The following is a 115,343-nucleotide window of genomic DNA, read 5'->3' on the forward strand; positions in this document are numbered from 1 at the left end:
TCTAAATATGATTTATTTTACAGATGAACTTTTAAAATATTGCGAAGAGAATAATACATATCTTTGGGAGATAGTTCTTGAAGACGAATTAGAAGTTTCAAATGATTCAAAAGAAGAAATTTATAAAAAGCTCTCTGAAATGATAGAAGTTATGAAAAATTCTGCAAATACATATCTTGACAAAGATAGCAAAACAGGATTTGGACTAATAGATGGATATGCAAAACAGGCTAATGAATATGCTCGAAAAGGCAATTCATTTTTAGGAGAAAAAAATGTAAGAACTATGGCTATGGCTTTTTCTACCCTTGAATTAAGTTCATCAATGGGAAGGATAGTTGCTTCACCAACAGCTGGATCTTCTGGGATTATACCTGCAGTAATAGCAAGATATAGAATGGAAGAACCTGATGTAACTGATGAAAAATTAATAGAAGCACTTCTTACAGCAGTTGGAGTTGGGAAAATCATAGGAAGATTTGCAAACTTTTCAGGAGCGGAAGGAGGATGCCAAGCAGAATGTGGTTCTGCAGCAGCTATGGCTTCATCGGCACTTGTGTATTTGAAAGATGGAAGTTTAGAAGAGTCATTAAACGCAGCTTCAATTGCAATTGTAAACATACTTGGACTTGTTTGTGATCCTGTTGCAGGACTTGTAGAATATCCTTGTACTTTTAGAAATGCCTCAGGAGCAATTAACGCCATATTGTCAGCAGATCTTGCAATGGCAGGAATTAAATCTCTTGTGCCATTTGAAGAGGTATGTCAGGCTCTAAATGACGTTGGAGAATCAATGAGTTTTAGACTTAAAGAAACAGCACTTGGAGGTATTGCTGCTACAAGAACTGGGGAAAGAATAAAAAAAGAGTTTTACGAAAAACATAATGAATAATATTGGGGGAGCATTTGCTTCCCTTTTTCATTTAACTTGTTCATGTGTTTAAGTAGGGTGTATGTTATAATTAAAAAAGAGGTGTTTTATGATAAATTTAGGAGAAGTTCAAGAACTTAAAGTTGATAAAATAATTAAAGCTGGGGCATTATTAAAAGATGCTGAAGGCGAAAAAGTTCTGCTTCCAATCGAAGAGATTGAAAATGAAAAAAATGGGGATATTATAAAGGTATTCCTTTATAACGACAGTAGAGGAAAAGTTCTTGCAACAAAGATTATGCCTAAGATAACCTTGGGAAAAATTGCTCATTTAGAAGTTAGAGAAATTACAAAAATTGGAGCTTTTTTAGACTGGGGATTAGAAAAAGAGCTATTCTTACCTTTTAAAGAACAAATATGTAAACTGGATAGAGGAAGAAGTTATTTAGTAGCTCTTTATATTGATAAAACAGGCAGACTTTGCTCAACTATGAAAATTAGAGATTATTTGAGAACTGACTCAAAATATAAAGAGAACGACAAAGTTTCTGGAGTTGTTTATAACATAGTTGATGATATTGGAGCTTTTGTTGCAATAGACAATATATATGAAGCGCTTCTCCCAAAGGATCAAAAAAGAGGAGTAGTTGCAGTTGGTGAGCCTATAAGAGTAAGGGTTTCGTCTGTAAAGAGTGATGGTAGATTAAATCTTTCTCAAAGAGAAAGAGGTCATTTGGAACTTGACAAGGATGCTGAATTAATATTTGATGTATTAGAGGATTATGAAGGATTTTTACCTTATAATGACAAATCAGATCCTGATGATATTCAAGATATGTTTTGCATGTCAAAGTCTGCTTTCAAAAAAGCAGTAGGTAGACTTTTAAAAGAAAATAAAATAGAATTTTTTAAAGATGGAATAAAAATTAAGGAGGATAATATTGGAAGGAAATAAAGTTTTAGCAAATGTAAATGGTAGAGATATTACAGCAAAAGAAGTTATTGATTTTATCAATTCAATGGGACCACAAGGCGAACAATTTCACTCAGAAGATGGAATTCAAAGGGTTTGTGACGAACTTATAAATCAAGAACTCTTCTATTTAGATGCAATTAAGAATGGATTTGAACAAGAAGAGGCTTTCAAGAAAGAACTTGAAGTTTTAATAGAGTCTGCTCTTAAAAACTATGCAGTAAATAAAATCCTTAGTGAAGCTAAAGTTACAGATGAAGATGTAAAAGAATATTATGACTCTCATCAGGAACATTTTAAGACACCTGAAGAGATATCAGCATCTCATATATTAGTTGATGATGAACAAAAGGCAAAAGAAATTAGACAAGAGATAATTGATGGTAAATCATTTGAAGAATCAGCAATAGAAAATTCAAATTGTCCATCAGGGAAAAATGGCGGTTCACTTGGAAGATTTGGAAGAGGACAAATGGTTAAAGAATTTGAAAATGCTGCATTTGACTTAGACATTGACGAATTATCTGAACCAGTAAAGACTCAATTCGGATATCATATAATCAAGGTAAATGATAAATTTGCTCCATCAACTAAACGTTTTGAAGAAGTTATTGGACAAATCAAAGGACAGTTACTCGCACTGAAACAACAAGAACTTTATTTAAACAAAGCTGTTGATTTAAAAGAAGAATATAAAGTAGAAAAGTTTTATTAGGAGGAAACATGTCCAAAGATCAAGTTTTTAAATATTTTGAAGAGATTTCAAAGATACCAAGATGTTCATTTCATGAAGAAAAGATAGCAGATTACCTTTTAAATTTTGCAAAAGAGAAGGGATACGAAGCTATAGTTGATGATTATAAAAATGTGACTATAATTAAAGAAGCGTCAAAAGGTTATGAAGATAAACCTGGGATAATTTTACAGGGTCATATAGACATGGTTTGTGAAAAGACAAAAGACTCAAATCATAACTTCTGTGAAGATCCTATTGAATTAATCTATGATGGAAACTTTTTAAGAGCAAACAAGACTACTTTGGGCGCAGATAATGGTATTGCAATAGCGATGGCTCTTTCATTGTTATCTGATGAAAATTTAAAAAGTCCAAGAATTGAATTTGTAGCCACTGCAACTGAAGAAACTGGACTTGTTGGTGCATCCAACTATAAGCCTGGAATTTTAAAAGGAAAATATCTTATAAATATTGACTCTGAAGAAGAGGGAGTTCTTATTTCTGGATGTGCTGGTGGTACAGATGTGGACATAGATTATGATATTCAAAGAGAAGATAAAAAAGGATATGTATACAAACTTATTGTTCACAACTTAAAGGGTGGACACTCAGGAATGAGTATTCATAAACCACTTTTAAATGCAATTAAAACAGGTGGGCAAATTTTAAATACAATTAGTAATTCAACAGAGATGAATATAATTAATCTTTCTGGTGGAACTAAACACAATGCAATTCCAAGAGAATTTGAAGTGACTTTTTTATCTGATAAAGAAATTGAAGATAATGTTTTTGAAGAAGATTTAAATGAATTTAAAAAAATAGAAGAAAATATTGAAGTAAAATTGGAAAAAGTTTCAAATTCAGAAGAAAATGTATTTTCTAAAGATTTAACTGAAAGATTAATCAAAGCTTTAGTAGATTTTCCTCATGGAGTTAAGAGCTACATGAGTGGAGATTATAGTGATATTGTTGAATCTTCTCTAAATCTTGCAATTGTAGAAACAAAAGAAGATGTTGTTCACTTTAAGATATCTGTGAGAAGTTCAAAAGAATCAAAAAGAGATGAAATAATAGATGAATTAAAGAAAATTGTTTCAGATACAGATGGAAAAATTGAACAATCAAATGGATATAAGGCTTGGGAATTTAAAGAAAATTCAGAACTTAGAGATATAGCTGTAAATTCATATAGAGAATTCTATGGAAAGGAACTTGAAGTTTCCGTGATACATGCTGGACTTGAATGTGCTATTTTTAAAGATAAATATCCAAAGGTTGATCCTATTTCAATTGGACCAAATATTTATAATGTCCACACTCCTGACGAGAAATTGGATATTGAGTCAACTAAGAGAACATATGAGTTTCTACAATATTTAATAAAAAAATTATCATAGGAGGAAGTATGAAGGAAGATAATAATTTAGAACATAATTGTGATCATAATCATGAATGTGAATGTGGTTGTCATAACCACGATGAAGAATGTGGATGTGATGAAGAGGTAACAATCGTTGAACTTAATTTAGAAGATGGCACTGATCTTGAATGTGAAATTATAGGAGATTTCTATTTAGAAAGTCAAAAACAAAATTATATTGCACTTGTAACTTGTGAAGATAGAGAAGTGCTTTTGTATAGACTTACGCCAGATTCACAGACAGGTACTATCGGTGGAGATGCTACTTTAGATAAAATTGAGACCGAAGAAGAATATAATGAAGTCGTAGAAGAATTTTCAAGAATTTTCTTTGATGGTGAACTTGAAGACATGGATGAAGAATAGACTAAAGCCTTGGTATTACCAGGGCTTTTTTACTTAGTAAGGATTTAAAATGGTTATTAAAGATGAAGTTTTAAAAAATTATAATACTATTTGTTTTGATTTGGATGGAACGCTTTTAAATGATGAAAAATTAATTCAAAAAAACACAATAGGAGTTATAAGAAAATTACAATTTGCTGGTTGTGAAATTATCATAGCAACAGGACGTTCCATAGAAAAGTCGGAAGAATTTTTAAAAGAATTCAATTTTCCTTATACAATTGTTGCGAATAATGGAGCTATAGCTATGGATAATCTTACTAAAAAAATTCTTTTTAAATTGCCCATAGAAAAAAAGTTTTTTGAAAAGATTTATAAAGTGAGTCAAAATTTAAATATCCTGCCATATCTTCATGTTTATGATAAAAACAATAAGTATAGTTTAATCATAGATGATAATAAGAAAAGGGAAGATTTTTTTAATTCAGTAAGGAGTTCAAGAGAAATTCTTTATATGTCCGAGGCTTCGATATATTTATTTGATTCCATTTTATCGGTAGTATTTTTAGATTCAAATAAAAATATTGAAAAAATATGTAGCGCAATTGGAAGTTTAAAATTAGATATAACCAGTCATACAATATATGCTTTTAGTGAAGAGCATAAGATGACAGAATTTTTAAACAAAAATGCAACTAAGGGAGAAGGAATAGGAAAAGTACTCAAACAAAAAGGAAAGACTTGGGAAAATGTAATATCTTTTGGTGACGATAACAATGACTTATCGATGATAACAAATTCTAAATTGGGTATAAGTATGTTAAATGGTTCTAATGAATTAAAGTTATCTTCAGATTTCGTTACTGAATTTGATAATAATTTCGATGGTGTAGAATTAGAACTAAGAAAGATATATGGAGGAGAGTATGAAAAACTTAAAAGATTTAATGGGTGATGATTTTGCTAAAGCAAATGAAGGCAAAAATTTAGTTATATATTTTTATCCTAAAGACAATACAAAGGGATGCACAACAGAAGCAATAGAATTTACTGAAAATAAAAATGAGTTTGAAAAACTTAATACTAAAATATATGGAATTTCAAAGGATTCACAAAAGTCCCATGATAAATTCACAAAAGATCACAATCTTGAGATTGAACTTTTGTCTGATGAAGAACTTGAACTTATAAAGGCTTTTGATGTATGGAAGAAAAAGAAAATGTATGGGAAAGAGTATATGGGCGTAGAAAGATCAACTTTTATTTTCAACAAAGAGGGAGTTCTTGTTAAAGAATATAGGAAAGTAAAGGTTAAAGATCATGTAAAGAATGTTTTGGATTTTGTGAAAGAAGAACTAAATGACTAATCTTCCCTATAGGGCATACAGTGATTATCTTAGAGAGAAATATGGTCAAAAGGTTTATAAACTTCCAATTAAACTGGATTTGACTTGCCCCAATAGAGACGGTACTGTAGCTTATGGTGGATGTATTTTCTGTGGCGAATCAGGTGGATCTTTTGAAAATTTATGTGAGAAGATGTCGGTTAAGAACCAACTAAAATCAAACATGGACTATATTGGAAAAAGATATGGGGCTAAATTATTTTTAGCCTATTTTCAAAACTTTTCAAATACTTATATGCCTCTTGATGTGTTTAAAAGATGTATAAAAAGTTGTCAAATGGATAATATTGTAGGAATTTATATTTCCACAAGACCCGACTGTATATATAGAGAACATTTAGATTTTTTAACAAAATTTTCAAAAGACACAGGACTTGAAATAGTTTTTGAACTGGGGTTACAGACTGTAAATTATCATAGCTTGGAAAAGTTAAATAGAGGTCACGGAATTTCTGAATTTATAGATGCGTGCATAAGGATAAAACAAAGTGGGTTTAAAATTTGTACTCATGTGATTCTGGGGCTGCCATGGGATGATGATTTGGATTTTATAGAGACAGCAAAACTTATTAACGTACTCGGGGTAGATGAAGTAAAGATACACAGTCTATATATTCCAAAAAACACTAAGCTTAGTGAGATGTATGAAAAAAAGGAAATTGAATTAATTAGCCTTGAAGAGTACAAGAGAATAGTTATTTTATTTTTGAGGCATTTAAAACCTGATATAGCTGTTCAAAGACTTGTTGGAAGAATGCCCAAAGAGGAAACTGTTTTCTGTAATTGGAATACATCTTGGTGGTTAATTAAAGAAGCTATTGAAAAAGAAATGTTAGAAAATGGATATAGTCAAGGAGATTTTTATACTGCACTTGATGAAAATCCATTTAAATAGTACAATAATAACAACAGTAACTTAAAGAAAGGTTGTGGTTAAATGGTTAAATTTGTAATAGGTCCTTCAGGAAGTGGAAAGACTAAATGGTTAATTGATGAAGCAAATAAAGAAAAGGCTTCAGGAAACGGTAACATAGTTTTTATTGATACTGATGATTCACATATCTATTCACTTGATCATCAAGTAAGACTTATTAATGCAAATAAATATCATATAAACTCTGTAAATGGATTCTATGGATTTTTATCAGGAATTATATCAAGAGATTACGATATTAAAAAAATATATGTAGATGGTATTTATGATATTGTGGAGATAAGTGTAGAAGAATTAAAACAACTTTCTGAAGAATTAACAAAGATTTCAGAAGAATTTGAAGTTGAGTTCTACATTGGACTTAATAAAGAAAAAGAAGAACTTCCAAGCACAATGTTAGAAAATAGCATTGAACTTTCACTATAATAATTAAAATAATAGAGATTAAGAAAGGCATATGCAAGTATGCCTTTTTTAAAAGGATACAAATGGCAACAGAAAAAGAAAATATTGAAAATTTTTTAAAGGAAAGAGACAATTTAATAAGAAAACTTGATGAGGGAAAGTTAGACAAGAGAAGTTTTTTAGATGAGAATGCAAAACTTGTAGAAAAATTATCCATGAGACCCTTCTGCCCCGTTGATTCAATTGAAAAGGGGCTTTACAATTATCATTATTACAATGTACTGGCAAAACATTATAATGACATGGGTAATTTATCTAAAGGAAGAAAACAAAAATGTAATTTTAACAAGAGGGATAATTATTATTGTGAAAAAGATAAGTCTCTACAAGCTATGTTGGAAATAAAAAATTACGAGAATGTTGAAGCTTATTATATAGAACTTCATTCTGTCAGGTTAAAAAATCTGATTTTTGAAGTTGTATTCACAGATAAAAACTATGCGGTTTTTCACTCAAAAAACATAGAAATTTTAAAAAATCTTAAAAATAATCTTGTGTTTTCAGATGTCTCACAAAAATCATTGATTGATACATATGTAAACAAACCATAAAAGAGCCCATAAGGGCTCTTTTTAATTTGACTTAGTTTCGTCAAGGGCATTATTTGTAATTTGATTTACAACTTCTTCTAATGTTGAACCCTTTTTTATTTCGTAGTCACCGTACTTAATTTTATCTTGTAACTTGTAGGTATTTATTATATTTAAAAAGTCTTCAACATCTTCAATTACATTCGATTCATTCAAAATTCTTCCAACATCTTCTGGCGAACTTCCCTCAGGAAGGAGTATGGATATATCTATATCTGGAATGCTATCAGAACTATAAACAGAGTGTCTTTCTACATTTTCAGCAGCCTTCACTTCATTTCCTCCAAGCTTACTGTAGTCTCTTGAAAACATAAATCTTATTCTATTTTGAAGAATAAATACAACTGCTACAATAATTAGCAGAGTAAAAACAAAATGATTTAAATCGTAAAGTGTATCTTTAATGAAATTAATAAATCTTCTCATGGCTCTCCTTTAATTAACTTTCTATTCAATGTATAATTTAGTTAGTACTATTATAACACAAAGGATGAAATATGAGAGAAATTACAGTGGGGAAAAACGATACTAATCAAAGGATGGATCGTTTTTTGAATAAATATTTACCAAAAGCACCTAAATCCCTTATACAAAAGTATATTAGGCAAAAGAAAATAAAATTAAATAAAAAGAGGACAAAGCCAGAGGATATTATTTTAGAAGGGGATAAGATTCAGTTTTATATATATGAAGAAGTTTTATCTAAATATGAAGAAGACAAGAAGAGTCTAATTTTGGAAAATAATTTAGATATTATCTACGAAGATAAAAATATAATCTTAATGAATAAACCAGCTGGCAAACTAAGCCATGCAGCTTCAAATGAAGATTATGGAAAGAATTTAGTTGACGAAATGATAAGTTATCTAATTCAAAAAGAAGATTATGTTCCAAGGATTGAGAAATCTTTTATACCAGCTATTTCAAACAGATTGGATAGAAACACTTCTGGAATTATAATCGGTTGTAAAAACAAATATTCTTTAAATAATATGAACAAGGCAGTGGCGAGTGGTCATGTGGAAAAATATTATTTAACCATTGCTAAGGGAAATTTAAAGGATAAAAAAGTTGAAGTTAATCTTGAAAGAATTAACAATAGAACTGTTGTAACAAAGGAAGGAAAAGAATCTGTTTCTGATTTTAAAAATTTAAAATATGAAAAAGGTTTTTCTCTGGTTGAAGTAAATCTTATAACTGGACGAACACATCAGATAAGAAGTCACTTAAAATCAATAAGACATCCTATTATTGGTGATGGAAAATATGGAGATTTTGAAACGAATAGAACTTTTAGGAATAAATATGGAGTCAATAGGCAGTTACTTCATGCTTATAAAATTATTTTAAATGGATTTGATGGAGAATTAAGCTATTTAAATGGAAAGACATTTATATCGAAACTACCTAAAGATTTTTCCAAGGTAGCAAAAGATTTATTTGGGGAGGACTATGAGAGTTTATATAGATAGTAAAGAAATTGATATTGAAGACAAATTAACTGCAATAGAACTTGCAAAAAAGCTTTATCCTAATAAAAAAATAGTTAGTGCTATTGTGAATAATATGTATTTTAATTTGTTTGAAAGTTTAAATGAAGGAGATATTGTAAAGTTTTTTGATGGGTATGCTTCAGAAAGTGAAAATATACTCGAGAGAACTTTAACCCTTGTGTTTATTTTAGCTTGCAAGAAGATTTATCCCGATAAAAGAATAAGAGTAGAACATACAATTGGAGATTATCTTTATTGTGAATGGGAAGATAGAGAACCATTTTTTCACTCAGAAATAGAAAACATATCTAAAAAAATGGAAGAAATTATAAAAAAAGATTATCCAATATTTAGAAAGACTGGAAGCAAAAAAGAAGTATTAAAACTTTTTAAAGAATCTGGTTATGATGAAAAATATAATCTTTTTGAGAAGTTAGATCTTGAAAGTATTGATTACAATGTTGTTGATGGAAATGTGTTTAAGTTTTTTGGTTACTTAGCACCTTCAACAGGATGTATTTTAAATTTTGATATTAAAGCCTACTATCCAGGTATTGTAATAACCACTTCAACTGCTTCGACCAATGGAGAGTTGATAGACTTTAAAGAACAAAAACTTCTATCGAAAGTTTTTTTAGCTTCTAATAGATGGACAAAACTTTTGGACATTCGAGATGTCGGACAATTAAATAATTATATACTGTCAGGTAAAAGTAAATATATTATCGATATGGCAGAAGCCTATTTTGAAAACCAGATATCTAATGTAGCTGATAATATAGTTAATGACCAAGATGTGAATCTTGTACAAATTGCAGGTCCATCTTCTTCAGGAAAAACTTCTTTAGCGTATAGATTGAAGGTTCAACTTGGGGTTAGAGGTAAAAAAACTATTTTGATTTCAACAGATGATTACTTTGTTGAAAGAAAAGATACTCCTCTTGACGAAAATGGGGAACCAGATTATGAAGCTTTAAATGCAATTGATCTTGAACTCTTTAATAGAGATTTGATGTCATTAATTGAAGGTAAGTCAATTAATCTGCCTCATTTTGATTTTGTAACGGGAACAAGAAGTTTTGAAAAAAATGAAACTAAATTAGATTCAGATAGTATTATTATAATTGAAGGGCTTCATTGCCTAAATCCAGAACTTACAAAGATGGTACCAGAAAAGAATAAGTATAAGGTATATATTTCAGCATTGACACCGCTTAACTTAGACAGTCACAACAGAATTTCTTCATCCATGGTACGACTTATCAGGAGAATGGTTAGAGATTATAATTTTAGAGGAAACTCTGCTGATAAAACACTTTCGACTTGGCACAAAGTTAGAGCGGGAGAAGAGATATATGTTTTCCCATATCAAGATTTGGCAGATATAACACTGGATTCTTCCCTAATATACGAATTAGCCATATTGAAAAAATATGTATTTGAGCTATTCGAAAAATATGAATACAGCCCTGAAAATTATAAGACCATAAAAGAATTAAAAGCTTTTCTAAAATATTTTGTAGATATAGAAGATGAAGAATACATTCCAGTAAATTCTATTTTAAGAGAGATGATAGGAAGGGATTAATATGAAAAAAGTTTTGGGAATTGACATTGGTGGAACAAAGATAAATTTTGGATTGATGAACGAAAAGGGAGAACTTTTAAAAATAACAAAGAAATCTACAAAATTAGAAAGAGAAGATATACTTGGAACTATAATAGAAGGAATAAAAGAATTTAAAGATGAAAAATTAATGGCAATCGGAATTTCCGTAGCTGGATTTATTGACACAGAACAGGGCAAAATATTGGTTTCACCAAATATAAAAGGATTTTGGGGATTTCATTTAAAAGAGAGTTTGGAGAGAGTTATTAATATTCCAGTTTATGTGGCAAATGATGCAAATATGGCAGCTTTAGCTGAAAAGTGGATAGGAAGCGCTAAGGATTATGATAAATTTGTCATGCTAACCATGGGAACAGGTCTTGGAGGAGCTGTGTATGACAGTGGGACTGGTTTTTTAGAAGGTTCTACCTATCAAGGGGCAGAGCTTGGTCATATTATAATGTATCCTAATGGAAGACTTTGTGGATGTGGACAAAAGGGATGTGCCGAAAAGTATATTGCAGGTTCATCACTTAGTATAAACTACAAAGAATTGACAGGTAAAGATCTAAACGGTCCAGAAATAATTTCTATACTTCATCAAGATGACAATGCAAAAAAGGCTCTAAAAAAATTATATACGGACTTAGCAATATACTTGTCAACAATAAAAAATATTTTTGACCCTCAAGCTGTTATTATCGGGGGAGGTTTTAGCGAAACTTCTAAATATTGGTTAGATAATGTAATGGAAGAATATATAAAAATCTGTAACAGACCAGGGGACATGAAAATAATAATAGGTAAATTCCTAAATAACGCAGGAATAATTGGTGCATGTAGATATGCCTTTATAAATATGGATAAAAAAGATGCATAATATTATAAAATATCGAAACAAAAGTAGAGCTTATGAAGATTTAAAAGATAAAGTAAGAGAATTTATAAAAGAAAAAAGACAAGACTTTATAGTGGTATTACCCAGTCAAAGTCTAATAAATAAATTTATGGAAGATCTATCAAATGAGTTTGAAGTTATCTTAGGACTCAAGATATTTACATTTGATGACTTAGTCAATATGAACTATATTGACAAAGAGGACGAATATAAGGAATATTACTCTGCAATTTTATTTGAAAAGGCTTTAGAAGATTGCATAAAAGAAGATAAGATTGAAGACAATATTTTTTTCAACTGTGATAGCTTTGTTTCAATTGTAAACAGGTTTAATAATATAATATATGAATCAAATTTGGATGAAGAAATATTTTTTAGTAAATTTCATGATAAAAAATCTTACTTAGCTATTTATGAACTTCTAAAAAAATATAACAGCTATATTAGAGAACAAGGTTTTCTTAACAAGTTTAAAAAAATTGAAAGATTTTTAAAAGAATTTAGGAATAAAGAAAGAATATCAAAAGTTATGATTGGAGGATTTGTCAAATTTACTCCTTTGGAATTAGAGATTTTAAAAAAACTCCAAAATGAAGATATAGATATAGATATTTTTTATTTAAATTCTTTAAATAATTCTAATTGCTTTTCAAATCAGGTAGAAGAAAAACTAAAAGTATTAAACTTCAATGAACTCGATTTAGACTTAGAGTTAAAAGAGTGGAATTTTGATACAAAGATTATACGAACAGAAGACGAAATCTTAGAGTTAGAAAGACTTTCTATAGAAGTAAAAAAGGACTTCATCGAAAATCCTAACTTGAGCTCTTGCGTAATTGTTAGAGATGCGAAGAAAATTGAACAAATACGAAAAGTCTTTGATGAAGTTTCATTACAGCTTGGAGTAAATGAAAATATTAAACTTATAGACAAAGAGATTGGGAAACATCTTTGGAATTTAATGAGTTTAGATTTAAATATATCAGAATATCTTATTAAAAACTATAAAAATCCTCTCATATTTGAAGATACAACACAGTCACTTGAGTTTGAAAAAATAATAACTGAAAATAATTTTGACACCCTTGATGAAGTTTTACAATTTGAAGAATTCATGTCTGCTGAAGATTTTCCAATTTTAAAAGAAAAAATTTTGATTTTAAAGGACAATGTTTTAGAAATTGATAATAACACTGTTCTTATGAACTTTATTTTGGAAGTTTTAAAATCCTATTTGGATTTTGAAAAGATATTAGAAGATGAAATAGAATCTGATTTTTATGAGTTTTTAATCATTTTAAATGATAGATTTAAAGAAATTATAGAAAGTCTCCACTTTGATAGATTTGTAAATATTTTAAAGAGTATACTTAAAGATTTTAAAACGAGATTAAAATGTGAAGTTGATTATAATATTGAACTTACTTCTTTTAATATGTTTAACCTATTGAGCTATGATAATCTTTATTTTATTGGTTTTGATGACAATAATTATCCCCTTAGAAAAGCTACTAATTATTATTTTAATGAAAATTCAATAACAGATTATAAGTCTATAGGATTAGATATTTTAAATAATCGAGAAAACTATTACTTTGAGCTTCAAAACTTTATGAATATCTTTGATGAAAAGACTAAAAAAATATATTTAAGTTATTCCAGCAGTGGTGAAAATTTAGTTTCTCCATTTATAAAATTTATAACAGAAGAGATAGAAGAAGAAAATTACGGAATAAAAGAATTTATTAGACCAAATCCTTCACAAGTAATCTCTAAAGAAGGTAGGTTAAAGTATTTAAGTAGTTTTGAAAAAAATACAGATTTTGAAGATATTTTAGAGACAATCCCATTTGGACTATTTGATAAAAAAGAAAATAATTTATTTTCAGTTTCAAGACTTGAAACATATATAGCTTGTCCAATTAAATATTTTTATAAATACGTTTTAAAGTTAGAAGATTATTTTGAACCAAAGACAGATATTTTAAAAATTGGTTCGGCAGTACATGAGACTTTGAGGGTGATTTATGAAGAATATAAAATTAATTTAAATGAGTCCATAAAGAAAAATAATTTAATTGAAGAGATATTAAAAAAAGAGCTAATGATTCAAGATTACACAATCAATTCTAATAATATTGATATGGTTAAAAGATATGTTGACTTGATAGATAGAACTATTGAATTGGATTTGAATTATTTAAAAGAAAATGGACTAAAACCAATTTCATTTGAAGAGAATTTTGTGAAAAGTTTAAAAATATGTGGAAAAGATGTAACTTTCACCGGAAGTATCGATAGGGTTGATGAGGACAATTATGGAAATATTTACCTTGTAGACTATAAACTTGGGACCTCTGGTGTAAAAAAGTTTGAAGATTTTGACAAAAAAGGTGAAAGTTTACAATTTCCAGTTTATGGATTAATAAAAAATGCCAAAGCCTGTAGATACATTACTGTTTCAAGTCCTAAAATTTATGACTTTTACAACTATTTTGTAGAAGGAAAATTTGATACTTCCTACTTAAAGCCAATGGAAGACAGGTTAAAAGAAATAGTTTCTGAAAACTTAGCTTATATTGAAGAAGAGAGATTTTTTGAAGGAGCAAAGAATAAAAATAATTGTTATTTTTGTGAATTTAAAAACATTTGTAAGTACAGGTGATTTATATGAAGCTTAGAGATGAACAATTAAAAGCGATAGAGACAATTGACAAAAATCTTGCTATAAATGCCGGAGCTGGAACTGGAAAAACGGAGGTTTTAACAAGGAGATATGTCAATTTGCTAAAAAATGGAGACTTCGGAGATAGGGGAGAAGTTAATTCTGTAGTTGCCATAACTTTTACAAAGAAAGCTGCAAGTGAGATGAAGCAAAGGGTCAGAGAACTTGTAGAAAATTCAAAGGATGAAAAACTTTTAGAACTTTCAGGTGATTTAAATGATCCAAATATTTCTACGATAGATAGCTTTTGTGGAAAAATTGTAAAGGAAAATTCATATTTTTTAGATATTGACCAAAGCTTTACAATCATGGAAGAAAGAGAGAGTTTTAATCTTTTTAATAATATTTTGAATGAGATGTTGGAGACAGATGAATATAAGGGAATAATTCATGAGATATTAAATGTTACTGGCAAGAGAGATTCGAATCAAGTTAGGGAAGATATTAAAAATATTTACAATAGCATAGACCAAACTACTGAGAGTGCTTCTTATTTTATAAAGGAAGCTTTAATAAGGACAGAGAAATTAAATAAAAAGTCCGTAAGAGCTGATATTTTTAAATCAATAGTAGCCTTTGATGAAAATTCAAAATTTGCTGGAAAGTTTAGAAAGTTTTTATTTGAGGAAGGAACTTTAGAAAAGCTTTTAAATGAAAGTGATACCTTAACATTGTCGAATTATTTTAAAGAGTTATACAGTTATTCATCAGAGAAATATGACGATTTAAAAGAAGTGGCAAATTTGGAACGCCAGTATATTGAATATAAAAATATCGATTTGAATATAAAAATTTTAAAACTTTGTAATGATTTAAAAGAAAAGATGATGGAAGAAAAGAAAAAGCTTGGAAAGTTTGAGTTTAATGACATTTTAAAAATGAGTATAGAACTAATGCAAATTCCTTCAGTTAAAGAAAAAATTCAAAGTGATATTAAGTATCTTATGGTGGACGAATATCAAGATTCAAACGATTTACAGAGAAAACTTTTCTATGAGATATGTTCTGTTGATAAAAATTTAGATAGACAAAATTTATTTATAGTAGGAGATCCTAAACAGTCCATTTATGGGTTTAGAGGAGCTAATATAAATGTTTTTAGCGAGACCTTGGAAGACATTGTAAATTCTGGTGGTGAGTTAATAAACTTTGATATGAATTTCAGGTCGGATAGGGGAATAATTGAGCCAGTCAATCTAATCTATTCTAAAATAATGAAGGAAAGATACAATCCTTTAAAATTCAATAAAGACAGTGGGAACAGCAAGTTTAATATAATATATGCTGATGGAAAAGATTCATCGAACTTAGAACCTAATTTGATATCAAAGTATATAATTAAAAGTTTAAGGGAAGATAAAAATTTAGGAGATTTCACTTTATTATTTAGGTCCAGAACCAAGCTTTCTGATTTTGAAAAAGCTTTTAATCAAGCAGGACTTGATTATTATACCTTTGATTCCCCAGGTTTTTTCAATACTGAAGAAATTAATCTTTTAATTGCTATTTTGAAACTATTGAAAAAAGAGGATAACAATATTTCATATTACTATATTTTAAATTCAAAACTCTATTCCTTTAGTGATGAAGAAATTTTAGAATTTTACAAGAATGGAAATGAAAAAATACAAAAAGCATTAAATGAAATTAATAAAAAGATTAGTGATTTAAAGAAATTAAAACTTTTATCAAATAAAAATCTCTTAGAAGAAATATATAAAAGTTTTAAAATTGTTGAAACCTACAACTTTTTAGAGCCAGATTTTCAGGCTCAAGGAAATTTATATAAAATGCTAAAACTGGCAAAACAGTCTGATGAAAATCTTGAAACTTTTGATGAATTCTTCTATACCTTGGAGGAAAAATATTCTTCATTAAGTCAACAGCAAGTCGAAGATGAAAAGTCGAATGTTATAAAGCTGATGACGATACATGGTTCAAAGGGACTTGGATTTAATCAAGTAATTGTTCCAAATCTTTCAAATAGAGGAGCAAGTGATAAAAATATTATCAATTTCACAAAGGAAAATGGTTTAGGGATAAATTATTATGGTATGGGATATAACTTTTGTCTAAACAAAGATTTAAAAAATTCTATTGAGCAAAAGGAAAACGACAATATATATTATGTTGCAATGACAAGGGCAAAGGAAGGGCTATTGCTGGGTATGACAGGACATAAGTCAGGTTACAAGGCAGTTTTAAATAATATTGTAGTTGAGAATTTTAGTGATAATTTTTTAGATGAAAAAGATTATGTTGATATATTACCGATTCAAAAGAAAAGTAGTTTTAAAAATCCTGAATATGATTTCCCATATTTAGAAGAATGTAAAGTTGAAAGTAATAAAACCATAAAATTTAATATTTCTCAAATAATGCAAGAATATAATGTTAGAAATGAAATCAATAAATTCTATGACAAATCACAAAATATTAATTTTGATATCCCAAGCAATGTATTAGGGAAATTAGTTCATAGATTTGTACAGATTTACGATGGCGATTTTGAACAAGCATTTCAAAAGATAAAAGAAGAATTTTTGTATAGAGAAAATGATGATAATCTCAAATCGCTACTATTAAATATAGTAAGTGACTTGGATGAAGAATATTTTAAAGGACTTAGGGAAATAAATTTTGTGTATAAGTATAAAAACTTTATTTTTAGAGGAATCATAGATAATATTATAGAAAAAGATGATACAATTATAATAACCGACTACAAGTTTTCAAGTCTGGATAATGAAAGTCTAATTGAAAATTATTTTATACAGATTGTCTTTTATGGAATTGTTGTTGAAAAAATCTATCCTGATAAGGAAATAAAGTTACAATTAATTAATTTGAGAAACAAATATAAGACCTATGTTGATTTTGATGATAACGTCAAACAAAAAGTTATGAATATCATTGAAAAATATGATGGGAGGATAAATTGAACGAAAAAATTTTGCTGGTTGAAGACGAAGAAAATATTAGAAAATTTACAAGGATTAATTTGGAGCGAGAAGGTTTTGAAGTGTTAGAAGCAGAAACTGGAGAAAAAGGCGTAGAAATAGCTGAAATGGAAAACCCAACCGTGGTTATTTTAGACATTATGCTTCCAGGCATTGACGGTTATGAAGTGTGTAGCATTTTAAGAAAGAGTATTCCAAACACAGGAATTATTATGCTTACTGCAAAGACTCAAGAGGATGATAAAATATTTGGTCTTGAAAAGGGAGCAGATGACTATTTAGCAAAGCCATTTAATCCTAAAGAGCTTATTCTTAGGATAAAGTCTTTAATAAGAAGGCTAAAAGATTCAGACACTTCAATTATTAAAAGAGGTCCTTTTGAGCTTGATTTAAATGCAAAGACATTAAAAAAGAATGACGTATTTATAGACTTAACACCTACTGAACTCTCCATAGTCACATTATTTATGGGAAATCCTGGACGTGCATTTTCAAGATCGGAACTGCTTGATAAAAATTGGGGAGCAGACTATATTGGTGAAACAAAAATCGTTGATGTTAACATTAGAAGACTTAGATCTAAAATAGAAGATAATCCAGGTAAACCTGAATACCTTGAAACTGTTTGGGGCACTGGATATCGCTGGAAGAAGGATTAATTTTGAAAGCTACGATTAAGAGGAGAATAGTATCTTCCTTTGTTTTTATCATTTTAATTACAGTAATAGTATTTGAAATTTTTTCCATATACTTTGTTAGATATTACTACTATTCTGTAATAAATGACAATTTAAAAAATGAAATATTGTATACATTGGACAAGTACAAGTCCAACTTAATTGAAGGAAATATTGAAAATTTAATAATAGATGATGCAGATAGATACTTTCGATCTTTAAAACCACAAGTGCAGATACTCAATAATTCAAAGACGGTTATATATGATAGCCTCGGTACGGATATGGTTGGTAAATCATTAAAGAACTATATTGATATTGATAAGGCAGTGGAAGGTGGAATGGGTCAGTATATTGGTAAGATGCCATATTCAGAAGATATGCTAATGGGAGTTTCTGTACCTATTAAAACTAAAGAAGGACAAATTGGAGTTATTCGCTTTGTTACTTCTTTAGAGCCTGTTAATGCAAAAATAAATAATCGTGTGATTGTCTTTCTGACATTTGGACTATTGGTATTAATATCTACAGCCGGTCTTTCTGTGGTAGTATCAAATAATCTAACTAAGCCTATTTATAAGCTTACAAAGTCAGCGGAGAAACTGGCTGAAGGACAATTTAATACGGTTGTAGAAGGTTCTAAATTTAAAGAACTTGATGCCTTGGCAAATACCTTAAACTACATGACTGATAATATTAAAGAGAAAGAAAAACTTAAAAATGATTTTATTTCTTCAGTTTCCCATGAGTTAAGAACTCCACTTACTTCAATAAGTGGTTGGGCAATGACTCTTTTAGTAGACCCTAAAGATACAGAACTTGTAACAGAAGGACTTGAAATAATTGAAAACGAAAGTAGCAGACTTGCCCGAATGGTTGAAGAGTTATTAGATTTTTCGAGATTCACCTCAAACAGAATTAAATTAGAAAAGCAAATGACGGACTTTACAGAGCTTTGTCTTGAAATAAAAAGGCAACTTACTCCAAGAGCAAAATCACTGGGAATTGATTTGATAATTAATTTTGAACCTAAACATATTATAGGTTTGATTGATCCAAATAGAATAAGACAGGTATTAATAAATTTGCTTGATAATGCTTTGAAGTTTACGGAATCAGGTGGAGTTGTAATACTCAATATATCAGAAGATGAAAAAAATATTTTTTTTGAAGTTATAGACACGGGAGTGGGCATTGACCATGAAGAGATTTCTCTAATAACTGGAAAGTTTTATAAAGGGAAAAATAGCAATTCTCATACAGGTCTTGGACTATCAATATGTGAAGAGATTGTAAAACTTCACAAAGGTGAAATGATGATATCTTCAAAACTTGGAGAGGGCACAACCATAAAAATTGCTATACCTAAGGAGGAAGAATGATAAAATGAAAAAAACTTTTATTATACTTATCATCCTACTTACTTTGACTTCATGTGTAAAATTGGAAGAATACGACGCCAATTCTGCAATAGTTGCGCCGAAAGTAAAGGATTTAATGCTTGAAGGAACTTGGGAAGTTGAAGAGTCAAAAAAGATAAACGATTCAGACATATCATATATAGATGTAACGAATCTATATATATCAAATGAAATATTCGAGTTTGGGAATAGATTTTCTATAAATCCACATTATGAGTCTAAACTCGTTAGCAGAGATTCATATTTTAAAAATCAGACAAATATCGATCCTGAAATTATAACAGATGAAGAGTTATTACAAGTTGTTGTTGTTTCTGACTCTGAAGGCTTTTATCAAGAGTTAGTGAAATTAGATGACAATAAAATATTTTTGGAATCTAATCAATTTACCTATTTTTTAACAAAAACATCTGACGAAGTTTCTGAAGATATTGTTAAGAAATATGAAGACGGTCAAATCCCTATAAGAGAAGCTTACAATGGTATAGTTGGAGCAACTGTATCACTAAAATTCCAAAGGGAAATTGATGGACACCAAAACACATTCTATAAAACATATTACCTTTATTACAACAATTCAGGAGCAAATCTAAAAGCTAAGTATGCATATGAAATGGATGATATATTCCTTGTAAGAAAGAACACTTTTAACACTGTAAACTATAATGAGGAATGGGAGAATGGAAAATATTCGGGTAGACTTGATTTAACTGAAATAGGATCAAAAGATGAAGGAGTTTATCTATATGAAATTTATAAATCCTCAATACCCTTTGAATTATCTTATATGTCAAGTAATTTTTATAGCATTATTTTGAGAAATCCAGTTAATGAAAATCAAATTGATTACAGGATAAGACATATTAATTCATTCAACGAAGATCCACCTCTGGACATAGAGGACATTGCAGGAACTGAAGGCGTAAAATTAATTAAAGAGATAATAAACAAAGAAAAAGAGAAATCGAAGCTACAAAGCCCACTTAGAATAATGACTGACTATTTTAATTTAGGATTAGTTAGAAAAAATGGATCTTGGCAATTTAAAACAAGTTTAATTACAGGGGATAAGGGAGAGTCGACCTATAAGGATATAGATTTAAACTTACCTATTGATAATAATATAATTAAGGAACCAACTTTAGACAAAAAGTGGGATGATATAAAAAAACAATTCCCTGAGCTTATTGATATTGCCTATTCACCAGAAAAGAATTTTTATGTAGTTTTAACAGAAGAAAATTTGATATTTTATAATATTACATCTAACGAACCTATTATAAAGCTTGAATTGCCAACGGGCTATACTAAGAAATTAATAAAAATAGATTGGCCTGTAGGAAGTAATGCCGATCTTTGGAAAGGTTACTTTATAAATGGTTCAGGTACAAAGTTAATTAAAACTGAATAGGAGAAAAGGACTTAGCGGAATATCCGTGAAGTCCTTTTTATTTAACATCTGTTTTTTTTCTATTTAGGATACAAATCACAATACCTATAACAACAAGTATAAGGCTTAATATTTGAGATACTCTCATACCTAAAAAATATAGGCTGTCAGTACGAAGTCCCTCTACGAAAAATCTTAAAATTCCATATAGTATAAAGTAAAGTGAAATGATTGTACCTTTTTCATTACGATTTTTCTTGCAAAGATTATAAAGTATTAAAAAAATTATAAAGTCTCCTATAGATTCATAAAGAAAAGTAGGATGTACTTTTTGTCCATCTATTATAATTGCCCATGGAAGGTCCGTTGGTCTACCATATGCTTCTTTATTAATAAAATTTCCCCAACGTCCAATTGATTGTCCTAAAGCAATTCCAGGAGCAAATATATCTAAAATTGTAAGAAATGGAATACTTTTTTTCTTGGAGTAGAAATATGTTATTAAAAAAGCTGTTAAAAGACCTCCATAAATTGCAAGTCCACCATTTCTAATCATTATTATCTCTGAGGGATGTTTACTATAATAATCCCAGCTGAACAATACATAGTAAAGTCTTGCACCTAAGATTGCGGGAATCAATGCCCAAAGTAATAAGTCAGAAGGCATTTCTTTATCATGTCCTTTAACAACTGCAAGTTTATTTGTAAAGAAAAGTCCAAGTATAATTCCTGTAGTTATAAGTATTGCATACCACATAATATCTATTCCAAAAATGCTAAAAGCTACAGGATTTATATTAAATTCCATATTACACCTCGAAATCTTCAGGTATAGCCCAATTATGATATACATCTTGAACATCATCATTATCTTCAAGAGTATCAATTAACTTAAATAAATTTTTTATGTCATCGCTATCAGTTACAGACACTTCTGTATTAGGAAGATATGTTAAATCGCAGAATTCAAATTTATATCCTGACTCAGATAATGCATCTCTTACATTTGAGAAATTTTCTACTTCAGTTAAGATTTCAAAAACTTCGTCATCATCTTCCTTAAAGTCACTTGCACCAGAATCAATAGAAGTCATCATAAGTTCTTCTTCATCAACACCATCTTTAAGGATTTCTAATAGACCTACTCTGTTGAAAGAAAACATAACAGAACCTGTTGTTCCAAGATTGCCTCCAAATTTATCAAAGGCATGGCGTACTTCAGGTGCAGTACGGTTTCTGTTGTCGGTTAAACATGATACGATCATTGCAACACCACTTGGGCCATATCCTTCATAAATAATCTCTTCATAATTGTCTTGTTCATTTGACCCAGAAGCTTTTTTTATCGCTCTTTCAATATTGTCATTAGGCATATTTTCAGCCTTTGCTTTTTCAATAGCTGTTTTTAAACTTGCATTATAATCTGGATCAGCTCCACCTTCCTTAGCAGCAACAATTATTTCCCTTGTAAGTTTAGTAAAAACTTTTCCTCTTCTTTTATCTTCGCTACCTTTTTTGTTTTTAATTTTACTCCATTTATTATGTCCTGACATTTAATAATCACCTCTATTTAATTTAAAAATTTCTGGCATATGCTTTTTATGACTGTTAATTTTAATAAGCCTTTCTATTTTATCAACAGTTTCTTTTTTGCCTACACCATTAAGAATATAATTGTCTAACTCTTCATATGAAAAGCCTAACTCATCTTCGTCACTTTGACCTTCCCAAAGTCCAGCAGAAGGTTTCTTCTCAATAATTGAACTTGGAATACCCAAGTGTTTAGCAAACTCAAAAATTTCTGTTTTTGTAATATCAGCAATAGGGGAAAAATCAACACCATAGTCTCCAAACTTTGTGCTGTAACCTATTGTAAATTCAGATAGATTAGTTGTTCCTATAACAAGGAAATTATTTATTTGTGCATGATAGTACAAAGTGGTCATCCTGAGTCGCGGTTTAATATTCGAATATGCTAAAGTATTGGTACTTTGAGTATAAATGTTTTTTAACGATTTATATGCATCTGTTAAATCCAATATTTTCACGTTTAAGTTAAATTCCTCTTGTAATTTAATGGCATCATTATAATCAGAACCTTTTTTTTCTATTGGCATAATAAGACCCAAAGCATTATCTTTAAAAATTTTATTTGCAAGCACTCCAACTACTGAAGAGTCTAAACCTCCACTAAGTCCATAAATAACACCTTTACAACCAGCAGACTTAACATAGTTTTCTATCCAATTGCATAAATCTTTTTCGAGTTTAAGATAATCCATGTTACCTCCTAAATATATAACTTATCACCGATGGTATCAATTAAAACTTCATCTAATACTTCCATCAATGCCTTTCCAGAAGTTATGTTCATTATATCGCTTCTAAAAGATTCATAATCTTCTTTAGGCACATATATATTAACATTAACCATCTCTAAAAAATCTTTCTCATGAATCAAAAGTTTTTTATCTTCACAGTAATTTAAGAATTTACCTAAATTATTATAATCAATTTTTATCATAATATCCAAGAATTCTTTTTTTAAAATTTCTTGTGAAATTTGAGTTACCTCATTACAACTTTCTGAATAGGCTCTAACAAGCCCTGATGCACCAAGAAGAATTCCGCCAAAATACCTTGTTACCACAACAACCACATCTGTAAGTTCTTTTTTTCTCAAAATATCGAGTATTGGCATACCTGCAGTTCCTTGTGGCTCACCATCATCAGAGTACTTTTGTGTGAGTCTATCTTCTCCAATAATATAAGCGTAGCAATGGTGCCTTGCTTGAGGTTGTTCTTCCCGTATTTTAGATATAAAACTTTCAGCCTCTTCTTCGTTAGAAACTGGCGAAAGATTTGCTATGAAAATAGATTTTTTTATTGTGATTTCACAACTTTCTTCTTTTAAAACAGATTTATACATAATTTCAACTCCGAAAATTCACTATAGTACTAATTATATCAGTTCCTTTTGAAATTGAGAAATCATCATAAATTCAAAAATATTTTATACTATGTTATAATATAGTAGATAAAAAGATGGAGGTTACAATGAAAGATACTATAATGTCTGGCTTTGCAAAAACGATTAAATTGATTATTATTTTAATTTTAATTACATTTACTCTGATTTGTGGAGCGGTAGGGGTTTCCATAGTCGGTGTACTTGAAAACACACCTCATGTAGAACCCAGTCAAATAGATGAACTTCTTTCCCAAACTTCAGAAATTTTAGATTCATCGGGAAATAAGATTGAAACAATTCAAACCAGCGAATTTAGAGAATTGATTACATATGATCAAATCCCTGAAAATTTAATTAACGCATTTATAGCGATTGAAGACGAGAGATTTTATGAACATAATGGAGTTGACCCTAAAGGTATATTAAGCTCTGTATATGACAATATAAAATCATCAAACCTTAGAGGTGCTTCAACTTTAGCACAACAATTATCAAGAAATATTTATTTAAATTCTGAACAGAGAATCGAAAGAAAGATAAAAGAAGCTTATCTTGCAATTCAGTTAACAGAATCTTTAGGCAGAGAAGGGATACTTGAAAAATATATGAATACTGTATTTCTTGGACAAAATGCCTATGGAGTTCAAGCTGCAAGTAAAACTTATTTTTCAAAAGATGTAAAGGATTTAACCCTTGCCGAATGTGCAGCAATTGCATCTATAGTTAAAAGTCCTTCAAACTATGCACTATATAGAACAATATTACCAGAAAAAGTTGTAGAAGGAGATATTGTAAAAGGAGATATTGAACTTAACGGAACTGTGTATAAAGTTATATATAATGATTCTGCAATAGATAGACAAAGACATGCACTAAAAAATATGCTTGAACAGGGATATATAAATCAAGAACAGTATAATGAAGCAGTCCAAGAAGATATAGCAGCAGCACTAAACCCTGGAAGAAATTCCACAAAACAAGTTATATCTTCATACTACTCAGATTTAATTACAAAACAGGTTATAGAAAAATTGCAAACAGAATTAAATTATACAAAAGATGAAGCTATTGCTAAGTATTATAATGGTGGAATTAGAGTTTATTCTGCAATAGACATGGATATGCAAAATCAAATTGAAGATATTTTTTCAAATTTCTCATCTGTAGTCTTACGAAATTCTGGAAGCAAGAGAAGACCAGCATTTTTAAACTGGTCAGCAGATAGACAAGGAAATATTACAAATTTAAGCGGAAAGATAGTCTATTTCAGACAGGAAAATTTATTTAACGGTGAAGATACTCTCTTATTAACACCACAGGAGTATGAAGCAAATTCTGATGGAAGCATATTGATAAAGTCAATGAAAATCGGTGTATACGGAAACTTCCTTGACCCTAAAGATTATTTCACAGTAAATGATGAAAATAACTTAGTAACACATATAGTTTCAGCTTCAGGAAAAGCAATCGTAGAAAAAGATCAAGTTCAACAGACTGAAAATGGAATACTTGTATCTAAAGAAGTTATGGATAAAAATCCTGATCTTTATAATATCGATGAAAGTGGAAATTTGATTTTTAATAACGAATACTTCAATATCGATAAAGAAGGAATACCACAACCACAAGGATCAATAGTCGTTATTGACCACAACACAGGTCAGATTAAAGCCGTTGTAGGAGGAAGAAACCAAAAGGGAAGAATGATACTTAATAGAGCTACAGACGTGCCAAGACAACCTGGTTCATCAATCAAACCAGTTTCAGTATATATTCCGGCTTTAGACAATGGCTACACTGCAGCAACACCTATAGATGACACACCTACCTACTATAAAGGAAAATTGTGGCCAAAGAACGTATATGGATACTATAAAGGACTTGTATCACTAAGAGAGTCATTAAGAGATTCTATAAACGTTACAGCAGTTAAAACAATTGAAGATGTTGGAATAGATAAATCAAAAGAATACTGGGAAAAGTTTGGACTTATAAAAAAAGACCAAACAAAAGATGACTATGTATCATCCAGTGAAAATCCGCAAATAAATGACGAAAACCCATCATCAATGGCGCTTGGAGCCATGACATATGGTGTTACGAATTTAGATTTAACAGCAGCATATGCTGCAATTGCAAATAAAGGACAGTATATAGAACCACTTTCATTTACAAAGATAGAAGATTCAAAAGGAAATGTACTATTAGAAGATCCAGGTGAAAAACGTCAAGTTATAAGCCCGCAACTGGCATATTTAATTACAGACATTATGAAAGATGTTCTTACGGTTCCATATGGAAACGTAGCATACGACCCAAATAATGATTTAGCAGGTAAAACAGGTACAACACAAGAGAATCAGGACGTATGGTTCGTGGGTTTCTCAACCCATTACACAATTGGATCATGGATTGGATTTGATAATCAACAATTGAAACTATCACAGAATGGAGGACAGGCTGTAAGACTTTGGAGAGCAGTTAATAATAAAGTTTTAGAAGGCAAGGAAGCATCAAAATTTATTGAGCCAGATGGAATAGTTCATATGACTGTCTGCACAATAGGAGATGCAAAACCTACTAAAGCTTGTTATGCAGACCACAGGGGAGTTGTTAAAGACGAAATATTTGTTGAAGGTACACAACCTACAAACTATTGTAAAGTTCATCAATTCACAAGCACTGGGCTTAAACTTGTAAGACCAATACCTTACGATCCAGGAACAAGTGGAATCTATCCAAGAGACTGGAATATCTTTAAGACCATCGACCCTAAAAAAGAAGATGAAGATGATGAAGATAAACCAGATAATAATAACAACAATCGGGACAATAATAATAACAATAATAACAATAATAACAATAATAACAATAATAACAATAATAACAACCAAGGTGGATCAAGACCAACAGAACCACCTCAACAGCCACCTCAGCAAGGCGAAGATGACGAAAACTAATTTAAAAGATCCAGAATTCTGGGTCTTTTTTTAATAATGTAAAATTCTTTCAAAAATTTTTCAAAAAAACTTGCAAAATTTTATAATTAGTGTATACTATTATTTGTGATGTTGATGGATTTAGTACACGATGAAAATAATTCCATAAAAAACTTGACTTTAAGTTTTATACATGGTATTATTACTAGGTACTCATCTGGTGGGTGTGGCCTAGCTGGTTAGGGCGTCAGATTGTGGCTCTGAAGGTCGTGGGTTCGAATCCCATCTCCCACCCCATATGAGCGGGAATGGCGGAATTGGCAGACGCGCTAGACTTAGGATCTAGTGTCATTGACGTGGGGGTTCAAGTCCTCTTTCCCGCACCAAATAACCTCAGATAGCTGATTAGGCTGTTTGAGGCTTTTTTTATTTTTGAGAAAGTTAAATGATTATAATAAAGTAATAATTTCAATATGAATTTGATTGCTTATTTAGAAATGTTAAACTTGATTTATAAAAAATTATAAACGAATTTCCTAAGGAGTTTAGTAATGATAGGTTTGAGGACAAAGGAAGATGAAAAATTCATAAAATACTTTAAAATTGTTCAAAAGAAAGCAGAAAAAAATGGGTTTGTTTTTTTCTTGGATTTTGGAGAATGTAATGATATCCCATTCAATGATATGATAATTGACGAATTGTTTGGATGGAAAATTCCGGTTGGAAAAGCAAAAGAGTTTGAAAAGGTGTTTATTTATAGAAAAAACACATCAGAGTGGGATAAATATTGTTCATGGGTTATACCGAAAATTAATAAAGATAATTTAGTAATTAATTTTGAATAAATGAAAGAACTAAGGAAGACTAAGATGAAAAAATGACTTGCCTATATATGAAGAGTTTAGAGAAGCGGTTATTAAAAACTTTTCTGAAAATAGGGAAATAAAGATGATGAGTAAGTAGAAATTTGTTTAGCTGAAAATTAAGCTATAATTGAAAGTGCTTACAGAACAAATGTGAAGAGGATAGGAAATGGTTTTACCAATCGAGAATGGTTTATGCACGCAGGAGTCTATGCCTGTGCCTTTAATTTATATTTGATAGTTTTTTTGGAGTTAAAATAAATAAATCTCAAATGAGATGATAGCTTTTTATATAAAATATCATGCTAAGGATATTAAATAATATTTCTTTCTAACTAGTGAAGATAAATTTTTAAGATTAACAAAGCAAAAATATTTTGAAAAATGAATAATAGAATTAAGTAGATTTGAGGATATATTTTTATTTGCTATAATTTAATTAGTATGTATAAGAAAATAAAAAAGCTTGCAACTTTGCAAGCATAATGCAGAACATCTGCTGCCTATTTGAAATAGGCGATTTGAATAAATTTTTATTTGAACTCGTCATGTAATTTCATTTAATAGAGTAGCATGAATTTATATTATTGTCAAATTTCCAAGGAGGACTTATGAAAAACTTTAAAGATTATTATGTTGGTCTTGACATTGGTACATCATCCGTTGGATGGGCAGTTACAGATGATAGTTATAATGTTTTAAAATTTAACAGTAAGAAAATGTGGGGAGTTCGTGTTTTTGATGAGGCAAAGACGGCGGAAAGTAGGCGCTTACAAAGAGGCGCAAAGAGAAGGCTTGACCGTAGGAAAGAACGTATAAATTTGCTACAAGATTTTTTTGCTGAAGAAGTTTCAAAAGTAGATGCAAATTTCTTTTTAAGATTAGATAATAGTGATCTTTACAAAGAAGATAAAGATGAAAAATTAAAATCTAAGTATACATTATTCAATGATAAAGATTTTAAAGATAAGGATTATCATGCAAAGTACCCTACAATTCATCATCTTATTATGGATTTGATAGAGGATGACAGTAAAAAAGATATTAGATTGGTATATTTAGCTTGTCATTATCTTATTAAAAATCGTGGACATTTTATATTTGAAGGACAAAAGTTCGATATAAAGGAATCTTTTGATACTTCTATTGATAATTTAAAAATCCATTTGAAGGATGAATATTTTATTGATTTAGAATTTGATAATTCAGATTTAATTAAAGTGATAACGGATGATACGCTAAACAAAAGTGAGAAAAAGGAAAAACTCAAAGATATTGTAGGAGATACAAAGTTTTTGAAAGCGATTTCTGCAATTATGATAGGAAGCTCTCAAAAGCTTAATGGATTATTCGGATATGATGAAGAATTAAAAAATGAAACTATAGATTTTTCAAAATCAGATTTTGATGAAAAACATGGTGATTTTGAAGCGCTATTAGGTGAAAAAATAGCACTTCTGGATATTTTAAAAGAAATTTATGACTCATCTATTCTTGAAAATTTATTAAAAGAAGCTGATAAGTCAGATGATGGTAATAGATATATTTCTCAAGCTTTTATAAAAAAGTATAACAAACATGGATCTGATTTAAGAAAATTAAAAAGCATCATAAAAAAATACTTGCCTTCAAATTATGATGAAATCTTTAGAGAAGAAAATATACAAGATAATTATGTTGCCTATACCAAATCAAATATTACTAATAATGAAAGAAAAAAAGCTACTAAATTTACTAGCCAAGAAAATTTTAATACATTTATAAAGAAAAAACTTGAAATAATAGAAAAAGACATAAAGGAAGAAGATAATGAAGATTTTATTATCTTGAATGAAATGCTTAATGATATTAAAGAAAAAACTTTTATGCCTAAGTTAAAATCTTCTGACAATAGTATTATTCCTTATCAGTTAAAGCTTATTGAGTTAGAGAGAATTTTAGATAATCAATCAAAATATTATGGTTTTTTAAATTCATCTGATAAGTATGGTACTGTTGCAGAAAAAATTGCATCTATTATGAAGTTTAGAATTCCGTACTATGTTGGTCCATTAAATCCTGATTCAAAATATGCTTGGATAAAGAGAAGCGGTGGAAAAATAACTCCATGGAACTTTGAAGATGTTGTAGACTTAGATTCATCAAGGGAAGGATTTATTGATAGACTTATTGGTAGATGTACTTATTTAAAGGAAGAAAAAGTTTTACCTAAGTCATCTTTATTATATAGCGAGTTTATGGTTTTAAATGAGTTAAATAATTTAAAATTAAACGGCGTGATAATTAGCGAAGATATGAAGAAAAGTATCTTAGAAAATTTATTTAAAACAAAAAAGAAAGTCACTTTAAAAAGTGTTTCTAATTTGCTAAAAAAAGATTTTAACATTACTGGAGAAGTTTTACTTTCTGGAATAGATGAAGATTTTAAGCAGAACTTAAATTCATATATTGACTTCAAAAATATTATAGGAGAAAAAGTCGATAGAGATGACTATCGTAAAAATATAGAAGAAATTATAAAACTAATTATTCTATATGGCGATGACAAAAATTATTTACAAAAAAAGATAAAATCTGCCTATGGTGAATACTTCACAGATGCTGAAATTAAAAAGATAATTTCTTTAAAATACAGGGATTGGGGTCGACTTAGCAAAAAGTTACTTGTGGGCATAGAAGGTGTCAATAAAGATACTGGTGAGACAGGCAATATAATTCATTTTATGCGAGAATACAATTTAAACTTAATGGAACTAATGAGTAGTAAATTCACGTTTGTAGAAGAAATTCAAAAATCGAAACCTATTGATAATAGAAAATTATGCTATGAAATGGTAGATGAATTATATCTTTCACCTTCTGTAAAAAGAATGTTGTGGCAAAGCTTAAGGATTGTTGATGAAATTACCGGCATTATGGGAAATAACCCCAAAAAGATTTTCATTGAAATGGCAAGAGGAGAAGAAGAAAAAAAAGATAGAAAGAATTCAAGAAAGAAAAACATATTAGAATTTTATAAAAAAGGGAAAGCGGATTTTATAAAGGAAATTGGGGAAGATAGATATAATTACCTGGTCAGTGAAATAGAACGAGAGGAAGAACCTAAGTTTAGATGGGATAATTTATATTTGTACTATACACAACTTGGTAGATGTATGTATAGCTTAGAACCTATTGAACTTTCGGATTTAGCATCAAAAAACATTTATGATCAAGATCATATTTATCCTAAGTCGAAAATTTATGATGACTCAATTGAAAATAGAGTTTTAGTAAAAAAGAATTTAAATCATGAAAAGGGTAATATGTATCCAATTCCTGAAAAAGTTTTAAACAAAAATTGTTATTCGTATTGGAAAATGTTGCACGATAAAAAATTGATTGGCGATAAGAAATATGCAAGATTAATTCGTAACACGGCATTTAACGATGATGAATTACTACAATTTATTGAAAGACAAATTGTAGAAACTAGACAAGCGACAAAAGAAACTGCAAATCTTTTAAAAACTATCTGTAAAAACTCTGAAATAGTTTACTCTAAAGCTTCAAATGTAAGTAGATTTAGACAAGAGTTTGATATTTTAAAGTGTAGAACAGTAAATGATTTGCATCATATGCATGACGCTTATTTAAATATAGTTGTAGGTAATGTTTACAATACTAAATTTACTAAAAATCCACGAAATTTTATAAAAGATAAAGAAGAAAACAAAAGCTACAATTTAGAAAATATGTTCAAGTATGATGTGAAGCGTGGAAACTATATAGCTTGGATTGCAGATAATCATAAGGGAAGTATAAAAGATGCAACGATTAAAAGAATAAAGAAAGAAATACAAGGCACAAATTATAGGTTTACAAGAATGAGTTATATAGGTAAAGGGGAACTTTACAATCAAAATTTGAAGAGAAAAGGAAATGGTCAGTTTCCACAAAAAGAAAATTCGAAAAAATTCGATATAAATAAATATGGTGGTTATAACAAAGCAGGATCAGCATATTTTGCATTAGTTGAGTCAGACGGTAAAAAAGAAAGGGAAAAAACTTTAGAGACTATTCCTATAATAGTGAACAATAAAGTTAAAAATGGGGAAAAAGATGCTATTTATAATTATTTAACAAAAAATCTTGAGCTAAAAAACCCAGAAATATTAGTAAATAAGATTAAAATTAATGCATTAATAAAATTAGATGGATTTTTCTACAATATAACAGGAAAAACAAATGATTATTATTTAATAGCTCCTGCAGTGCAGCTTATTCTTGATAAAAAAGATGAAAAAACAATAAGAAAACTAGAAAAGTTCTTAAGTAGAAAATTAAAAGATAAAAATGCCAAAGTATTAAAATCAGATGGTATTGAATCAAAAGATATATTGAGTTTGTATGATAATTTATCTGACAAATTAAATAACTCTATTTTTAAATATAGAATTAAGAATTTATCTGAAGTAATAACATCAGGAAGAGACTTGTTTATAAATTTAAAAAAAGAAGATCAAATATTGGTTTTAAAAGAAATGTTGTTACTTTTCCAAAATATAAATAATGGTGTCGATTTAAGTTTAATAGGAAACGTGAACAAAAAAACTAAAAAACCAATAAAAGCTTCAGGGAAAACACTTCTATCAAAAAAGATAAATTATAATGAGTTTAAATTGATTAATCAATCAATAACTGGGCTATTTGAAAATGAATTGGATTTGATAAAGATATGACCTGGAGAGTTGTTGTAATAGAAAATAGAGCAAAACTTGAATTAAAACTGAGCCATCTTGTTGTAAGACAAGATGGCAATAAGGTTTCAAAAATATATTTAAAGGACATTTCACATATAATTGTAAATACCACAGAGGCTTCTATTACATTTGCGTTATTGAATGAAATTGTTAAAAATAAAATCAAGTTGATATTTTGTGATGAAAAAAGAAATCCAGCAGCAGAAATATCTCCATTTTATTCATCCTATAATACCAGCGAAAAAATACGTTCACAAATAAAATGGGATGATTATATAAAAGGCGATGTGTGGCAATTGATTGTTAAGCAGAAAATTAAGAAACAAATGAGTTTTTTAAAGTCGTGTAATAAAGAAGAATATAAAATGCTTCAAAAATATATAGATGAAGTAGAGTTTAAAGATAGTACGAATCGTGAAGGACATGCTGCAAAAGTTTATTTTAATGCACTTTTTGGAAAGGACTTTTCAAGGAGCGACGATTCGAATATCAATGCTGCATTAAATTATGGATATTCAATTTTGCTATCAACAATTAATAGGCAAGTTGTAACAAATGGATATATTACACAGATTGGTATATTTCATAATAATATGTTTAACCAATTTAACCTTTCGAGTGACTTAATAGAACCATGGAGAGTAATAGTGGACAATAAAGTATATAACAACATTAACAAAGTTTTTGACAAAGAACAAAAATTGGAGTTAATAAATATAATTAATGATTTTGTGAAAATAGATAACAAGTCTACAAGAGTTAATCAAGCCATAGATATATATGTTAGATCTGTGTTCGATGCATTAAACAATAGGGATTTATCTCTATTGAGGTTTCCAAGCTATGAGTTATAGATATATGAGAATAATTGTAATGTTTGATCTTCCAACATTAAATTCGATAGATATGAAAAACTATAGAACATTTCGGAAGTTTTTAGTAAAAAATGGATTTATGATGATGCAGGAATCAGTTTATAGTAAAATTGCACTTAATCAAAGTATGGCTAATTTAATAGCGAATAAAGTAAGGGATAATAAACCTCCTAAAGGACTAGTTCAAATGTTTATAATAACAGAAAAACAATTTTCAAGAATGGAAATATTAGTAGGTGAAGTATCTGAGGAATATATTACCGATGATAGGAGATTGATAATACTATGAATCTTATAACAGAATATCTTGAAAACTCATTTGAAATTAAATCAAAGACAATAAATACCTTAGTAATAGAAGACACTAAATATTTTACGCAGTTTTTAAAAATGTTAATAGAAGCTTTAAATAAAGAAAATGAAGAATTTGAATTAATAGAAGATTTAAAAAAATTGGATATTTCAAAATCTACTGAAATTATTTTTGATTTGTTTAATATAGAAGCTAATAATACAAATATACTAAAAAAACTTTATGCTGAACTTATAAGTGATATAAACTTGGAAGAAATGTACTCTAAAATGATGGATATGGAAAGTTGTATAATTAATGTAATTTATGATTTAATTTATAGATCCAGATTTCCACTAAAAATGGAAGAAGTAAATTATCAAGAGTTATTTAAAGCTGTGGGAGTTCAGTTTGATTATGACAAAACATCGATTATAGAGAGAGTAATAGAATACATGAAGGTAACCTCAGAATTACTCAATAAAAAATTATTTATCTTGATCAATTTAGATAGTTTTTTAAGTGAGGGAGATTTACTTGAACTAATCAAATTCTTAAGCTACAATGAGATTAAGGTTTTAGCCCTACAAAATAAAATCACGAGAGAAGTCGAACCTTGTGAAAATCTAAGAATTGTTGATAAAGACCTATGTGAAATATAGCCACCGTCAAAGCTATTTGCTCTTAAAATCTGAAATTGAGGTTTGAGAGTTATGTAATTTCATATAGGACTAAAACTGAGATTAGAAGAAGAAACACACGCTAAACTGTTTGAGAGTTATGTAATTTCATATAGGACTAAAACAAAGTTTTTTGATATTTTAATTTTAAGCAAGTTTGAGAGTTATGTAATTTCATATAGGACTAAAACTGTGTGGAGATAGCACAAATATAAATGATTGTTTGAGAGTTATGTAATTTCATATAGGACTAAAACGAGCATGAATATCTACAAGTATACCAAGGGGTTTGAGAGTTATGTAATTTCATATAGGACTAAAACAAAGTTTTTTGATATTTTAATTTTAAGCAAGTTTGAGAGTTATGTAATTTCATATAGGACTAAAACCCTGAAACATATTTAGTGGTAATATCTTTAGTTTGAGAGTTATGTAATTTCATATAGGACTAAAACGGTTACGGTATCTTTGATGATTTCAAGTTTGTTTGAGAGTTATGTAATTTCATATAGGACTAAAACCGCCGATATTTACTGTGCCTGTACTACTGTCGTTTGAGAGTTATGTAATTTCATATAGGACTAAAACATAGAGGTGTTAGATGAATAAGGAAGAGTTGTTTGAGAGTTATGTAATTTCATATAGGACTAAAACCAGTGCATCAACAGTTGGGTCTGTAAATAATTTTGTGTATCAACCTAAATCCTGATATAAGGGTAAGGGTTGATACTTTTTTTATATATCAATACCTATCCGTTCCTATATTAATGGAGCTTATATTATTTTGCACGACTTTAGTAAACTGTCAAATTTTCTGTGGAATTTGCAGTTGGTTTTAATTCTGTTTTTAATTTATCTAAAACCTCTTTCGAATAATATTGATAATTGTGATAAGATTTGCTTCCGATACCGTATTCTACTTGTCCACTTACTTGAGGATCCTAACAGGACTACCCCTTGATGACTTAGGTTTTGTAACTGACAATCCATCATCTGCTGAAGCTATAAAAGCAAGCCATGAAACTTTAAGAATTGCTGCAAGAAAAGCTCAAAGGTGTTTTGGTAGTGGTTTCTTGAATGTAGGCTATGTAGCAAGGTGTATAGAAGATGATTTCCCTTATTTAAGAAATCAATTTTATTTAACTAAACCTAAGTGGTATCCAGTCTTTGAACCAGATGTGGCTACACTTTCAGGGATAGGAGACGCAGCAATAAAAATTAATCAAGCTATTCCAGGTTTTTTTGGAAAAGATAATCTTTCGGATTTGACTGGGTTTAATGCCAGCAAAGAACCATCAGTTATAGAGGATGAAGATGAAGAATGATGAAGTTAAGGATCTTGTTCCTGAATTATTAAGTGACATCACTAAGTCTTTTGATAGCAAAACTAAAGAATCTAAAGTTTTAAAAGAGAAACTATCAAAACTCAAAAATAAAAAAGCTAATCATTTAGATTCTAATGAATTTGCTCAAGAGGTTGGAGAAATTTTATCCAGTATTTTTAAAGAAAATATTACAGAAGATAAACTTCCAGATGGAAAAATATATTACAATATTGTTAATAGGGTTTTAAATTCTAATTTAAAAAACAATTATAATATAATAAATGCATATGCTAAAATCGTCCAAGATGAATTAAATAGAAAGGCTAAAATAAGCCTAAAGGCAATTGATGCTGAATATAGTCAAGACAGGGTAGACGGCATTGTAGAAAGTGTTTTAAAAAAAGATGATTATAGTTCCATGATTAATGATTTATGCTCATCTACTGAAAATTTTTCAAGATTTATTGTAGATGAACTTATAAAGAATAATGCTAATTTGCATAGAAAGGCTGGATTAAAACCAGTTATTGAAAGAAAAATGCATGGAGGAGCTTGCTCTTTTTGTAAAACTCTTGCTGGGACTTACGATTATGAAGAAGCTAAAAGATTAGCCGAAACAGATCCTAAGAAAAATCCATTTGCAAGGCACAGACATTGTAGATGTACAGTTGACTATGTGCCAGGAAATAATAAGAAACAAGATATATGGTCTAAAGAATGGCGAGATATTGATAAAAGTGATAAAATAAAAGAAAGAATAGAGTTTAGCTATAAGAAACCTAATTCCAAATCAGAGGTTGTTGAAACTGCTATAAAAAAAGGCATTGTTAAGGATGAAATAAATACAGAAAAACAATCGAGACATTTAAGGGGAAGTCATCTTCCAGATCGAAGTTTCATAAATGGTGACATGGATTTTTCAAAAGAATTATATCGAGAATTTAGAGGAAAAGGGAAGCCAATAATAGTAAATAATGAATGGAAAAATAAAGAAAGAGTTAATACAGGAAGAATTGTAGCGACATACATTGATGATAATGGGAAAAAATTTGATTCATCAAATATTATAATAGTATATTCGAAAACAGGATCTCATATTTTAGGAGGTAGACCAAATGAATCTTAGGAAATATGAAGGTGAAAATATTATAGTAGAACTAAATAATAAAAAAATTTATATAGGTAAAGTTACTGACTTTATTTTTGCTGAAGATAATAATCCTCAAAAAAATAGCATTATTATTGAGGCAAGAGGTTGTGATAATCTTGTAGAAATTTATGAAGATGATGTAAAAAAAATAGATATTATGAATTAAAAGCACACTAACAACAATATGTTAGAGGTGCTTTTTTAGTGAAAGAAAGGAGAGATCATGGCGAAAGATGATTATCACGTTGTTGTCTATCAAATTTTAGCTTATTTATATGTACAGTTAAAAGCTGGAGAAGAAATAGATACAAATATATTACGGGCAAATAGCAATTACTTAAATATTAACAGTATTTATTGGAGTTACATCATTGAAAACTTATCAAATCAAGGTTTTGTTAGTGGTGTAGTTAAAAATAAAGCATGGGGTGGCAATACGGTTGTATTTGATATTGAAAATATAATGATTACACCTTTAGGGATTGAATATTTAACGGATAATTCTTTTTTAAAAAAAGCAAAAGAATTTTTGAAAGACATAAAAGCAATTGTACCATTTGTATAAGTAATATTAATTATTAACTTTCACATAAAGGATTTTGAAATATGAAAAAGTATGGAAATCAAACTCCCACCAAGTCGGTAATTTTAGATTATGATAAAACTTTAGGTCATGAAGCAGTAGAACTTTATGAAAAAACTGGAAGAAGTCCCTATCCTTGGCAAGAGAAGATGATAAACGACCTCTTCGCTATGAATGACGAAGATTTGTGGACTCACTCTAAATTTGGATATGCAGTCCCAAGAAGAAACGGTAAAACTGAAATTGTCTATATGGCAGAACTGTGGGGACTCTTTCATGGACTTAATATTTTACACACAGCACATAGAATTTCAACCTCTCACTCTTCTTTTGAGAAATTAAAAAAATATCTTGAAGACGTGGGACTTGAAGACAAGGAAGACTTTTCATCTATCAAAGCAAAGGGACAAGAAAGAATTGAACTCAAAGAACACGGAGGAGTAATCCAGTTTAGAACAAGGACTGCTACAGGTGGACTTGGTGAAGGTTTTGATATGCTCATCATAGATGAGGCTCAAGAGTATACAGACGACCAAGAGTCGGCACTGAAATATACAGTTACAGACTCCGACAACCCTATGACCATAATGTGTGGGACTCCACCTACACTTGTATCTGGTGGGACAGTCTTTACTAAATACCGAGAGTCAATATTATCAGGTGGCAGAAAACATAATGGTTGGGCTGAATGGTCAGTTGACGATATGTCAGATATTAACGACAAGTCTTTATGGTATCTTACCAATCCATCTTTATAATTGGTGGAAAAGATGTTGTTTTGGATTATAGTAAGCATTGGAAAGATGTTACTCAATGGATAGCTGACAATGTGGTGGAGCAGTTCTTATTCATCCAGAATATTGTTCCCTCAAAAAATAAGAATTTCAGATTATAAATGGTAAGGAGACAGTTGGGGTTTAAAAATAATAAATTCTCATTTTAAAAACAAGGTAACCACAGCTGGTAAAAACATAATAGGACAATCAGAGAATATAATACTTGATTTAAAAATATATTCTTATACTGATGATATATTGAATAATGGATTAAGGCGTATTTACAATAACAAAAGATATGAATACTTGAATAAAACATTAATCTTAAGAGAAAGCAAATTAATTGGGATATTTAAAAGAAAAGAATAACAGGAGTGGCCCCCTCAAACTATTATGATTACTCATAGTAGCCTTTGATGGGAAGAGGTACTCCTGTTTGTTATTTATATTATAACAAAGTTAATAACACAATTCAATTGGGAGGATAAATGATAGAAGTTATGATTCCATCTTTCATGTGGAGTAATGAAGAGTGGGTAATTAAAAAATTACAATCAATTGAAAACGCTTATCAAACTTTAAGAGTTTGAGGAGTTGGAATATCTAAACTACTGGCTGTTATTATAATAATAATTAATGTTAATGTTATTAATTGTTTCTTTTTATCCATTTAGAATTTTTAGAGTAAGAATGATATAATTTAATTGGAAGGGAGGTTTCCCTCCCAATATTGAGTTACTTAACTATTTCTTTAATTAAATTTACTACTGCGATTAATAAATCTATGATTAAAGTTGCTATAGCGAGTAACTCTTTTTTATTGTCTATTTTCTTACTCATTTAAGATGTGAAAAAATATTCGATTCAATATATCACTTGGCACTCTATTATAGGGTGCCTTTTTTCATGTATTTAATTTCACCTCCTTTCTTACGGCGAATATGCGACGGCACGGAACTGGCCTAACTGGCAGTATTGGAAATTAGAGGACTTGGCCATAAATAACAGGAAGGTTCATTGTTTTATCAATGTTCATGAATCATATACTCGTAAAAATAGGCAGGGGTAGGAGCAATGAGTATAAATTTTTAATTACATAAGGGGTGATATAGTTGTCAAAAAAGCTGACTATAAAACAACAGTGTTTTGCTGATGAGTTTATCTTCAGCGGAAATATATATCAGTCTGCGATTAATGCGGGTTATTCTGAAAATTATGCAAAGGCTCAATCTTGTAAGTTGTTGGAAAATGTTGGAATAAAAACATATATAGAGGACAAGGTAAAAGAAATTGAAGATGAAAAGATAGCAAAGCAGGAAGAGGTATTAAGGTATTTAACTTCTGTTTTTAGAAGAGAAGAGACTGAAGAAGTTTTAATTGGCAATGGGAAGGGTCGACAAAGTGTTACAAGTTTGTAAATATCGGTAGATTGGGTTTACAAGGACAATTCTTCAAGGTGAAAACCATATGGTGTGGACAAATAAACTTGAAAACTTGATAGCTGACAATGGAAAGCAAAATGCGCTTTATAATGCAAAGCGTAGTGCAACCGATGAAGTGTCGAGGGCTTTTCTGAAGTGTCAATCCATTGCTATAAGGAAAGTGGTTTTAAAAAGTATATCTGGATTGCTGAACAAAATGGTAGGACTTGTAGCATATGTTATGCTCTTGACGGTGAAGCCTTTGATGTTAATGGGTCTATAGTAGGATCTGATACTCCACCGGTACATCCATTTTGTAGATGTACGACGGCAGCCTATGAGGAAAGAAATATGGATGAAGGCAAGGAATGGGGGTATAATAATAGTAAGTTAAAAAAGATAACTCCTCATTCTTCTTCACAAGAAATAACCAAAAGAGTAAATCAAGGCAAAATATCATTAATATCAAATAAAGAACATTATGAAAAACATGTTAAGGGCACTAAACAATATAATTCTTATTTAAATTCAAGGATAAAAAGAGATTGGGGTCCTCAAAATAATCTTTTAATAACATATCAAGAGTCTCAAGATTTAATAAATGCTTTTAGTGGGAAAGGAATAGCTAAGCATGGTAAGAACAACAAGGAAAAATGGTTTGAAGAAGTAAATGTGGGAAAAGCAATAGGAAACTACATCATAAATGCTAAAGAGTTTCCAACTACCAAAATAAGAATATATTACAGTAAAAAATGCACATTATACCTATTAGGGGTGAAAATTTTGATTGATTGGAAAAAAGCAGAAAATGCTTTAAAAATAAAAATAATACTTAAAGACGGAAGAGAATGGTTAGCATCAGGTAATGGCTTGGAAATTGGAAAAGATATTGGTGAACCAGAAGATGTTTTCTTTGTTAGGCATGACCATTCTCCAGAAATGATTCCAGTTTCAGAAATACAAGATATAGAAATAATCGAAATATAAAGCACACTAACAATAATTAATGTTAGTTGCTTTTTTATTGTTTAATTTTCTGGAAATATAATATAAATGTTGATATCTACACGAATTAATCGTGAGTTAATCGTGTGAAGATATAAGAAATTTCACGTCTTTAGGAAGAAGACAAGACCTGGATAAGTCTTAAAACTGTTCTTATTTTTGTCCAAGCATTAATGACATAAAACTATATGGAAAGTTAAGCATTGAAACTAAAAACTATGGAGGAAGATATGAACGACGATTTAAAGAAAACTGTCGAAGAGGAAAAGGCTAAGTCTAAAGAGCAAGACGAGAAAAAAGGAAGAACAAAAATCAGTTGAGGAAGAAAAGCCTATAAAAGAATTGAAGTATTCTGATGAGGATGTGGATGAGATTTTAAATAATAATCCACGACTATGCTGGGTATGATTATTAAAGATTATATGACATTTCATTTGATTTGGTATAATGGATATAAGTAAAGAAAGCAGGAGGTAAAAATGAAAATAAAAGAAAGAATATTAGAATATATTTCTTCAGAGGGATATAAGCCAATGACTTCTGAAGAACTTTGCATGATTTTTGATATAGAGCCAAAGGGTCGAAGGGACTTTGTAAATGTTTTGAAAGTTCTTGAAAAAGAAGGCTTGCTTTTAACTACTGCTAAAGGCGAGTATATGCTTCCTGCAAGTGAAAACTTATTTAGAGGTATTCTGGAAGGAAATAAAGCAGGTTTTGCTTACTTTATAGAGGAAAATGGCATCATAGATGATGTATTTATATCCAAAGACGATTTAAATGAAGCTTGGCATCAGGATAAGGTTCTGATAAGAATTGTAAAAAAAGCTCAAGGCGATAAAAAAGCAGAAGGGGAAGTTGTAAAGGTAATAGAAAAAAACAAACGACCTATAATAGGGACTTATGTTCAAGGAAAAAATTTTGGCTTTGTAGTTCCAGATGATACAAGATATGGATTTGACTTGTTCATTAACAAAGGCGACAAAAATGGCGCTAAAACCAACGACAAGGTTGTTGCAAAGGTAAAGGATAGAAAACCAAAGGGAAAAAACCCAGAAGCCATTGTCACAAATATAATTGGAAATATAAATGAAAAGGGAGTTGATATTACATCTATTGTAATGGAATTTGATTTACCCTTTGAATTTTCTAAAAAGATACAAAACAGAGCAGATGAGATAGAAAACAAGGTAGATTTAAAGGAAATAGAAGAGAGAACGGATTTTAGAAATCTATTTACGGTGACTATTGATGGAGCTACTGCAAAAGATTTTGATGACGCCATATCTATTGATAAAAAGGACGAGAATTACTTGCTTTATGTTCATATTGCAGATGTTACACACTATGTCCCTAAGGGATCAGCACTGGATAAAGAAGCTTATAGGAGAGGGAATTCGGTCTATCTGTTGGACAGAGTTATTCCTATGCTGCCAAAGGAACTTTCAAATGGGATTTGCAGTTTAAATCCTGGAGTAGATAGACTTTCTATAACTGTTAAGATGGAAATTAATAAGAAAGGTAAGGTAGTTGATTATAAATTTTATGAGTCTGTTATAAATTCTGACTACAGATTAATCTACACAAATGTTTCAGACATAATTGAAGGCAAAGAAGATATTTATGAAGATGAATTATTGAAGGAAAAACTTTTGGTGATGAACGAACTCTTTGAAATCTTAAAAGAAAAGAGAGAAAGAAGAGGAAGTATAGATTTTAACTTTACTGAACCTGAAATAATTCTTGGTCATGATGGGAAGCCAATAGACATTGTTCAAGAAGAAAGAAGAGTTGCAAATAGGATTATTGAAGAGTTTATGATTGTGACAAATGAAACGGTGGGTAGCCACTTTGGATTTATGGAAGAGCCTTTTATATATAGAATTCATGAAGATCCTTCTGAGATAAAAGTGGAAGAACTTAAAAAAATGATAAAGAAGTTTGGTTATACTATAAAGGGACAAGACATTCATCCAAAGGACTACGAGGCGATAATAAATGAAGCTAAGGGAAAACCGGAAGAGCCTTTAATTTCAATGATGCTTTTAAGGTCCATGTCAAAGGCAGAATATTCTCCTGAACCTCAAACACACTTTGGTTTAGCAAGTATGTTTTATACCCACTTCACTTCTCCTATAAGAAGATACCCGGATCTTTTTATTCATCGAATTCTTAAAAACTTTTTAAGAAATAAAAAGAATACAAATAATATGAATGAATATATGAAATTTTTAAACGATGTTAGTAAACACTGCTCAATGACTGAGAGAAGAGCAGAAGATGCAGAACGTGAAGTTGTAAATATGAAAATGGCAGAGTATATGGAGGACAACATTGGCAAGAGATTTGACGGTGTAATATCTGGACTTACTAAGTTTGGCATATTTGTAAGACTTGACAACGGTGTTGAAGGGCTTGTATCCTTTGTAAACATGACTGATGATTATTACAATTTCAATGAAGAGGATTTTATAGTCGTTGGAGAGACAAGAAATAGAATATATAATATTGGACAAAAGGTTAGAGTTCAAGTTATTGATGCAAGTAGTATAAAGAGACAGATAGATTTTAAATTTGTAAATGGTGATGATAATGGCAAAAATACTAACGAACAATAAAAAGGCAAGGCATGAGTACTTTATAGAACAAGAGTATGAAGCAGGTATAGCTTTAAAAGGAACAGAAGTAAAGTCACTAAGACTTGGGAAGGCATCTGTAAATGAGGCTTTCTGTCAAATAAGAAATGGAGAAGTATTTATATACGGGATGCATATAAGCCCATATGAACAGGGAAATAGAAATAATGTGGATCCACTGAGAACAAGAAAGCTACTTCTTCATAGAAGAGAGATTAATAGACTTATCGGAGCAACAAAAGAAAAGGGATATACAATAATTCCATTATCAGTATATTTAAAAAATGGACTTGTAAAAGTAAAAATTGGTCTTGCAAAGGGTAAAAAACTTCATGATAAAAGAGAAACAATAGCAAAGAGAGATTCTGACAGAAGAATACAACAGGCATTAAGAAGAAGATAAAAAAAGATAACCTCCTTTAAAGGAGGTTATATCTCTTTAAATATTTGATAATTAAATTCTTTTGGATTTACAAAATTGGTATTAAAATCGTCATAGTAAACCATGCCTGGTTTTGCCCCTTTGGCTTTTCTAACGTTTTTCTTTTCTGTATAATCCACAGCAACATTTTGTTCATTTGAAACAGAGGAGTACTTTGCAGCTAAGAAACAGCCATCAAGTATATCCTCTTTTGTTATGTTATCATTTCTTAAAATTACATGAGAACCTGGAACGTCTTTAACATGTATAAAGATGTCATCTCGATTAGCAAGTTTCAATGTGATGTAGTCGTTTTGATAATTATTTTTTCCCACATAAAAATGTTTGTCTCGCTTATTTACAAAGTGATGTGGAGTGGAAGGCTTTGAAGATTTGTTTTTGTTTTTATTCTTTGTTTTTCCCTTGCTAATATAACCACCATTTGCAAGTTCGGACCTAATCTCCATAACTTCAGAGTCGGTTTCAACTTTTTTTAAACTGTCTAAAACTTGCTCGAAATATTTTATATCATCTTCAAGCAGGGGAATCTGTTTCTTTAAAAGATTTTCAGAAGTTTTTAACTTGCTAAACTTTTTATAATAAAATTGAGCATTCTCCCAAGGGGATTTTTTTACATCAAGGGGAATATCTAAGTTGGACAACTCTGGGTCGTAAAAGTTTTGAAGCACTATACTTTTTAAACCTCGATCCATGTTATGAACATTGGCTGAAATTATATCTGCATATATCTTATATTTTTGTCTATCTTTAGCTTTTTCCCTTTCATCTAACAACTTAACTAATTTATTTCTATCTTTTTCTAAAAGATGAGAAACCTTCTTTGAAAGGCTCGAAACTTTTTGTGATACCTTGTCAGAAACAAAGGATTCAGTAAAATATTTTTCACATACCTTTGACATATTCTCTTCTGTTTTAATTTCTGCCATCAAATAATTTAACATCAAACAATGAAAGTCCAACATATTTCCAGTCTCATCTCGATATGTTGTATATAAATAATCATCGGATAAAATTTTATCTACAGTTTTTTTAAAAGAATTATCAATTCTTTCTAATTCTTCAGAACTTAGTTCCTTAGCTTTTTTATTTCTATCAACCATTGACTCATGCAAAATCTCATCTGAAACCTGAGGAGAAAATCCAGTATAATTCATATAGAAAAATCTTGCCATCTTAATATCTTTTTCCATGTTATTAATAATTTCTGAAGGAAGTTTGTTTTCTCTTGTTATATCTACCTTGTCATCTTCGATGTACGTGTAACTTAATCCAGGAAGCAGTTGACGAACTCTTGAAAGGTCTTCAGTAACTCTTGTAATAGAATCTAAAATATTAAATCCCTCTCTTAAGATTATATTTGAATATTTTCCCATAACTTCGATTGTCAAAGTCTTTGTAACTAAATCTCCCAACTCATTCATTGATGAGATGTTTATGTCAACAACTCTGTCCAAACCCTTTTGTTCAATTGACTCTATAACTCCATTTTGTAAATGCTTTCTTAATAGCATACAAAAGTTAGGTGCTTTTATTGGGTTTTCCTTATTTTCATTTGAAAGATAAAACCCAGGTCTATTACTAGAAGCATCTAAGAGTAATTTGTAATTATTTTTATTTTTATAAATTTGTAGTAAAATTGTTCTATTTTCCGGTTGATTAATTCGATTTACTTTTCCGCCAACCAATTTATCATTAAGTTCTTTGACTACTGCCCTTGTTACAATTCCGTCAAAACTCATAATTACCTCCAATCTATACTAATAAATTATATCATAGTAAAACTTTAATGAATAATCCTGAAGAATTATTACAAAAATGTAATAAATTATTGAATTAGCTTTGACATTGTTATAAAATTAATATCAAAAGAGGTGTATTATGATATATTCAATGACTGGTTTTGGTAGATCCTCCATAGATGAAAATAATTATGGTGTGTCTGTGGAAATAAAGACTGTAAATAATAAATATTTAGATGTTCAAGTTAAAAATCCTAACTTTTTAAATTTTTTAGAAGAGGATGTAAAAAAAACAGTAAGAAAAAATTTGAATAGAGGACGTGTTGACGTATTTATAAGATGTCAAAAGAAAGAATCTAATATATCAAAGATGTATTTTGATTCTAATTTGGTTTCTAATTATATGGAAGCAGTAAATGATTTAGAAAAATCTTTGGATTATGATTTCAAATTAAAACTGTCTGATATAATGCTCCTTGAAGGAGCTTTGCAAATTGAGGAGTGTGAGGAAGATGAAAAGTTTTTAAAAGAACTTATACTCACACAAGTTGAAAATGCATTAAAACTACTTATTGATATGAGAATAAAAGAAGGGGAGAATATATCCAAAATTATTATAACTCAGCTTGATGAGATGAAGGCAGTTGTTAAAGAAATAAAAGGCTTGGCAGAGTCTTCTCATGATGAATATAAAGAATCTTTAATCAAAAAGCTTCAAGAATTAAATGACGAAGATTTAAAAATAGACATGGATAGAATCTATTTAGAGGTTGCTCTATATGGAGAAAGATCCGATATCACTGAGGAGATAGTTAGACTAAACTCACATATTGACCAATTTTTATTAACACTTAATTCTGATGAACCAAAGGGACGAAAGCTTGATTTTATAGTTCAGGAAATGAATAGAGAGGTCAATACAATATCATCTAAATCCCCAAATAAGACAATCGTACAAAATTGTATTGAATTAAAATCCATTATAGAAAAGATTAGAGAACAAATACAAAACATTGAATAGGGAGGACGACATGAGAGATGGTTTTTTAATGGTTATTTCTGGACCTTCTGGAGTTGGTAAAGGCACTGTATGTGAAGCTCTTAGAGCAAAGAGAGATGATATTAAGTACTCTATATCAGCAACAACAAGAAAGAAACGTCCTGGAGAAGTTGACGGAGAGAACTATTACTTTTTATCTTTAGAAGAGTTTAAAGAAAAGGTAAAGAGAGACGAGTTTATTGAACATGCAAAAGTTCATAATAATTTTTATGGAACGCCAAAAGACTATGTGGAAGAAAATATAGGTAAAGGTAACATTGTAATTCTTGAAATAGATGTTCAAGGTGCTTTACAAGTAAAGAAAAACTTTCCAGGTGCAGTTTATATCTTTTTGTTGCCTCCAAACTTAGAAGAGTTGAGGTCAAGAATAGTTAAGAGAGCCACAGAAGACGAAGAAACCATCAATTTAAGGATGCACAATGCTGAAAAAGAACTTTCTTTTATTGATAAGTACGATTATGCGGTTGTCAACGATGAAGTTGATGACACAGTTTATAAAATAGAATGTATTATTGAAGCAGAAAAGTTAAAAGCAACATATTTAGGAGGTAATAAATAATGATAAATCCATCATTTAAAGAATTAGAGAGAATTTCAGGAAGTAGATACGCAATTTGTGTAATTGCATCAAAAAGGGCAAGAAGAATTATTGATGGTTCTGAACCACTTGTAAAATCAAAAACAGGTAACCCAGTTACTACAGCTATTTCTGAAATAATGGACGGAAAAGTGACTTATAAATTAGATAAAGAAGAACAAAAGGACGAATAATGACTAAAAAAATTTTGCTTGGAGTTACAAGTGGAATAGCGATTTATAAGGTGTTAGAGCTTTGCTCGCGACTTGTTAAGGCAGGATATGAAATTGAAGTAATCATGACTGAAAATGCAACTAAGATGATTTCGCCCCTTGTTTTCGAAACTATTAGTAGGGGCAAGGTTCATACAGATATGTTTCACAGTGGTCATCATGAAGAGGTTGAACATATAGAGATGGCTAAGAGGGCAGATTTATTTTTAATTGCTCCAACAACTGTAAACACATTGGCAAAGATTGCAAATGGAATTGGAGACAACTTACTAACTTCAACGGCATTAGCATATGATAAGACGATTATACTTGCCCTTTCAGCCAATACAAAAATGATAGAAAATCCTGTTACAAAAGAAAATATAAAAAAATTACAGGATAGAAATTTTGAGTTTATAAACTCCAAGTCTGGAATGCTCGCATGTAACACTGTTGGAAATGGTAGACTTGCAGAGCCAGAAGAGATATTTGAAAGAGTGGAAGACTATTTTGTAAAAAAGGACCTAAAGGGAAAAAATATAATTGTTACTGCAGGTCCAACAAGAGAAGCTGTTGATCCAGTAAGATACATTACAAATAGGTCAAGTGGAAAGATGGGATTTGCAATAGCTAAAAAAGCATTTCAACGAGGAGCAAATGTAACTTTAATTTACGGAGATTGCAAAGTTAAGCTTCCATATGGAACTGAAAATATAAAAATAACCTATAATGATGAACTTAAAAGTGAGATAGACAAGAGATTTGATAATACTGATTGTCTAATCATGGCAGCGGCACCATGTGATTTTAGAGTTGAAAAATATTCAAAGGATAAGATAAAGACAAAAAATAGTTTAACCCTTAACTTAGTTGAAAATGAAGATATTTTAAAATATTTTGGAATGAAGAAAAAGAAACAAATCATAATTGGATTTGCGGCAGAAACATTTGATTTATATGAAAATGCTACAAAGAAATTGAAATCAAAAAATTGTGACTACATTATTGCAAATGATGTTTCAAGTTCAACTTCAGGTTTTGATGTAGATGACAACAAGGCCTCAATTATTTCAAAAGAAGAGTCAATTGAACTACCACTAATGCCGAAAATTGTATTAGCAGATGAAATTTTGAATTTAATATGATAGTAAATATTGTTTTAGAGAATAAGACAAGAGTGCTGGACCGATTATTCAGTTACAGCGTTCCAGAAGAATTACAAAAAAAAATAAAAAGAGGCTGTAGAGTTATAGTTCCATTTGGGAGAGGCAACTCCAAAAAACTTGGACTAATTGTTGAAATTACAGATAATCCTTTAGTTGATGTGAAATTAAAGGACATATATAAATTAGTAGATTATGAACCTTTAATTTCAGAAGAACTGATAGACCTTGCACTTTTTATGCGAGACAGATATCTTTCAGATCTCTCATCTGCATTTCAAAGAGTTTTACCTCCAGGAAATTGGAAGGATTTGGAAAAATTGATTTATTTAAACGAAGAAGTTGATGATAAAGATATTTCTGATTTTTTTTCAATTCCAAAAGAGTTTAAAACTGCAGTAAAAAGATTCGATGAAAATACTATAGAGAACTTAATAAGAAAAGGCATCTTAAAAGAGAAATATGATATTAAAGGTAGGATTAAGCCGAATTTAGTAGAGTACTACAAGATAAACAAAAATATTAATTTAGAAGCTAAATTAAAAAATGCGCCTGCCCAAGAAAAAATTTATAATTTTATTTCAGAAAATGAACCAGTCGATAAAAAAACAATTCTTATGGAGACAAATTCATCTTTGTCAAGTTTAAAGGCTTTGGTCAAAAAGGAACTGGTATCTTTTGAACTTAAAAATGAATTTGTGAAAGTGACAAAAGAATATAAAAAATACTCAAAGATATATTTAAATGAAGAACAACAATTTGTTTTAAAATCCATCCTAAATAGTGATAAAAATAAATTTTTAATTCACGGCATAACTGGAAGTGGAAAGACAGAAGTATATCTTCAAATAGTTGAAGAGATGTTAAGTAAGGGTAAATCATGTATTATTTTAGTACCTGAAATTTCACTAACACCTCAAACCATAATGCGATTTTCAGGAAGATTTCCAGGAAAAGTTGCAGTGCTTCACTCAAAACTAAATCAAAGAGAAAAACTTGAACAGTGGCAACAGATTAAAAATAATACATTTTCAATAGTTATTGGAGCAAGGTCTGCAATTTTTGCACCAGTTGATAATCTTGGAGCAATCATTATAGATGAAGAACATGATCAAAGTTATATTTCAGATATGAATCCAAAATATGTTACAAGAGAAGTTGGAGAGTTTTTAAGCGAAAAACTTAATGCAAAATTAATTCTTGGGTCAGCTACCCCTTCAATTGAATCATATTATTTGGGTAAAAAAGACGTTTATGAAATTCTTAATATAAATAAAAGGGCAACTGCAGGAATTTTACCGAAAGTTAATATCATTGATATGAGAGAAGAACTAAAAAAGGGTAATACTTCTGTAATTGGAGAAGAGCTTCACGAAGCAATTTTGAATAACTTAGAAAATAAAAAACAAACACTTTTGTTTCTAAATAAAAGAGGACATACTTCCTATGTGTTTTGTAGGAGATGTGGCTATGTTATGAACTGCGATTCTTGTGATGTATCAATGACCTATCACAAGTACAATAACATATTATTATGCCATCAATGTGGAAGAACTAAGAAAAAACCAGATATATGTCCAAATTGTGGTAGTAAGTATATCAGAGAGTTTGGCGCAGGAACAGAAAAACTTGAAGAATATTGTTATGAAAACTATCCAGAAGCTAAAATATTTAGAATGGATGCTGATACTGTAAGAACAAGACAAGAATATCTAAACGTATTTAACAAGATGAACGAAGGCGAGATTGATATACTCATTGGAACGCAAATGATAACAAAGGGATTTGACTTTCCCAATGTAACACTGGTAGGGGTTATTGCTGCGGATTTAAGTTTGAATGTTGGAAGCTACAAGGCAACAGAAACCACATTTCAGTTGTTAACCCAAGTGTCAGGTAGAGCTGGAAGAGGAGACTACGCTGGCGAAGTTTTCATACAGACCTATAAGCCAGAAAATTACTCAATTGAAGCAAGTAAAAAGCATGACTTTATAGATTTTTATAATATGGAAATTGAACACCGAGAAATGTTTAAATATCCACCGTTTTATAGAATATTTTGCATAAATATTTCTGGAAATCAAAGAATTGCTACAAGACAAAAGCTATTTGAATTACAACAACATATTCAGGCAGAGCTAAGAGAAAATGAAATAAGAGATATTGAAATTATTGGACCAAATCCAAGTCCAATCTCAAGAATTAACAATAGATATAGATTTTATACTTTTTATAAGTACAAAGACAATAATGAAGAAATTAAACAAATTTTTAAATCCATTTTAGTAGATAACAAGTACAATGTGGATTTACAAGGATACAAGTTGAGCCTAACTTTTAATCCGACTAATTTTATTTAAGGAGGAAATATGGCTATTAGAAATATTAGAATAATTGGAGACCCTATTTTAAGAAAAAAATCCAGAGAAGTTGAAAAAATAGATAACAGAATTATACAACTTCTTGACGACATGGAAGAGACTATGAGAGATGCTAATGGACTTGGTCTTGCGGCACCTCAAATCGGAATTCTAAAACGTCTTGTTGTAGTTGATATGCAAGATGGAAACGGGGTTATGAAAATGATAAATCCTAAAATTACTGAAAAATCTGAAGATACTCAGGAAAACTTAGAAGGATGTTTATCAATACCAGGTAAGTCAGGAGTAGTAGATAGACCTAAGAATTTGGTCTTGGAATATACTGACATAAATGGTAAAAATGTAATTGTTGACTGTGATGAATACAAGGCTGTTTGCATTTGTCATGAGCTTGATCATTTGGAAGGTGTTTTATATACAGACTTAGCAAAGAGAATGTATGATAATAGTGAGCTTGAACAAGCTGAAGAGGATGATGAATAGATGAAACCTAAGGTTATATTTCTTGGAACTCCTGAATTTGCAGTGGAATCTTTAAAAGCAATTTATGAAAGCAAAAAGTTCGAAATTCCACTTATAATCTCTCAAGTTGATAGGAAGAGAAACAGAGGCAAAATGACTCCAACACCTGTGAAGCAGTATGCTTTAGACAATGACTTAGAAGTTTTTACTCCAGAGGATATAAACAGTGACGTAAGTTTCGAAAAAATAAATTCTTATGATCCAGATTTTCTTGTGGTAGTCGCATATGGACAGATAATTAAAGATAGATTGCTCTCTGAATATAACGACAGGATTTTAAATGTACATTCATCACTACTTCCAAAGTATAGAGGAGCCGCACCTATAAACTGGGCAATAGCTGAAGGCGAAGATAAAAGTGGAATAACGATTATGCTTGTTGAAAAAGGACTTGATACAGGAGATATATTATATAGCTTAGAAAAAGAAATAGTTCCTGATGAAAACGCAGAAGAGTTGCATGATGCTTTGAAGGTATTAGGTGGCAAAGGAATCGTTGAAGTTCTTGAAAATTTTGATGAATACTACGAAAATAGAAGGAAACAAAACGAAGAAGAAGCATCCTATAGAGGGATGTTAAATAGAAAAGATGGCAAAATATTATGGGATGATACTTGTTTGAATATATATAATAAGTTTAGAGGATTTTATCCATGGCCTGGTTCGTTCTTTAAATATGAAGAACATAATGTAAAAGTTTTAGATATGGATTACGTTCTTGGAGAAGTTAAACATGAACCTGGTTTTGTTGAACAAGTTGGTCCTGAAATTATTAAAATCACAGCAAAGGATGGATATATTTTATTAAAAGAAATTCAATTTCCAAATAAAAAGAGAATGAAAGTTTCTGATTTTCTAAAGGGAAATGAATTCAAAAAAAATATCTATTTAAAATAGGAGGTTATAATTATGTTTGGAATGATGCCTTACTATAATAGTAATGGTTTTTGGATGATTGCTTTACTTGTAGCAATGTTATTTGGAATTATAGCACAAATGAAAATAAAGAGTACCTATGCAAAATATGTCAAAGTACCTAATCAAAAAAACATAACTGGAATGCAAGCGGCAAGAGAGATCCTTGACAGAAATGGACTTAGTGATGTTAAGATAGTTCCAATTAGAGGAGAACTTACAGACCATTACGATCCGAGCGAGAACATAATAAGACTGTCAGAACATGTTTATAGTGATTCAAGTATTGCTTCAGTAAGTATTGCAGCTCACGAAGTAGGTCATGCTATTCAACATAATAGAGGATATGCATTTCTAAACTTTAGGAACAGTCTTGTACCTGTAGTAAACTTTGCTTCAAGGTCAATCTATCCGCTATTTTTGATAGGACTATTTATTGCTCCATTTCTTATAAATGTTGCAATAGCAGTTTTTGCTATAACTGTATTATTTCAAATAGTTACACTTCCAGTTGAAATTAATGCGAGTTCAAGGGCATTGGAAAATCTTGATGGAACAATACTAAAAAGAGATGAGGTATCGGAAGGGAAAAAAGTACTTTCTGCAGCGGCAATGACATATGTGGCAGCGGCACTATTCTCGTTAGTGCAACTATTAAGATTAATGAACAGTAGAAGAGATGATTAATGAATGAAAGAAATTTTGCTATTAAAGCTTTAGTAGACGTTGAACAAGGAGGATATTCTTCCGAACTTTTGTCAAATATACCAAAAAGCTTAAATAGTCAATTGGTTAGACAAATTGTTTTGGGAGTTATAGAAAATGATATATTTTTAAAAATGGCTATAAAGGAAGAGTTGGATAGACCAGAAAAAAATCTTCCTTTGAAAGTTTCAACTATTTTAAAAGTTGGAGTATATCAAAAGTTTTTTATGGACTCTATTCCAGATTATGCTATCGTAAGTGAAAGTTTAAAATCTTGTGAATACTTTAAGGTAGAAGATTATAAGGGTTTGGTTAATTCAATTTTAAGGAATATCAAAAGATTTAAAATAGAAGATAAAATATCTAAGATGCCTTCAGTAAATGATAGACTCAAGATGGATTATTCTGTTGGGGATGATTTTTACGATTTTTTAATTAAAAATTATAAAGTGAAAACCATTCGTAAAATTTTAAAATCCTATAAGGAAATTCCTGAATTTGTAATAAGGATTAATAAACTAAAGACTAATAAAAAAGAAGTAGAATCAAGTATGAAAGGTCTTGGTATAGAATTTGAAGATCATCCATTTTTAGAAAATGCTTTAATTATAAATAACCCAAGTGGATTATTCGAAACAGATATATTCAAAAATGGTTACTTTACCGTTCAAGGAGGAGCTTCAATTCTTGCAAGCATGGTATTAAATCCTGTAAAAAATTCTAAAATTTTAGACATATGTGCAGCTCCAGGGGGAAAGACCTGTCACTTAGCTGAAATAGTTTCAAATACAGGAGAAATTTTAGCAAATGACTTGCATAATCATAAGATAGAAAAGATAAAAGAAAATTCAAGAAGGCTTGGATGCAAAAATATAAAGTACAGTAACTTTGATGGGACTTTATTTAAAGAAGAGTTAGTTGAATCCTTTGATTATATTTTATTAGATGCTCCTTGTTCAGGTTCTGGCATAGTAAGTAGAAATCCTGAGATAAAACTTAGAAGAACAAAAAGTGAGATTGAAAATCTGGTATATACTCAGAGAAAGATAATGGACAATTGTTTAAAATATTTAAAGAATGGAGGATACTTGGTTTATAGTACCTGCAGTATTTTTAAACAGGAAAATGAAATGCAAAGAAAATATTTTTTAGACAGATATGAAGAACTTAAACCTATAAATTTCAAATATAGGGCCAATGAAATTTCATACCTTTCATTAATGCCTTACGAAAGAGGAACAGATGGTTTTTTCATAGCAAAGTTTCAAAAAAATATATAGATAGTATGTTATAATGGTGTAAGATTAAATGAGAAAAATTATATACAATAATTTAGAATTTAATGAACTAAATTCTTCTTTACAAGATTTAAAGGTTGAGAAATTTAGAACAAATCAAATTTTTGAAGGAATTCATCATTTATTTTATAATAATTTTGAGAGCTTTACTAATATTTCTAAAAAAATGAAAAGAATGTTAGAAGAAGAAGGAAAATTTATAAAGATAGAACTGATTAAAAAGTTTGAATCAAAAGTTGATAAAACTACTAAGTACTTATTTAAACTCGAAGATGGTGCACTGATTGAAACTGTTTTAATGAGATATAAAGATAGAAATACAATATGTATATCTTCCCAGGTTGGATGTAAAATGGGATGTAAATTTTGTGCATCTACCAAGGCAGGATATGAACGAAATCTACAAGTTTCAGAACTTTTAGAACAGGTTTATTACATTTCAAGATTAGAAAACATTAGAATAAACAACATTGTTCTTATGGGAATAGGAGAGCCTTTAGATAATTATGACAATGTAATAAAGTTCATAAAGATTATTACTGATGAGAGAGGCTATAATATTTCCATAAGAAATATAACTCTTTCTACCTGTGGACTTACAAAGAAAATTGACAAACTATCCCAAGAGGATTTACCAATTAACTTAACTATATCGCTTCACAATCCTTTTGATTCTGAAAGAAGTGCCATCATGCCTATAAATAATAAATATAAAATAGGTGAAATTTTTAAAAGTGCGAAAAAATATTACGAATCAACAGGAAGAAGAGTTAGTTTTGAATATACTTTGATAAAAGATGTAAATGATTCTGATAGACATATTGATGAAATTGTTAGGTTGTTTAATCATGAAAATTTTCATCTTAACTTGATTCCATTAAATGCAATAGATGAGTTTGGAAAACCAAATACAAATTTAAAAGATTTAGAAGATTTCAAAGAGAAACTTGTAAGTAGAGGGATCAACACAACAATAAGGAAGAGTATGGGCATAGATATTGAGGGGGCCTGTGGTCAATTGAGGTCCAGCCATAAAAATGAATTGAGGAAGTGATAGATTGAATTATTTTTCAGCCACTGATATTGGGCTACAGAGAAAATTAAATGAAGATTATTATGATAATTATGTAGATGGCAATACAACATTAATGGTTGTTGCTGATGGTATGGGAGGTCACAATGCAGGCGAAATTGCTTCCGAATTAGCTGTAAAATCTTTTATTTATTATTTTAGAGAGCATAATCAAGAGGCAAAGGATCTAACTAATTTTTTATGTCAATGCGTTAACTATTCTAATGGTATTATATATGAAGAATCCCATAATGATGATGAATTATCTAATATGGGAACTACTATTGTAGCAGCTCTTATACATGAAAATTACTTATATATTTTAAATGTTGGAGACAGTAGGGCATATTTTAAAAATAAATTTGGATTTAAACAAGTTTCAAGAGATCACTCCTTGGTAAATGACCTATTAATTTCTGGGACTATAACAGAAGAAGAAGCAAAAAATTATGGAAGAAAAAATGTTATTACTAAGAGTTTGGGCTCGGAAACAACTGTTGAGCCAGATATAACATCTTTAGAAATAAATGAAGGAGATATTGTTTTACTATGCTCTGATGGACTAAACTCTTTGGTTTCTGATAGTGAAATAGATCAAATTATTTCTAATAAAGATGAGAGTGAAGAGGAAAGGATATTTAAGCTGATAGATCTAAGTCTAAGCAGAGGGGGATACGATAATATTACAATTTCATTATACACACATAAGGAGGAAGACAGATGATAGGTCAAACTCTTGGAAATAGATATTTAATTGAAGAAAACATCGGCGTTGGTGGAATGGCTGTTGTATATAAAGCAAAGGACAAACTTTTAAATAGATATGTTGCAATTAAAGTTTTAAAAGACGAATTTATGGATGATGAAGAATTTCTTAAGAAATTTGCCATGGAAGCACAATCTGCTGCATCTTTATCTCACCACAACATAGTTTCTGTTTATGACGTTGGTAATGCGGTTGTGAACGACCAAAGATATAATTATATCGTCATGGAATATATAGATGGACGAACTTTAAAAGACATAATTAATAAAGATGCTCCCCTTGGATCTGAATTCATTGCAAATGTTGGATTTCAAATAGCATCGGCTTTGGAAGCTGCACATAAAAAGGGTGTAGTCCATCGAGATATAAAACCACATAATATTTTATTGGATAAAGATAATGTTGCTAAGGTTACTGATTTCGGAATTGCAAGAATTTCTTCATCAGCAACTATAACATATACATCTACAGTGCTTGGAACTGTACATTATATTTCACCTGAACAAGCAAAGGGAAAATTTATAGACAAAAAATCTGATATTTACTCTCTTGGAGTTGTGCTATATGAGATGGCTACAGGTAGAGTTCCTTTTGATGCAGAGAATGCAGTGGGCATAGCACTTAAACATATTCAAGATAAGTTAGTAGAACCAAAAAGCATTAATCCTAATATTCCACAAGGTCTTAATGACATTATTTTAAAGGCTATGGACAAGGATCCAAATAACAGATTTAGTTCTGCAACTGAGATGAAAATGGCTTTATTAAACTTTCGTAATTTCAAATTTGATAATGATGAAAATTTTGATAAAACTGAAAGAATTGGTGTTATTAAAGATGAAGATATAGTACCTAAAACTGAAGAAAAGGCAGTATATAATATGAAAAAAGAAGAAGAAATAGAAGAAGAAGAGAAAAAAGGTGGCTTTTTCAAGACGTATATACTTCCTATTTTACTGGCGCTTATAGTGGTAGCTGCTTCTGTAGTTGCTGTAAAATTTTATAAAGGTAAGTTTTTAAAACCAGATGTTGTAAAAGCTCCTCCTCTAATTGGAATTGATGTAGAATCAGCTCAAGAACAACTTGATGAATTAGAATTTGATTTAAAAGTTAAAGTAATGGGAACAGTTGAATCAGATCAAAAAGAGGGACTTATTGTAGAACAAGATCCTGAAAGCGGAACGGAATTAAAAAAGGGTTCAACTATAGAAGTATATGTCAGTGGTGGAGAAGAAGATATTGTTTTAAAAAATTATACTAATTGGAAGAAAAATGACGCAATTTCATCACTTGAAAGTTTGGGTTTACAAGTTGAAATCAAAGATTCCTTTAGCGATAATTTTGACGAAGGATATATTATAAGCCAAAAACCTGGAACAGGAGAATCTGTTAAGAAAAACTCAACTGTAGAACTTGTAGTCTCAAAAGGAAAAGAAGACGATACTGTTCCAATGATTAATGTAGCAGGTATGAATGTTAGAAAAGCAACAGAAAAGCTTGCTGATATAGGACTCAAATATAATATTGAAGAAACTCCTTCAAGTACAATTGAAAAAGGTGTAGTTATAAGTCAAAGTGTAGATAATGGAGTAATGGTAAAGAAGGGTTCAGTTGTAAGTCTTCAAGTAAGTACAGGACCAAAAGAGGATCCTACAGAAGAACCTTCAGAGTCAAAAACTAATAAAAAGACAACATCATATACTTTTAGAGTAAGGGTGGCAGATATAGCTCCAGGATCTTATAACGTTAGAATTGAAAGAATTGAAGATGATAGAGAAGTGAATGTTTATAATCGTCAGCTTGATACAGCAAGAGGCGATGCAAATATAACTCTTAATGTTCGACGAGGAGAAAGTTACAATGTCTATGTTAACGATGAGTTATATAGCGGAGAAACAATAGAATAATGTCTAAAATTGTTAAGTCTCATAGAGGTATATATTATGTAGAAAAAGAAGGACAAGTTTATCTATGCAAGGCAAGGGGACTTTTTAGAAATAAAAAAGTTAAACCTGTAGTAGGTGATGAAGTTGATATATCAATTAATAATGATGGAACAGCCTATATTAAAGAAATATATGAAAGAAGAAATCAGCTTCTGAGACCACCTATTTCAAATGTGGATCAGGTTATAGTTATAATGAGTCTTTCTTCTCCTGACATAAACTTATACACCTTGGATAAATATCTTTTAATGTTAGAATTATCACATATTGAGACTAAAATCATCTTTAACAAAACGGATTTAGTTGATAAAGAATACAGTGATAAGATTTCAAAAATATATAATAATATCGGTTATGATATTTATTTAAATAGCAATCAAGAAAATAACGGAAAAGAACTTTTAAATCTATTTAAAAATAGGAGTACAGTTGTTACAGGACCTTCAGGAGTTGGAAAGTCAACGACACTAAATAATGTATTTTCTCATTTTGATTTTGAGACAGGTTCCATAAGTGAAAAATCACTTAGGGGCAAGCATACTACAAGGCATATAGAAATATCAAAGATTGATGAGAGGAGTTATGTTATAGATACTCCTGGTTTTTCTGCTCTTTCACTTGATTTTATTAATGATATCAATGATATAGGTGAGGGTTTTATAGAGTTTTCCAAACTAAAAAATGAATGTAAGTTTAATAATTGCATTCATGAAAACGAACCTAAATGTGCAGTCAAAAATGCTGTTCAAAATAAAAAAATATCTGAAAGTAGATATAAAAATTATTTATTGTTATTAGAAGAATTTAGAAATTTAAGGGGGTATTAATGAGTTTTCTTTCGCCATCACTATTGTCGGCAAATTTCTATAACCTTTCAGAACAATTAGATATACTTGTTGAAAATGATGTCAAGTATTTACATCTGGATGTTATGGATGGTAATTTTGTTCCAAACATATCTTTTGGACCAGGAATAATAAAATCTTTAAGAAAAAAATATGATTTTATTTTCGATACTCATTTAATGATTGTAAATCCAGAAAATTATATTGAAAATTTCAAAGATGCTGGATGTGATATAGTAACAATTCACTATGAAGCAACAAAACATCCCCTAAGGGTTTTACAACAGATTAGACAGATGGGTATGAAAGCTGGAATATCTTTAAACCCAGGGACTCCTGTAGAGGTTTTAGATTATTTATGGGATGAACTTGATCTAATACTTATTATGACGGTCAATCCAGGATTTGGAGGACAGAGCTTTATCGAGTCACAACTAAAAAAGATAAAAAGGATAAGAGAACTCATAAATAAAAACAATCCTGAAATTCTTTTAGAAATTGATGGTGGTGTAAAGACTACAAATATCGAAAGTTTATTAGATTTAGATATTGATTTATTCGTTTCTGGTTCTGATGTATTTAACGAAGATATATATCTTATGCAAGCTAAGCTTGATAAATATAAAGAAATTTTAAGGAGGATATAGTTTGGAAAGTAAAAAAAATAGCACAAGGTTTATTACAGAAGCAGGAATAATGTTGGCATTAACTTTTATCCTAAACTCTATTAAACTTTACAAGTTGCCACAAGGTGGTTCCATAACACCAGGAGGGTATGTTCCCCTTTTGATATTTGGTTTTAGATGGGGATGGAAGAAAGGACTTGTGCTTGGTGCACTATATGGCTTGTTAGACTATGCTATGGATCCATTTTTCCTAAATGTAGTTCAATTTTTATTAGATTATCCAGTTGCATATGCAATGCTCGGCTTAACAGGGCTATTTAGAAAAAATTTGATTGTCGATGGTAAGGTAAATAATGCAAATTTAATTGCTGGAACAATTGTTGCTACTGTTTTGCGAATGGTTGCAGCAGTTATTTCAGGAATAGCATTTTTTAAACAATATTTACCTCAAGATAAACCATTTTTATTAGGTTCAATTCTTTATAACGGATCTTATGCATTGCCAAATATGATTATTGCTATTGTATTGATTTTAATTATTTTCCCAAGAGTTAAGAAGGAAGCGTAATGATAATTACAATAGTTACAGGGGGAGGATGTGATAATGCCTCCCTTTTATTTGACTATATTAAAATTTCAAATTTAGTGATAGGGGTAGACAAGGGTATTGAAGAGCTGTTGAAATTAAATTTTCCTATCGATATGGCTATAGGAGATTTTGATTCTATAAAAAGTAAAGAATTATTAAATTCTAATCTAATTAAAGAAATAAGGACTTTAAATCCAGTTAAAGATATTTCAGATACTCATGCAGCAGTGGAGTTTGCTATTTCAAAAAAGCCACAGAGAATATATATATTAAATGCTATTGGTACAAGAATGGATCATACATTATCTAATGTTTCATTGTTAAAACTCATTTCAGAACAAGGGATAGAAGCATATATTTTAAATAAACATAATAGAATTAGGTTTGGACTTAAAAAAAATATTATAAAGAAAGAGTATGATTACATTTCTGTAGTTCCTCTTGAAGAAAATATTACTGTAAGTAGCAATGGGTTTCTATACGAAGTAAAGGATTTGAAATTAGATTTTTCTCAAAGTAGATTTTTGAGTAATGAGCTTTTAAAAGATGAAGGAATAATTGAAATAGAAGGGAATGCTCTAATAATAGAGGCAATGGATTAAAAAAGACAAAAAAAAATACCTTATAAGGTATTTTCATTAAAAATTTTGAGGTCTTTCTACTTTGCCAGACCTTAAACATCTTGTACAAACATTAATTCTCTTAGGTTTACCATCAACAACTGCTTTAACTCTTCTAATATTTGGAGCCCAGCTTCTATTAATTTTTCTATGTGAGAAAGTTAGCTTGCTACCAAAAGATTTGCTCTTTCCACAGATATCACATTTTTTTGCCATTGTTACACCTCCAATCAGTGTTTATTGAATAATAACAATGGTATTATAACAAAATTTTAATACCTTTGCAAACTTAAATGAAAATAGTGTAGAATATAGGATAGGATTAAATACATGCCTATTGGGTATAATTTAATGAGTAACGATTTTAAAATAATTGAAAATGTAATACAATAGTACTTGTTTATAAATAAGGAGGAAATATGTCAGCTTATATTGAAAATGAATTTGGTTTAATAAAAATAGATGACCAGGTTATAGCAACTATTGCCAGTGACGCGGCTATGAAATGTTATGGAGTTGTAGGACTCGTTAATGCTTCTGCATCAGAAAGTATTATTAATTTATTGTCAAAAGAAAGCCTTTCTGAAGGAATAGTTTTAAAAATTGAAGATAATAGTTTGAATATAGATGTATCTGTAATTCTTGAATTTGGTGTTAAAATTGCGGTTGTGTGCCAAAATATTATAGAGACAATTAAATTTCAAGTTGAACACGAAACAGGTATAAGAGTCAATGAAATAAATGTGATAGTTAGAGATATTAGACTCCAAGATCAGGAGGTTAAAAATGTCAATAATAGATGGTAAAGGTTTAAGAAAGATTTTATCAGGGGTTTATTTTAATCTTGATAATCACAAACAAGAATTGAATAGTTTAAATGTGTTCCCTGTTCCCGATGGAGATACAGGAACAAATATGTCCTTAACTTTAAAATCAGCTTACAACAATTTAAAATCAATAGATTCAGATGATTTAGGAGAAATTATAAAAGCTTTTAGTAATGGCTCATTGATGGGTGCCAGAGGTAACTCAGGTGTAATAACTTCTCAAATATTAAGAGGAGTTTCTCAAGGTGTTGCAGATAATAAAAGTATTGATGTTATAGTTCTAAAAGATATTATGGTAAGTGCATGTAAAGTTGCTTATAATGCAGTTATGCAACCAACTGAAGGTACAATTCTTACAGTTATTAGAGGCGCTGCAGAGTTTGCTGAAGAAAACTACCAAAACTATACTGATGTAAATGAGTTTTTTAAAGATATTACTGCAGAAGCTTCAAGGGTTTTAGATACGACACCAGATCTTTTACCAGTTTTAAAACAAGCTGGTGTTGTGGATGCAGGTGGTAGAGGACTTGTTGTAATGATGGAAGGCGCTTTAAATTATAATAATCTTTCAAATTATGACGAAAAGGAAGAAGTTGTAGTAAAAGCTCCTGACCACAATCACCAAAGTGAAGTTTCTGGAGACATTAAATTTGGATATTGTACCGAATTTTTAATTGAATCAAAAAATGGAGATTATTTACAATTTAGAAACACGATCTCAAGCCTTGGAGACTGTTTAATAGTAGTTGGTGGAGAGGGGCTAATAAAGACTCATATTCATACAAATAATCCGGGAAAAGTTTTAGAAGAAGCACTAAAGCTTGGTCAATTAAAAGATATTAAAATCGACAACATGAGAATCCAACATAGTCATGTGGTTATGGGACACGAAGCGGATGTATATTTAGATCCTTATAACGATCCAGACGAGACAAAGAAGTATGGATTTGTTTCGATTTCAACTGGAGATGGATTTGAAAAAATATTTGAAGAGTTAGGAGTAGACCAAATTATATCAGGTGGTCAAACTATGAACCCTTCTACAGAAACTATATTGGATGCTGTAAAGAAGATTAATGCCACTGATATCTTTATTCTACCTAATAATGGAAATATTATTCTTGCGGCAGAGCAAGCTAAAGAGTTATCAGAAAAAAATCTTCATATCTTAAAGACAAAAACTGTCCCTCAAGGTGTCGTTGCACTGTTATCTTTTGATGAAGATAACAGTGTTGAAGAAAACTTTGAAGATATGACAGAAGCTTTAGAGTCAGTTAAGACAGCTCAAGTTACATTTTCAGTTAGAGATACTGAAATGGATGGTTTAAAAATTAAGAAAAATGACTTCATAGGAATTGAAGGTGGAAAAATACTTTCAACTGGAAAGAAACTTAACAAAACTACTTTAGACTTACTTGACAAAGTTATTGATGAAGATGCAAGTCTTGTAACTGTTTATTACGGAAGCGATGTTGAAGATAAAATTATAAATGAACTTGAAAGAAAACTTCAAAGAATTTATAAAGATATTGATATTGAGTTTATCAGAGGAGGTCAACCTCTTTATCACTATATAATATCTGTAGAATAAGAAAGAGCCTTACTTCTGTAAGGCTTTTTAAAATAGAGTTGATTATATGAATTTACAAGAAATAAAAGGTCTTGGGCCAAAGAAAAGAGAATATTTAAATAATCTAAAAATTGAGAATGTTGATGATTTAATTTATCATTATCCATTTAGATATGAAGATCGTAGAGATGTTAAAACAATAGAAGAAGCCTATGGGAAAGAAGACGCTCTATTACATTTGAGTTTGGTAAATAATCCGAGTACGAGATACTTGGGAAGGAATAAAAACATAACTACTGTTAAAGCGACAGATGGGAAATACAAAATTGATTTGACTTGGTTTAATCAACCTTATATAGTAAATAGATTAAAAAGTGGAGAAAATTTTTATGTTTTTGGGAAAGTTGAAAGCTATAAGGGTCAACTAAAGATGACAAGTCCTATAATCAGCAAAACTTTGGGAAATGAACTTGGGAAAATCGTTCCAGTTTATAATTTAACTAAAGGTCTTACTCAAAATGATTTTAGAAATTTTATTAGCCAGGCATTAAAAAAACTAAAATTTGAGGAAAGCTTACCTAAAGATATATTAAATTCTAACAATTTGATGGATTATAGAGAGGCTATTATAAACATTCACTTTCCAAACTCAATGTCATTATTGCAAAAATCCATTGAGAGACTAAAATTTCAAGAGATTTTTTTCTATCAATTATACTTAGATATAAATTTTTCTCAAATAAATAAAGAGGGAATTTCATTTAAAATCGCTCCAGAAGTGGATAATTTTATAAAAAAATTACCTTTTGAATTGACGAATGCACAAAAAAAAGTTGTTGGTGAAATTCTTGAGGATATGAAATCGCCTTTTATTATGAATAGACTATTGCAGGGAGATGTAGGATCAGGAAAGACAATTGTAGCGGCAATAGCTATACTAAATGCATATTACAATGGATATCAATCTGTTTTGATGGCGCCTACAGAAATACTTGCTACTCAGCATTATGATGATCTTAAGAATATGTTTTTAGGTTATGGAATTCGTGTAGGGATATTAAAAGGATCATTAACAAAAAAACGAAAAGAGGAAATGGTTGAAGATATAAAAAAGGGTTTTGTAGATGTTATTGTTTCAACCCACGCTGTACTTGAGGACAATGTAACATTTGAAAATATCGGACTTGTCATTACTGATGAGCAACATAGATTTGGAGTAAAACAGAGAGCTATTTTAACTGGGAAAGGAAATGTAGATACTTTAGTCATGTCTGCTACTCCGATTCCAAGGACTCTTGCGTTGGCAAAATATGGTTCCCTGGACATTTCTATAATCGATGAGTTGCCTAAGGGTAGAAAAAATATTGAAACTTATGCTGTAGGAATGAATTACGAAAAGAGAATAATGAATTTTCTTCTAAAGCATGTAAGTGAAGGCCGCCAATGTTATATTGTATGTCCGTTGATTGAAGAGTCGGAAAATTTAAATTTAACTTCTGTTGAAGAGCTTTATGAAAGACTTAGTGAAACATATTTTAAGAATATAAAGACAGGTTTGATTCATGGTGCTCTAAATCCAAAGATAAAAGACGAAATAATGGAAAGTTTTATTAATAATGAGACAAAGATACTTTTTTCGACAACGGTTATTGAAGTTGGAGTGAATGTTCCAAATGCAAATACAATGGTTATATATAATGCTGACAGATTTGGTTTGTCTCAGCTTCATCAATTAAGGGGCAGAGTTGGGAGAGGAAAATTTCAATCTTATTGTATTTTACTTAATGATTCCAAAAGTCAAATTGCAAGACAGAGAATGAGAATAATGGAATCGACAAACGACGGATTTATTATTGCTAAAAAAGATTTAGAACTTAGAGGATCAGGAGATGTAATTGGATTTAGACAATCGGGAGAAGAACAGTTTAAATTAGTAAACCTATTTGAAGACATAGATATGTTAAAGAAAGTTCAAGATATAACAAGAGATATTTTAGATAATAATAAACTTGAGTCTGTTGAATACAAAGTCTTAAAAGATGAACTTGATAAGTATTCTAAAGATATAGAAGAACAAATTATTTTTAATTGAGGTAAGTTATGAGAGTTATTTCAGGAAAGAAAAAGGGCATGAAGTTACTTAGTACAAAAGATTCTTATACAAGACCTACAGAAGATAGGATAAAGGAATCAATTTTCAATTCCCTTTTTAGTATTGAAGAAGGTTCAAAAGCACTTGACCTATTTGCTGGCACAGGTGGTATTGGAATAGAATTTTTAAGTAGAGGATGTGACTTTGCTGTCTTTTGCGATAAGAGCAGAACAAACATAAACTGTATAAAAGAAAATTTAAAAAAGACAGACCTACTTAACAATGCAAAGATTTTTCATGGAGATAATGAGAGAAATCTTTTTAATATTAAAGCTGAGAACATGAAATTCGATTATATATTTTTAGATCCGCCATATAATCAAATAAATTTATATTATGATAGCTTGGAGTTTATAAAAGAGAATAGTCTTTTAAATGAAGATGGAATTGTTATAGTTGAGAGTGAACAAGAACTTGAGATAGAATACTATGATATAATAAAAATTAAAGAATATGGTAAAAAGATTATATATTTTTTAGGTTTAGGAGAATAAAATGAAGGTAATTTATCCAGGAAGTTTTGACCCGATAACTTTGGGACATTTGGATATTATAGCAAGGGCAGCAAAAAAATTTGACAAGGTATATGTGGCAATACTAAATAATATCAATAAGAATTATATTTTTGATGTGTATGACAGAAAAAAGATTATAGAAGATGCATGTAAGGAAATTCCAAATGTAGAGGTAGTTATTTTTGGAGGATTACTTATAGATCTATGTAGGAAGCTTGATATTTATAATATCCTTAGAGGCTTACGAATGATTTCTGATTATGAGGCAGAAGTTCAAATGGCACTTACAAATAAGTCTATGAATGATAAAATTGAAACTTATTTTATGGTTTCAAGTCCTATGTATTCACATGTAAGTTCTTCTTTAGTAAAAGAAATATTTCATTATGACGGAGATTATAAAAAACTCGTACCAGATTTGGCATATGAAATGTTAAAAAATCTTAAGTAATGAATTTTTATATGTTTCAATTCTTGTATATGTCAAGGTTTTATTATATAATTGGAACAGAATTATAAATTGGAGGTATTTGTATGGATGTAAATCAAATTATCGAAGAGATAGAAGATCTTTTAGATGACGCATCAACAGTTCCTTTTTCAAAGAAAGTTTTAGTAGATGCAGATGATGTTCTTCATCTATTACAACAAATTAGACAAGGACTACCTGGAGAAATTAAACAAGCTCAATGGGTAAACGATGAAAAGGATAAAATTTTAGCAGAAGCTGAAAGAGATGCTGAAGAGATAAGAAATGATGCAGGAAGACAAGCTGATAAGATTATTAATGACGCAAAAGAAACATTTAATAATATGATTAGCGAACATGAAGTTACAAAGAGTGCTAACAGATATGCAGAGGACATTGTAACAAAAGCGGAAAAGAATGCTTTAATTTTAAAGAACGAATCAATGACTTATGTGGATGAGCTATTAGCTACAACACAAGAAAAGTTAAAAGATATTTTATCTGATTTAGACGAAGATAGAAAAGAATTAAAACAAGAATAAATTTTTTGAGATTTACTCATCAAATAATCCTTGATTTTAAAATTTAATAGAGCGATGAAGAGAAAAAAGCATGTAAAGTTTTTACAGAGAGCTGATATTTGGTGGGAATCAGTAAGACTTAATTGTGGGGAATCTTGGAGCTTTTAACTTTAAGAGACGACTAAAGTCGTAATTAGGGTGGAACCGCGGATAACTTTCGTCCCTAGCTTATGCTAGTGTCGAAAGTTTTTTTATTGAAAAGGAGGAGTTATGGATAAAAATATTACCATGGAAGATATAGTATCACTTGCAAAGATGAGGGGATATGTTTTTCCAGGATCAGAAATATATGGTGGATTATCAAATACATGGGATTATGGTCCACTTGGAGTTGAATTAAAAAATAATGTTAAAAAAGCTTGGTGGAAGAAGTTTGTACAAGAAAAAGAGTACAATGTTGGAATTGATGCAGCGATTCTTATGAATCCAGAAGTTTGGGTTGCTTCAGGTCACGTTGGTGGATTTTCAGATCCTCTTATAGATTGTAAAGCTTGTAAGTCAAGATTTAGAGTCGACAAGCTTATAGAAGATTTTTATATGAATGAAAAAGGAGAAGAATTAACAGGGCTTGATGGACTATCAAATGAAGAACTTGTGGAAATTTTAAATAAAGAACAAATTCCATGTCCAAAGTGTGGAAAATTTGATTACACAGATGTTCGTAAATTCAATTTAATGTTTAAGACATTTCAAGGAGTTACAGAAGATACAACTTCTGAAATCTATTTGAGACCAGAAACTGCGCAAGGTATATTTGTTAATTTTAGGAATGTTCAAAGAACTTCAAGAAAAAAAGTTCCTTTTGGAATTGCACAGATAGGAAAGTCATTTAGAAATGAAATCACTCCTGGAAATTTTGTTTTTAGGACAAGAGAATTTGAACAAATGGAATTGGAATTTTTCTGTAAACCAGGAGAAGATTTAGAGTGGTTTAATTATTGGAGAAAGTTCTGTTATGATTTTCTTGTGAACTTAGGAGTTAATGAAGAAAGACTTAGACTTAGAGATCACGATAAAGAAGAGTTATCATTCTATAGTGTTGCTACAACTGACATCGAATACAAATTCCCATTTGGATGGGGAGAACTTTGGGGAATAGCAGATAGAACTGACTACGATTTAAATCAACATATAAATTCAGTTAATGCAGATTTTGTTTATACTGATCCTATTACAAATGAAAAATATGTGCCTTATTGTGTAGAACCTTCAGTTGGTGTAGACAGAATGTTTTTAACTTTCCTATGCAACGCCTATGAAGTTGAAACTCTTGAAGATGGCTCAACAAGAAATGTATTAAAACTTCATCCCGCTTTGGCTCCTTATAAAGCAGCTGTACTTCCACTTACTAAAAAATTATCTGATAAGAGTGATGAAGTATATCAAAAGCTATCAAAAGTATTCAATGTTGACACTGACGTATCAGGTTCAATAGGAAAGAGATATAGAAGACAGGATGAAGCTGGAACTCCTTTCTGTATCACAGTTGATTTTGACACTTTAGAAGATGAAACTGTAACTATCAGACATAGAGATAGCATGGAGCAAGAGAGAGTTAAAATTGATGATTTAATTGAATTTATAGCAGAAAGGTTGGATTTTTAGTGCAAATAGTAGTATATGGTGGTAGCGAATGTCCTATGTGTAAGCCTGCTTCAGAAAAGCTTAAGGAAAATGGAATAAAACATAGTTACAGAGATATTATGAGATCTATTGTAAGATTGAAAGAATTTCTTGCCCTTAGAGATAGTAGGGAAGAGTTTGATAAAATAAAAGAACAAAAAATAGTAGGCATTCCATGCTTTCATCTAATAGATGAGGATAAGATTTCTTTTGATGTAGATGAAGTAATTGAATATGTAAAAGAAAGAGAAAAGTAAGAAGGTATTTATGGAAAATTTGAATCCGATTGAAAACGCCAGGTTGCAATTAAAATCAGCTTGCGAACTTGGAGATATTGATAAAAAAGTATATGAAATTTTGAAAAATCCTCAAAGGGTTATAGAGATTTCAATTCCTGTAAAGATGGATGACGGAAGCATAAAAGTTTTTACAGGTTATAGATCTTGTCATAGTACGGCAATTGGTCCAAGCAAAGGTGGAGTAAGATTTCATCCTAATGTAACAATGGATGAAGTGAAGGCTCTGTCCATGTGGATGAGTTTCAAATGTGGTGTTATGAATTTACCATATGGAGGAGGCAAAGGTGGAATAGAAGTAGATCCATCTGAACTTTCCGAAAGAGAGTTGGAAGAACTTTCCAGAGGTTATATAAGAGGAATTTACAAATACCTTGGTGATGATATTGATATTCCTGCTCCTGATGTAAATACTAATGGAAAAGTAATGGGTTGGATGTTGGATGAATATATAAAATTAACAGGACATCATAGACCTGGAGTATTTACAGGAAAACCAATATCCTTAGGAGGCTCAAAGGGACGAACAGAAGCTACTGGTCTTGGAGTTACGTATATAACGAGAAATATCTGTCATAAAATAGGGTTGAAATTAAGTGAAACCTCTGTAATTTTGCAGGGTTTTGGAAATGTTGGTTCATATACATTCAAGTTTTTAGAGGATATGGGATTCAAAGTTATTGCACTTTTGGAGTGGGATAAAGAAATTGGAGAATATGCTCTTTATAATAAAAATGGAATTTCTTATGAAAAATTATCCAAATTCAAAGAACAAAATGATACTTTAATAGACTTTGAAGGTGCAAACAAAATTAACTCCGAAGAATTTTGGAGTTTGAAAGCCGATATTTTAATACCAGCAGCTTTAGAAAATTCAATAAATGAAGAGATTGCAGAGAAATTAGATGTAAAAGTTATTGTTGAAGGTGCTAACGGACCAGTTACATCAAGTGCAGATGAAATACTAAATGACAGAGGAATAACTATAGTTCCTGATATTTTAGCAAACTCTGGTGGAGTTACAGTGTCATATTATGAATGGGTTCAAAATAAATATGGCTATTACTGGAGTCAAGAAGAAGTTTTTAGTAGGCTTGAGCCTTCTATGAATGAAGCTTTTGAAAATATTTGGAAGATAAAAGAAGAAAAAAATCTAACATTTAGACAAGCGACATATGTGTACTCTTTAATTCGGATTAGTGAAGCTATGAAGTATAGAGGCTGGTTTTAATAGAAATAAAAATGGATTATATAGCAAAAGACAATAAAATAATATTTAGAAATCGATCCTTTAATCCAAAACATATTTTTGAATGTGGTCAGGCATTTCGCTGGGAAAAAAATGAAGATGGATCTTACACAAATGTTGCATTTGGAAGAGTTATAAATGTATCCAAGAAAGATGACATTATAACTTTGGATAATGTTACTGAAGAAGATTTTAATAATATTTGGATTAATTATTTTGATTTAAAAAGGGATTATGATGCTATCAAAGAAAAACTTTCTAATAACAAAACCATGAAAGAAGCAATGGACTTTGGTTATGGCATAAGAATTCTTAACCAGGATCATTTTGAAACCATTATTTCATTTATAATTTCTGCAAACAATCAGATACCGAGAATAAGAAAATCGATTGATATAATCAGTAGAGAATATGGTAAAGAAATAGGAGAATATAATGGTAAAATTTATTATAGTTTTCCTGATTATGAAACATTATCACGAGTAAGAATTGAAGATATAAGAGAAATTTGTAGAGTTGGATTTAGAGATAAAAGAATTGTGGAAACTTCTCAAATGATTTATTCAGGAGAGTTTAACTTAGATGAGTCAAAAAGTTATGACTCTTCTAAACTCTACGAAGAACTTATAAAATTTCCAGGTGTAGGGCCTAAAGTTGCATCATGTATAATGTTGTTTGCATATGGAAAAAGTGAAACTTTTCCAGTTGATGTTTGGATTAAGAGGGTTATGGAAAGTTTATATATTGGACATGAAACTTCTAAGAAGAACATTAGTATCTTAGCCAAAGATATATTTGGAGACTATGGTGGATTTGCTCAACAGTATTTGTTTTACTATGGAAGAGAAAATAAAATTGGTAAGTAGATTTCTAAATTAAGACAGGAGATTTTATGATAGATAAAAAAGAAGTAAAAAGAGTATATGAGATGGCTCATTTGAACATCAAAGATGAAGAGCTTGATAAAATGGAAGAAAAATTTAATACTGTTTTAGATTTTTCAAGGACTATTTTAGAAGTTGATACTAATGATGTTGATATGCTTGAAATTGTTGAAAATCATGAGAGTATTTTAAGAGAAGATAAAGTTTTTGAAAGCATTGACAGGGAAGAGGCTCTTAAGAATGCAAAAGATAGAGAATATGGATATTTTAGATTGAAAAAGGTAATTGAATAATGAATATAAGAGAATTAAGAGAAAAATTTGCAAGTAATGAATTGAGCTTGAAGGCTTATTATGAAGATTTATTTAAAAAGATTGAAGATACAAAAGATTTAAACATATTCATTACTTTTGATAAAGAAGATGTTATTAATCAAATTGAAAAGTTGGAACAAAAACAAGATAAGGGCAAACTTTATGGTGTACCTATAACTTTAAAAGACAATGTTTCATATAAGGGACTTAGAATGACTTGTGGATCTAAATTCTTAGAAAATTTCACGCCTATATTTGATGCAACTTTGGTGAAAAAACTTTTAGAAGAAGATGCAGTTATTTTGGGAAAAGTTAACATGGATGAATTTGCTATGGGTAGTTCTTCAGAAACTTCATTTTTTGGACCTACAAAAAACCCTGTTGATCCAACACTTGTACCAGGAGGGTCTTCATCAGGTTCAGCAGCATCAGTTGCAGCTGATTTAGTTAATGTTTCCATAGGATCTGATACAGGCGGATCTTCGAGACAACCTGCCCAATATTGTAATGTAATTGGATACATGCCAAGCTATGGAACAATATCAAGATCTGGAGTTGTATCTATGGCAAATACATTAGATCAAGTTGGAATACTTGGTAAGAATGTAAGTGATATTGTAGATATAGTAAATGTCATTGGAGGAAATGACAAGATGGATATGACATCTACATTGAAGGAAAAAATAGAGTTTCAATTAGATGAAAATTTTGATTTAAAGGGTAAAAAAATCGGGATTATAGATCTATCACCTTTTGAAATTGATCCAGTTGTAGAAGAGGATTATAAAAGAGGGCTTGAAATTTTAGAAAAAATGGGTGCTGAACTTATAACTTTGAATTTTAAATATCTTAAATATTCAACTTCCATTTACTCTGTTATAACAGCCAGTGAAGTTAGTAGTAACATGTCAAGATTTGATGGAATTAGATATGGATATTTAACTGATAACTATGATAATACAAGAGAGCTTTATACTAATACAAGATCTGAAGCTCTTGGTGAAGAAGTTCAAAGAAGAATTGCCCTTGGAACTATGTTTTTAGCTTCAGATTCAAATCAAGAAGTGTATATTCAAGCTGAAAAGGTTAGAAAATTAATGGCAGAAGAGTTTGAAAGTAAGTTTGAAGAAGTAGACTTCATAATAACTCCTACCGCTACAAATCTACCATGGAAACTTGGAGAAAGAGCGGACGATCCACTTTCTATGTATGACAGTGGAACTTTTAATGTTCCTGTGAACCTATGTGGATTATGTAGTATATCTATTCCTATTAGAAAAGGAATATCTGGTTCCTTACAATTTATAGGAAAAAGATATGATGATGAAAAAATGCTTAACAGTGCATATTCATTAGAGAGGAGTATTAAGAATGAACTATAAAACTCTTATTGGACTTGAAATACATGTTGAACTAAGTACAGATACAAAAATGTTCTGTAGTTGTAAAAATGAATTTGGACTTGCTCCAAACACCGTGGTTTGCCCAATATGTTTAGGACATCCAGGAGCTTTGCCTGTTATGAATAAAAAGGCAGTAGAATATGCCACAATGGCAGGACTTGCTTTTAATTGTGATATTCATCAAAGTTTTAAAATGGATAGAAAAAAATATTTTTATCCAGACTTGACTAAAGGATATCAAATAACACAACAAGACGAACCACTTTGCACAGGTGGATATATTGAAATAAAAGATGGTGAAGAGACTAAAAAAATTAGACTTGAAAGAATTCATATAGAAGAAGACACTGGTAAGTCTATTCACAATGAAGAGGGAAGCACTTTAATGGACTACAATAGAGCGGGAGTTCCTCTAATAGAAATTGTGTCAAAGCCAGATATGAGTTCTGGAGAACAAGCCAGACAATTTTTGACTAATCTAAAAGAGACCTTAAGATTTTTAAATATTTCAGATGTTAAGATGGAACAAGGCTCTTTAAGATGTGATGTAAATATAAATATTTTTTCAGAAGATGGAAGTTTTAAGACTGCAATTTCTGAAATAAAGAACCTAAACTCCTTTAAAGCGGTAGAGAAGGCTATTGAATATGAAGAAAAAAGACATAGAGAAATGGCTAATAAAGGAGAAACTGGATATAAAGAAACAAGAAGATGGGACGATAGCACTTCCTCAACTATTCCTATGCGTAAAAAAGAATCGGGTAATGATTATAGATTTTCAGTTGAGGGAGATATACCAAGAACTGTTTTAAAAGATGATTTTATAGAACAAGTTAAAAATAAACTTCCAGAACTTCCTCAAGAAAAGATGAAGAGATTTTTGAAAGAATATAATTTACCAGAGTATGATTCCGATATTCTTTCAAGAAGTATTGCTCTTTCAAATTATTTTGAAAAATCAGCTAAATTAACAAAGGACCCAGTACTAACAAGCAATTGGTTACTATCAGACGTACTAAGAAGGGTTAATGAAGCTGAAATTGAATTTGAAGACGTTAATATGTCCAGCGAAAACTTTTCAAAACTTTTGATTTTAGTAAAAGAAAAGAAAATTAATAATAATACTGGAAAGAAAGTGTTAAGGAAACTATTTGAAGAGAACTTTGATCCTGAAGAATATGTTAAAGAAAATGGACTTATTCAATTAAGTGATGATGGTTTACTTGAAGAAATAGTCGACAAAGTTCTTTCGGAAAACCCTCAATCAATTGAAGATATTAAAAATGGTAAAGACAGAGCTTTTGGATTCTTGGTTGGGCAATGTATGAAGGCATCTAAAGGCAAGGGAAATCCTCAAAGATTTAATGAACTTATTAGAGAGAAGATTTAATGAAAGATTTAATAGTTGCATCTCATAATAAAGGTAAAATTGAAGAAATAGGTGAAATGTTACAGCACTTGGGTATAAAAGTCATTGGTGTAAATGATTATATTTCCATGGATGAAGTGGAAGAAAATGCTTTAACACTTGAAGGCAATGCAAAGATTAAAGCAGAGTTTATTTTTGACAAAGTAAAAAAAGCAACCCTTGCCGATGATACAGGACTTTTTGTTAGAGCATTAAACAACGAACCAGGAGTTAGAACTGCAAGATATGCTGGAGAAAATCCGACAGAAAAAGATAATAGAGTTAAGTTATTAAAGGAACTTGAAGGCAAAGATGATAGATCAGCTTTTTTTGAAACCGTACTCTATCTTATAGATGACAACGGGAAAGAATATTCTGTAAGTGGAATTTGTGAAGGGAATATTTCTACACAAGAAATAGGAACAAAAGGATTTGGATACGACAGTATATTTATACCAAAAGGGGAAAAAAGAACTTTCGGTGAGTTGTCAATGGAAGAAAAGAATAAATATAGCCACAGAGCTAAGGCCTTAAATAAACTAAATGAATTATTAGTGAGGATATTAGATGAAGATAGGAATAGTAAGTGATACCCATGGCAGTTATAAAGAAGTTGCTAATAGTTTAATAGAAAATAATGTAGATGTTATAATACATCTGGGTGACTTTTCTGATGATGGTAGAGATATAGGAAATTTAACGAATAAACCCATATACTTTGTTAGAGGAAATAACGACTATGTAGCTACAGATGAACCGTCTGAACTTCTTATAAACATTGGAGGCATAGATTTTTTTATAACTCATGGGCATAAGTATAATGTTTATTCTGGGTTGACAAATCTAAAATTTAGAGCTAAGGCCTCAGGTGCGCAAGTAGTTTTGTTCGGACATACACATGTTTATTCAAAAGAGATTTCAGATAATATACTATTTTTAAACCCTGGTAGTCCAAGCTATCCGAGATTTAATGATAAAAAAGGGTATGTAATATTTGATACTGAAAAACTTAAAACAAATAGAATTTATATGGAGGAGAGATAATGGATAGAATTTTAACATCAAATGATTTAGCGGTAAAATTAGAAGAAGATATTATTTCAAGAGTTGATAAGTTAAGAGAAAAAAACGAAGTTCCAAAGCTTGCAATTGTAAGAGTTGGTGAAAATCCTAATGATATTTCTTATGAAAAGAGTTTAATCAAAAAAGGTGAAAAATATAAGATTGATATAAAACAAGTTCTTTTAGACGAATCTATAACTACAGAAGAATTAAAAAGTGAAATAGAAAAACTTAACGATGACGACTCTGTAACAGGTATGATTATCTTTAGACCACTACCTAAACATATTGATGATGAAGTCATTCAACAAACAGTTTGCTGGAAGAAAGATGTAGATTGCATGACACCGACAAATCTTGCGAAGATTTTTCAAGGAGATTTCTCTTCATTCCAACCTGCAACACCATATGCTTCAATGAAAATCTTAGAATATTATGGTATTGACCTCGAAGGTAAGAGCGTTGCGATAGTTAACAGATCAATGGTTCTTGGTAAGCCAATGGCGATGATGGTTTTAGGAAAAAATGGAACACCTACTATTTGTCATTCAAGAACAAAAGATTTAAAGAAGGTTCTTAAAGAAGCCGATGTTGTAGTTACTGCAACAGGAAGAGCAAAGAGTTTAACAAGAGAATTCTTAACAGAGGATTCAATTGTAATTGACGTTGGAGTTTCCATGGGAGAAGATGGAAAACTTTCCGGGGATGCTGACTTTGAAGATCTAAAGGACTATGTAAAAGGCATTACTCCAAGACTTGGAGGAGTTGGAAAGATTACTTCAACATTGTTAATGGATCAAATCGTTCAAGCAAAAGAAAAAAGTTTAAAATAGGATTCAAATTTCCAAAATAAAAGGAGATGTTGTTAAAAAGCAATATCTCCTAATTTTTGTTTATAGTGCAATGTCTTCAAAGAATTTTTCAAATAACAAATGAATATATTCTTGGTCTTTAGAACCTCCCAGCTCTCTCACAGAATGCATTCCAAGAATTGGACATCCCATATCAACAGATTTTATATTTAAATGTGAACTGTTAATTGGTCCAATTGTTGAACCTCCTGGCATATCTGAACGATTTACAAAGTATTGTACAGGAACATCTATGTCTTTAGATAACTTATTTATAAATGAAGCTGACACGCTGTCTGAAGTGTAGCTCATTCTAGCAGCCATTTTTATACATGGTCCTTCGTTTATGATTGGAAAATTAGTTGGGTCGTTCTTCTCAACGTAATTTGGATGAAGGGCATGTGCTTGGTCAGCAGAAATCATAAATGAATTGTCGATTGCTATATCAAAATCTTCAAAGTTTCCACCAGTAGAGTAAACAATTCTTTGGAGAACATCTCTTAAGAAAGGAGAGTCGGCACCTTCTTTTGTCATTGACCCAATCTCTTCGTGATTTGAAATTAATACAACATTTATTCCGCTTTTTGATTTGGAAGTGGTTAAAGCTTCAATAGATGAATATGCCATGCCTAAGTTATCTATTCTACCTATGCTATAGAATTCCTCATTTAATCCTATATATTTTCCTTTTTCTGTATCGTATAAGAATAGGTCAAAGTCTAAAATATTTTCTTTATTAACATTTAATTTTTCTGAAATCAAAGAGATTAACAAGTCATCTTTTTCTAAATCTGAAGCCAACATTCCAAGAATTGGAAGAGTATCCTTTTGAGGATTGTAAGTATATCCTTTATTTATTTCTCTATTCATGTGAATTGCCAAGTTCGGAATTGTAGTAACTGGTTTTTCAAAATCTATTAGCTTGGAAATAATTTTTTTGTTTTCAACAACCGAAACTCTCCCAGCAATTGAAAGGTTTCTATCAAACCATGTACTTAAGATAGGTCCACCATAAACTTCAGTATTTAGTTTTATATACTTATCCTTCTCAATCATAATTGGATTTGGCTTTATTCTAAAAGTAGGTGAGTCGCTATGTGAACCGACAATGTTAAAGTGTGTAAATTTTTTAATATCATTAACAGTAAATGCAATAATTGCAGAATCACCATTGCTTATAAAATACTTTCCATTATTTTTTAATTTCCATTTCTCAGATCTTAAAAGTTCTGTAAAACCATTTTCTTCAAGTCTTTTTCTAATATTTTTATTAACATGATAAACGGATGGGCTGTTATCTATAAAGTCCATAAGTCCATTTACGTATTTGTTCATATAATCACCTCATTTATATTGTACCATTAATTTCAATTTGATTTTACATAGTATTATGGTATAATAAAAATGTCTTCAGGGCGAGGTGTGATTCCTCACCGGCGGTTATAGTCCGCGAGCCTATCAGGTTGATTTGGTGAAATTCCAAAACCGACAGTAAAGTCTGGATGAAAGAAGAATTGTAGCTATTATAGCCCCGAAGTAATACGGGGTTTTTTTTATGCCCCTAATTGTAGGAGGACAATATGAATATTAAAAAGTTGGTAAGAATAGCACTACTTGGTGCTATATCAGGGATTTTGATGATTGCGCTGCACTTTCCACTACCTATGTTTCCACCATTTATGGACATAGACTTTGGAGAAGTGCCAGCACTTATAGCTGGATTTACTATGGGACCATTAGCGGGATTTTATGTTATAATAATTAAGTTGATAGTAAAAATAATTGTACAGTCAACAAGTACGGGATTCATTGGAGAACTATCTAATTTAATTGTATCAAGCGCACTTGTATGTATTTCATCATATCTTTATAGTAAGAAAAAAACAGTTAAGAATTCGATAATTTCTTTAGCTATAGGGGTATTAGCTATGGCAATAATTGCAACTATAAGTAATTATTTCTTTATATTCCCACTATATGGAATGGACATACCTAAATACGCAAAATCATTTAGTAAGATTAATCCGCTTGTAAAGAATTCAGCAACGTTCTTATTTATTGTAATAATCCCGTTTAATATAATAAAGGGATTTCTCAATTCAATCGTAGCAATAGCACTTTTAAAACCGATTGAAAAATATATGAATAGAGCATAAAGAGGAATCGCATGTCGATTCCTTTCTTAATTGGAGAGATATGTATAAATTTAATTCGAATAACTTAGAAGATACAAATGAATTTGCAAAAATCCTATCTAAAGCTTTGACTAAAGGTTCGGTCATATCATTAGTTGGAGATATGGGTGCTGGTAAGACAACTTTTACACAATATCTATTAAAACATTTAGGTGTTTTGGATTATGTTACAAGCCCTACTTTTTCATTGGTTAATACCTACCATGGTAATTTTGAAATAAATCATTTGGATCTGTATAGAATGGAAAATGAAGTTGAAATGGAAACATTGGATATTGATTTATTATTTTATCCTGATGGATTGACTATAATTGAATGGGCTGAAAGAGCAAAGAGCTATCTGCCAAGAAATCTTATAGAAATTCACATTGAGAAGATTACTGATACTGGTAGAGAGTTTACTATTTTAGGAAATAACAGAGAAGAAAAGAGATTGATAGAGAGATTACAATGAAAATTTTAAGTATTGATACATCTGGAATGATATCTTCTTGTAGTGTTATGGAAGACGGGAAGATAATTGGAGAATTTAATATAAATCAAAAAAGAACCCATAGTGAAACTTTGGTTCCAATGATTGAAGAGCTTTTAGAAAAACTTGGCTTAGAGACAAAAGACATTGACCTTTACGCAGTTGGAAAGGGTCCAGGATCTTTTACAGGACTTCGTATAGGAATGACTGTTGCAAAAACATTGGCGATGGTATTTGATAAAGATATAATTGGAGTTTCAACTTTGAAAGCCATTGCAAGAGGAGTTTATTCTCCTGAAAAAATAGTTTCTATTATAGATGCAAGAGGTGGAAGGGTTTATTATGGGATATACCAGTGGAAAGATAAAAAATTGGAGGAAGTTGAAAAAGAAGATTTAATCTATTTTGAAGATTTGGTTGAAAATTTAATAAAATCAAATGAAAAATATCTTTTTGTTGGGGATGTAGATGACTTCATTCATGATATTTCTGAATTAGGATATGAATATATTGAAAACTTAAACACCAATATATCAACTAATATATCCAAAATAGCTTATGAAAAAAAAGATGAGGCTAAAAAGGATTATTTAGATTTAAAACCTGAATACATTAGAAAATCACAGGCCCAAAGGGATCTTGAAAATAAAAATGTTTAGAGTAGAAAAAGTAACTCAAAAAGACGTTAGAATCGTATCTGAAATGGAAAATGAAATTTTCAGTTTTCCATGGGCATACGAATCCTTTGAAACTCTAATCAATAATCCCTGTAATCATTTTTACATTGTATTTGATGACGATGTTCCAGTTGCATATTTTGGAATTATGATTATCATGAACGAGTGTGATATTTATAATATTGCCGTAAGACCAAATTACCAGGGAAGGGGAATAGGAAGCTTTATAATGCAAGAGATAATTAAAATCTGCAGAAAAAACGAAGTGGATACAATTACATTAGAGGTTCGTGAGTTCAATTATAAAGCGATAGGTCTTTATGAAAAATATGGATTTAAACTTATTTCCAGAATAAAAGGGTATTATTCAAAACCATCAGAAGATGGATTATTAATGAGGTTGATTATAGATGAAGAAAAACTTAAAAATTTTAGCGATAGAAACTTCATGCGATGAAACTTCTGTTGCAGTGATAGAAGATGGAAGAAATGTACTTTCAAATGTGATATCTTCTCAAATTTCTACTCATAGAGTTTTTGGTGGAGTTGTACCAGAAATTGCCAGTAGAATGCATCTTGAAAGTATAAATCACATTATAAAAGCATCCCTTGAAGATGCTGGATTAAATTTTTCCGACATTGATGTTGTTGCATGTACAAAGGGTCCAGGATTAATTGGAGCGCTACTTGTAGGAATATCTTCTGCAAAGGCACTTTCATTAGCTCTTGATATACCACTTGTTGGAGTTAATCACATGGAAGGCCATATATGTGCCAACTACTTGGTTCACAAAGACTTAGAACCTCCTTTTGGAGGACTTGTGGTATCAGGTGGTCATACTTATTTGGTAAATGTTAAGGATTATAATGATATAGAAATTATTGGAAGAACAAAAGATGATGCGGCAGGAGAGTGCTTTGACAAGATTGCAAGAGCCCTTGGACTTCCATATCCTGGAGGACCAGAAATTGATAAGAGAGCAAAACTTGGGAATAAGAACGCAATTGATTTTCCAAGACCTCTTATAGACGATAACTCATATGACTTTAGTTATAGTGGGCTTAAGACTGCTGTCCTTAACTATTTAAATCAAAAAAATCAAAAAAATAAAGAGATTGATATAAATGATGTTGCTGCAAGTTTTCAAGAAGCAGTGCTTGATGTGCTTGTTATAAAATCTATTCGAATGATTAAAGAATATAATATGAAAAAATTTATTATTTCTGGAGGAGTTGCAGCAAACACTTCACTTAAAGAAAAACTTCAAAAAGAATGTGATAAGCTTGGAATAGAGCTTTTTTATCCAACCAATATATTTTGTACAGATAACGCTGCAATGATTGGTTCTGCAGCTTATTATAATTATATTAATGGCAAAGTTTCAGAACTTGATTTAAAAGTTTATCCTAACTTGGAGCTTAATGAATAAAAATTTAAAGTAAAAACAAAAGTAGAGATAAAGATTTGCCCTATGTCTCTACTTTTACTTTTCAAGGATATATTATACAATGTAAGTAATTAATGTTTTGGAGGAATTATGAATAAAAAAGTAGTTTTAAGCGGAGTTCAACCCTCCGGTAGTTTAACAATAGGTAATTATTTAGGAGCAATACAAAATTTTTCTAAGCTTCAAGAAGATTATGAATGTATATATGCCATAGCGGACTTACACTCAATTACAGTTCCACAAGTTGCAAAGGATTTAAGAAGAAGGACATATGAAGTCCTTGCACTATACATGGCTTGTAATGTTGACCCTGAAAAGTCAACAATATTTGTGCAATCACATGTGCCTGAGCATCTTGAGCTAAGCTGGGTACTTAGCTCCATTTCATATATGGGTCAACTTAGCAGAATGACACAGTTCAAAGACAAGGCAAAAAAATCTGAAGAAAATTTAAATGCGGCACTTTTTACTTATCCTGTGCTTATGGCGGCGGATATTTTGCTCTATCAAACTGATTTTGTTCCTGTTGGGGAAGATCAAAGACAACATTTGGAACTTGCAAGAGACCTTGCCATAAGATTTAACAGCAAGTACTCTGAAACTTTTAAAGTTCCAGATAACTTAATCAGAAAAGAAACAGGGAAAATTTATAGTCTAAAAGATCCAAGTGTTAAGATGTCTAAGTCAAGTGAAGATGAAAATAGTTATATCTTAATGTTGGATGATCCAAAGACAATTGAAAGGAAAATTAAGAGAGCTGTTACTGACTCAGATGCACATTTTTGTTATAGCGATGATCAACCAGGTTTAAAAAATCTTATTAATATTTACCAAGCTTTTTCAAACGAATCCGTTGAAGATATTGTAAAACAGTATGAAGGTGAAAGCTATGGACCATTTAAGAAAGATTTGGCAGAAATTATAATTGAAAGTTTAAAACCAATTCAAGATGAGTACAGTAGACTTATTAATGATAAAGCATTTTTAGAGGAAGTAATGGCAAAGGGAGCTTCAAAAGCAAGTTACTTAGCTAATAAAACTATAAGAAAAGTTTACAGAAAAGTTGGATTCGTACAAATATAAATTGGAAGTTTTTCGTTTTTTCGCTCTTAATTTTGATATAATAGACAGTAACATAAAACACAAGAGGGTATTATGAGAAGAAAAAGAAAAAAGAAAAAATTTAAGATTACCCCACAGATTCTAATTTTATTTTTATTAGTTTTGGTAGTTTCAAGAAATCTTTATTCAAAACAATTAAAGTCCAAGACTATTGAGCTTAGTGATATAGAAAATTATGAAAACACTTTGTCTCTTACAGGAACTGTTATTAGAGAAGAATATCTAATATCATATGGAGAGATGATAAATACAGATAAAGAAGTTTTAGATAAGATTTCTGCACTGTCTAATATAGGTTCTATTAATGGATTTAAAAACAATTTAGATCTAAATTTAGAAACTTCTAAAGAAAAAGCTGACAATCTTTATAAAATGGAAAATATCTATTACAAAAAGAGTCAAAAAACTAAAGAAGAAAAACTTCAAGATGACACAGAAACAAAGTCTCCAATGGACGCTGAGTATATATATACGAAGGTTAAAGATGGTGAACATAAGAGTTTAAAGAATTTAAACGAATTTGATTATGACTATTTGAAAAAAAATAGAGAAGAACTCAATTATTTAAAAAACAATTACAGTGTAATATCTGAAGTCTTAAGCAAAAATGGTGAAAATTTAAAAGTTCCAGTTTCTGGTGTTCTTTTAAATAAAATTGATGGTTATGAAGATATTTTAAATCCATATGATATAGATTTAGAGAACTTTGAATTTAAGATACCTGATGATGTAAAAGAAGATATGACTATAGACGGATCAAAGATTGTAAATAATAACTTTTTTTATCTGTATTTCAAAACTTTAACCTCAAATTTAAGTAAAGGGTTAGAAGCTGGAGATACAATTAAAATAAAAATTGGAAAAGACTATCTAAATGGAAGAATAGAACAGATATTAGACATAGATAAGGAAACTAAGTTTTTAATTAAGTTTGATGAAGGTTTTAAAATTGTAGAAAATAAAAGATTTTTAAACTTCAAATTGATTAAAGACGAAGAAAAAACTTTTTTAGTTCCAACATCCAGTATTATAGAAAAAGATGGAATTTGGGGAGTTTATGTAAAAAATCCATCAGGAATAGTTAAATTCGTAGCTGTTAAAATCGTTGGTGAAAAAGAAAAGAGCACCTTTGTTTCTGCTGGAAAAGATGGTATGATTACTTTTGGTGGAAAAAATTATGAAACATTAACCTTATATGATGAAGTATTAATTCATCCTAACCTGGTTAAAGATAAAGAATTATTGGAATAGGTGATTTTTTGAGTATTGGTGAAAACATAGACAAAATTAAATCCAATATTGATTTAATAAAAAAAGAGAAGGGACTGGACTATCCTATTACATTAATAGCGGTTTCTAAAACTGTTGATGAAGAAAAGGTTATGGAAGCTTATGAGCATGGGCAACGTGACTTTGGAGAAAATAAGGTTCAGGAACTTACAAAAAAAGAAAGTTCATTAAATAATTTAGAAGATATTAATTTTCATATGATTGGGTATCTACAAAGTAATAAGGTGAAATATTTAGTTAACACCGCAAAACTTATTCATTCACTTGATAGAAAGTCTTTAATTAAAGAAATGGAAAAAAGAGGAAGAAATGAAGACTTTATATTTAACTGTTTAATTCAAGTGAATTTAGCTAAAGAAAAATCTAAGTCTGGAATTTATATAGAAGACTTAGAAGAGTTACTTATTTTAATTGAAAACTCAAACTATGTAAAAGTTAAAGGGTTAATGATGATTGCACCTTTTTATGAAGATGTTGAAAAGGTACGACCTTTATTTAGAGATATGAAAAAAATTTATGATGAACTTAGAACACGAGAATTTAAGAATATAGAAATGAAATACCTTTCCATGGGAATGAGTCATGATTATAAAGTTGCAGTGGAAGAAGGCTCAAACATGGTTCGGATAGGAACTGATATATTTGGTAAAAGAGTATATGTTTAGGAGGAGCTATGGGCAAGTTTGATAAATTTAAAAGTCTTTTAGGTTTAGAAGATGAATATGATGATGATTATTATGAAGAAGATTATTTAGATGATGATTACTATGACAATTCACAAGATTTTAAAGAACCAGATTTTAAAGATGAGTATGATGAACCGAGTGTATCTACTCAAAACAGATTTAAGAAAAATAATGTGGTTCCATTTAATGACAATTACTCATCTGACAGAGTGAAAATTTTAATACATGAACCTATATCATATGAAGATGCGCCACCAGTTTTAGATGATATATTATCTAAAAATGTTGTAGTGCTTAATTTAGAAATGTTGGATATAGACCTTAAGAGAAAGGCATTTGACTTTGTTAGCGGAGGCATCTACGCACTTGATGGCAAGATACAAAAAGTTAGTAAAGACATATTTGTAATAGCTCCAAAGGAACTTGAAATAGATGGGAAATTAAAAGATCAAATTGCAAGTAAAGGATTTTATCAACTATAATGTCTAATGAATTAGATAAAATATTAGGTCATATTAAAGATCTTGACACAAAACAGACTATCAAAAGCTTTTATGATAGTCTATTTGTTGTTATGGAAAAAAATATTCCTTATTGTACAGATTTTATGTCTCCAATTGAAATAAAATATGCAATTTCACTTATGAATACATTTGGATTTGACCGTTATTTAGTGTATCCAAGTTTAAAGGAATGCGAACGAAATGTACTACTAATATTTGGGGAATATTATGAACCAAATCCTGAAGAATATATAAAAACTTTGTCCTTTGTAATTCCAGATAAGGATATAGTTCATAGAGATGTCTTGGGATCTCTTCTATCTTTAGGTATAAGTAGGAGTAAGGTTGGAGATATACTTTTTACAAAGACCAATGTAGTGTTATTCATTAGAAATACCATTGAAAATTATATACTGAATAATTTCTTTAAGGTTCGTAATCAAAATATATCAATAGAAGAAATATCAGATTTTGATTTTGAATATGTGGAAAAGAACTATGTGAAAGAGACCATGATTGTGTCTTCCCTTAGACTTGATACAATTTGTTCTGGGTTAATGAAATCTTCAAGGAAAAAAGCCAGTGATAAAATCAATAGGGGAGAAGTTAAACTTAATTATACTGAAGAAAAATCAACCCATCAATTAGTAGAAGATTTTTCTGTGATTTCTATTAGAGGTTATGGAAGATATAGGTTTTTGGAACCTATATCAAGAACCAAAAAAGATAATTATGTAGTAGAATTTTTGAAATACATTTAGGAGAAGACTGTGATATTAGCAATTATTTTTTTTGTCATTATTTTGGACCAGATTACAAAGTACTTAGCAATAGGACTAAAAAATGGTTCTATCAAGTTAGTAGAAAATTTTATGGAATTAGTTTATGTGGAAAATAGAGGAGCTGCTTTTGGGATTCTTCAAGGTAAAAAGATCATACTTGTTTTTTTTACGTTTTTTATAATTGCTGCATTGTGTTATTTTCTTTATAAAAGTCGAAATAGACTTTCGACAATATCTAAAGTATCCATCTCATTAATAATAGGTGGTGCAATAGGTAATTTAATTGATAGAGTTTTTAGACATTTCGTAATAGATTTTATATCGGTTACATTTCCAAACGGATATGAATTTCCTGTATTTAATGTAGCAGATATTGCTGTTGTATGTGGAACTTTTCTACTTATAATCGCATTTGTTAAAACTGATGACTTTGAGGAGATACAATGATAAAGTTTAATAATAGCTGGGATGAGCTCTTGAAGGACGAATTTCAAAAAGATTATTATCAAAAACTCAGAAAGATTTTGATAAATGAATATAAAAATTATGATATATTTCCAGACATGTACCTTATATTTGATGCGTTAAAAAAAGTTAGTTATGAAGACGTTAAGATTGTGATTATTGGACAAGATCCATATCATGGAGTTGGTCAAGCCCATGGACATAGTTTTTCTGTATTACCAGGAGTTACTATACCGCCATCACTTAATAATATATATAAGGAGATGGTAGATGATGTTGGTGGATATATTCCAAATAATGGATATTTAATGAAGTGGGTTAACCAAGGAGTAATGCTTCTTAACACTACACTTACAGTTAGAAGGGGAATGGCAAACTCTCACAAAGATATCGGATGGCAAATTTTAACAGATAGAGTTATAGAGATACTTGGTGATAGGAAAGAGCCAATAGTATTTATACTTTGGGGAAGTCATGCTATTTCAAAAAAGAAATTCATTAATCAAAAAATTCACTATGTGATACAATCACCACATCCTTCACCCCTTTCAGCATATAGAGGTTTCTTTGGAAGTAGACCTTTTTCAAAGACCAATAACTTTTTGATTTCTCAAAACTTAAAACCAATAGATTGGCAGATTGAAAATATATGAAAGAAATAGAAATAATTGTAAAAGAAGACGGAATAAGAATTGACAAATACATTACAGACTACTTAGAAGACTATACCAGAAATTTTATAAAAAAACTTATATCTTCAAAAGAGGTACTTGTAAATGGAATAGCTATAAAGCCATCATATAATGTAAAATCGGGAGATACAATAAATATTTTACTTCCTACAGATGAAGTGGGAAAAATTTTAGCTGAGGATAAAGAACTTGAAATTATTTACGAAGATGATTATATAGCAGTTTTGAATAAACCTTCAAATCTCATAGTACATCCTACTGAGACTATAAGAGAAGGTACTCTTGTTAATAGATTGCTTTTTAGATTTAAGAATCTTTCGGATTTATATCAACCCTTTAGACCTGGAATAGTACACAGACTTGACAAAGATACCTCAGGGCTTATTATAATTGCAAAGAATAACGATACCCATGGAAAACTAAAGAGTATGTTTCAAAATAGAGAAATTGAAAAACATTATGTAGCTATTGTACATGGGAAAGTAGATGAAGAAGTCGTAATTGAAAAGCCAATTGGAAGAGATATTTACAACAGGACTAAAATGGCTGTAGTAGAAGATGGAAAGTATGCAAAGTCAATTCTTAGACCAATTTGTTATAATGATGAGTATTCTTTAGTAGAAGTTTTAATATCAACTGGAAGAACTCACCAAATAAGAGTTCATTTGTCATCTCTACATCATCCAGTTTTGGGAGACAAAACCTATGGTATAAAAAAAGAAAAGATAAATACAAATAGACAGATGTTACATGCCTTTTATCTAAAGTTTAATCATCCGATATTAGATAAGAGGATTGAGTTAATAGCACCATTACATGAAGACTATATAGAGACTATAAAAAAATGCAACTTAGACTATGAATGTTATAAAGAGTTGGTTTTAAATTTGGAGGATTAAATTGGATAAAAAACTAATATTGTTTTGTAATGCTCTATCAATTTCAAATAAGGCTGCCATAAATATTATAGAATATTTTTCTAATTACAAAGATTTTATCAACAATATAGATCAAGTCAAAGAAATAAAAGGTTTAGATAAAAGAATTTGTGAAAGGATTTTGAAGAATAAAGCTTTTGATTTAAAAGATTATTTAGAAAAAGTTAAGTCTATGGGGATAAAAATGACTTTTATAGATGAAGAAGATTACCCCATAAACTTAAATTACATAGAAGATCCACCACTTATGTTATATTATTTAGGTACTTTACAAAAAGATGATATGTATGGAATTTCTATGGTCGGATCACGAAAATGTACTTCATATGGGGCGTGGGCATGTAAAGAGATAGCAAGGGACCTTTCAAGAAATGGAATTCCAATAATATCTGGACTTGCCTATGGCATAGATAAGATTGCTCATGAAACAAGTCTCCAAAATAATAACAGAACAATTGGTGTTATAGGAAATGGAATTGATGTTATTTATCCTAAGACACACAAAGAACTATATAAAAGAGTATCAAGAAATGGGGCTGTAGTTTCTGAATATCCTTTAGGAACAACTCCAAAAAATTATAACTTCCCATACCGCAATAGAATAATTTCAGGTATTGGGCAAGGAGTTGTTGTCGTTGAGGCAATGAGAAAATCAGGTACATTAATTACGGCAAATTATGGTCTTGATCAAGGCAAGGATGTTTTTGCAATACCTGGGAACATTAATAGCTTCTATAGCCTTGGAACTAATGCTCTAATTAGAGAAGGGGCAAAGATAGTGACTGAAGTAGATGATATTTTAGAAGATATACACTGCCCTAATGAAATAGAAAATAAAGAGATTCTAATACAATTAGAAGATCCTACTGAAAATGATATTATAAATATTTTATTAAAAAATCCATGCACAAGTGATATAATATCTGATCAGTTGGGAATTGCAGTAGAAGATATAAATGCAACATTAACAAAGCTTGAAATGAAAGGATACGTATCAGAAGAAATGGGTGGAATATTTTACCCAATAGTTAGAAAGGAATGATAGAGTGGCTAAAAAATTAGTTATTGTCGAGTCTCCTACAAAAGCGAAAACCATTGGTAAAATATTGGGCAGTAATTATAAGGTTATAGCTTCGGTAGGACATTTGAGAGATTTACCTAAGAGCAAGATGGGAATTGATATAGAAAATAACTTTGAACCTGAATATATAAGTGTTAGGGGTAAGGGGGATATAATAAAACAAATTAAAAAGGAAGCTAAGGCATCAGATAAAGTGCTATTGGCAACCGACCCTGACAGAGAAGGAGAAGCTATTTCCTGGCATATTTCAAATTTATTAAAATTAAATCCTACAGATGAAAATAGAATTGAATTCCATGAAATAACAAAAGAAACTGTTAAGAATTCAATCAATAAACCAAGAGCAATAGATATGCGTCTTGTAGACGCCCAACAGGCTCGTAGAGTGCTTGATAGACTTGTGGGGTATGAGATATCACCTATTCTTTGGAAGAAGGTTAAAAGCGGTCTTAGTGCTGGTAGAGTACAATCAGTTGCTCTTAGGCTTCTGTGTGAAAGAGAAAAAGAAATAAGGGAATTTAAACCTCAAGAGTATTGGACTTTGAGTGCAAATCACAAAAAAGACAAGATGGAATTTGAATCAAATTTTTATGGTTTTTATAAAGATGGCAAAGAACAAAAACTTGATATAAAAACTGAAAAGGGTGCTAATGAAATCCTTAAAAAGCTTGATAAGGATAATTTCGAAGTGGTAGATGTAAAGGTGGGAACAAAAAATAAACAACCATATCCTCCATATACAACAAGTACACTTCAACAAGATGCAAATAGAAGACTTAACTTTTCAGCATCTAAGACAATGACAATTGCACAACAGCTCTATGAAGGAATTAGACTTGGAAGAGAAGGAAGTGTAGGATTAATATCTTACATGAGAACTGACTCAACAAGAATTTCATCAGGTACAGTTCAAGATAGTTTAGATTATATCATTAAAAATTTTGGAAAAGAGTTTGCCACTAAGGGAAATCCTTACGGAAAGAACAAGAAAAACTCACAAGATGCACATGAGGCAATTAGACCAAGTTCAGTATTGAGAACTCCTAACTCTATAGAAGGTTATTTAAGCAAAGATCAATATAAACTATATGAATTAATTTGGACAAGGACAGTTGCAAGTCAAATGTCTCAAGCAAAGTATAAGACAACATCAATTACAATTAATAATAACAATTTTATTTTTAAGATAAATGGAAATGTAGAGTCTTTTAAAGGATTTACAAAACTTTATAAAATAAATGATACAGATGTTATACTTCCAGAAATAAAAAAGAATGAAATTTTAAAAGCAGAGAGCATAGATAAAAAACAACATTTTACAAAACCTAAATCAAGATTTACAGAGGCCAGTCTTGTAAAGACATTGGAAGAAGATGGCATTGGAAGGCCAAGTACCTATGCATCTATAATAAGCTCATTGACAAAGAGAAATTATGTAGAATTGAAACAAAAAAAATTTTTCACTACAGAGCTTGGAGAAAAAGTAAATTCCTTCCTAATCAAGTACTTTGATGAGATAATAAATGAAGAATTCACTGCCGAAATGGAAGCAGAGCTTGATAAGATTGCAGACGATGGACTTGATTGGAAAAATCTTGTATCTGATTTTTATGATAATTTTGAAAAGAAATTACTAAATGCAAAAGAAGATGATGATAATTTCAAAGTTATTCCTAAAAAAACAGGAGAAAAATGCCCTGAATGTGGACATGACTTAGTTGTCAAACACGGAAGAAATGGCAAATTTATTGGTTGTAGTAACTTCCCAGACTGTACTTACACAAAAGTACTTGTTAAAAAGATAGGAATTAATTGCCCAGACTGTAAAGATGGAGATATTATAGAAAAAGTCTCAAAAAGGGGAAAAATATTTTATGGATGCTCAAATTATCCTGATTGCGATTTTGCTGTTTGGGACAAACCGATAAATGAAAAATGTCCAAAATGTGGACATATTTTAGTTCATAAGAAAAATAGAAAAGTTGATGAAATAAAATGCTCAAACACTGAATGTGATTATGTTAAATAATTATTTGCATAATATTTAAAGATGTGTTATTATACACAAGTAAAACACACATTTGAGGATTGTAAAAGAGTTGCTTTTAAGTCCTTTTACAAGTCGAGTCAAATGGAGGTAAAAACAAGGAGGAAAAATATGTCAGTAGTATCAATGAAAAGCCTGTTAGAAGCAGGTGTACACTTTGGACATCAAACAAGAAGATGGAATCCAAAGATGAAAAAATTTATCTTTACAGAAAGAAATGGAATCTACATCATAGATTTACAAAAAACTGTAAAGCAAATTGAAGAAGCTTACAATTACGTAAGAGATTTAGTTGCAGATGGTGGAACTGTTATGTTTGTTGGAACTAAGAAACAAGCTCAAGAAGCAATTGAAACAGAAGCAAAAAGAGCAGGCCAACCATATGTTAGCCAAAGATGGTTAGGAGGTATGTTAACAAACTACAAGACAATTAAAAGTAGAATTAACAGACTTCACGAATTAAAAGAATTAGAAGAAAATAATACTTTTGATCTTCTTCCAAAGAAAGAAGTAATACAATTACGTCATGAAATGGAAAGACTTGAAAAATATCTTGGAGGAATAAAGGATATGAAAGGTCTTCCAGATTGCTTATTTATTATTGACCCTAAAAATGAAAGTATTGCAGTTAATGAAGCAAGAATATTAGGTATTCCTGTTGTTGCTGTAGTAGATACAAATACAGATCCAGATGAAGTAGACATTCCTATTCCAGGAAATGATGATGCTATAAGAGCGGTAAAACTTCTTACAAGTGTAATAGCTGATGCTGTTGTTGAAGCTAATCAAGGTGCACAACATGATGAAGTAGATTCTGAAGATTCAGAAAATGAAGAAGTTCAAGAAGACTTTGAAGACGAAGAATCAGAAGAAGTTGAAGACGAAGAAGAAACTGAAGATGAAGAAGAAACTGAATATGAAAAATCAGAAGAAAATCAAGAGGATGTTGAATAATCTTTAATATAAACTTTAATATTCTAAGGTAAGAGCTAAACTCTTACCTTTATCTAAAACACAAAGGAGGAATACCAATGGCTATAAAAGCATCAATGGTTAAAGAATTAAGAGATAAAACTGGTGCTGGTATGATGGACGCAAAGAAGGCATTAGAAGAAAGTAATGGAGATATGGAAAAAGCTCAAGAACTTTTAAGAGAAAAAGGACTTGCTGCTTCTGCTAAAAAAGCTGGAAGAATTGCAGCTGAAGGTTTAGTAGATGCTTATATCCATGGTGGAAGAATTGCTACAATAGTTGAAGTTAATACTGAAACAGACTTCGTAGCTAAAAACGAAGAATTTATTCAATTTGTTAGAGATATTGCTATGCAAGTAGCTGCAAGCTCACCAAAATACGTTACAAGAGAAGAAGTTCCTGAAGAAGAAGTTGAAAAAGAAAGAGAAATTCTTATTCATCAAGCAATGAACGAAAACGCTGAAAAGGGAATGGATCCTGAACGTTCAAAGGAAATTGCACATAAAAAAGTTGAAGGTAGATTAAATAAATTTTATCAAGAAATATGCCTATTGGATCAACCTTTTATAAAAGATCCATCTATCAACGTTCAAACTCTTCTAACTAACTTAATAGCAAAAATTGGAGAAAATATTAAAATTAGAAGATTTGAAAGATTTGAAGTAGGGGAAGGATTAGAAAAAAGAGAAGAAGACTTCGCAGAAGAAGTTTCAAAACAAATCAATCAATAGATTTTAAAGCGAGCACATGCTCGCTTTTTTTGTAAGTTTTTTGTAAGTATAATTAAAGGTTTTATTGGTACTATAGCTGTAATAGAACTTTGTTTAGTTGAATTAAGATTATGATAATGGTAAAATTTAATAGAATATAAAGTTTTGGAGGTTTGATTTTGGGACTTGCTTTTAAAAGAGTAATAATAAAACTTAGTGGAGAAGCTTTATCAGGAGGCAAAGGTCATGGTCTTGATGATAAAGTAATAGAAAATATTTGTAATGCTATTAAAGAAGTTCATGAGATAGGAATGGAAATAGCTATTGTAGTTGGAGGAGGAAATTTCTGGAGAGGTAGATCTTCAGAAAATATTGACAGACCTACTTCAGATAACATGGGAATGTTAGGAACAGTTATAAATGCTCTTAGACTACAAGCAAGTTTAGAAAACTTAGGAATCGAAACAAGAGTTCAAACTGCTATAGCTATGCAAGAAGTAGCTGAACCATATATTAGAAGAAAGGCTATGAGACATATTGAGAAAGGTAGAATAGTAATCTTCGGTGGTGGCTCAGGTCTTCCATTTTTCTCAACTGACACAACATCTGCTTTAAGGGCTGCTGAAATAAAAGCTGATGCAATCTTATTGGGAAAGACAGGTACAGATGGTATTTATAATAAAGATCCTAACAAGTTTGATGATGCGGTTAAGTACGACAAACTTAACTATATAGAAATTATAAATCAAGGCTTAGGTATAATGGACTCTACAGCAACTTCACTTTGCATGGACAACGATATACCTGTAGTTGTATTCGGTATTGATGAACCAGAAAATCTTGTTAAAGTTGCTAAAGGCGAAAATATTGGAACAATTGTAAAAGGAGAATAGTATGTATACAGATGTAATTAAAGAATTAGAAAAGGATATGAAAAAAAGCATAGTATCTTATCAAGAAGAATTGAAGAATATTAGAGCAGGAAGAGCTAATCCTTCATTGCTTGATAATATTTCAGTTGAGTATTATGGAACAATGACTCCAATTAATCAAGTAGCGACAATAAACGTTGCGGAAGCAAGATTACTTACAATTCAACCATGGGATAACTCTGTACTTGGAGAAATTGAAAAAGCTATTTTAAAATCAAATTTAGGTATAACACCTTCAAATGATGGAAAGATTATTAGACTTCCATTCCCTGCTCTAACAGAAGAGAGAAGAAAAGATTTGGCTAAGCTTGTTAAAGAATATGGTGAAAAGGCTAAGGTAGCTATAAGAAACCAAAGAAGAGATGCTATGGACAGGGTAAAGAAAATGGAAAAAAATTCTGAAATTTCAGAAGATGAATTAAGAAATGCTGAAGAAGACATTCAAAAGACAACAGATAAGTTTACTGAAGAAATTGATAAGATAGCAAAGAATAAAGAAGCAGAATTGATGGAAATATAGGAGAAATTGATGGCAACAAGTTTGCTTGATAAATTAGATTTAAATAGAATACCTGAACATGTTGGGATAATACTTGATGGAAATGGAAGATGGGCTAAGAAAAGATTTATGCCAAGGGTTGCAGGGCATAGAGAGGGTATGAAAAGGGTTGTTGATATAGTAGAGTCTTCTTCTAACCTTGGAATAAAATATCTTTCTCTATATGCTTTTTCTACTGAGAACTGGAAAAGGCCTACAGAAGAAGTAAGTGCCCTAATGGATCTTTTGATAATTTATGTTGATTCGCAATTAAAGAGGCTTTCAGATAATAATGTTATTGTAAAGACCATAGGAGATATTTCTAAACTTCCAAACAAGTCAAGACAAGCTATTGAGAAAGCTTGCGAAACAACTAAAGAAAATACAGGTATGGTTCTAAATTTAGGTTTAAACTATGGAAGTAGAAGTGAAATAATAAGAGCTGTTGAAAATATTGTCAACAACTCCTATGATGTAAATGAACTTACTGAAGAAAGTTTTAAAGATTTTCTTTATACAAAATCCCAGCCGGATTTGGATTTATTGATTCGTCCAGGAGGGGAAAAGAGGTTAAGTAATTTTATGTTATATCAAGTAGCATATGCTGAACTTTATTTTTGTGACACTTTGTGGCCTGATTTTCATGAAGAAGAATTATATAAAGCTATATATGATTTTCAAAGTAGAAATAGACGTTTTGGAGGAATATAATGAATAATTTGGCTTTAAGAACCTTAACTGGTATATTTTTACTATTTGTTTTAATAGGTTCCACGATGCAAGGTGGAATTTTATTATTTTTATTTATATTATTCCTCTCCATAGTTGGTGTATATGAATTTTATAATGCTATGGAAAAATTAAATTATAGGCCAAACCTATATTTGGGAATAATATTTGCAATTGTACTTATTACTATAAATTATTTAGGGTTTAATAAACATGAAGGAAATATTATTATTTTATTTTCAGCAATACTGATGTTTATTTTAACATTTAAAGAAAAATTAGAAATAAATTCTTTATTTTTACAGGTGTTTACAATGATATATATTCCACTTTCACTAAGTAGAATACTCTTGCTTGCAAAGAGTGACTTAGTGTGGTTAATATATATAAGTGCTTGGGGTACAGATACTTTTGCATATATAGCAGGAAATCTATTCGGTAAACATAAACTTGCTGAGAAGGTGAGTCCAAAGAAAACAATTGAAGGTTCAATAGGAGGAGTTGTTGGAACCTTAATATTAACTTTTTTATATGCATATTTTATGAAATTAGACAATCACATCACTTTGTTATTAGCGGGATTTATAGGCTCGATAGTTGCACAACTTGGGGACCTATGTGCATCTAAGTTTAAAAGACTTTCAAATACAAAAGATTATGGATATGTATTTTTAGGGCATGGTGGTGTTCTTGATAGATTTGATTCCGTGCTTTTCACAGCACCATTTATTTATATGATATATCTAATGTTTTATTAGAGGAGGTAACATGGTAACAATTATTTCATCTTTGATAGTATTTCTCATTGTAATATTTATACATGAGTTGGGACATTTTTATATGGCAGTTAAATCAGGAATTAGAGTAAATGAATTCTCTATAGGAATGGGTCCAAAAATACTTCAAAAGAAGAAAAATGATATAGATTACACTTTGAGAGCTATTCCATTTGGAGGGTATGTTTCAATTGAAGGAGAAGATGGGGAGTCAACTGACCCAAGAGCATTTGACAATGCACCAGCGACAAAAAGATTTTTAGTAATAGTTGCAGGTGTAATAATGAACTTCATTCTTGGACTTTTAATTTTAATAGTTTTAAATACATTTTCTTCTTATAATATTGTTGATGTAGTAAAGGGAAGTCCTGCAGATATAGCAGGTTTAAAACCAAATGATAGAATAGTAAGTATACTGGATAAAAAAGTTGACAACTCTCTTGAAATCACAGAAGCAATAGAAAATTCACAAGGGAAAGACATGAAAATAACTGTTGTTAGAGGAAAAGATAGAAAAGACTTTACAGTTGTTCCAGAAAAAGATTCTAAAGGTGCCTATAGAATTGGAATAACTCATGGAAAAGTTTATAATCTTTCCAATGCTTCAATTGTTCGGGGGATTGTAAATGGTTTTAAAGACTTTGCATTTTACTTTACAGCCATATTAAGAGGATTTGGGCAACTAATAACAGGAAAGCTATCTATGAAAGAAATAAGCGGTCCTGTTGGTGTTGTAAAAGCAATAGGAAGTTCATTTAAGTCTGGCTTTGTAACATTTTTATCTTTTATAGCATTATTGTCAATAAATTTAGGTGTATTTAATATAATGCCATTTCCTGCACTTGATGGAGGAAGAGCAGTTTTAATATTAATAGAGATGATTACAGGAAAAAAACTACCAGCAGATAAAGAAGGGATTCTTAATTTAGTAGGTTTTATAATACTTATAGGACTTATTATAATTGTAACTTTTAAAGATATAGTTGCACTTTTTTAAGGAGAATTAAATGAGAAAAAATACGAAACAAATTTATGTAGGTGATGTACCGGTAGGAGGAACATCACCTATTACTGTTCAATCGATGACTAACACCATAACGAGAGATATAGAAAGCACAGTTAATCAAATAATTTCTCTTGAAAGGTGTGGATGTGACATTATAAGGTCAGCCATTAATAATATTGATGACGCAAAGGCTATTCCTATAATAAAAAGACAAATTCATATCCCAATAATTGGAGATATTCAATTTGATTATAGGCTGGCCATTGAAGCTGTCAAAAACGGAGTGGATTGTTTAAGAATTAATCCAGGAAATATTGGAAATAAAGAAAGAGTTAGAGAAGTTGTGAACTTTTGCAAAGAGTATAACGTTCCAATAAGAGTGGGAGTTAATTCTGGAAGTATTAGCCAAAAGTTTATAGATAAATATGGTGGAGTAAATTCAGATTCCCTTGTTTATAGCTGTCTTGAACAAGTGGAGTTTTTAGAATCCCTTGGATTTTATAACATGAAACTGGCTTTAAAATCAAGCGATGTTAATATGACAATAGAATCATATAAAAAGATTTCTGAACTAACAAACTATCCACTACATGTGGGAATAACGGAGGCAGGACCAAAGTCAACTGGAATTATAAAATCAGCAGTTGGAATAGGTTCCCTTTTAAGTCAAGGTATTGGAGATACCATAAGAGTTTCACTAACAGCTCCTCCAGAGGAAGAAGTAATCGTTGGTAAAGAGATTTTAAAATCTTTGAAACTTAGGACAGAGGGAGTTAATATAGTTTCTTGTCCAACTTGCGCAAGAACAAATATCGACCTTATAAAGATTGTTGAAGAAGCGGAAGAAAGACTTAAAGCAGTTGATAAAAACATTACTGTAGCAATAATGGGATGTGTTGTTAATGGGCCAGGAGAGGCAAAAGAAGCAGATATAGGAATAACTGGAGGAAATGGAGAGGGACTTATTTTCAAAAAGGGAAAGATAATAAAAAAAGTTTCTGAAGAATTCCTATTAGATGAACTTATGAATGAAATTGAGAAGATGTAGTTATGAAATTTGTAGAACTTAGAGACCGATTCAAATATAATTTTTATGTTGAAGAGGATGTAACGATAGATTCAATAGAATATTCTAAAACTTTTGATAGAGTTTCAATTTCTATCAAAGGTTTAGTGGATGAAAGTTGTAAAGAGAATATTAGAGACTTTTTCAATGATATTTTAATCGGGATAGAAGATATAAATTTAAACTTCATAGATTCTATTGAAACAGAAATTGATACAGGAGATATCTGTAAAGAGTGTACTTCATTTTTAATTGACAAAGGTTTTAAAAAAGAGGAAATAAAAATATTTTGTATAAATGAGACATTAAATATAAGTTTAGAAAAATCAGATAAAGAATATATTATTGAAGAATTAAAAAATAAAACTTTTGAATTTTTAAATGATAAAAAATATTCTATAAAAAACTTGAGTATGTCTTATGAGTCTGACAGTATAAGTAAGGATGAATATATTGAAAAGTTAAAAAGCGAAGAAAAGAAAAAAGCTCAAGATGCTGTTGTTACTATAGACAAAGTTGAATCTAAGGAAAACGAAAATATACAGACCGACAAAAAGGAAAAATTCGGTAGGAAAATAAAATCGGAAATAATAAAAATATCTGATTTAGGTGAAAATTGGGACTTTGTTTGCGTTGCTGGAGAAGTTCAATTATGCGACAAGATTATAACAAAGAATGAGCAGTATATAATATTAACATATGATATATATGATGGGACATCTTCTGTTACTTGCAAAACTTTTTTTAAAAATGATAAATTTGAAGAGTACTCAGATTTGATTAAACCAGGTAAATGTGTAAAAGTTGAAGGAAAGTACACATACGATAATTTTTCACGTTGTAATATAATAAATGTTAACTCTATAGAACCTCATACTGTAAATAAGAGAAAAGATAATGCAGTTGAAAAAAGAGTTGAACTTCATTTACTTAGTCAATTTTCGGCTATAGAAGGCTATATTAAAATTGATGAACTAATAACTGAACTTGACTCTTGGGGTTATAGCGCAGTAGGTATTACAGATAGAGGTGTTGCTCAAGGCTATCCTTCTTTTTATGAATGTACTAAAAATACTAATATTAAACCGCTATATGGAATAGAAGGTATTATATTAAAAGATAATTTGCGCATAATTACAGATTTTAATTCTAATTTTAATGAAAATTCATTTGTGGTTTTCGATATTGAAACCACAGGTTTTTCAAAAATAAATGACAAAATCATCGAAATTGGGGCAGTTAAAATAAAAAATGGAAAGATTGTAGAAAAATACAATGAATTTATCAATCCAAACCAGCAATTACCACAAAAGATAGTTGAACTAACAAATATTACAGATGATATGCTTATGGGACAAGCGAAGGTTGAAGAGGTTTTACCAGGATTTATGGAATTTGTTGGAGATTCAACTTTAGTTGCACATAATGCAGAGTTTGACATAGGTTTTATTCGTGAAAACTGTAGAAGGCTTAATATACCATTTAAAAATGCCTATTTAGATACATTAGCTCTATGTAGAGGTGTATACCCTGATTTAAAAAACCATAAACTTGATACAATTTCTAAGTTTTTAGGGGTATCTTTGGAAAGTCATCATAGAGCCTGTGATGATGCAATGGCAACTGCTGAAATATTTTTAAAAGCGTTGCAAGAAGATATAGTTAAAGATCTAAATTCAATAAAAGATTTAAATGAGATAAAAACAACATGGCCGAAATTTAAAAACGAAGAATACAATACAGTTATATATGCAAAGAATTTGACTGGTCTTAAGAATCTATATAGATTGATTTCCATTTCTTCAATGGAATATTTTAATCGTGCTCCAGGGATTCCAGAGAGTTTACTTGAAAAATACAAAGAAGGACTAATTATTGGTTCTGGAAATTACCAAGGGGAACTTTTTCAAAGCATCATAAGTGGGTATCCAGATGAACATATCAATAATATAATAAAAAAATTCGATTTTATAGAAGTTCAACCTCCATTAAACTATAGACATTTAGTTGAAGATGGAAAAATAGAGTCAATGGAAGAAGTTATAAATATAATAAATAAAATAATTTCAATGGCAAAATCAAATGGGAAAACTGTAGTAGCTACAAGTGCATGTCACTACTTTGAACCTAAAGACTATATTTTAAGAAGTATTGTTCAGATGTCTCAACCATTTTTTAAAAGAGGAAGAATAGAAAAATATCCTACACTCTATTTTAGAACTACAGAAGAGATGCTAAAAGAATTTAATTTCTTACCAGAAGCGTTAAAAAAAGAAATTGTAATAGAAAATACTTATAAAATTGCAGATCAAATCGAAGAGTTTAAACCTATACCAGATGGAACGTATCCACCTGTTATAGAAGGATCAGATGAGACTCTTAAGAATATGACTTATAGTAAAGCTAAGTCTATGTATGGAGACCCTCTTCCAGATTATGTTAAACAGAGACTTGATAGGGAACTTGGTTCAATAATATCTAATGGGTATGCAGTATTATATATAATTGCTCAAAAACTTGTAAAAAAATCAAATGATGATGGATATTTAGTAGGTTCAAGAGGTTCTGTAGGTTCATCTTTTGCAGCTACAATGGCAGATATTACAGAAGTTAATCCACTTCTTCCACATTATAGATGTCCTGAATGTAAATACTCAAAGTTTATTGATGACATAAATATAGGTTCAGGTCTTGATCTACCGCGAAAGAAATGTCCAGTGTGTGGAGAAGAGCTTGTAAGAGATGGACATAATATACCATTTGAAGTTTTTTTAGGTTTTGAAGGAGATAAAGAACCAGATATAGATTTAAACTTTGCTGGAGAATATCAACCAACTTGTCACAAATACACAGAAGAACTCTTTGGAGAAAAAAATGTATTTAGAGCTGGTACAATTGGAACGATTGCAGAAAATACAGCTTATGGATATATTAAAAAGTTTTTGGAAACAAAAGATATAGATTTGCCAGAAGCTGAAATAAAAAGATTACAAAAGAAACTTGTTGGAATAAAAAGAACTTCTGGACAGCATCCTGGTGGGGTTATGATAGTTCCAAAAGATAAGGAAATTTATGATTTTTGTCCAATTCAACATCCTGCAGATGATATGGAAAGTGATATTATTACAACTCACTTTAACTATAAAGCCATATCTGGTAGGATATTAAAACTTGACTTACTTGGGCATGATGTCCCTTCAATAATAAGACATTTAGAGGATCTGACAGGGGTAGATCCATTAGAAGTTCCTTTTGATGACGATGAAACTATGAGTATTTTTAATTCTACTGAAGCATTAAAAATGGTTAAACCCTATGAGACAACGGATATAGGAAGTATGGGTATACCTGAATTTGGTACGAATTTTGTAAGGCAAATGCTCGTTGAGACAAAACCTACTACAATGACTGAACTATTTAGGATATCGGGACTTTCCCATGGCACAGATGTGTGGACAAACAATGCACAGGACTTAGTAAGACAGGGAGTTACAACTCTTAAGAATGTAATTTCAACAAGAGATGATATTATGACATACCTCATTCAAATGGGACTTGAGAAAAAAAGAGCTTTTACAATTATGGAGATTGTCAGAAAAAATAAAATCCTTACTGATGAAACTTTAGATTATATGAGGTCCTTTAATGTACCTGAATGGTATATTGACTCGTGTAAAAAGATTAAGTACCTGTTTCCAAAGGCTCATGCTGTGGCATATGTGCTAATGAGCTATAGAATTGCGTATTTTAAAGTTCACTATCCAGAAGCGTTTTATTGTACCTATTTCACAACGAAAATTGATTCCTTCCCTGGTCAGATAGTATATGGAGGACTTGAGTCGATTAGAGATGAGATGGAGAATATAAAACAAAAGGGATATTCCGCAACTGCAAAAGAAAAAAACATTTTGACAGTGCTTGAACTTGCCGAAGAGATGTATTGTAGAGGAATTGAAATGGAGCAAGTAGATTTTAAAAGTTCATCAGATCTTTCATTTAAATATAACAAAAAGGGTTCAATTATTCCTCCATTTAGAGCTTTAGAGGGTGTTTCTGATGCTCATTCAATTTCAATTTACAATGAATTAAAAAATGGAGATTTTATTTCTATTCAAGATTTAATAAATAGAACTGGAATTAATAAAGTTGCGGTTCAAGCTCTTAAAGAACATGGAACCTTATCAGGTTTATCAGAATCAAATCAAATTAGTTTATTTTAGGCATTATTAATTTAATGCCTTTTTTTCTTTCCTGATTAATATGTTATAATTTAGAAGATGATAGGGAGTGATTAACGTAGAATTTGTAGAAGATATTTTAACAGAAGATCAAGATTTTATTTCAGAACTTTTTGATAATTTTGAATATAATGCAAATATAATTCAAGATGAATTCAAAGTTATTGTAAGTCTTAATGAAAAAGGTTTGACTATAAAAGGCGAAAAAGATTATGTAATGGCAGCTACAGAACTTATAAAAAATCTTTATGAAGATTTTAATAGAAATAAAAAATTGACGGAACAACAGATTAGATATTCTATAAATAGAATTAAAAGTGGTAAAGCACCTGATATAAATGGTGTATTAGATAGTGTGATTATTCACAACTACAGAGGTAAGCCTATTAAACCAAAAACTCTCGGACAAAAGAGATATGTTGAATTGATTGAGCACAATGATATAGTTTTTGGAGTAGGACCTGCAGGTACAGGTAAAACATATCTTGCAATGGCTATGGCAATTAAAGCTTTTAAAAATCAAGAAGTTGAAAGAATAATACTTACAAGACCTGCAGTTGAAGCAGGGGAGAGTTTAGGATTTTTGCCTGGAGATTTACAAGAGAAGATAGATCCATATCTAAGACCAATATATGACTCTCTTTTTGATATTTTAGGATATGATCAATATAACAAGCTTGTTGAAAGAGGTCTTATAGAAGTTGCACCCTTGGCATATATGAGAGGTAGGACTTTAGATAATGCGTATATAGTGTTAGATGAAGCCCAAAATACTACCAATGAGCAGATGAAGATGTTCTTAACCAGGATTGGATATGGCTCAAAGGCAATTATAACTGGAGATATTACTCAAATAGATTTACCAAGAGGGAAATCATCAGGACTTAAAAATGCTTCTCAAATACTTAAAGGCATTAAAGGAATTGAATTTATGAAATTTGAAACTACAGATGTTGTAAGACATCCACTTGTTCAAAAAATTATAAATGCATATGAAAACAACAAGGCAGCGAAAAAAAATGACAATTCTGATAGATAATAGAGACGTTGAGTTTGATATACCTAAATCGATATTCAAGGACTTTGAAGATGCTTCAAAAGTCATTTTGGAAATGGAAAATATAAATGACGAAGTAGAAATTTCTGTTTCTTTTGTAAATGATGAGGAAATAAAACAACTAAATAGAGATTATAGAGATAAAGACAATGTTACAGATGTGTTATCATTTCCTACAGAAATGAACTACCATATTGAAGGAATTCCAGTTATTTTAGGAGATGTTGTAATTTGTTTAAAAAGAGCAAAGGAACAGTCAGAAGAATTTGGACATTCTTTTGAGAGAGAACTGGTATATCTTTTTGTACATTCAATGTTTCATCTACTTGGTTATGATCATATAGATGAAGATGATAAAGTTTTAATGAGAAAAAAAGAAAAAGAAGCTTTAAAGAGAATAGGAATATTTCGAAATGAAGGATAGGAATATTTTTAAAAACAAAGATTTGATAGAGAGTTTTAATCATGCAATAGATGGAATCATATATACATTTAAAAATGAAGGCAACTTTAAAAGACATATTTGGATGGCGATACTTGTTGCAATATTAAGTCTCTTTTTTGACTTGTCAAGAGTTGAGATGGCAATATTGTGTATAACTATAAGCTTTGTACTATTTGCTGAGATGATTAATACCACTATCGAAAATGTGGTGGACCTTCTCTATGAATATTATGAACCAAGGGCGAAGATTGCAAAGGATGTAGGAGCGGGTGCCGTTTTGATATCTGCTTTGAATTCTGTTTTTGTGGGATATTTTATTTTTTATGATAGGATAGTTCCATTTACAAATATTGCAATTTTTAAGATTCAGAACTCACCAATACATTTGACATTTATAGCACTTGTTATTGTAATATTGGCAACATTACTCTTCAAATCTTATTTTTATAAAGACAGAGGAACACATTTAAAAGGTGGAACAGTTAGCGGACATTCTGCAATTGCATTTTGCTTGGCAATGATTATAATTTTTTTATCACAGAACTCATTAGTCACAGTACTTGCATTACTACTGGCTTTACTTGTTTCAGAGTCAAGAGTTGAAGCAAAGATTCATTATCTGTCAGATGTTATATTTGGAGCTATACTTGGAACTTTAATAGCAACATTACTTTTTAAAGTTATATTTATAATTTAATGGAGGCAAAATGTTTAAATCTGGATTTGTTTCAATAATAGGTAGGTCTAATGTTGGTAAATCAACATTTTTAAATAGAATAATAGGGGAGAGAATTTCCATTGTCTCAAGTAGACCACAGACAACAAGAAATAATATTAAATTCATATATACAGATGATAGAATGCAGTGCATATTTATAGATACTCCTGGCATACAAAAGCCTAAAAATAAGTTAGGGGAATTTATGTTAGACTCAGCTACATCTGCATTTAAAGATGTGGATATAATAACATATATCGTAGATAATTCAGGCGTGATTGGAGAAAACGAAAAATTTATAATTTCGAAATTAAAGGAAGAGGAAAAACCGATTGTTCTTTTAATTAATAAAACAGATATAATATCTGAAGAAAGAACTCAAGAGATAATAAAAACTTTTGGTGAATTTGGGATTTTTGATGTGATTTTACCAATTTCTGCACTTACTGGAAGAAATATTGAAGAATATTTTGAAAATATTTATAAAATGTTACCAGAAGGTCCTAAATATTACGATGAAGAAGAAATTACAGATCAGAGTGTAAGGTCAATATGTGCAGAAATAGTTAGAGAAAAATCATTATTGTTCTTACAAGAAGAAGTTCCTCATGGTATTAATGTGGAAATCAATAAGTTTAAGAAACGTGAAGATAGAGAACTCTATGATATAGAAGCCACTATTTTAGTTGAAAAAAAAAGCCATAAAGGCATAGTAATTGGAAAAGGTGGCGAAATGATAAAAAAAATAGGTATGACAGCAAGACAAGACATGGAAACTTTCTTAGAAGCACAAGTAAATCTAAGATTGTGGGTTAAAATAGATCCTGATTGGAGAAATAATATAAACAGGTTACAAACTTTTGGATATATCTAATGGAGATAAAAAAAACTAAAATAATAATATTAAATCATTTTAAAATAAGAGAAAATTCACAGATATTAAATTGCTTTAGTAGGGATTTTGGAAAGATTGACTTGAATATTAGTTCAAAGGGTATGAAATCAACAGTTAATTTAATGGATATATTTTCAGAACATTATGTTAGTATTTATTTAAATCAAGAAATATCTTTCTTAAAAGAAAGTGATATAATATCTTCCAATTATGGAATAATTAAAAACAAGAACAAAACTGTATTAGGAAATATTGTTTTAGAAGTGTTAAGTAAGATTTTTCCTAAACTTATACCAGATGAAAGGATTTATGATTTAACTTCATCTTATTTAAGTTATTTATCTAAAAAAGGAAATGAAAATTTACTAACAATTGCTTATATGCTAAAATTATTAGCAATAACAGGATATAGAACAACTTTTGATTTTTCAGAAGGAGAACTGGTTAAACAAAGAAATTATTATTATAATATAAATGAGGGAAGTATTTGTCTAAAACCAGTTTTAGATATTCCTACAGTTGTTTTGGATTATAATCAATGTATTCTAATTAGGAACTTGCTTTTTGCAAAGTTTGATGAAATTCCTGATATTAAATTTGAAGATGGATATTTTTTATTGAGAACGATATTAAAAACAGTTTTAAATATATTTGAAATATCAAAATTGAATTCTGTTTATTATTTAACTACAGAATTAGGAAGGTAATAATGAGTAATGAATTATTAATAGAGATAGGAATAGATGGATTGTCATATAGTCTTTATGATATTGCTGTAAATTCAATTTACGAGTCAATTAGAAAGAGACTTAAAGATTCAAGTATATCCTACTCTAATCTTAATATTAACTATAGTAAAAATAGAATTTTAATTAATTTTAGATTTATAAACCAAGATTATGTAGAGGAATCTTTGGTTAATTTTATTATTAAAACATTAAATAATATTTATATTCCTATCAAAGGTCTTAAATATTCAAATAATTTATGGGACTATATTATTTGGATTCAAGGAATAGTAGATGATAAGATTTTAAATTTTTCTGATTTAAATTTATGTAATAGTAATGACGAAGTAGAATTTTTTAAGATTAATAGTATTGAATCATATAAGGATGAATTAGCAGAAAATAATATAATATTTGAAAGTGAAAAAAGAAAAGAATATTTTACACAAGCTGCTAATAAAATCGCAAAAGAACATGGAGGACAGATTACAGAAATAGATTATCTTTTAGAAAAATTTATCGCTGAATATAATATGCCTCATCCAATAGTAGCATCCTTTGATCAGAAAATTTTAAAATACCCAAAGGAACTTATATGTTCTATATTAATGGATATTTGTAATGTTGTACCTATTTTTACTGATAGAGGTCAACTTATGCCATATTATATTTTATGTATTGAGAAAAATAGAAAAGATGATGAACATTTTATCAAGGACTTAATTAAGGAAATTGACGATGAAATAGAAATAGTTTTAAATAATTGGAATAAAGTTCTTGAAAAAGACTACTCATACTACTATAAAAATATGGAAGAGATGACATTAAAAGATAGAGTTGGTACTTTATTTGATAAGACAATTAGAATAAAAGATTTATCCGTAATAATAGGAGAATATTTATTAGTTGGAGATGAAACAGAAGAAAATTTAAATAAAGTTTCTGAAATTGCAAAATTTGATTTAACTACAGATATTGTAAAATCATATCCACAATTAAAAGGAGTTATTGGATATTTATATTCTAAAGAGATAGGGAATAATGATATTATTTCTAATGCAGTTGTAGATCATTATAAACCAAGATTTTTCCATGACAATATACCAAAATCTACTACTGCAAAAGTTCTAAGTTTAGCAGATAAATTGGATGAAATAACAAATTACTTTATATTTTCTCGAATAAACGATAATATTTCAGAGTATCAAACATCTGAAATAAGAAGATATGCTTCAGCAATCATAAAACTTATTCTACATGAAAAATGGAATTTGAACATATCCAGATTGATAGATGACTGCTTATATTTATATATTAAGAACGGTGATTTGGTTTTAGATACAGATGAATTGAAAAAAGATATTTATCAATTTATAATATTTAAATTTAGAGAAGATGTAATAAGAGATTACAAGGACTATTGCAGAATTGATAAACTAATTGAAGAGCATCCAAATAATTTGTTGGAAGCATATGAAAACTTATTAAAAGGTGATTCATATGACAAATAATAAAAATATAATAATTATTTCAGACTCTACAGGAGAGACTGCTTCAAGTGTTACAGACGCAATAAAAGTTCATTTTGATATTGAAGATTTAAATGTCGTTAAATTTCATAATATACTATCTAAAGAAGAAATTGATAAGATATTTAAAGACTTAAAAGGTGATAATTTAATATACTCTACTATTGTTGATAGAGAATTATTAAAGTACCTGCAAAGTAAATGCAACGAAAATAATTTTTTATTCGTAGATTTATTTGAAGCTCCATTAACAGCTGCTGAAAAATTTTTTAATCAAGAAGCAAAAAGAAAAGTTGCTCTTTCCCATCAGATGGGGGAAGACTATTTCAATAAAATTAGTGCTGTAGAATTTGCCATGAAATATGACGATGGAAAGGATATTAGGGGAATAGAACTGTCAGATATAGTTTTAATTGGTATATCAAGAACATCAAAAACACCTTTATCGTTGAATTTAGCTTTTAAAAATTATAAAGTTTGTAATATATCATTAGTTCCTGAAATAGAACCTCCAATGGAGTTATTTAAAGTGAACCCTAAAAAGATATTTGGTCTTATTATCGACAAAAAGAAATTAAATGAAATTAGACAGAAAAGGTTAGAATCACTTGGAATAAATTCTTTTGCAGAATATAGTTCTAATGATAGAATAGATGAAGAGCTAAACTATGCATTTGAGCTATATAGAAAAATTGGATGCAAAGTAATAGATGTTACTAATAAGACGATTGAAGAGACTTCTGTTGAAATTGTCTCAAATTTTGAATCACTAAATACAGGAGAAATTAATTGAAAAAACGAAAAACTATTTTAACGCTTGTTATTTTATTAACTTTTATTGCTATTTATTTTAGTGGAGTTTATATTTTTTCTAATTATACCTATCCAGGTACTGTAGTAAATGGAGAGGAAGTCCCTATTAAAAAAATCAATGAAGTGTTTGAAAACAGTAGATTTCAAAATATAACAATAGAAGACAAAGATGGTAAAGGGTTTACTCTTAATCCAAAAAAACTTGGTTTCAAATCAGATTGGGAAAAAGAACTCGTAGTAGATCAAAGAGAATATCTATGGCCTATTCAAATATTTAAGACGCATGTATATAAAAACAAATTGATTAGAGAAATAAACACTGATAATTTACAAAAATGGCTAAATAATTCAAATTTAATAAAAAATCAAGTTGAGCCAGTAGATGCAAATATAATATTTGAAAATGGAAAATATGTTCTTAATAAAGAGATTGAAGGAAGTAAGCTTGATGTTGAGAAATTATTAAAAGGAATAGAAAACACGTTTTTAAGCTTTGAGGATGAGCTAAAACTTGATAAAGAATATTATATTATGCCAAAGGTATATGAAAAAGATTTAAAACCAAAGTATGAATCTTTAACCAAATTAGCAGATAAAAATATAGTATTAGTTTTGCAAGATGGAAAAGAAGAGCCTGTTACTGACTATGAGAAGTTTGTTGATGAAAAAACTTATGAAGTATCAAAAGATAAAGTAAAAGATTTTGTAATGGAATTAAAATCTAAATATGATAATCTAAGGGCAGAAAGAGATTTTACAACATTTAGTGGAAATAAAATAAAAGTTTCTGGAGGAAACTTTGGTGTTCAAATCAATAGAGATAAAACTACAGATGCAATTTATAATGGTTTAACCACTGATGCAGATAACAAAATTCCTATAGTCTATTCCAGTGAGGCCATTAATAATGGAGAAATCGGGAACACCTATATTGAAATATCTATTTCAGATCAAAGAATGGTCTATTACAAAAATGGAGAAGTAATTGCAGATACTCCTATTGTAACAGGACTACCTAATGGAAAATATAATACACCAAGAGGTGTTTGGAAGGTTTGGATTAAAAATAGGGATAGGTATCTAAGAGGAAAAAATGCTGATGGTACAGACTATGAAAGTTGGGTTAATTATTGGATGCAAGTAGATTATACTGGAGTCGGAATTCACGACGCTTATTGGCAAAGTTCATTTGGAGGAAGAAGATACCTTTGGGCAGGAAGCCATGGATGTATAAATACACCTCTTAAATCAATGAGATTAATCTATGACAATACAGAGATGGGAACTCCTGTTATCATTTATTAAAGGCTACTTTTTAAAGTAGCTTTTAATATGCTATTTTGTAGAAATGCATTATAATCCTTAAATATTTTACTTTTTTGTAATAATTTTGTAAGATTTTTGTAACTATTCTGTAACTTTTGTTGACATCTTTGAAAAGTTCATTTACTATTATTGTAGTAGTTTTTTTGGGAGGAAAATATATTATGAACAAAAAAAGACTTGGAGCTTTTAGTTTAGCTTCAGTAATTATACTTTCAGGAACAGTATATTCGAAAGAAACCATAAAAGGACTTATATCAGAAAAACCTGAAACATATGTTGAATCAATTTCAACAATTAGAAAAACTGTAAATTATTCAAAAGATATTAATACGAATACAATTTCTGAAGATTCTAAAGATTTTGAAGATTCTGAAGAAAAGACAGAGTACATTGATAGTTTAGAAAATTCTAAAGTAGAAAAAAATACTGTTTCTGTAAATTATGTAAATAATAAAGAAGAAAATGAAAATAAAGTACAAGAAATCAAAGTACAAGCAAAAGAAGTTAAAGATGATGTAGAGCTTAGTTCAGTATCTAAAGAAGAAGTTAAAACTGAAAATGTTGTTGAAGATTCTAAAAAGGTAGAAGAATCAAAACCTGAAGAAAAATTAGAATCTGAAGTTCCAGTTGTTTCAGGAAACACTCTTTCAGATACTGATAAAGAAATAGTAGCTCCTACCATAGAAACAGATGAATCTAAAATAATAGAACTTCCTGTTAAAGGATATGTTACTAAAAATCTAAATGTTAGATCATCAGCTGTTATAGATAAAAATAATATAGTTGGAGTTTTATCTGTAGGCTCTGAAGTTTCAGGGACAGAATCAAATGGTTGGGTAAAGATAACTCATGAAGGTAAAACAGCTTACATTTCACATGACTATATATCAAATAAAAAAGTAAAAGTTGAAGATAAACAAAATGAAATAAATGAAGAACCAAAAGTTGAAGAACCAAAGACTCAAAAACCAGAAGTTAAAGAGCCTATAAAAACAATAGAAGGATGGTTAACTTCAAATTTAAATCTTAGAGAAGGTCAAGGTACAGATACAAAAATACTTACTGTTATACCTAAGGGAACAAAAGTTTCAGGAACAGAGTCAAATGGTTGGGTTAAAGTTAATTACAATTCATTGACAGGATATGTAGCTAAATCTTACATATCAGATAAAGAAATCAAAGTAGAAGAAGTTAAGCCTGAAGAACCTAAGCAAGAAGAAAATACTAATAAAGATAATGTTAGCACAAATTCTTCAATTAATAGTATAGTTAATGATGCATATAAATTCTTAGGTTACAGATACGTATATGCTTCTGCAGATCCTTCAGTTGGTTTTGACTGCTCAGGACTTGTATATTATTTATATAGAACACATGCTGGAGTAACACTTAATAGAACTTCGAGAGATCAGGCTTCAAATGGTTACAATGTAAGCAGAGATAATTTAAAAGCAGGAGATTTATTGTTCTTCTCAACCTTTGGAGGAAATAGAATCACACACGTTGGATTATATGTTGGAGATGGAAAAATGATTCACGCTTCAACACCTTCAGAAGGGGTTATAATAACGGATATAAATACTAATTATTATGTGAATAATTTTATAACAGCCAGAAGAATTTTAGATTAGTACACAGATGGGTTATTGCCCATCTTTTTTTATTTCAAATTTTATCTTTATCATCCAATTATTTCTAATTCTTCAAAAAAAACGATTACTAAGCTTTTAAATTAAAATATAGTAATATTTCTCGTATTTTTTTAAAACTTTGTAACTTTTGTAGATATTTTATGTTGTTAGTGTTACTATAAAGAGGGGTAAATATGTTAAAAGCAAATAAAGATAAATTAATTATAATCATTCTTATTATAGCTCTTACAGGTTTTGGGTTTTACAAATCAGATAGCTCAGATCAAGAGATACAAGAGGATATGCTACATTTTGCAAATACTAATATGGAAGAAACTGATAATAAAACGCAAGATGTTTATGTCCATATAGATGGGGAAGTAGTAAATCCGGGTATATATAAACTTACTAACAATGATAGGATAAATGATGCACTTCAACTTGCAGGTGGTGCTACTGATAAAGCCTTTTTAAAAGATGTTAATTTAGCGAAAAAACTTGAAGATGAAATGAAGATATATATTCCATCTAAAGAGGACAATTTATCAAATAACATTTCTAATGAATCTAAAATTTCAAACTCTACAGGGAAAATTAATATTAATACAGCAACTAAAGATGAATTAAAAACTCTTCCAGGAATTGGAGATGGCAAAGCTGATGAGATAATAAGATTCAGGGAGAGTAAAGGATTTTCTAAGATTGAAGATATAAAAAATATTTCTGGAATAGGTGATAAAACCTATGAAAAACTTAAAGACTTAATTTCTGTTTATTAGATTTGGAGGTATTATGAGTAAAAATATAGATGTAAAACTAACACAATATGCAAAAACTTCAGGGTGAGCGGCAAAATTTGGACCAGATGTCTTGGCGCAAGTTTTGCGTAAACTACCTAAAGAAGATATAAGAGATGAAAATCTATTAGTAGGAATAGAAACTTCTGATGATGCTGCAGTTTATAAGATAAATGATGATGTGGCACTTATCCAAACACTTGATTTTTTCACTCCTATAGTAGATGATCCATACAATTATGGACGTATTGCTGCTGCTAATAGTCTTTCAGATGTATATGCTATGGGAGGAGATCCTCTAATAGCACTAAATATTGTATGCTTTCCAGCTTGTTTAGATCCTTCAATACTATCAGAAGTTTTAAAAGGTGGAGCTGAAAAAGTTAGTGAAGCTAACTGTTTATTAGTAGGTGGTCATACAGTACAGGATGATGAACCGAAGTTTGGACTTTCAGTTACAGGAACTGTACATCCTGATAAGGTTTGGGCAAATTCCAACTGCAAAGAAAAAGATGTTTTAATTATTACAAAACCTATAGGAACAGGTATTTTAAATACTGCTTTTAAAGGCGGAATCATAGATGATAATCTTGAAAAAAATATAATCAAATACATGTCCTTATTAAATAAATATGCTAAAGATATAGCGGTAAAATATCCTATTAATAGTTGTACAGATATTACAGGCTTTGGACTTGCAGGTCATCTTTTAGAAATGGCTGAAGGAAGTAATAAAACAATAAAACTTCATTTTGACGAAATTCCTATCATTGATGGAACTATTGAGATGTTTAATCTTGGTCTTATTCCTGAGGGAGCTTATCAAAATAAAAGTTTTATAGGTGATAAAATTAGAGTTTTAAATGATAATAAAAATGCAGATATTATTTTTGACCCACAAACTTCAGGAGGACTTCTATTTAGTTTACCAGAGAATTTTGCCAACGAATTAGTCGTTGAGTTAAATAAAAATAATATTGAATCAGCTATTATTGGAGAAGTGGAGAAATTTAACGACAAGTCTTTGATTCTTGTCTAAGAAAAATGAGGTGTACAATGGATATAAATATTTTGATTTCTTTTTCCGAATCAAGCTATAGAGAGAGTATTCTTTACAATTTTAAGGAAGATTCAAATTATCATATTACCTATGCTGACACTGTGCATGAAACTCTAAGGATATTTCAAAATAAGGATTTTGATATTGTGCTTCTTGATATGCATTATATGGATGGAAACGGATTAGAACTCAAAAAGAAAATGAACGATGTAAAAGATGTTCCAACAATATTCGTTACAAGTATTAATGATGATATTCAAAAAGTTTTAGCTCTTGAATATGGAGCAGATGACTATGTAGTATATCCATTTAATGTTTTGGAGTTGAAAGCGAGAATAAGAGCAGTTCTAAGAAGAACTCATAAAGGGATTAATAAAAATAATGATGGTCTCGACAAAGATAATGTTATTACTTTTGCAAATTACGAGTTTAATATAGTTGGACGTAGAGTCAAAATAAATGGGGAAGATATAGATTTAACTGGTAAGGAATTCGATATATTTTTCATTCTGGTTTCAAATCCAGGAGTAGTTTATTCAAGAGTAACTATTGCAAAGGAAATTTGGGGAGATAACTATGAAGGTCATCTAAGAACTGTTGACGTTCATATCAAAAGACTTAGAGAAAAAATAGATGATATAGAAGGCCACGTAATTCGTACTAAATGGGGAAAGGGATACTTTTTTGGAAATCTTGAGGAGTAGATTATGTTTAGACAATTTGATATAGAAAATGATAAAAATATTAATGCTGTTATAAAGACGAATAAGGGGGATATAAAAATTATTTTATTTCCAGATTTGGCACCTAAAACCTGCGAAAATTTTGTAGAACTTTCTAAAAAAGGTTACTATGATGGAGTAATTTTCCACAGGGTAATAGAAGATTTTATGATTCAAACAGGTGATCCTACAGGTACTGGAATGGGTGGAGAAAGTATTTGGGGAAGTGACTTTAACGATGAATTTTCAAATGATTTAAGAAACTTTAGAGGAGCTATTTCAATGGCCAACAAAGGTCCAAATACAAACTCCAGTCAGTTTTTCATTGTAACTAAGAGAGAAGTTGAAAAAGATTATATTGATCAATTAAGAAGTAGCAACAGTAGTATGTATTCAAAAGAAGTCATTGATAGATATGAAAAAGATGGGGGAACTTTTTGGCTTGATTTTAAGCATACTGTATTCGGTCAAGTTATTGAAGGCATGGACGTAGTAGAGTCCATTGAACGTACAAAAACTGATAACATGGATAAACCATTAAATGATTGTATAATTGAAACAATCGAAATATTACAATAAAATTAAAAAAATACCCTATTTACCAAAAAATGGTGAAAGGGTATTTTTAAATTTACTCGAAAGAAAGTGCTTCTTTTTGAATTGAAACAGAAAAAACAATTCCAACTGCCATTAAATTGATTAATTGATATGTTCCACCGTAGCTAAAAAATGGAAGTGGAATACCAGTTACAGGCATTACACCAAGTGTCATACCTATATTTTCAAATATATGGAATAGAAACATTGCCGATAGACCCATAATAACAAGTTTGGAAAAGGAGTCTTTTCTATTTTCAGCAAGGATAACAAGTCTATAAAGTAATAGTAGATATAGTATTATTACTGCGAAACCCCCTATAAAACCAAATTCTTCTACAAGTACAGGAAAAATATAATCTGTTTGTTTTTCAGGGATAAAATTAAATTGACTTTGAGTTCCTTTCATATAACCTTTACCAAAAAACTTTCCTGATCCTATGGCAATTCTTCCTTGTAGTGCTTGATAACTTGAGTCGGAAATGTCGTGTTCAGGGTTTAAAAATGTTAATATTCTCTTCTTTTGAAATGGTTCAAGTCTGCTATAAAGTATCGGTGAACTTATAATTAACAACCCCAAAGCGCCTAAAAAATATTTTAAATCTAAACCTGCTATAAATAACATAATTGCCATTATAAATATGAATACAAATGCAGTACCAGCATCTGGTTGCAAAAGTATTAAGAGTATAGGGAAACCCCCAAAAGCAATAACTTTTAAAAATGTTTTAGGTTTACTTAAATTTTTTTTGTTTATTTCCAGATACCTTGCAAAAGATAATATAAATCCGATTTTTACAAATTCTGCAGGTTGAAACCTAATGGAGCCTATAACTATCCAACTGTTTGAACCCCATTGTTCTTTACCTGTTCCAAAAATTAAAACCATAAATAAAAGAATATTACAAATTGCATAAATTGGTATATAAAATTTTTTTATAAAGTCGGTATCAATACAGACTACTAAAGCCATAAATAAAAAACCTATAACTGTAGCTATGACCTGGGACAGAATTGTTTTATTGTTAAGGGTTCTTGTTGCACTGAATAGAACAATTAAACCAAAAACAACAAGTGCAGATAATATTAAAAATAGCTTTAAATCAAGCTTACCAAAATTTTTTTTCCGTATATTGAACATAAAATCACCTATTGCAATTATACCACAGAAATGTTAGTTCTTGTTTATGCTATAATAAAGTGTGAGGTGAATTATGAAGTTAGGTTTTCACGTTTCAACAAGTAATGGTTATCCTAATGGAGTTAGGGAGGCATTAGCTCAGGGAGCAACTACCTTTCAGTTTTTTGCCAGTAATCCAAGAGGAAATAGTAGACGAGTTTTAAAGGATGATGAAATTAATAATTTCAAATATTTGAGAAGAACAAATAATTTAAATATTTTAGTTTGTCACGCACCATATATAATAAATCTTGCTTCAAAAAAACTAAATGTTATTGAAAATGGTAAGGATATAATTTTAAAAGACTTAAATAGATTAAAAGAGTTAGATGTAGATAGATATGTTCTGCATCCGGGAAATCATGTGGGACAAGGATCTAATACAGGAATGAATTTAATAATAAAATCTTTGAATGAGATATTAAGTGATGATTATAAAATTTATTTATGTCTTGAAACAATGTCTGGAATGGGAACGGAAATAGGGAGTAATTTTAAAGAACTCAATTATATGATTGAAAATATTAAATATAAAAATGTTGGGGTTTGTCTTGATACTTGTCATATATACTCAGCAGGATATGATATAAAAAATCACTATAAAGAAGTATTAGAGGAATTTGATAA

113 protein-coding genes, 2 tRNA genes, 1 pseudogene, 1 CRISPR repeat array, 1 riboswitch and 1 other annotated feature (2 of these 119 cut by a window edge) are annotated in these 115,343 nt (G+C 30.0%); of the genes and pseudogenes, 107 read left to right on the forward strand and 9 right to left on the reverse strand.

The genetic code is table 11. The annotated features are described in order from the left end of the window. From sdaAB to BN2746_RS06940, 11 genes are all read left to right on the forward strand, one after another. Positions 1-5 carry the 3' end of an L-serine ammonia-lyase, iron-sulfur-dependent subunit beta gene (gene sdaAB, locus BN2746_RS06890; protein ID WP_055079050.1) on the forward strand. Its footprint begins 661 nt before the window's first position, so 5 of the gene's 666 nt are visible here — the last part of the coding sequence; its start codon lies beyond the left edge, outside the window; the stop codon is at positions 3-5. Positions 6-7: 2 nt separating this feature from the next. Continuing rightward, positions 8-892 carry an L-serine ammonia-lyase, iron-sulfur-dependent, subunit alpha gene (gene sdaAA / locus BN2746_RS06895; RefSeq protein WP_055079051.1) on the forward strand — a complete coding sequence of 295 codons (885 nt, stop codon included), beginning with the start codon at positions 8-10 and terminating at the stop codon, positions 890-892. 88 nt (positions 893-980) lie between these two features. Further along, positions 981-1,826, forward strand: a complete 846-nt coding sequence (locus BN2746_RS06900) for a CvfB family protein (protein ID WP_055079052.1) — start codon at positions 981-983, stop codon at positions 1,824-1,826. Next, on the forward strand, positions 1,813-2,559 hold the full coding sequence (locus BN2746_RS06905) for a peptidylprolyl isomerase (protein ID WP_055079053.1): 747 nt from the start codon (positions 1,813-1,815) through the stop codon (positions 2,557-2,559). The genes BN2746_RS06900 and BN2746_RS06905 overlap by 14 nt, the downstream gene beginning before the upstream one ends. Positions 2,560-2,567: 8 nt before the next feature. Continuing rightward, complete coding sequence (locus BN2746_RS06910) at positions 2,568-3,980, forward strand: aminoacyl-histidine dipeptidase (protein WP_055079054.1); 1,413 nt, start codon at positions 2,568-2,570, stop codon at positions 3,978-3,980. A gap of 8 nt (positions 3,981-3,988) precedes the next feature. Beyond that, the gene (locus BN2746_RS06915) at positions 3,989-4,369 is read left to right on the forward strand and encodes a DUF1292 domain-containing protein (RefSeq protein ID WP_055079055.1); all 381 of its coding nucleotides are present in this window, start codon (positions 3,989-3,991) and stop codon (positions 4,367-4,369) included. A gap of 49 nt (positions 4,370-4,418) precedes the next feature. Beyond that, on the forward strand, positions 4,419-5,303 hold the full coding sequence (locus tag BN2746_RS06920; RefSeq protein ID WP_055079056.1) for a Cof-type HAD-IIB family hydrolase: 885 nt from the start codon (positions 4,419-4,421) through the stop codon (positions 5,301-5,303). Beyond that, on the forward strand, positions 5,275-5,715 hold the full coding sequence (locus BN2746_RS06925; RefSeq protein WP_055079057.1) for a peroxiredoxin: 441 nt from the start codon (positions 5,275-5,277) through the stop codon (positions 5,713-5,715). Before BN2746_RS06920 ends, BN2746_RS06925 begins: the two co-directional genes overlap by 29 nt. Further along, positions 5,708-6,649 (forward strand): TIGR01212 family radical SAM protein, encoded by a 942-nt coding sequence (locus BN2746_RS06930; protein WP_055079058.1) that lies wholly within the window; start codon positions 5,708-5,710, stop codon positions 6,647-6,649. The genes BN2746_RS06925 and BN2746_RS06930 overlap by 8 nt, the downstream gene beginning before the upstream one ends. Before the next feature lie 42 nt (positions 6,650-6,691). Next, positions 6,692-7,114 (forward strand): hypothetical protein, encoded by a 423-nt coding sequence (locus BN2746_RS06935; protein ID WP_055079059.1) that lies wholly within the window; start codon positions 6,692-6,694, stop codon positions 7,112-7,114. A gap of 62 nt (positions 7,115-7,176) precedes the next feature. After that, positions 7,177-7,704, forward strand: coding sequence for a DUF6648 family protein (locus tag BN2746_RS06940; RefSeq protein WP_055079060.1), 528 nt, complete (start codon positions 7,177-7,179; stop codon positions 7,702-7,704). A 21-nt stretch (positions 7,705-7,725) separates the two neighbouring features. On the opposite strand, the gene BN2746_RS06945 is transcribed toward BN2746_RS06940, so the two are convergent. Beyond that, on the reverse strand, positions 7,726-8,169 hold the full coding sequence (locus BN2746_RS06945; RefSeq protein ID WP_055079061.1) for an endolytic transglycosylase MltG: 444 nt from the start codon (positions 8,167-8,169) through the stop codon (positions 7,726-7,728). Between the two features lie 71 nt (positions 8,170-8,240). On the opposite strand from BN2746_RS06945, the gene BN2746_RS06950 reads away from it, so the two are divergent. Genes BN2746_RS06950 through BN2746_RS06985 form a run of 8 tightly spaced genes read left to right on the forward strand, consistent with a single transcriptional unit; the run spans position 8,241 to position 20,937 of the window. Beyond that, positions 8,241-9,215: an RluA family pseudouridine synthase gene (locus BN2746_RS06950; RefSeq protein WP_055079062.1), complete on the forward strand. Its 975-nt coding sequence runs from the start codon at positions 8,241-8,243 to the stop codon at positions 9,213-9,215. Beyond that, positions 9,196-10,824 carry a nucleoside kinase gene (locus tag BN2746_RS06955; protein ID WP_055079063.1) on the forward strand — a complete coding sequence of 543 codons (1,629 nt, stop codon included), beginning with the start codon at positions 9,196-9,198 and terminating at the stop codon, positions 10,822-10,824. The genes BN2746_RS06950 and BN2746_RS06955 overlap by 20 nt, the downstream gene beginning before the upstream one ends. Before the next feature lies 1 nt (position 10,825). After that, the gene (locus tag BN2746_RS06960) at positions 10,826-11,725 is read left to right on the forward strand and encodes an ROK family protein (protein WP_055079064.1); all 900 of its coding nucleotides are present in this window, start codon (positions 10,826-10,828) and stop codon (positions 11,723-11,725) included. Continuing rightward, positions 11,718-14,408, forward strand: a complete 2,691-nt coding sequence (locus BN2746_RS06965) for a PD-(D/E)XK nuclease family protein (RefSeq protein WP_055079065.1) — start codon at positions 11,718-11,720, stop codon at positions 14,406-14,408. The genes BN2746_RS06960 and BN2746_RS06965 overlap by 8 nt, the downstream gene beginning before the upstream one ends. Positions 14,409-14,413: 5 nt before the next feature. Next, positions 14,414-17,410: a UvrD-helicase domain-containing protein gene (locus tag BN2746_RS06970; RefSeq protein ID WP_055079066.1), complete on the forward strand. Its 2,997-nt coding sequence runs from the start codon at positions 14,414-14,416 to the stop codon at positions 17,408-17,410. Further along, entirely contained in the window at positions 17,407-18,087 is a 681-nt protein-coding gene (locus BN2746_RS06975; RefSeq protein WP_055079067.1) for a response regulator transcription factor, read from the forward strand. Before BN2746_RS06970 ends, BN2746_RS06975 begins: the two co-directional genes overlap by 4 nt. 2 nt (positions 18,088-18,089) lie before the next feature. Beyond that, positions 18,090-19,487, forward strand: coding sequence for a sensor histidine kinase (locus tag BN2746_RS06980; RefSeq protein WP_082420230.1), 1,398 nt, complete (start codon positions 18,090-18,092; stop codon positions 19,485-19,487). Positions 19,488-19,491: 4 nt separating this feature from the next. Next, positions 19,492-20,937, forward strand: coding sequence for a hypothetical protein (locus BN2746_RS06985; protein ID WP_055079068.1), 1,446 nt, complete (start codon positions 19,492-19,494; stop codon positions 20,935-20,937). Between the two features lie 37 nt (positions 20,938-20,974). On the opposite strand, the gene lgt is transcribed toward BN2746_RS06985, so the two are convergent. The 4 genes from lgt to BN2746_RS07005 are packed head-to-tail and all read right to left on the reverse strand — an operon-like array spanning position 20,975 to position 23,845. Then, the gene (lgt, locus tag BN2746_RS06990) at positions 20,975-21,724 is read right to left on the reverse strand and encodes a prolipoprotein diacylglyceryl transferase (protein WP_055079069.1); all 750 of its coding nucleotides are present in this window, start codon (positions 21,722-21,724) and stop codon (positions 20,975-20,977) included. 1 nt (position 21,725) lies between these two features. Continuing rightward, entirely contained in the window at positions 21,726-22,469 is a 744-nt protein-coding gene (locus tag BN2746_RS06995) for a YebC/PmpR family DNA-binding transcriptional regulator (protein WP_055079070.1), read from the reverse strand. Next, positions 22,470-23,198 (reverse strand): NAD(+) synthase, encoded by a 729-nt coding sequence (gene nadE, locus BN2746_RS07000; protein WP_055079071.1) that lies wholly within the window; start codon positions 23,196-23,198, stop codon positions 22,470-22,472. Positions 23,199-23,206: 8 nt separating this feature from the next. Further along, the gene (locus BN2746_RS07005) at positions 23,207-23,845 is read right to left on the reverse strand and encodes a YigZ family protein (protein ID WP_055079072.1); all 639 of its coding nucleotides are present in this window, start codon (positions 23,843-23,845) and stop codon (positions 23,207-23,209) included. 128 nt (positions 23,846-23,973) lie between these two features. Here BN2746_RS07005 and BN2746_RS07010 point away from each other — a divergent pair, with 128 nt between their 5' ends. The 18 genes and pseudogenes from BN2746_RS07010 to smpB all read left to right on the forward strand — a co-directional run bounded on the left by BN2746_RS07010 (position 23,974) and on the right by smpB (position 43,574). Further along, on the forward strand, positions 23,974-26,847 hold the full coding sequence (locus BN2746_RS07010) for a PBP1A family penicillin-binding protein (protein WP_055079073.1): 2,874 nt from the start codon (positions 23,974-23,976) through the stop codon (positions 26,845-26,847). A gap of 199 nt (positions 26,848-27,046) precedes the next feature. Further along, positions 27,047-27,123 (forward strand) — tRNA-His (locus BN2746_RS07015). Between the two features lie 5 nt (positions 27,124-27,128). Continuing rightward, positions 27,129-27,212 (forward strand) — tRNA-Leu (locus tag BN2746_RS07020). A gap of 174 nt (positions 27,213-27,386) precedes the next feature. Beyond that, positions 27,387-27,671 carry a hypothetical protein gene (locus BN2746_RS07025; RefSeq protein ID WP_187364075.1) on the forward strand — a complete coding sequence of 95 codons (285 nt, stop codon included), beginning with the start codon at positions 27,387-27,389 and terminating at the stop codon, positions 27,669-27,671. A gap of 629 nt (positions 27,672-28,300) precedes the next feature. Then, the gene (gene cas9 / locus BN2746_RS07030; RefSeq protein ID WP_055079075.1) at positions 28,301-32,410 is read left to right on the forward strand and encodes a type II CRISPR RNA-guided endonuclease Cas9; all 4,110 of its coding nucleotides are present in this window, start codon (positions 28,301-28,303) and stop codon (positions 32,408-32,410) included. Continuing rightward, the gene (gene cas1, locus BN2746_RS07035) at positions 32,407-33,285 is read left to right on the forward strand and encodes a type II CRISPR-associated endonuclease Cas1 (RefSeq protein WP_055079076.1); all 879 of its coding nucleotides are present in this window, start codon (positions 32,407-32,409) and stop codon (positions 33,283-33,285) included. The genes cas9 and cas1 overlap by 4 nt, the downstream gene beginning before the upstream one ends. Then, positions 33,275-33,595, forward strand: a complete 321-nt coding sequence (gene cas2, locus BN2746_RS07040) for a CRISPR-associated endonuclease Cas2 (RefSeq protein WP_197273095.1) — start codon at positions 33,275-33,277, stop codon at positions 33,593-33,595. The genes cas1 and cas2 overlap by 11 nt, the downstream gene beginning before the upstream one ends. Then, positions 33,592-34,260 (forward strand): type II-A CRISPR-associated protein Csn2, encoded by a 669-nt coding sequence (gene csn2, locus BN2746_RS07045; protein ID WP_055079077.1) that lies wholly within the window; start codon positions 33,592-33,594, stop codon positions 34,258-34,260. The genes cas2 and csn2 overlap by 4 nt, the downstream gene beginning before the upstream one ends. A gap of 40 nt (positions 34,261-34,300) precedes the next feature. Then, positions 34,301-34,932: direct repeats of the CRISPR family, unit length 36 nt; unit sequence GTTTGAGAGTTATGTAATTTCATATAGGACTAAAAC. Positions 34,933-35,156: 224 nt separating this feature from the next. Further along, positions 35,157-35,603, forward strand: coding sequence for a hypothetical protein (locus tag BN2746_RS07050; protein ID WP_231718336.1), 447 nt, complete (start codon positions 35,157-35,159; stop codon positions 35,601-35,603). Next, a complete protein-coding gene (locus BN2746_RS07055) occupies positions 35,593-36,729 on the forward strand; it encodes a VG15 protein (protein ID WP_055079078.1) in 1,137 nt (378 codons plus the stop codon). Before BN2746_RS07050 ends, BN2746_RS07055 begins: the two co-directional genes overlap by 11 nt. Next, positions 36,719-36,919: a hypothetical protein gene (locus BN2746_RS07060; RefSeq protein WP_055079079.1), complete on the forward strand. Its 201-nt coding sequence runs from the start codon at positions 36,719-36,721 to the stop codon at positions 36,917-36,919. The genes BN2746_RS07055 and BN2746_RS07060 overlap by 11 nt, the downstream gene beginning before the upstream one ends. A gap of 57 nt (positions 36,920-36,976) precedes the next feature. Then, on the forward strand, positions 36,977-37,318 hold the full coding sequence (locus tag BN2746_RS07065; RefSeq protein ID WP_055079080.1) for a YjcQ family protein: 342 nt from the start codon (positions 36,977-36,979) through the stop codon (positions 37,316-37,318). 41 nt (positions 37,319-37,359) lie between these two features. Next, a complete protein-coding gene (locus tag BN2746_RS07070; protein ID WP_231718337.1) occupies positions 37,360-38,094 on the forward strand; it encodes a DEAD/DEAH box helicase family protein in 735 nt (244 codons plus the stop codon). A gap of 1,130 nt (positions 38,095-39,224) precedes the next feature. After that, the gene (locus BN2746_RS07075; protein ID WP_055079081.1) at positions 39,225-39,530 is read left to right on the forward strand and encodes a terminase small subunit; all 306 of its coding nucleotides are present in this window, start codon (positions 39,225-39,227) and stop codon (positions 39,528-39,530) included. A gap of 159 nt (positions 39,531-39,689) precedes the next feature. Continuing rightward, positions 39,690-39,857 (forward strand): annotated as a pseudogene (locus tag BN2746_RS09275) (minor capsid protein); the annotation flags it as partial. 27 nt (positions 39,858-39,884) lie between these two features. Next, positions 39,885-40,520 carry a polymorphic toxin type 50 domain-containing protein gene (locus tag BN2746_RS07085; RefSeq protein ID WP_055079083.1) on the forward strand — a complete coding sequence of 212 codons (636 nt, stop codon included), beginning with the start codon at positions 39,885-39,887 and terminating at the stop codon, positions 40,518-40,520. A gap of 497 nt (positions 40,521-41,017) precedes the next feature. Beyond that, entirely contained in the window at positions 41,018-43,153 is a 2,136-nt protein-coding gene (gene rnr / locus BN2746_RS07090; RefSeq protein WP_055079084.1) for a ribonuclease R, read from the forward strand. Then, positions 43,122-43,574 carry an SsrA-binding protein SmpB gene (gene smpB, locus BN2746_RS07095; protein WP_148445399.1) on the forward strand — a complete coding sequence of 151 codons (453 nt, stop codon included), beginning with the start codon at positions 43,122-43,124 and terminating at the stop codon, positions 43,572-43,574. The genes rnr and smpB overlap by 32 nt, the downstream gene beginning before the upstream one ends. A gap of 26 nt (positions 43,575-43,600) precedes the next feature. On the opposite strand, the gene BN2746_RS07100 is transcribed toward smpB, so the two are convergent. Continuing rightward, positions 43,601-45,352: an Rqc2 family fibronectin-binding protein gene (locus tag BN2746_RS07100; RefSeq protein WP_055079086.1), complete on the reverse strand. Its 1,752-nt coding sequence runs from the start codon at positions 45,350-45,352 to the stop codon at positions 43,601-43,603. Between the two features lie 139 nt (positions 45,353-45,491). Here BN2746_RS07100 and BN2746_RS07105 point away from each other — a divergent pair, with 139 nt between their 5' ends. Genes BN2746_RS07105 through BN2746_RS07180 form a run of 16 tightly spaced genes read left to right on the forward strand, consistent with a single transcriptional unit; the run spans position 45,492 to position 60,631 of the window. Continuing rightward, entirely contained in the window at positions 45,492-46,373 is an 882-nt protein-coding gene (locus tag BN2746_RS07105) for a YicC/YloC family endoribonuclease (protein ID WP_055079087.1), read from the forward strand. Positions 46,374-46,383: 10 nt separating this feature from the next. Then, on the forward strand, positions 46,384-46,971 hold the full coding sequence (gmk, locus tag BN2746_RS07110) for a guanylate kinase (RefSeq protein ID WP_055079088.1): 588 nt from the start codon (positions 46,384-46,386) through the stop codon (positions 46,969-46,971). Then, positions 46,971-47,183, forward strand: coding sequence for a DNA-directed RNA polymerase subunit omega (rpoZ, locus tag BN2746_RS07115; RefSeq protein WP_055079089.1), 213 nt, complete (start codon positions 46,971-46,973; stop codon positions 47,181-47,183). Before gmk ends, rpoZ begins: the two co-directional genes overlap by 1 nt. Then, positions 47,183-48,346, forward strand: a complete 1,164-nt coding sequence (coaBC, locus tag BN2746_RS07120; RefSeq protein ID WP_055079090.1) for a bifunctional phosphopantothenoylcysteine decarboxylase/phosphopantothenate--cysteine ligase CoaBC — start codon at positions 47,183-47,185, stop codon at positions 48,344-48,346. The genes rpoZ and coaBC overlap by 1 nt, the downstream gene beginning before the upstream one ends. Continuing rightward, the gene (priA, locus tag BN2746_RS07125; RefSeq protein ID WP_055079091.1) at positions 48,343-50,724 is read left to right on the forward strand and encodes a primosomal protein N'; all 2,382 of its coding nucleotides are present in this window, start codon (positions 48,343-48,345) and stop codon (positions 50,722-50,724) included. Before coaBC ends, priA begins: the two co-directional genes overlap by 4 nt. 9 nt (positions 50,725-50,733) lie before the next feature. Beyond that, entirely contained in the window at positions 50,734-51,228 is a 495-nt protein-coding gene (gene def / locus BN2746_RS07130; protein ID WP_055079092.1) for a peptide deformylase, read from the forward strand. Next, complete coding sequence (gene fmt / locus BN2746_RS07135) at positions 51,229-52,164, forward strand: methionyl-tRNA formyltransferase (RefSeq protein WP_055079093.1); 936 nt, start codon at positions 51,229-51,231, stop codon at positions 52,162-52,164. A 12-nt stretch (positions 52,165-52,176) separates the two neighbouring features. After that, positions 52,177-52,869 (forward strand): zinc metallopeptidase, encoded by a 693-nt coding sequence (locus BN2746_RS07140; protein WP_055079094.1) that lies wholly within the window; start codon positions 52,177-52,179, stop codon positions 52,867-52,869. Then, positions 52,869-54,167 carry a 16S rRNA (cytosine(967)-C(5))-methyltransferase RsmB gene (gene rsmB / locus BN2746_RS07145; protein ID WP_055079095.1) on the forward strand — a complete coding sequence of 433 codons (1,299 nt, stop codon included), beginning with the start codon at positions 52,869-52,871 and terminating at the stop codon, positions 54,165-54,167. Before BN2746_RS07140 ends, rsmB begins: the two co-directional genes overlap by 1 nt. Positions 54,168-54,195: 28 nt before the next feature. Continuing rightward, positions 54,196-55,239 carry a 23S rRNA (adenine(2503)-C(2))-methyltransferase RlmN gene (rlmN, locus tag BN2746_RS07150; RefSeq protein ID WP_055079096.1) on the forward strand — a complete coding sequence of 348 codons (1,044 nt, stop codon included), beginning with the start codon at positions 54,196-54,198 and terminating at the stop codon, positions 55,237-55,239. Between the two features lie 4 nt (positions 55,240-55,243). Next, the gene (locus BN2746_RS07155) at positions 55,244-55,981 is read left to right on the forward strand and encodes a Stp1/IreP family PP2C-type Ser/Thr phosphatase (protein WP_055079097.1); all 738 of its coding nucleotides are present in this window, start codon (positions 55,244-55,246) and stop codon (positions 55,979-55,981) included. Continuing rightward, positions 55,978-57,930 carry a Stk1 family PASTA domain-containing Ser/Thr kinase gene (pknB, locus tag BN2746_RS07160; protein WP_055079098.1) on the forward strand — a complete coding sequence of 651 codons (1,953 nt, stop codon included), beginning with the start codon at positions 55,978-55,980 and terminating at the stop codon, positions 57,928-57,930. Before BN2746_RS07155 ends, pknB begins: the two co-directional genes overlap by 4 nt. Further along, complete coding sequence (rsgA, locus tag BN2746_RS07165) at positions 57,930-58,796, forward strand: ribosome small subunit-dependent GTPase A (RefSeq protein ID WP_055079099.1); 867 nt, start codon at positions 57,930-57,932, stop codon at positions 58,794-58,796. The genes pknB and rsgA overlap by 1 nt, the downstream gene beginning before the upstream one ends. After that, complete coding sequence (gene rpe, locus BN2746_RS07170; protein ID WP_055079100.1) at positions 58,796-59,461, forward strand: ribulose-phosphate 3-epimerase; 666 nt, start codon at positions 58,796-58,798, stop codon at positions 59,459-59,461. The genes rsgA and rpe overlap by 1 nt, the downstream gene beginning before the upstream one ends. Position 59,462: 1 nt before the next feature. Next, on the forward strand, positions 59,463-60,008 hold the full coding sequence (thiT, locus tag BN2746_RS07175) for an energy-coupled thiamine transporter ThiT (RefSeq protein WP_055079101.1): 546 nt from the start codon (positions 59,463-59,465) through the stop codon (positions 60,006-60,008). Then, positions 60,008-60,631: a thiamine diphosphokinase gene (locus BN2746_RS07180; protein WP_055079102.1), complete on the forward strand. Its 624-nt coding sequence runs from the start codon at positions 60,008-60,010 to the stop codon at positions 60,629-60,631. The genes thiT and BN2746_RS07180 overlap by 1 nt, the downstream gene beginning before the upstream one ends. Positions 60,632-60,667: 36 nt before the next feature. Here the strand turns inward: BN2746_RS07180 and rpmB are convergent, their stop codons facing one another. Next, positions 60,668-60,865, reverse strand: a complete 198-nt coding sequence (rpmB, locus tag BN2746_RS07185) for a 50S ribosomal protein L28 (protein WP_055079103.1) — start codon at positions 60,863-60,865, stop codon at positions 60,668-60,670. 203 nt (positions 60,866-61,068) lie between these two features. On the opposite strand from rpmB, the gene BN2746_RS07190 reads away from it, so the two are divergent. The 16 genes from BN2746_RS07190 (at position 61,069) to BN2746_RS07265 (ending at position 75,835) form a co-directional block, all read left to right on the forward strand. Further along, positions 61,069-61,455: an Asp23/Gls24 family envelope stress response protein gene (locus tag BN2746_RS07190; RefSeq protein ID WP_055079104.1), complete on the forward strand. Its 387-nt coding sequence runs from the start codon at positions 61,069-61,071 to the stop codon at positions 61,453-61,455. Next, positions 61,436-63,067 (forward strand): DAK2 domain-containing protein, encoded by a 1,632-nt coding sequence (locus BN2746_RS07195; protein ID WP_055079105.1) that lies wholly within the window; start codon positions 61,436-61,438, stop codon positions 63,065-63,067. Before BN2746_RS07190 ends, BN2746_RS07195 begins: the two co-directional genes overlap by 20 nt. 46 nt (positions 63,068-63,113) lie before the next feature. After that, positions 63,114-65,138, forward strand: coding sequence for an ATP-dependent DNA helicase RecG (gene recG / locus BN2746_RS07200; RefSeq protein WP_055079106.1), 2,025 nt, complete (start codon positions 63,114-63,116; stop codon positions 65,136-65,138). 8 nt (positions 65,139-65,146) lie between these two features. Continuing rightward, positions 65,147-65,692, forward strand: a complete 546-nt coding sequence (gene rsmD, locus BN2746_RS07205) for a 16S rRNA (guanine(966)-N(2))-methyltransferase RsmD (RefSeq protein WP_055079107.1) — start codon at positions 65,147-65,149, stop codon at positions 65,690-65,692. 1 nt (position 65,693) lies between these two features. Continuing rightward, complete coding sequence (gene coaD / locus BN2746_RS07210; protein ID WP_055079108.1) at positions 65,694-66,164, forward strand: pantetheine-phosphate adenylyltransferase; 471 nt, start codon at positions 65,694-65,696, stop codon at positions 66,162-66,164. Positions 66,165-66,247: 83 nt separating this feature from the next. Continuing rightward, positions 66,248-66,724 (forward strand): hypothetical protein, encoded by a 477-nt coding sequence (locus BN2746_RS07215; protein WP_055079109.1) that lies wholly within the window; start codon positions 66,248-66,250, stop codon positions 66,722-66,724. 45 nt (positions 66,725-66,769) lie between these two features. Beyond that, positions 66,770-66,931 (forward strand) — a binding site (T-box leader). A gap of 42 nt (positions 66,932-66,973) precedes the next feature. Continuing rightward, positions 66,974-68,368 carry a glycine--tRNA ligase gene (locus tag BN2746_RS07220; RefSeq protein WP_055079110.1) on the forward strand — a complete coding sequence of 465 codons (1,395 nt, stop codon included), beginning with the start codon at positions 66,974-66,976 and terminating at the stop codon, positions 68,366-68,368. Beyond that, positions 68,368-68,643 carry a glutaredoxin domain-containing protein gene (locus BN2746_RS07225; RefSeq protein ID WP_055079111.1) on the forward strand — a complete coding sequence of 92 codons (276 nt, stop codon included), beginning with the start codon at positions 68,368-68,370 and terminating at the stop codon, positions 68,641-68,643. The genes BN2746_RS07220 and BN2746_RS07225 overlap by 1 nt, the downstream gene beginning before the upstream one ends. A 10-nt stretch (positions 68,644-68,653) precedes the next feature. Further along, positions 68,654-69,913 carry a Glu/Leu/Phe/Val family dehydrogenase gene (locus BN2746_RS07230; protein WP_055079112.1) on the forward strand — a complete coding sequence of 420 codons (1,260 nt, stop codon included), beginning with the start codon at positions 68,654-68,656 and terminating at the stop codon, positions 69,911-69,913. An 11-nt stretch (positions 69,914-69,924) separates the two neighbouring features. Next, positions 69,925-70,797 (forward strand): DNA-3-methyladenine glycosylase family protein, encoded by an 873-nt coding sequence (locus BN2746_RS07235; RefSeq protein WP_055079113.1) that lies wholly within the window; start codon positions 69,925-69,927, stop codon positions 70,795-70,797. 26 nt (positions 70,798-70,823) lie between these two features. Continuing rightward, entirely contained in the window at positions 70,824-71,108 is a 285-nt protein-coding gene (gatC, locus tag BN2746_RS07240; protein WP_055079114.1) for an Asp-tRNA(Asn)/Glu-tRNA(Gln) amidotransferase subunit GatC, read from the forward strand. Next, the gene (gene gatA, locus BN2746_RS07245) at positions 71,108-72,511 is read left to right on the forward strand and encodes an Asp-tRNA(Asn)/Glu-tRNA(Gln) amidotransferase subunit GatA (protein ID WP_055079115.1); all 1,404 of its coding nucleotides are present in this window, start codon (positions 71,108-71,110) and stop codon (positions 72,509-72,511) included. The genes gatC and gatA overlap by 1 nt, the downstream gene beginning before the upstream one ends. Further along, entirely contained in the window at positions 72,501-73,922 is a 1,422-nt protein-coding gene (gene gatB, locus BN2746_RS07250; RefSeq protein WP_055079116.1) for an Asp-tRNA(Asn)/Glu-tRNA(Gln) amidotransferase subunit GatB, read from the forward strand. Before gatA ends, gatB begins: the two co-directional genes overlap by 11 nt. Then, positions 73,922-74,530, forward strand: coding sequence for an RdgB/HAM1 family non-canonical purine NTP pyrophosphatase (gene rdgB / locus BN2746_RS07255; RefSeq protein WP_055079117.1), 609 nt, complete (start codon positions 73,922-73,924; stop codon positions 74,528-74,530). The genes gatB and rdgB overlap by 1 nt, the downstream gene beginning before the upstream one ends. Next, positions 74,508-74,984 carry a metallophosphoesterase family protein gene (locus BN2746_RS07260; RefSeq protein ID WP_055079118.1) on the forward strand — a complete coding sequence of 159 codons (477 nt, stop codon included), beginning with the start codon at positions 74,508-74,510 and terminating at the stop codon, positions 74,982-74,984. Before rdgB ends, BN2746_RS07260 begins: the two co-directional genes overlap by 23 nt. Next, the gene (locus BN2746_RS07265; RefSeq protein WP_055079119.1) at positions 74,984-75,835 is read left to right on the forward strand and encodes a bifunctional 5,10-methylenetetrahydrofolate dehydrogenase/5,10-methenyltetrahydrofolate cyclohydrolase; all 852 of its coding nucleotides are present in this window, start codon (positions 74,984-74,986) and stop codon (positions 75,833-75,835) included. The genes BN2746_RS07260 and BN2746_RS07265 overlap by 1 nt, the downstream gene beginning before the upstream one ends. 60 nt (positions 75,836-75,895) lie before the next feature. Here the strand turns inward: BN2746_RS07265 and BN2746_RS07270 are convergent, their stop codons facing one another. Then, on the reverse strand, positions 75,896-77,188 hold the full coding sequence (locus BN2746_RS07270) for a M18 family aminopeptidase (RefSeq protein ID WP_055079120.1): 1,293 nt from the start codon (positions 77,186-77,188) through the stop codon (positions 75,896-75,898). Between the two features lie 67 nt (positions 77,189-77,255). Continuing rightward, positions 77,256-77,371, forward strand: a riboswitch (FMN riboswitch). Positions 77,372-77,433: 62 nt separating this feature from the next. Between BN2746_RS07270 and BN2746_RS07275 the strand changes: the two genes are divergently transcribed. The 37 genes from BN2746_RS07275 to BN2746_RS07455 all read left to right on the forward strand — a co-directional run bounded on the left by BN2746_RS07275 (position 77,434) and on the right by BN2746_RS07455 (position 113,518). After that, a complete protein-coding gene (locus BN2746_RS07275; protein WP_055079121.1) occupies positions 77,434-78,009 on the forward strand; it encodes an ECF transporter S component in 576 nt (191 codons plus the stop codon). Between the two features lie 40 nt (positions 78,010-78,049). After that, complete coding sequence (gene tsaE / locus BN2746_RS07280; RefSeq protein ID WP_055079122.1) at positions 78,050-78,502, forward strand: tRNA (adenosine(37)-N6)-threonylcarbamoyltransferase complex ATPase subunit type 1 TsaE; 453 nt, start codon at positions 78,050-78,052, stop codon at positions 78,500-78,502. After that, complete coding sequence (gene tsaB, locus BN2746_RS07285) at positions 78,499-79,179, forward strand: tRNA (adenosine(37)-N6)-threonylcarbamoyltransferase complex dimerization subunit type 1 TsaB (protein ID WP_055079123.1); 681 nt, start codon at positions 78,499-78,501, stop codon at positions 79,177-79,179. The genes tsaE and tsaB overlap by 4 nt, the downstream gene beginning before the upstream one ends. Then, on the forward strand, positions 79,172-79,654 hold the full coding sequence (rimI, locus tag BN2746_RS07290; protein ID WP_077064969.1) for a ribosomal protein S18-alanine N-acetyltransferase: 483 nt from the start codon (positions 79,172-79,174) through the stop codon (positions 79,652-79,654). The genes tsaB and rimI overlap by 8 nt, the downstream gene beginning before the upstream one ends. Then, on the forward strand, positions 79,608-80,627 hold the full coding sequence (gene tsaD / locus BN2746_RS07295) for a tRNA (adenosine(37)-N6)-threonylcarbamoyltransferase complex transferase subunit TsaD (protein WP_055079125.1): 1,020 nt from the start codon (positions 79,608-79,610) through the stop codon (positions 80,625-80,627). The genes rimI and tsaD overlap by 47 nt, the downstream gene beginning before the upstream one ends. Before the next feature lie 108 nt (positions 80,628-80,735). Next, positions 80,736-81,728 (forward strand): tryptophan--tRNA ligase, encoded by a 993-nt coding sequence (gene trpS, locus BN2746_RS07300; RefSeq protein WP_082420231.1) that lies wholly within the window; start codon positions 80,736-80,738, stop codon positions 81,726-81,728. 72 nt (positions 81,729-81,800) lie between these two features. After that, positions 81,801-83,018 (forward strand): HlyD family efflux transporter periplasmic adaptor subunit, encoded by a 1,218-nt coding sequence (locus tag BN2746_RS07305; RefSeq protein WP_055079127.1) that lies wholly within the window; start codon positions 81,801-81,803, stop codon positions 83,016-83,018. Positions 83,019-83,026: 8 nt separating this feature from the next. Next, positions 83,027-83,722, forward strand: coding sequence for a YggS family pyridoxal phosphate-dependent enzyme (locus BN2746_RS07310; RefSeq protein WP_055079128.1), 696 nt, complete (start codon positions 83,027-83,029; stop codon positions 83,720-83,722). Between the two features lie 8 nt (positions 83,723-83,730). After that, entirely contained in the window at positions 83,731-84,225 is a 495-nt protein-coding gene (locus tag BN2746_RS07315) for a cell division protein SepF (protein WP_055079129.1), read from the forward strand. Beyond that, positions 84,225-85,007: a YlmH/Sll1252 family protein gene (locus BN2746_RS07320; protein WP_055079130.1), complete on the forward strand. Its 783-nt coding sequence runs from the start codon at positions 84,225-84,227 to the stop codon at positions 85,005-85,007. Before BN2746_RS07315 ends, BN2746_RS07320 begins: the two co-directional genes overlap by 1 nt. A gap of 9 nt (positions 85,008-85,016) precedes the next feature. Next, positions 85,017-85,475, forward strand: coding sequence for a signal peptidase II (gene lspA / locus BN2746_RS07325; protein ID WP_055079131.1), 459 nt, complete (start codon positions 85,017-85,019; stop codon positions 85,473-85,475). Next, a complete protein-coding gene (locus BN2746_RS07330; protein ID WP_055079132.1) occupies positions 85,472-86,146 on the forward strand; it encodes a uracil-DNA glycosylase in 675 nt (224 codons plus the stop codon). Before lspA ends, BN2746_RS07330 begins: the two co-directional genes overlap by 4 nt. Further along, entirely contained in the window at positions 86,143-87,084 is a 942-nt protein-coding gene (locus BN2746_RS07335; protein ID WP_055079133.1) for an RluA family pseudouridine synthase, read from the forward strand. The genes BN2746_RS07330 and BN2746_RS07335 overlap by 4 nt, the downstream gene beginning before the upstream one ends. 1 nt (position 87,085) lies before the next feature. Then, complete coding sequence (gene dprA / locus BN2746_RS07340) at positions 87,086-88,165, forward strand: DNA-processing protein DprA (RefSeq protein ID WP_055079134.1); 1,080 nt, start codon at positions 87,086-87,088, stop codon at positions 88,163-88,165. A gap of 4 nt (positions 88,166-88,169) precedes the next feature. After that, complete coding sequence (gene topA, locus BN2746_RS07345) at positions 88,170-90,233, forward strand: type I DNA topoisomerase (RefSeq protein WP_055079135.1); 2,064 nt, start codon at positions 88,170-88,172, stop codon at positions 90,231-90,233. Between the two features lie 129 nt (positions 90,234-90,362). Continuing rightward, a complete protein-coding gene (rpsB, locus tag BN2746_RS07350; RefSeq protein WP_055079136.1) occupies positions 90,363-91,205 on the forward strand; it encodes a 30S ribosomal protein S2 in 843 nt (280 codons plus the stop codon). A 77-nt stretch (positions 91,206-91,282) separates the two neighbouring features. Next, positions 91,283-91,954 carry a translation elongation factor Ts gene (gene tsf / locus BN2746_RS07355; protein ID WP_055079137.1) on the forward strand — a complete coding sequence of 224 codons (672 nt, stop codon included), beginning with the start codon at positions 91,283-91,285 and terminating at the stop codon, positions 91,952-91,954. A 158-nt stretch (positions 91,955-92,112) separates the two neighbouring features. Beyond that, a complete protein-coding gene (pyrH, locus tag BN2746_RS07360; protein WP_055079138.1) occupies positions 92,113-92,826 on the forward strand; it encodes a UMP kinase in 714 nt (237 codons plus the stop codon). Position 92,827: 1 nt separating this feature from the next. Beyond that, positions 92,828-93,385 (forward strand): ribosome recycling factor, encoded by a 558-nt coding sequence (frr, locus tag BN2746_RS07365; protein ID WP_055079139.1) that lies wholly within the window; start codon positions 92,828-92,830, stop codon positions 93,383-93,385. A 9-nt stretch (positions 93,386-93,394) separates the two neighbouring features. Further along, positions 93,395-94,114: an isoprenyl transferase gene (locus BN2746_RS07370; RefSeq protein ID WP_055079140.1), complete on the forward strand. Its 720-nt coding sequence runs from the start codon at positions 93,395-93,397 to the stop codon at positions 94,112-94,114. Beyond that, the gene (locus BN2746_RS07375) at positions 94,114-94,890 is read left to right on the forward strand and encodes a phosphatidate cytidylyltransferase (protein WP_055079141.1); all 777 of its coding nucleotides are present in this window, start codon (positions 94,114-94,116) and stop codon (positions 94,888-94,890) included. The genes BN2746_RS07370 and BN2746_RS07375 overlap by 1 nt, the downstream gene beginning before the upstream one ends. Positions 94,891-94,900: 10 nt before the next feature. Next, entirely contained in the window at positions 94,901-95,905 is a 1,005-nt protein-coding gene (gene rseP / locus BN2746_RS07380) for an RIP metalloprotease RseP (RefSeq protein ID WP_055079142.1), read from the forward strand. Positions 95,906-95,915: 10 nt separating this feature from the next. After that, on the forward strand, positions 95,916-96,962 hold the full coding sequence (ispG, locus tag BN2746_RS07385) for a flavodoxin-dependent (E)-4-hydroxy-3-methylbut-2-enyl-diphosphate synthase (protein WP_055079143.1): 1,047 nt from the start codon (positions 95,916-95,918) through the stop codon (positions 96,960-96,962). Positions 96,963-96,964: 2 nt separating this feature from the next. Next, positions 96,965-101,200, forward strand: coding sequence for a PolC-type DNA polymerase III (locus tag BN2746_RS07390; RefSeq protein ID WP_055079144.1), 4,236 nt, complete (start codon positions 96,965-96,967; stop codon positions 101,198-101,200). Between the two features lie 67 nt (positions 101,201-101,267). Next, a complete protein-coding gene (locus BN2746_RS07395; RefSeq protein WP_231718338.1) occupies positions 101,268-102,257 on the forward strand; it encodes a PhoH family protein in 990 nt (329 codons plus the stop codon). Continuing rightward, a complete protein-coding gene (ybeY, locus tag BN2746_RS07400) occupies positions 102,238-102,699 on the forward strand; it encodes an rRNA maturation RNase YbeY (RefSeq protein ID WP_055079145.1) in 462 nt (153 codons plus the stop codon). The genes BN2746_RS07395 and ybeY overlap by 20 nt, the downstream gene beginning before the upstream one ends. Beyond that, positions 102,689-103,417 (forward strand): diacylglycerol kinase, encoded by a 729-nt coding sequence (locus BN2746_RS07405; protein WP_055079146.1) that lies wholly within the window; start codon positions 102,689-102,691, stop codon positions 103,415-103,417. The genes ybeY and BN2746_RS07405 overlap by 11 nt, the downstream gene beginning before the upstream one ends. Before the next feature lie 10 nt (positions 103,418-103,427). Continuing rightward, positions 103,428-104,312 (forward strand): GTPase Era, encoded by an 885-nt coding sequence (era, locus tag BN2746_RS07410; RefSeq protein ID WP_055079147.1) that lies wholly within the window; start codon positions 103,428-103,430, stop codon positions 104,310-104,312. Beyond that, a complete protein-coding gene (gene recO / locus BN2746_RS07415; RefSeq protein ID WP_055079148.1) occupies positions 104,312-105,040 on the forward strand; it encodes a DNA repair protein RecO in 729 nt (242 codons plus the stop codon). Before era ends, recO begins: the two co-directional genes overlap by 1 nt. 2 nt (positions 105,041-105,042) lie before the next feature. Beyond that, the gene (locus BN2746_RS07420; protein ID WP_055079149.1) at positions 105,043-106,572 is read left to right on the forward strand and encodes a glycine--tRNA ligase subunit beta; all 1,530 of its coding nucleotides are present in this window, start codon (positions 105,043-105,045) and stop codon (positions 106,570-106,572) included. Further along, complete coding sequence (locus BN2746_RS07425) at positions 106,562-107,383, forward strand: pyruvate, water dikinase regulatory protein (protein WP_055079150.1); 822 nt, start codon at positions 106,562-106,564, stop codon at positions 107,381-107,383. Before BN2746_RS07420 ends, BN2746_RS07425 begins: the two co-directional genes overlap by 11 nt. Next, positions 107,380-108,708, forward strand: a complete 1,329-nt coding sequence (locus tag BN2746_RS07430) for a L,D-transpeptidase family protein (protein WP_055079151.1) — start codon at positions 107,380-107,382, stop codon at positions 108,706-108,708. Before BN2746_RS07425 ends, BN2746_RS07430 begins: the two co-directional genes overlap by 4 nt. Before the next feature lie 182 nt (positions 108,709-108,890). Next, a complete protein-coding gene (locus BN2746_RS07435; protein WP_055079152.1) occupies positions 108,891-110,360 on the forward strand; it encodes a C40 family peptidase in 1,470 nt (489 codons plus the stop codon). 194 nt (positions 110,361-110,554) lie between these two features. Next, the gene (locus BN2746_RS07440; protein ID WP_055079153.1) at positions 110,555-111,139 is read left to right on the forward strand and encodes a helix-hairpin-helix domain-containing protein; all 585 of its coding nucleotides are present in this window, start codon (positions 110,555-110,557) and stop codon (positions 111,137-111,139) included. A 13-nt stretch (positions 111,140-111,152) separates the two neighbouring features. Continuing rightward, positions 111,153-112,196, forward strand: coding sequence for a selenide, water dikinase SelD (gene selD, locus BN2746_RS07445; protein WP_082420232.1), 1,044 nt, complete (start codon positions 111,153-111,155; stop codon positions 112,194-112,196). Between the two features lie 17 nt (positions 112,197-112,213). Then, positions 112,214-112,921, forward strand: coding sequence for a response regulator transcription factor (locus tag BN2746_RS07450; protein WP_055079155.1), 708 nt, complete (start codon positions 112,214-112,216; stop codon positions 112,919-112,921). 3 nt (positions 112,922-112,924) lie between these two features. Then, positions 112,925-113,518: a peptidylprolyl isomerase gene (locus BN2746_RS07455; RefSeq protein WP_055079156.1), complete on the forward strand. Its 594-nt coding sequence runs from the start codon at positions 112,925-112,927 to the stop codon at positions 113,516-113,518. A gap of 52 nt (positions 113,519-113,570) precedes the next feature. On the opposite strand, the gene rodA is transcribed toward BN2746_RS07455, so the two are convergent. Next, entirely contained in the window at positions 113,571-114,677 is a 1,107-nt protein-coding gene (rodA, locus tag BN2746_RS07460) for a rod shape-determining protein RodA (RefSeq protein WP_055079157.1), read from the reverse strand. A 73-nt stretch (positions 114,678-114,750) separates the two neighbouring features. On the opposite strand from rodA, the gene BN2746_RS07465 reads away from it, so the two are divergent. Continuing rightward, positions 114,751-115,343, forward strand: the 5' portion of a protein-coding gene (locus tag BN2746_RS07465) for a deoxyribonuclease IV (RefSeq protein ID WP_055079158.1). It continues 235 nt past the right edge of the window; only the first 593 of its 828 coding nucleotides appear in the window; its start codon is at positions 114,751-114,753; the stop codon falls past the right edge of the window.

Origin of the sequence: Lagierella massiliensis, assembly GCF_001407835.1 — a bacterium.
Classification (GTDB): Bacteria; Bacillota; Clostridia; order Tissierellales; family Peptoniphilaceae; genus Mediannikoviicoccus; species Mediannikoviicoccus massiliensis.

Excerpts from the sequence above, each read along its gene's own strand:
- BN2746_RS07100 (WP_055079086.1), bottom strand. The coding sequence starts at position 45,352 with ATGAGTTTTGACGGAATTGTAACAAGGGCAGTAGTCAAAGAACTTAAT.
- rsmB (WP_055079095.1), top strand. The coding sequence starts at position 52,869 with ATGAATGAAAGAAATTTTGCTATTAAAGCTTTAGTAGACGTTGAACAA.
- gatC (WP_055079114.1), top strand. The coding sequence starts at position 70,824 with ATGATAGATAAAAAAGAAGTAAAAAGAGTATATGAGATGGCTCATTTG.
- rpoZ (WP_055079089.1), top strand. The coding sequence starts at position 46,971 with ATGATAAATCCATCATTTAAAGAATTAGAGAGAATTTCAGGAAGTAGA.
- lgt (WP_055079069.1), bottom strand. The coding sequence starts at position 21,724 with ATGGAATTTAATATAAATCCTGTAGCTTTTAGCATTTTTGGAATAGAT.
- BN2746_RS07390 (WP_055079144.1), top strand. The coding sequence starts at position 96,965 with ATGAAATTTGTAGAACTTAGAGACCGATTCAAATATAATTTTTATGTT.
- BN2746_RS07435 (WP_055079152.1), top strand. The coding sequence starts at position 108,891 with ATGAACAAAAAAAGACTTGGAGCTTTTAGTTTAGCTTCAGTAATTATA.
- tsaB (WP_055079123.1), top strand. The coding sequence starts at position 78,499 with ATGAAAATTTTAAGTATTGATACATCTGGAATGATATCTTCTTGTAGT.
- rdgB (WP_055079117.1), top strand. The coding sequence starts at position 73,922 with ATGAAAGATTTAATAGTTGCATCTCATAATAAAGGTAAAATTGAAGAA.
- def (WP_055079092.1), top strand. The coding sequence starts at position 50,734 with ATGGCTATTAGAAATATTAGAATAATTGGAGACCCTATTTTAAGAAAA.
- gatA (WP_055079115.1), top strand. The coding sequence starts at position 71,108 with ATGAATATAAGAGAATTAAGAGAAAAATTTGCAAGTAATGAATTGAGC.
- tsaD (WP_055079125.1), top strand. The coding sequence starts at position 79,608 with ATGAAGAAAAACTTAAAAATTTTAGCGATAGAAACTTCATGCGATGAA.
- BN2746_RS07070 (WP_231718337.1), top strand. The coding sequence starts at position 37,360 with ATGAAAAAGTATGGAAATCAAACTCCCACCAAGTCGGTAATTTTAGAT.
- BN2746_RS07455 (WP_055079156.1), top strand. The coding sequence starts at position 112,925 with ATGTTTAGACAATTTGATATAGAAAATGATAAAAATATTAATGCTGTT.
- tsf (WP_055079137.1), top strand. The coding sequence starts at position 91,283 with ATGGCTATAAAAGCATCAATGGTTAAAGAATTAAGAGATAAAACTGGT.
- priA (WP_055079091.1), top strand. The coding sequence starts at position 48,343 with ATGATAGTAAATATTGTTTTAGAGAATAAGACAAGAGTGCTGGACCGA.
- BN2746_RS07220 (WP_055079110.1), top strand. The coding sequence starts at position 66,974 with ATGGATAAAAATATTACCATGGAAGATATAGTATCACTTGCAAAGATG.
- pknB (WP_055079098.1), top strand. The coding sequence starts at position 55,978 with ATGATAGGTCAAACTCTTGGAAATAGATATTTAATTGAAGAAAACATC.
- BN2746_RS07450 (WP_055079155.1), top strand. The coding sequence starts at position 112,214 with ATGGATATAAATATTTTGATTTCTTTTTCCGAATCAAGCTATAGAGAG.
- BN2746_RS07065 (WP_055079080.1), top strand. The coding sequence starts at position 36,977 with ATGGCGAAAGATGATTATCACGTTGTTGTCTATCAAATTTTAGCTTAT.
- BN2746_RS07005 (WP_055079072.1), bottom strand. The coding sequence starts at position 23,845 with ATGTATAAATCTGTTTTAAAAGAAGAAAGTTGTGAAATCACAATAAAA.
- coaD (WP_055079108.1), top strand. The coding sequence starts at position 65,694 with ATGAAGGTAATTTATCCAGGAAGTTTTGACCCGATAACTTTGGGACAT.
- BN2746_RS06940 (WP_055079060.1), top strand. The coding sequence starts at position 7,177 with ATGGCAACAGAAAAAGAAAATATTGAAAATTTTTTAAAGGAAAGAGAC.
- BN2746_RS06945 (WP_055079061.1), bottom strand. The coding sequence starts at position 8,169 with ATGAGAAGATTTATTAATTTCATTAAAGATACACTTTACGATTTAAAT.
- BN2746_RS06965 (WP_055079065.1), top strand. The coding sequence starts at position 11,718 with ATGCATAATATTATAAAATATCGAAACAAAAGTAGAGCTTATGAAGAT.
- BN2746_RS07405 (WP_055079146.1), top strand. The coding sequence starts at position 102,689 with ATGAAGGATAGGAATATTTTTAAAAACAAAGATTTGATAGAGAGTTTT.
- BN2746_RS06920 (WP_055079056.1), top strand. The coding sequence starts at position 4,419 with ATGGTTATTAAAGATGAAGTTTTAAAAAATTATAATACTATTTGTTTT.
- tsaE (WP_055079122.1), top strand. The coding sequence starts at position 78,050 with ATGTATAAATTTAATTCGAATAACTTAGAAGATACAAATGAATTTGCA.
- era (WP_055079147.1), top strand. The coding sequence starts at position 103,428 with ATGTTTAAATCTGGATTTGTTTCAATAATAGGTAGGTCTAATGTTGGT.
- rlmN (WP_055079096.1), top strand. The coding sequence starts at position 54,196 with ATGAGAAAAATTATATACAATAATTTAGAATTTAATGAACTAAATTCT.
- cas9 (WP_055079075.1), top strand. The coding sequence starts at position 28,301 with ATGAAAAACTTTAAAGATTATTATGTTGGTCTTGACATTGGTACATCA.
- rpe (WP_055079100.1), top strand. The coding sequence starts at position 58,796 with ATGAGTTTTCTTTCGCCATCACTATTGTCGGCAAATTTCTATAACCTT.
- rnr (WP_055079084.1), top strand. The coding sequence starts at position 41,018 with ATGAAAATAAAAGAAAGAATATTAGAATATATTTCTTCAGAGGGATAT.
- BN2746_RS07105 (WP_055079087.1), top strand. The coding sequence starts at position 45,492 with ATGATATATTCAATGACTGGTTTTGGTAGATCCTCCATAGATGAAAAT.
- BN2746_RS06960 (WP_055079064.1), top strand. The coding sequence starts at position 10,826 with ATGAAAAAAGTTTTGGGAATTGACATTGGTGGAACAAAGATAAATTTT.
- BN2746_RS07420 (WP_055079149.1), top strand. The coding sequence starts at position 105,043 with ATGAGTAATGAATTATTAATAGAGATAGGAATAGATGGATTGTCATAT.
- BN2746_RS07055 (WP_055079078.1), top strand. The coding sequence starts at position 35,593 with ATGAAGAATGATGAAGTTAAGGATCTTGTTCCTGAATTATTAAGTGAC.
- BN2746_RS07320 (WP_055079130.1), top strand. The coding sequence starts at position 84,225 with ATGTCTAATGAATTAGATAAAATATTAGGTCATATTAAAGATCTTGAC.
- rsgA (WP_055079099.1), top strand. The coding sequence starts at position 57,930 with ATGTCTAAAATTGTTAAGTCTCATAGAGGTATATATTATGTAGAAAAA.
- sdaAA (WP_055079051.1), top strand. The coding sequence starts at position 8 with ATGATTTATTTTACAGATGAACTTTTAAAATATTGCGAAGAGAATAAT.
- cas2 (WP_197273095.1), top strand. The coding sequence starts at position 33,275 with ATGAGTTATAGATATATGAGAATAATTGTAATGTTTGATCTTCCAACA.
- BN2746_RS07085 (WP_055079083.1), top strand. The coding sequence starts at position 39,885 with ATGGATGAAGGCAAGGAATGGGGGTATAATAATAGTAAGTTAAAAAAG.
- BN2746_RS06950 (WP_055079062.1), top strand. The coding sequence starts at position 8,241 with ATGAGAGAAATTACAGTGGGGAAAAACGATACTAATCAAAGGATGGAT.
- rimI (WP_077064969.1), top strand. The coding sequence starts at position 79,172 with ATGTTTAGAGTAGAAAAAGTAACTCAAAAAGACGTTAGAATCGTATCT.
- trpS (WP_082420231.1), top strand. The coding sequence starts at position 80,736 with ATGAATAAAAAAGTAGTTTTAAGCGGAGTTCAACCCTCCGGTAGTTTA.
- BN2746_RS07335 (WP_055079133.1), top strand. The coding sequence starts at position 86,143 with ATGAAAGAAATAGAAATAATTGTAAAAGAAGACGGAATAAGAATTGAC.
- ispG (WP_055079143.1), top strand. The coding sequence starts at position 95,916 with ATGAGAAAAAATACGAAACAAATTTATGTAGGTGATGTACCGGTAGGA.
- BN2746_RS06925 (WP_055079057.1), top strand. The coding sequence starts at position 5,275 with ATGAAAAACTTAAAAGATTTAATGGGTGATGATTTTGCTAAAGCAAAT.
- rodA (WP_055079157.1), bottom strand. The coding sequence starts at position 114,677 with ATGTTCAATATACGGAAAAAAAATTTTGGTAAGCTTGATTTAAAGCTA.
- BN2746_RS07230 (WP_055079112.1), top strand. The coding sequence starts at position 68,654 with ATGGAAAATTTGAATCCGATTGAAAACGCCAGGTTGCAATTAAAATCA.
- BN2746_RS07315 (WP_055079129.1), top strand. The coding sequence starts at position 83,731 with ATGGGCAAGTTTGATAAATTTAAAAGTCTTTTAGGTTTAGAAGATGAA.
- BN2746_RS07275 (WP_055079121.1), top strand. The coding sequence starts at position 77,434 with ATGAATATTAAAAAGTTGGTAAGAATAGCACTACTTGGTGCTATATCA.
- BN2746_RS07330 (WP_055079132.1), top strand. The coding sequence starts at position 85,472 with ATGATAAAGTTTAATAATAGCTGGGATGAGCTCTTGAAGGACGAATTT.
- rsmD (WP_055079107.1), top strand. The coding sequence starts at position 65,147 with ATGAGAGTTATTTCAGGAAAGAAAAAGGGCATGAAGTTACTTAGTACA.
- smpB (WP_148445399.1), top strand. The coding sequence starts at position 43,122 with ATGATAATGGCAAAAATACTAACGAACAATAAAAAGGCAAGGCATGAG.
- BN2746_RS07260 (WP_055079118.1), top strand. The coding sequence starts at position 74,508 with ATGAAGATAGGAATAGTAAGTGATACCCATGGCAGTTATAAAGAAGTT.
- BN2746_RS06900 (WP_055079052.1), top strand. The coding sequence starts at position 981 with ATGATAAATTTAGGAGAAGTTCAAGAACTTAAAGTTGATAAAATAATT.
- coaBC (WP_055079090.1), top strand. The coding sequence starts at position 47,183 with ATGACTAAAAAAATTTTGCTTGGAGTTACAAGTGGAATAGCGATTTAT.
- BN2746_RS07180 (WP_055079102.1), top strand. The coding sequence starts at position 60,008 with ATGATAATTACAATAGTTACAGGGGGAGGATGTGATAATGCCTCCCTT.
- BN2746_RS06910 (WP_055079054.1), top strand. The coding sequence starts at position 2,568 with ATGTCCAAAGATCAAGTTTTTAAATATTTTGAAGAGATTTCAAAGATA.
- BN2746_RS07265 (WP_055079119.1), top strand. The coding sequence starts at position 74,984 with ATGGATAGAATTTTAACATCAAATGATTTAGCGGTAAAATTAGAAGAA.
- frr (WP_055079139.1), top strand. The coding sequence starts at position 92,828 with ATGTATACAGATGTAATTAAAGAATTAGAAAAGGATATGAAAAAAAGC.
- rpmB (WP_055079103.1), bottom strand. The coding sequence starts at position 60,865 with ATGGCAAAAAAATGTGATATCTGTGGAAAGAGCAAATCTTTTGGTAGC.
- BN2746_RS06970 (WP_055079066.1), top strand. The coding sequence starts at position 14,414 with ATGAAGCTTAGAGATGAACAATTAAAAGCGATAGAGACAATTGACAAA.
- BN2746_RS07425 (WP_055079150.1), top strand. The coding sequence starts at position 106,562 with ATGACAAATAATAAAAATATAATAATTATTTCAGACTCTACAGGAGAG.
- recG (WP_055079106.1), top strand. The coding sequence starts at position 63,114 with ATGAATTTACAAGAAATAAAAGGTCTTGGGCCAAAGAAAAGAGAATAT.
- BN2746_RS07215 (WP_055079109.1), top strand. The coding sequence starts at position 66,248 with ATGGATGTAAATCAAATTATCGAAGAGATAGAAGATCTTTTAGATGAC.
- BN2746_RS07010 (WP_055079073.1), top strand. The coding sequence starts at position 23,974 with ATGAAAGATACTATAATGTCTGGCTTTGCAAAAACGATTAAATTGATT.
- BN2746_RS07195 (WP_055079105.1), top strand. The coding sequence starts at position 61,436 with ATGTCAATAATAGATGGTAAAGGTTTAAGAAAGATTTTATCAGGGGTT.
- BN2746_RS07060 (WP_055079079.1), top strand. The coding sequence starts at position 36,719 with ATGAATCTTAGGAAATATGAAGGTGAAAATATTATAGTAGAACTAAAT.
- BN2746_RS07190 (WP_055079104.1), top strand. The coding sequence starts at position 61,069 with ATGTCAGCTTATATTGAAAATGAATTTGGTTTAATAAAAATAGATGAC.
- cas1 (WP_055079076.1), top strand. The coding sequence starts at position 32,407 with ATGACCTGGAGAGTTGTTGTAATAGAAAATAGAGCAAAACTTGAATTA.
- gatB (WP_055079116.1), top strand. The coding sequence starts at position 72,501 with ATGAACTATAAAACTCTTATTGGACTTGAAATACATGTTGAACTAAGT.
- BN2746_RS07140 (WP_055079094.1), top strand. The coding sequence starts at position 52,177 with ATGTTTGGAATGATGCCTTACTATAATAGTAATGGTTTTTGGATGATT.
- BN2746_RS06915 (WP_055079055.1), top strand. The coding sequence starts at position 3,989 with ATGAAGGAAGATAATAATTTAGAACATAATTGTGATCATAATCATGAA.
- BN2746_RS06955 (WP_055079063.1), top strand. The coding sequence starts at position 9,196 with ATGAGAGTTTATATAGATAGTAAAGAAATTGATATTGAAGACAAATTA.
- fmt (WP_055079093.1), top strand. The coding sequence starts at position 51,229 with ATGAAACCTAAGGTTATATTTCTTGGAACTCCTGAATTTGCAGTGGAA.
- BN2746_RS06995 (WP_055079070.1), bottom strand. The coding sequence starts at position 22,469 with ATGTCAGGACATAATAAATGGAGTAAAATTAAAAACAAAAAAGGTAGC.
- BN2746_RS06985 (WP_055079068.1), top strand. The coding sequence starts at position 19,492 with ATGAAAAAAACTTTTATTATACTTATCATCCTACTTACTTTGACTTCA.
- ybeY (WP_055079145.1), top strand. The coding sequence starts at position 102,238 with ATGACAATTCTGATAGATAATAGAGACGTTGAGTTTGATATACCTAAA.
- gmk (WP_055079088.1), top strand. The coding sequence starts at position 46,384 with ATGAGAGATGGTTTTTTAATGGTTATTTCTGGACCTTCTGGAGTTGGT.
- recO (WP_055079148.1), top strand. The coding sequence starts at position 104,312 with ATGGAGATAAAAAAAACTAAAATAATAATATTAAATCATTTTAAAATA.
- rpsB (WP_055079136.1), top strand. The coding sequence starts at position 90,363 with ATGTCAGTAGTATCAATGAAAAGCCTGTTAGAAGCAGGTGTACACTTT.
- BN2746_RS07375 (WP_055079141.1), top strand. The coding sequence starts at position 94,114 with ATGAATAATTTGGCTTTAAGAACCTTAACTGGTATATTTTTACTATTT.
- BN2746_RS06930 (WP_055079058.1), top strand. The coding sequence starts at position 5,708 with ATGACTAATCTTCCCTATAGGGCATACAGTGATTATCTTAGAGAGAAA.
- BN2746_RS07305 (WP_055079127.1), top strand. The coding sequence starts at position 81,801 with ATGAGAAGAAAAAGAAAAAAGAAAAAATTTAAGATTACCCCACAGATT.
- BN2746_RS07270 (WP_055079120.1), bottom strand. The coding sequence starts at position 77,188 with ATGAACAAATACGTAAATGGACTTATGGACTTTATAGATAACAGCCCA.
- BN2746_RS07370 (WP_055079140.1), top strand. The coding sequence starts at position 93,395 with ATGGCAACAAGTTTGCTTGATAAATTAGATTTAAATAGAATACCTGAA.
- BN2746_RS07440 (WP_055079153.1), top strand. The coding sequence starts at position 110,555 with ATGTTAAAAGCAAATAAAGATAAATTAATTATAATCATTCTTATTATA.
- csn2 (WP_055079077.1), top strand. The coding sequence starts at position 33,592 with ATGAATCTTATAACAGAATATCTTGAAAACTCATTTGAAATTAAATCA.
- BN2746_RS06935 (WP_055079059.1), top strand. The coding sequence starts at position 6,692 with ATGGTTAAATTTGTAATAGGTCCTTCAGGAAGTGGAAAGACTAAATGG.
- BN2746_RS07235 (WP_055079113.1), top strand. The coding sequence starts at position 69,925 with ATGGATTATATAGCAAAAGACAATAAAATAATATTTAGAAATCGATCC.
- nadE (WP_055079071.1), bottom strand. The coding sequence starts at position 23,198 with ATGGATTATCTTAAACTCGAAAAAGATTTATGCAATTGGATAGAAAAC.
- rseP (WP_055079142.1), top strand. The coding sequence starts at position 94,901 with ATGGTAACAATTATTTCATCTTTGATAGTATTTCTCATTGTAATATTT.